This is a genomic window from Massilia sp. MP_M2 (assembly GCF_039123635.1).
Lineage (GTDB): Bacteria > Pseudomonadota > Gammaproteobacteria > Burkholderiales > Burkholderiaceae_D > Telluria.
The window spans coordinates 114,679-198,348 of record NZ_JBCHJF010000011.1 but is presented as its reverse complement, the minus strand read 5'-3'; the positions used below and the strand labels follow the sequence as shown (position 1 = coordinate 198,348).

Annotated in this window: 84 protein-coding genes; 63 read left to right on the top strand and 21 right to left on the bottom strand. The window is 63.4% G+C overall.

From position 1 onward, the window contains the following. The first annotated feature begins 146 nt into the window (after window positions 1–146). The gene (locus tag RCH14_RS21090) at window positions 147–323 is read left to right on the top strand and encodes a hypothetical protein (protein WP_343028055.1); all 177 of its coding nucleotides are present in this window, start codon (window positions 147–149) and stop codon (window positions 321–323) included. Between the two features lie 13 nt (window positions 324–336). On the opposite strand, the gene hemW is transcribed toward RCH14_RS21090, so the two are convergent. The 5 genes from hemW to RCH14_RS21065 form a co-directional block, all read right to left on the bottom strand. Then, window positions 337–1,587, bottom strand: coding sequence for a radical SAM family heme chaperone HemW (gene hemW, locus RCH14_RS21085; protein ID WP_343028054.1), 1,251 nt, complete (start codon window positions 1,585–1,587; stop codon window positions 337–339). 1 nt (window position 1,588) lies between these two features. Then, a complete protein-coding gene (gene rdgB, locus RCH14_RS21080) occupies window positions 1,589–2,179 on the bottom strand; it encodes an RdgB/HAM1 family non-canonical purine NTP pyrophosphatase (RefSeq protein ID WP_343028059.1) in 591 nt (196 codons plus the stop codon). 79 nt (window positions 2,180–2,258) lie between these two features. Further along, a complete protein-coding gene (gene rph / locus RCH14_RS21075) occupies window positions 2,259–2,990 on the bottom strand; it encodes a ribonuclease PH (protein WP_343028053.1) in 732 nt (243 codons plus the stop codon). A gap of 11 nt (window positions 2,991–3,001) precedes the next feature. After that, entirely contained in the window at window positions 3,002–3,931 is a 930-nt protein-coding gene (locus RCH14_RS21070; protein WP_343028052.1) for a PP2C family serine/threonine-protein phosphatase, read from the bottom strand. Between the two features lie 24 nt (window positions 3,932–3,955). Continuing rightward, the gene (locus RCH14_RS21065; RefSeq protein WP_343028051.1) at window positions 3,956–4,987 is read right to left on the bottom strand and encodes a serine/threonine-protein kinase; all 1,032 of its coding nucleotides are present in this window, start codon (window positions 4,985–4,987) and stop codon (window positions 3,956–3,958) included. Between the two features lie 94 nt (window positions 4,988–5,081). Here RCH14_RS21065 and RCH14_RS21060 point away from each other — a divergent pair, with 94 nt between their 5' ends. From RCH14_RS21060 to RCH14_RS21045, 4 genes are all read left to right on the top strand, one after another. Then, window positions 5,082–5,969, top strand: a complete 888-nt coding sequence (locus tag RCH14_RS21060; protein ID WP_343028050.1) for a YicC/YloC family endoribonuclease — start codon at window positions 5,082–5,084, stop codon at window positions 5,967–5,969. A gap of 181 nt (window positions 5,970–6,150) precedes the next feature. Further along, window positions 6,151–6,798, top strand: coding sequence for a guanylate kinase (gene gmk, locus RCH14_RS21055; RefSeq protein ID WP_343028049.1), 648 nt, complete (start codon window positions 6,151–6,153; stop codon window positions 6,796–6,798). Window positions 6,799–6,887: 89 nt separating this feature from the next. Further along, entirely contained in the window at window positions 6,888–7,091 is a 204-nt protein-coding gene (gene rpoZ, locus RCH14_RS21050; RefSeq protein ID WP_019922806.1) for a DNA-directed RNA polymerase subunit omega, read from the top strand. Window positions 7,092–7,169: 78 nt separating this feature from the next. Continuing rightward, window positions 7,170–9,422 (top strand): bifunctional (p)ppGpp synthetase/guanosine-3',5'-bis(diphosphate) 3'-pyrophosphohydrolase, encoded by a 2,253-nt coding sequence (locus RCH14_RS21045; protein WP_343028048.1) that lies wholly within the window; start codon window positions 7,170–7,172, stop codon window positions 9,420–9,422. A 99-nt stretch (window positions 9,423–9,521) separates the two neighbouring features. Here the strand turns inward: RCH14_RS21045 and RCH14_RS21040 are convergent, their stop codons facing one another. Continuing rightward, the gene (locus RCH14_RS21040) at window positions 9,522–10,121 is read right to left on the bottom strand and encodes a biliverdin-producing heme oxygenase (RefSeq protein WP_343028047.1); all 600 of its coding nucleotides are present in this window, start codon (window positions 10,119–10,121) and stop codon (window positions 9,522–9,524) included. Window positions 10,122–10,149: 28 nt separating this feature from the next. Continuing rightward, window positions 10,150–10,716 carry a transcription elongation factor GreB gene (greB, locus tag RCH14_RS21035; RefSeq protein ID WP_343028046.1) on the bottom strand — a complete coding sequence of 189 codons (567 nt, stop codon included), beginning with the start codon at window positions 10,714–10,716 and terminating at the stop codon, window positions 10,150–10,152. A 47-nt stretch (window positions 10,717–10,763) separates the two neighbouring features. On the opposite strand from greB, the gene RCH14_RS21030 reads away from it, so the two are divergent. From RCH14_RS21030 to RCH14_RS20975, 12 genes are all read left to right on the top strand, one after another. Then, complete coding sequence (locus RCH14_RS21030; RefSeq protein ID WP_343028045.1) at window positions 10,764–11,450, top strand: sensor histidine kinase; 687 nt, start codon at window positions 10,764–10,766, stop codon at window positions 11,448–11,450. Then, window positions 11,443–12,090, top strand: a complete 648-nt coding sequence (locus RCH14_RS21025; RefSeq protein ID WP_343028044.1) for a response regulator transcription factor — start codon at window positions 11,443–11,445, stop codon at window positions 12,088–12,090. Before RCH14_RS21030 ends, RCH14_RS21025 begins: the two co-directional genes overlap by 8 nt. A gap of 99 nt (window positions 12,091–12,189) precedes the next feature. Beyond that, window positions 12,190–13,788 (top strand): diguanylate cyclase, encoded by a 1,599-nt coding sequence (locus RCH14_RS21020; RefSeq protein WP_343028043.1) that lies wholly within the window; start codon window positions 12,190–12,192, stop codon window positions 13,786–13,788. A gap of 194 nt (window positions 13,789–13,982) precedes the next feature. Next, complete coding sequence (locus tag RCH14_RS21015; RefSeq protein ID WP_343028042.1) at window positions 13,983–15,446, top strand: flagellin; 1,464 nt, start codon at window positions 13,983–13,985, stop codon at window positions 15,444–15,446. 85 nt (window positions 15,447–15,531) lie between these two features. Continuing rightward, complete coding sequence (locus tag RCH14_RS21010) at window positions 15,532–15,876, top strand: flagellar protein FlaG (RefSeq protein WP_343028041.1); 345 nt, start codon at window positions 15,532–15,534, stop codon at window positions 15,874–15,876. A gap of 181 nt (window positions 15,877–16,057) precedes the next feature. Continuing rightward, window positions 16,058–18,682, top strand: a complete 2,625-nt coding sequence (gene fliD, locus RCH14_RS21005) for a flagellar filament capping protein FliD (protein ID WP_343028040.1) — start codon at window positions 16,058–16,060, stop codon at window positions 18,680–18,682. 25 nt (window positions 18,683–18,707) lie between these two features. Next, window positions 18,708–19,160, top strand: a complete 453-nt coding sequence (fliS, locus tag RCH14_RS21000; protein ID WP_343028039.1) for a flagellar export chaperone FliS — start codon at window positions 18,708–18,710, stop codon at window positions 19,158–19,160. A gap of 14 nt (window positions 19,161–19,174) precedes the next feature. Beyond that, window positions 19,175–19,498 carry a flagellar protein FliT gene (locus RCH14_RS20995; protein ID WP_407070102.1) on the top strand — a complete coding sequence of 108 codons (324 nt, stop codon included), beginning with the start codon at window positions 19,175–19,177 and terminating at the stop codon, window positions 19,496–19,498. A 22-nt stretch (window positions 19,499–19,520) separates the two neighbouring features. Further along, the gene (locus RCH14_RS20990) at window positions 19,521–20,660 is read left to right on the top strand and encodes a flagellar hook-length control protein FliK (protein WP_343028037.1); all 1,140 of its coding nucleotides are present in this window, start codon (window positions 19,521–19,523) and stop codon (window positions 20,658–20,660) included. Next, window positions 20,657–21,001 carry an EscU/YscU/HrcU family type III secretion system export apparatus switch protein gene (locus tag RCH14_RS20985; protein ID WP_343028036.1) on the top strand — a complete coding sequence of 115 codons (345 nt, stop codon included), beginning with the start codon at window positions 20,657–20,659 and terminating at the stop codon, window positions 20,999–21,001. The genes RCH14_RS20990 and RCH14_RS20985 overlap by 4 nt, the downstream gene beginning before the upstream one ends. 9 nt (window positions 21,002–21,010) lie before the next feature. Continuing rightward, a complete protein-coding gene (locus RCH14_RS20980) occupies window positions 21,011–21,763 on the top strand; it encodes a flagellar brake protein (RefSeq protein WP_343028035.1) in 753 nt (250 codons plus the stop codon). Between the two features lie 112 nt (window positions 21,764–21,875). Then, on the top strand, window positions 21,876–23,372 hold the full coding sequence (locus RCH14_RS20975; RefSeq protein WP_343028034.1) for an HD domain-containing phosphohydrolase: 1,497 nt from the start codon (window positions 21,876–21,878) through the stop codon (window positions 23,370–23,372). On the opposite strand, the gene RCH14_RS20970 is transcribed toward RCH14_RS20975, so the two are convergent. Further along, the gene (locus RCH14_RS20970; protein WP_343028033.1) at window positions 23,369–23,953 is read right to left on the bottom strand and encodes a PEP-CTERM sorting domain-containing protein; all 585 of its coding nucleotides are present in this window, start codon (window positions 23,951–23,953) and stop codon (window positions 23,369–23,371) included. The two genes, RCH14_RS20975 and RCH14_RS20970, sit on opposite strands and share 4 nt — an antisense overlap. Before the next feature lie 35 nt (window positions 23,954–23,988). Next, entirely contained in the window at window positions 23,989–26,232 is a 2,244-nt protein-coding gene (locus RCH14_RS20965; RefSeq protein ID WP_343028032.1) for a phosphocholine-specific phospholipase C, read from the bottom strand. A 70-nt stretch (window positions 26,233–26,302) separates the two neighbouring features. Here RCH14_RS20965 and RCH14_RS20960 point away from each other — a divergent pair, with 70 nt between their 5' ends. From RCH14_RS20960 to RCH14_RS20880, 17 genes are all read left to right on the top strand, one after another. Next, window positions 26,303–26,482 carry a hypothetical protein gene (locus RCH14_RS20960; RefSeq protein WP_343028031.1) on the top strand — a complete coding sequence of 60 codons (180 nt, stop codon included), beginning with the start codon at window positions 26,303–26,305 and terminating at the stop codon, window positions 26,480–26,482. Between the two features lie 49 nt (window positions 26,483–26,531). Next, entirely contained in the window at window positions 26,532–28,361 is a 1,830-nt protein-coding gene (locus tag RCH14_RS20955) for an ATP-binding protein (protein ID WP_343028030.1), read from the top strand. Next, the gene (locus RCH14_RS20950; protein ID WP_343028029.1) at window positions 28,358–28,735 is read left to right on the top strand and encodes a response regulator; all 378 of its coding nucleotides are present in this window, start codon (window positions 28,358–28,360) and stop codon (window positions 28,733–28,735) included. The genes RCH14_RS20955 and RCH14_RS20950 overlap by 4 nt, the downstream gene beginning before the upstream one ends. A 27-nt stretch (window positions 28,736–28,762) precedes the next feature. Beyond that, window positions 28,763–30,328, top strand: a complete 1,566-nt coding sequence (locus tag RCH14_RS20945; protein WP_343028028.1) for an HD domain-containing phosphohydrolase — start codon at window positions 28,763–28,765, stop codon at window positions 30,326–30,328. After that, complete coding sequence (locus RCH14_RS20940) at window positions 30,325–32,361, top strand: ATPase, T2SS/T4P/T4SS family (RefSeq protein ID WP_343028027.1); 2,037 nt, start codon at window positions 30,325–30,327, stop codon at window positions 32,359–32,361. The genes RCH14_RS20945 and RCH14_RS20940 overlap by 4 nt, the downstream gene beginning before the upstream one ends. A gap of 5 nt (window positions 32,362–32,366) precedes the next feature. Beyond that, window positions 32,367–33,491, top strand: a complete 1,125-nt coding sequence (locus RCH14_RS20935; protein WP_343028026.1) for a type II secretion system F family protein — start codon at window positions 32,367–32,369, stop codon at window positions 33,489–33,491. Window positions 33,492–33,632: 141 nt separating this feature from the next. Beyond that, complete coding sequence (locus tag RCH14_RS20930; protein WP_343028025.1) at window positions 33,633–34,193, top strand: prepilin-type N-terminal cleavage/methylation domain-containing protein; 561 nt, start codon at window positions 33,633–33,635, stop codon at window positions 34,191–34,193. Between the two features lie 18 nt (window positions 34,194–34,211). After that, entirely contained in the window at window positions 34,212–34,766 is a 555-nt protein-coding gene (locus RCH14_RS20925) for a prepilin-type N-terminal cleavage/methylation domain-containing protein (protein ID WP_343028024.1), read from the top strand. A gap of 14 nt (window positions 34,767–34,780) precedes the next feature. Next, window positions 34,781–35,224: a hypothetical protein gene (locus RCH14_RS20920; RefSeq protein WP_343028023.1), complete on the top strand. Its 444-nt coding sequence runs from the start codon at window positions 34,781–34,783 to the stop codon at window positions 35,222–35,224. Then, window positions 35,221–35,727, top strand: coding sequence for a prepilin-type N-terminal cleavage/methylation domain-containing protein (locus RCH14_RS20915; protein WP_343028022.1), 507 nt, complete (start codon window positions 35,221–35,223; stop codon window positions 35,725–35,727). The genes RCH14_RS20920 and RCH14_RS20915 overlap by 4 nt, the downstream gene beginning before the upstream one ends. Beyond that, window positions 35,724–36,599 carry a DNRLRE domain-containing protein gene (locus tag RCH14_RS20910; protein WP_343028021.1) on the top strand — a complete coding sequence of 292 codons (876 nt, stop codon included), beginning with the start codon at window positions 35,724–35,726 and terminating at the stop codon, window positions 36,597–36,599. The genes RCH14_RS20915 and RCH14_RS20910 overlap by 4 nt, the downstream gene beginning before the upstream one ends. A 70-nt stretch (window positions 36,600–36,669) precedes the next feature. Then, on the top strand, window positions 36,670–37,806 hold the full coding sequence (gene pilM / locus RCH14_RS20905) for a pilus assembly protein PilM (RefSeq protein ID WP_343028020.1): 1,137 nt from the start codon (window positions 36,670–36,672) through the stop codon (window positions 37,804–37,806). Then, window positions 37,799–38,455 carry a PilN domain-containing protein gene (locus RCH14_RS20900; RefSeq protein ID WP_343028019.1) on the top strand — a complete coding sequence of 219 codons (657 nt, stop codon included), beginning with the start codon at window positions 37,799–37,801 and terminating at the stop codon, window positions 38,453–38,455. The genes pilM and RCH14_RS20900 overlap by 8 nt, the downstream gene beginning before the upstream one ends. Then, a complete protein-coding gene (locus tag RCH14_RS20895) occupies window positions 38,452–38,982 on the top strand; it encodes a GspMb/PilO family protein (RefSeq protein ID WP_343028018.1) in 531 nt (176 codons plus the stop codon). Before RCH14_RS20900 ends, RCH14_RS20895 begins: the two co-directional genes overlap by 4 nt. Then, entirely contained in the window at window positions 38,979–39,323 is a 345-nt protein-coding gene (locus RCH14_RS20890; protein WP_343028017.1) for a hypothetical protein, read from the top strand. Before RCH14_RS20895 ends, RCH14_RS20890 begins: the two co-directional genes overlap by 4 nt. Next, on the top strand, window positions 39,320–40,663 hold the full coding sequence (locus RCH14_RS20885; protein WP_343028016.1) for a hypothetical protein: 1,344 nt from the start codon (window positions 39,320–39,322) through the stop codon (window positions 40,661–40,663). The genes RCH14_RS20890 and RCH14_RS20885 overlap by 4 nt, the downstream gene beginning before the upstream one ends. 87 nt (window positions 40,664–40,750) lie before the next feature. Continuing rightward, window positions 40,751–41,719 carry an IS1595 family transposase gene (locus RCH14_RS20880; protein WP_343028015.1) on the top strand — a complete coding sequence of 323 codons (969 nt, stop codon included), beginning with the start codon at window positions 40,751–40,753 and terminating at the stop codon, window positions 41,717–41,719. A 27-nt stretch (window positions 41,720–41,746) separates the two neighbouring features. Here the strand turns inward: RCH14_RS20880 and fliE are convergent, their stop codons facing one another. Next, window positions 41,747–42,121, bottom strand: coding sequence for a flagellar hook-basal body complex protein FliE (fliE, locus tag RCH14_RS20875; RefSeq protein ID WP_343028014.1), 375 nt, complete (start codon window positions 42,119–42,121; stop codon window positions 41,747–41,749). 199 nt (window positions 42,122–42,320) lie between these two features. On the opposite strand from fliE, the gene fliF reads away from it, so the two are divergent. From fliF to RCH14_RS20795, 16 genes are all read left to right on the top strand, one after another. After that, entirely contained in the window at window positions 42,321–44,021 is a 1,701-nt protein-coding gene (gene fliF / locus RCH14_RS20870) for a flagellar basal-body MS-ring/collar protein FliF (protein WP_343028013.1), read from the top strand. Further along, window positions 44,014–45,018, top strand: a complete 1,005-nt coding sequence (fliG, locus tag RCH14_RS20865; protein ID WP_343028012.1) for a flagellar motor switch protein FliG — start codon at window positions 44,014–44,016, stop codon at window positions 45,016–45,018. The genes fliF and fliG overlap by 8 nt, the downstream gene beginning before the upstream one ends. Further along, window positions 45,018–45,761: a flagellar assembly protein FliH gene (gene fliH, locus RCH14_RS20860; protein WP_343028011.1), complete on the top strand. Its 744-nt coding sequence runs from the start codon at window positions 45,018–45,020 to the stop codon at window positions 45,759–45,761. Before fliG ends, fliH begins: the two co-directional genes overlap by 1 nt. Continuing rightward, entirely contained in the window at window positions 45,762–47,186 is a 1,425-nt protein-coding gene (gene fliI, locus RCH14_RS20855; RefSeq protein WP_343028010.1) for a flagellar protein export ATPase FliI, read from the top strand. Window positions 47,187–47,226: 40 nt separating this feature from the next. Next, window positions 47,227–47,670, top strand: coding sequence for a flagellar export protein FliJ (gene fliJ, locus RCH14_RS20850; RefSeq protein ID WP_343028009.1), 444 nt, complete (start codon window positions 47,227–47,229; stop codon window positions 47,668–47,670). A gap of 25 nt (window positions 47,671–47,695) precedes the next feature. Further along, window positions 47,696–49,018 (top strand): flagellar hook-length control protein FliK, encoded by a 1,323-nt coding sequence (locus RCH14_RS20845; RefSeq protein ID WP_343028008.1) that lies wholly within the window; start codon window positions 47,696–47,698, stop codon window positions 49,016–49,018. 199 nt (window positions 49,019–49,217) lie between these two features. After that, a complete protein-coding gene (gene fliL, locus RCH14_RS20840) occupies window positions 49,218–49,739 on the top strand; it encodes a flagellar basal body-associated protein FliL (RefSeq protein WP_343028007.1) in 522 nt (173 codons plus the stop codon). A 12-nt stretch (window positions 49,740–49,751) separates the two neighbouring features. Beyond that, window positions 49,752–50,735 carry a flagellar motor switch protein FliM gene (gene fliM, locus RCH14_RS20835; protein ID WP_343028006.1) on the top strand — a complete coding sequence of 328 codons (984 nt, stop codon included), beginning with the start codon at window positions 49,752–49,754 and terminating at the stop codon, window positions 50,733–50,735. Between the two features lie 55 nt (window positions 50,736–50,790). Then, entirely contained in the window at window positions 50,791–51,234 is a 444-nt protein-coding gene (fliN, locus tag RCH14_RS20830; RefSeq protein WP_343028005.1) for a flagellar motor switch protein FliN, read from the top strand. Further along, the gene (fliO, locus tag RCH14_RS20825; protein ID WP_343028004.1) at window positions 51,231–51,992 is read left to right on the top strand and encodes a flagellar biosynthetic protein FliO; all 762 of its coding nucleotides are present in this window, start codon (window positions 51,231–51,233) and stop codon (window positions 51,990–51,992) included. Before fliN ends, fliO begins: the two co-directional genes overlap by 4 nt. Further along, a complete protein-coding gene (fliP, locus tag RCH14_RS20820) occupies window positions 51,982–52,722 on the top strand; it encodes a flagellar type III secretion system pore protein FliP (protein WP_343028003.1) in 741 nt (246 codons plus the stop codon). The genes fliO and fliP overlap by 11 nt, the downstream gene beginning before the upstream one ends. Before the next feature lie 12 nt (window positions 52,723–52,734). Continuing rightward, on the top strand, window positions 52,735–53,004 hold the full coding sequence (fliQ, locus tag RCH14_RS20815) for a flagellar biosynthesis protein FliQ (RefSeq protein ID WP_343028002.1): 270 nt from the start codon (window positions 52,735–52,737) through the stop codon (window positions 53,002–53,004). Window positions 53,005–53,034: 30 nt separating this feature from the next. Then, complete coding sequence (gene fliR / locus RCH14_RS20810; RefSeq protein WP_343028001.1) at window positions 53,035–53,877, top strand: flagellar biosynthetic protein FliR; 843 nt, start codon at window positions 53,035–53,037, stop codon at window positions 53,875–53,877. Between the two features lie 55 nt (window positions 53,878–53,932). Then, entirely contained in the window at window positions 53,933–54,844 is a 912-nt protein-coding gene (locus RCH14_RS20805) for an alpha/beta hydrolase-fold protein (RefSeq protein ID WP_343028000.1), read from the top strand. A gap of 106 nt (window positions 54,845–54,950) precedes the next feature. Next, window positions 54,951–55,919 (top strand): IS1595 family transposase, encoded by a 969-nt coding sequence (locus tag RCH14_RS20800; RefSeq protein ID WP_343027999.1) that lies wholly within the window; start codon window positions 54,951–54,953, stop codon window positions 55,917–55,919. A gap of 141 nt (window positions 55,920–56,060) precedes the next feature. Continuing rightward, the gene (locus RCH14_RS20795) at window positions 56,061–58,088 is read left to right on the top strand and encodes an AsmA family protein (RefSeq protein WP_343027998.1); all 2,028 of its coding nucleotides are present in this window, start codon (window positions 56,061–56,063) and stop codon (window positions 58,086–58,088) included. On the opposite strand, the gene flgL is transcribed toward RCH14_RS20795, so the two are convergent. The 11 genes from flgL to flgB form a co-directional block, all read right to left on the bottom strand. Further along, on the bottom strand, window positions 58,075–59,298 hold the full coding sequence (gene flgL, locus RCH14_RS20790; protein WP_343027997.1) for a flagellar hook-associated protein FlgL: 1,224 nt from the start codon (window positions 59,296–59,298) through the stop codon (window positions 58,075–58,077). The genes RCH14_RS20795 and flgL overlap by 14 nt on opposite strands. A 17-nt stretch (window positions 59,299–59,315) precedes the next feature. Then, a complete protein-coding gene (gene flgK, locus RCH14_RS20785; RefSeq protein ID WP_343027996.1) occupies window positions 59,316–61,286 on the bottom strand; it encodes a flagellar hook-associated protein FlgK in 1,971 nt (656 codons plus the stop codon). Between the two features lie 223 nt (window positions 61,287–61,509). Continuing rightward, on the bottom strand, window positions 61,510–62,532 hold the full coding sequence (gene flgJ, locus RCH14_RS20780; protein ID WP_343027995.1) for a flagellar assembly peptidoglycan hydrolase FlgJ: 1,023 nt from the start codon (window positions 62,530–62,532) through the stop codon (window positions 61,510–61,512). Window positions 62,533–62,547: 15 nt separating this feature from the next. Next, the gene (locus tag RCH14_RS20775) at window positions 62,548–63,660 is read right to left on the bottom strand and encodes a flagellar basal body P-ring protein FlgI (RefSeq protein WP_343027994.1); all 1,113 of its coding nucleotides are present in this window, start codon (window positions 63,658–63,660) and stop codon (window positions 62,548–62,550) included. 12 nt (window positions 63,661–63,672) lie between these two features. Beyond that, window positions 63,673–64,320 carry a flagellar basal body L-ring protein FlgH gene (locus RCH14_RS20770; RefSeq protein ID WP_343027993.1) on the bottom strand — a complete coding sequence of 216 codons (648 nt, stop codon included), beginning with the start codon at window positions 64,318–64,320 and terminating at the stop codon, window positions 63,673–63,675. 15 nt (window positions 64,321–64,335) lie between these two features. Then, the gene (flgG, locus tag RCH14_RS20765) at window positions 64,336–65,118 is read right to left on the bottom strand and encodes a flagellar basal-body rod protein FlgG (protein WP_343027992.1); all 783 of its coding nucleotides are present in this window, start codon (window positions 65,116–65,118) and stop codon (window positions 64,336–64,338) included. Between the two features lie 64 nt (window positions 65,119–65,182). Further along, window positions 65,183–65,923 carry a flagellar basal-body rod protein FlgF gene (gene flgF, locus RCH14_RS20760; protein WP_343027991.1) on the bottom strand — a complete coding sequence of 247 codons (741 nt, stop codon included), beginning with the start codon at window positions 65,921–65,923 and terminating at the stop codon, window positions 65,183–65,185. 158 nt (window positions 65,924–66,081) lie between these two features. After that, complete coding sequence (locus tag RCH14_RS20755; RefSeq protein WP_343027990.1) at window positions 66,082–67,608, bottom strand: flagellar hook protein FlgE; 1,527 nt, start codon at window positions 67,606–67,608, stop codon at window positions 66,082–66,084. Between the two features lie 41 nt (window positions 67,609–67,649). Then, entirely contained in the window at window positions 67,650–68,366 is a 717-nt protein-coding gene (locus tag RCH14_RS20750) for a flagellar hook assembly protein FlgD (protein WP_343027989.1), read from the bottom strand. Window positions 68,367–68,386: 20 nt separating this feature from the next. Then, window positions 68,387–68,788, bottom strand: a complete 402-nt coding sequence (gene flgC / locus RCH14_RS20745) for a flagellar basal body rod protein FlgC (protein ID WP_343027988.1) — start codon at window positions 68,786–68,788, stop codon at window positions 68,387–68,389. Between the two features lie 11 nt (window positions 68,789–68,799). Then, window positions 68,800–69,216: a flagellar basal body rod protein FlgB gene (flgB, locus tag RCH14_RS20740; RefSeq protein ID WP_343027987.1), complete on the bottom strand. Its 417-nt coding sequence runs from the start codon at window positions 69,214–69,216 to the stop codon at window positions 68,800–68,802. A gap of 167 nt (window positions 69,217–69,383) precedes the next feature. Here flgB and flgA point away from each other — a divergent pair, with 167 nt between their 5' ends. From flgA to RCH14_RS20675, 13 genes are all read left to right on the top strand, one after another. Then, a complete protein-coding gene (gene flgA / locus RCH14_RS20735; RefSeq protein WP_343027986.1) occupies window positions 69,384–70,082 on the top strand; it encodes a flagellar basal body P-ring formation chaperone FlgA in 699 nt (232 codons plus the stop codon). 116 nt (window positions 70,083–70,198) lie between these two features. Then, window positions 70,199–70,513 carry a flagellar biosynthesis anti-sigma factor FlgM gene (gene flgM, locus RCH14_RS20730; RefSeq protein WP_343027985.1) on the top strand — a complete coding sequence of 105 codons (315 nt, stop codon included), beginning with the start codon at window positions 70,199–70,201 and terminating at the stop codon, window positions 70,511–70,513. 3 nt (window positions 70,514–70,516) lie between these two features. Continuing rightward, complete coding sequence (locus RCH14_RS20725; protein ID WP_343027984.1) at window positions 70,517–70,987, top strand: flagellar protein FlgN; 471 nt, start codon at window positions 70,517–70,519, stop codon at window positions 70,985–70,987. A 130-nt stretch (window positions 70,988–71,117) separates the two neighbouring features. Then, entirely contained in the window at window positions 71,118–72,395 is a 1,278-nt protein-coding gene (locus RCH14_RS20720) for a GGDEF domain-containing protein (RefSeq protein ID WP_343027983.1), read from the top strand. Window positions 72,396–72,491: 96 nt separating this feature from the next. Then, window positions 72,492–72,869, top strand: a complete 378-nt coding sequence (locus tag RCH14_RS20715) for a hypothetical protein (RefSeq protein ID WP_343027982.1) — start codon at window positions 72,492–72,494, stop codon at window positions 72,867–72,869. 560 nt (window positions 72,870–73,429) lie between these two features. After that, window positions 73,430–74,470, top strand: coding sequence for a DUF4214 domain-containing protein (locus RCH14_RS20710; protein WP_343027981.1), 1,041 nt, complete (start codon window positions 73,430–73,432; stop codon window positions 74,468–74,470). An 11-nt stretch (window positions 74,471–74,481) separates the two neighbouring features. Then, on the top strand, window positions 74,482–76,509 hold the full coding sequence (locus RCH14_RS20705) for a glycosyltransferase (RefSeq protein ID WP_343027980.1): 2,028 nt from the start codon (window positions 74,482–74,484) through the stop codon (window positions 76,507–76,509). A 15-nt stretch (window positions 76,510–76,524) separates the two neighbouring features. Next, window positions 76,525–78,843 (top strand): glycosyltransferase, encoded by a 2,319-nt coding sequence (locus RCH14_RS20700; RefSeq protein ID WP_343027979.1) that lies wholly within the window; start codon window positions 76,525–76,527, stop codon window positions 78,841–78,843. A 25-nt stretch (window positions 78,844–78,868) separates the two neighbouring features. After that, window positions 78,869–79,423, top strand: a complete 555-nt coding sequence (locus RCH14_RS20695) for a hypothetical protein (RefSeq protein WP_343027978.1) — start codon at window positions 78,869–78,871, stop codon at window positions 79,421–79,423. A gap of 2 nt (window positions 79,424–79,425) precedes the next feature. Then, a complete protein-coding gene (locus tag RCH14_RS20690; protein ID WP_343027977.1) occupies window positions 79,426–81,633 on the top strand; it encodes a glycosyltransferase in 2,208 nt (735 codons plus the stop codon). Next, window positions 81,630–82,004 carry a hypothetical protein gene (locus RCH14_RS20685; protein WP_343027976.1) on the top strand — a complete coding sequence of 125 codons (375 nt, stop codon included), beginning with the start codon at window positions 81,630–81,632 and terminating at the stop codon, window positions 82,002–82,004. Before RCH14_RS20690 ends, RCH14_RS20685 begins: the two co-directional genes overlap by 4 nt. 105 nt (window positions 82,005–82,109) lie before the next feature. Next, window positions 82,110–82,778, top strand: a complete 669-nt coding sequence (locus RCH14_RS20680; RefSeq protein ID WP_343027975.1) for a hypothetical protein — start codon at window positions 82,110–82,112, stop codon at window positions 82,776–82,778. A 173-nt stretch (window positions 82,779–82,951) separates the two neighbouring features. Further along, the gene (locus tag RCH14_RS20675) at window positions 82,952–83,659 is read left to right on the top strand and encodes a Stf0 family sulfotransferase (protein WP_343027974.1); all 708 of its coding nucleotides are present in this window, start codon (window positions 82,952–82,954) and stop codon (window positions 83,657–83,659) included. The last annotated feature ends 11 nt before the right edge of the window (window positions 83,660–83,670 follow it).

The following is an 83,670-nucleotide window of genomic DNA, read 5'->3' as shown; positions in this document are numbered from 1 at the left end:
AGCGGCAGCGGCAGCGGCAGCGGCAGCGGCAGCGGCAGCGGCAGCGGCAGCGGCAGCGGCAGCGGCAGCGGCAGCGGCAGCGGCAGCGGCAGCGGGATCATAGCGACAGCGCCAGCGCCAGCCATCCCGGCCGCAGCATCGAAGCAATGACCCTCTTGATCACCGGCAGCGACTTTCTCGGCTACCCCTATTTCTACACCGCGCCGTTGCGCGCCGATGAGAACGCCGAGATGCAGCAGCCCGGCAAATTCGACGGCCTGGCGCGCGTCGTCGCCGGCCTGACGCGCACGCTTACCGCGATGGCAGGCGTCGTGCAGGCCTGAAAAACCGAGGCACTTACTCCGCCAAAAACATTTCCTGCAAATCGTTCAGAAAACGCTGCCCCAGTTCCGTCGGCTTGATCAGCTTGTGATCGCGGTAGATCAGCCCTTTGGCTTCGGCCTCGTTGAGCGCCTTGTTGATGGTATTGATGCTCATCCCGGTGCGCTCGCCGAACAGGTTCGGATCGAAGCCACCGGTCAGGCGCAGCGTGTTGAGCATGAATTCGAAGCCCATGTCGGTGCGACTGATTTCGTGCTCTTCCTGAACCGGGTTGCCGCGTTTGGCTGCTTCGATGAACGACGCCGGCTGCTTGTAGCGGGCCTGGCGCAGGATGCGGTGCGGGAACGAGATCTTCGAATGCGCGCCGGCGCCGATGCCCAGGTAGTCGCCGAACTGCCAGTAATTCAGGTTGTGGCGCGCGCGCCGGCCGGCCCTGGCGTAGGCCGACACTTCGTAGTGATCGTAGCCTGCGGCGCCCGTCACCTCGGCGATCATGTCCTGCATGTCGGCGCTCAGATCGTCGTCCGGCAGCGCCGGCGGGTACTTGGCGAAGACCGTGTTCGGCTCCATCGTCAGGTGGTACAGCGACAGATGCGGCGGCGCGAAGGCGAGCGCCGTTTCCAGGTCGTGGCGCGCCTCGGCCAGCGTCTGCGATGGCAGCGCATACATCAGGTCGAGATTGAAATTGTCGAACGTGTTCTTCGCGATCTCGACCGCGCGCAGCGCTTCGTCGCCGTCGTGGATGCGCCCCAGCGCCTTCAGATGCGCCGGGTTGAAACTCTGGATGCCGATCGACAGACGGTTGATGCCACTCTCGCGATAACTCTTGAAGCGCTCGGCCTCGAAGGTGCCGGGATTGGCTTCCATCGTGATCTCGGCGTCGAGTTCCAGCGGCAGCAGGGTGCGCAGGTCGGACATCAGGCGCTCCAGGCCCGCGGCCGACATCAGGCTTGGCGTGCCGCCGCCGATGAAGACGGTGTGAATCTTGCGGCCCCAGATCAACGGCAGCGACTGTTCCAGGTCCAGGCGCAGCGCGTCGAGGTAATCCTTTTCGGGCAATTCACCCTTGCCTTCGTGCGAATTGAAATCGCAGTACGGACATTTGCGCACGCACCATGGCCAGTGCACGTACAGCGACAGCGGCGGCAGCGCCGTCAGGTTCAGCGCGCCCGGCTGCAGGTATTGCAGCGCGGCCATGGCGGGCGAACGGGGCTCGCCGGCCAACGGTTGCGGTACGTTCTCGCCGACGAATTTAATGGGGATCATGTCAGGTGTTTTTCAATTTCTCGACCAGCGCGCGCAGCGCCTGGCCACGGTGCGACAGCGCGTTCTTTTCGTCCGGCGCCAGTTCGGCCGTGGTCTTGCCGAGCGACGGAATCAAAAAGTACGGGTCGTAGCCAAAGCCATTCTCGCCGCGTGGCGTAGCGATGATTTCGCCATTCCAGCGACCGTCGGCGATGATCGGCTGCGGGTCTTCCGGGTGGCGCACATAGACCAGCACGCAATAGTAATAGGCCGACTTGTCGGTCAGTGTGGACAGATCGGCGACGAGCTTGCGGCTGTTGTTGGCGTCGGATTTTGGCTCGCCGGCATAGCGGGCCGAATACACACCGGGCGCGCCGCCGAGGGCATTGACGCAGACGCCCGAATCGTCGGCCAGTGCCGGCAAGCCGGTCAGGCGCGACGCGTGGCGCGCCTTGGCCAGCGCGTTTTCAACGAAGGTGCCGAACGGCTCTTCTGCTTCCGGAACGTCGAATTCGCCTTGCGGATGCAGGTCGAGGCCGATCGGGCCGAGCAGCTGGGCGAATTCCTTGAGTTTACCGGCGTTGTTGGAGGCGAGGATCAGGCGCTGGGTCATGGTGGTCACGGTGCTGGTGAGGAAACCGGTCATTTTACCGGCTTCGCGCGCCTGCCGCCCGGGAACTGGGCAAGCGCAGTCAGCCCACGCGCAGCGCCTGCTTCTGTAAATGGATCAGGTCGGCGATCCCGGCCTGCGCCAGGTCGAGCAGGCGGTCCATGGCGGCGCGGTCGAACGCGGCGCCTTCGGCCGTTCCCTGCACTTCGATGAAATGCCCCTGGTCGTTCATCACCACGTTCATGTCGGTGTCGCAGTTCGCGTCCTCGGGATAATCCAGGTCGAGCACCGGCACGCCGCCCACCATGCCGACCGACACGGCAGCCACGAAATGCCGTACCGGCAGCGCCGTGATCGCGCACGACGAGAGCAGCGTGCTGAAGGCGTCGTGCGCAGCCAACATCGCGCCGGTGATGGCGGCGGTGCGGGTGCCGCCGTCGGCCTGGATCACGTCGCAATCCAGATGCAGCGTGCGCTCGCCAAACGCGTGCAGATCGAATGCGGCGCGCAGCGAGCGGCCGATCAGGCGCTGGATTTCCTGCGTGCGTCCGCTTTGCTTGCCGCGCGCGGCTTCGCGCTCCATGCGCTTGTGGGTCGAGCGCGGCAGCATCCCGTATTCGGCGGTCAGCCAGCCCTGGCCCTTGCCTTTCAAAAATGCCGGCACCTTGTCCTCAATGCTGGCCGTGCAGATCACTCTGGTGTCGCCGAACTCGATCAGCACCGAGCCTTCGGCGTGCCGCGTGTAGTTGCGGGTGATGACGATCGGGCGCAGCTGGCCGGTCGCGCGGCCGCTCGGGCGCGGTGGGTAGGTCATGGGGTCGGTCCTTACTTGAGCAGCTGGGAGGATTTTTCGATCGCTTCGCGAATCTCGGCGATGGCTTTTTCGATATCGTCTTCGTCGAACGCGTCACTGCCTTCGGGCAGCGGGTCGCCCGCGACGATGGTAGAGCTCACGGCGTCCTCGGCCAGCATCTGGGTCGAGATCACGTTGAGGGTATCAGGATCGAGCGTGCCGGCCGCGCCCTGCCAGGCAATGCCCAGTGCCGTGGTGTTGTCGGCCTGCGCACCACCAATGGCGGCAGCCATCTGCACCAGTTCCGGCACCGCCTGCACGACGCCGCCCGTGGCCAGTCGGTGCACGATCTCGGTTTCGGGCAGCACGGACCATAAACCATCGGAGCACAGCAGCAGCATGTCGCCATGCTGCAGGCTGTGCTGCTGCGACAGTTCGATCTTCGGCGGGCTCGACGCGCCCAGGCAGTTGTAGAGTTTATTGCGGTCGGGGTGCGTGTTGCGTTCGGACGGGTCGGCGCGGCCGCGCTCGAGCAGGTACTCGAAATGCGAGTGGTCGCGCGTGCAGGCCAGCACCTGCTTGCGCCGCACCCAGTACAGGCGCGAGTCGCCCACGTGCGCCCAGACGGCGCAGTTGTGCTGGATCAGGCACGCGACGACCGTGGTGCGCGGGATCTCGGACAGACCGTGGCTGACGGCGTAGGCCTGGATGTCGTGGTGCGCCTGCAGCAGCGCTTCTTCAAGGAAGCGCTCGGGCTTTTTCACGTAGGGACGCGCCTGCAGGCGGAACATCGCCGACACCGTCTGCAGCGCGATGGTTGCGGCGATCTCGCCGCCCAGGTGCCCGCCCATGCCGTCGGCCAGCAGCAGCAGCAAGGCGTCGCGCGTGTAGCAGTAGCCCATCCGGTCCTGGTTGACCTTGCGCCCGCCGATATGGCTTTGTTGATAGACCGAGAATTGCATGACTTCCTTTAATCGCGCCTTCCTTTAATCGCGCCGGAATGCGCCGAGACGATCGACCAGCCCGCGCCAGCCGCCGCGTGCCTCATGTGCGTCCACCGCTGCGTCGGCAGGGCTGGCATCGGTTGCCAGTGCAGCCGTGGACCGCACCGGCGCCGGCAGCGGCAGCGGCGCGGCCGGCGCCGCCTGCAACACCTTCTGGATCTCGAACACGCTTTGCGGCCGCGTCAAGGGGTCGAGCGCCAGGCACGCGGCCACCAGTTTGACCAGCTCCGGTGAATAATAGCCTGCCAGGCGCGCCAGGTGGCGCGGCACGTGATCGTCCATGCGCCGCGCATCGACCGGCGGCGGCGTCGAGCGGCTCATGCAGGCGAGCATGGCCGCGCCCAGGCTGTAGATATCGGTCCAGGGGCCGAGCGCCGCGCCGCGCGTGTACAGATCGGGCGCGGCAAAACCCGGCGTGTACATCGGCGCGAGCATCGGGGCGTCGGTGTGCAGCGTCTGGCGCGCGGCGCCGAAGTCGAGCAGCAGCGGCGAACCGTCGGTACGCAGATAGATGTTGGCCGGTTTGAGGTCAAGGTGCAGCAGCTTGTTGGCATGCACTTCGCGCAGGCCGTTGCAGACGCCGTGGAACACCTGGCGCACGAAGTTTTCGCTCAGGCCATTGCCTTTGGCGGCCGCGCGCGCGATGTGTTCCTGCAGCGAGTGGCCGGACTCGTAGGCCATGACCATATAAACGGTCTCATGGGCGCGGAAGAAATTGAGTACCCGCACCACGTTCGGATGCACGATGCGCGCCAGGGCGCGGCCTTCTTCGAAAAAACACTTCAGGCCGATGCGAAATACCGCCAGGTGCGGCTTGGCCACGACCGGAATCAATTGCCCCGGCTGGCGCAGCGCCAGCGTGCTAGGCAGGTACTCCTTGATGGCCACTGCATTGCCTTCGCTGTCATAGGCAAGATAAACAATACTGAACCCGCCGGACGCAATTTTCTTTACAATGCGGTATCCGGCAATTTCGAGTCCTGCGGGCAGAGGAGCGTTATTCTGTGCAGCCATCCAATTGGGTTTCCTTGCTAAACAGCACGATTGTGTGGATAAATGTCGGCTTTGTAAAGAATAAAAACCGGGGATTTCATTGAGCATTTCAAGCATGACAGGTTATGCGGTCGCCACCAGCGAAGGCGCTGCCGGAACCCTCACGATCGAAATCAAGAGCGTCAACTCGCGCTTCCTCGATTTGCAGTTCCGCATCAATGACGATTTGCGCGCGCTGGAACCCGATCTGCGAACAGCCATCATGGCAGCGATCCAGCGTGGCAAAGTCGAGGTGCGCGTCTCGTTCGGCCGCAAGGTCAGCGGCGGCGCCGCGGCGCTCAATCAGGCGTTGCTGGCCGACCTGGCCCGACTGCAAGGCGAAGTGACGCGTCACTTCGCGCAGGCCGCGCCCATGACCGTGGCCGAACTGCTGCGCTGGCCCGGGGTCATCGAAGAATCGACCATCGGCCAGGAATCGCTCCAGGCCGACGTCGCCGCGCTCACGGTCACCACCATCGCCGCGTTCGTCGACAGCCGTCGGCGCGAAGGCGCCGCGCTCGAAACGATGCTGCAAGCGCGCATCGAATCGATGGAAGCGATCGTCAAGCGCATCACGCCGCTGATCCCCCAAGTCATTTCGCAATTCCAGAACAAGGCCATCGACCGCATGCAGGATGCATTGGGCCTGGCCGGTCACGGCAATCCGTCGACACTTACGCGCCAGGAAGTACTGGAGCGGATTCGCCAGGAAGTGACCTTGTACGGCATCCGGATCGACGTCTCCGAAGAATTGTCGCGCCTGTCGGCGCACCTGAACGAAACGCGCCACATCCTGAAAAAAGGTGGCCAGGTCGGCAAGCGCCTCGACTTCATGATGCAAGAGCTCAATCGCGAAGCCAACACGCTCGGCGCCAAGGCGTCGGTGAAGGAACTGGCCGATGCGTCGATGGAGCTCAAGCTGCTCATCGAGCAGATGCGCGAACAGGTGCAGAACCTCGAGTAAGCGCCAGAATTGAATCGGTAGCAATACCAGCTCCGGTTGAACGCGTGGACGGCAGAGCCGTTCACCCTACGATGGATACGATACGTAGGGTGGACGGGTTTCCCGTCCACGCGTTCAACGTTAACATGACCACCCGCGACATCATGCTCGCGCATATACCGTACTGACAAAGGACCCCGCCATGCTCCCACAAGCCTTTTCCGGCAGCCTGTTCGTCGTCGCCGCCCCATCCGGCGCCGGCAAATCGACCCTGGTCAACGCCCTGCTGGCGAACGAACCGGGCATCAAGCTGTCGATCTCGACCACCACCCGCGCACCGCGCCCGGGCGAGCAGGATGGCCGCGAATACCACTTCACGAGTGCTGACGATTTTGTCACGCGCGCCGATCGGGGCGAGTTTCTCGAATGGGCCGAAGTACACGGCAATTACTATGGTACGAGCCGCCTGTCGGTCGAGCAGGAAATGAAGAACGGCACGGACATCCTGCTCGAAATCGACTGGCAAGGCGCGCGCCAGGTGCGCAAGCTATTCCCCGATGCGGCCGGCATTTTCATCCTGCCGCCATCGATCGAAGCGCTGGAACAACGCCTGCACAAGCGTGGCACCGACGAGCCGCACATCATCACGCGGCGCCTGCTGGCGGCGGGCGGCGAGATCGCTCACGCGCCCGACTTCGAATATGCTATCATCAACGAAGAGTTTAACGTCGCCCTGGCTGAGCTGCAGGCGATTGTCAAAGCGACACGTTGCCGATTTGCCCAACAGGCTGCCCGCAACGCTGCGCTGTTTGCCCAGCTGGGAATCCACGCGAATCATCCACAATCTTGACAAGCGCGCCGTTGCAGGCGCGCCGCACGCGTTGTTTCACTCTTTGTCGCACTCATTGTCACCCAACATTCAGCAACCCAGGAGCACACATGGCCCGCATTACCATCGAAGACTGCCTCAAGAACATCCCGAACCGTTTCCAGCTGACCCTGGCAGCAACGTATCGTGCGCGCCAGCTGCTGCAAGGCCACACCCCGAAGGTCGAAGCCAAGGACAAGCCAACCGTCGTCGCCCTGCGCGAGATCGCCGCTGGTAAAGTCGGCATCGAAATGCTGAAAAAAGTCCCGATGTAATCACATTCGGGGTTGCCTGAATTTGCGTTATCCCGTCTTCTGTTATTCTGATCTCACCGCAGCCAGACGATTAACGTAATGAACCTGTTACCTCCAGATTCACCCGCTTCACGCAACCCCGCTCCGCGCGAGCGGCGGGCGGACAATCGTCCGCCCGATTTCATCGAGCCCGCCGGCCCCATCGTGCCCGGCGTGGCCTCGGTGACGCAGCTGATCACCAAGCTGTCCGAATACCTTACCCCCGCCGAGCTCAAAAAAGTCAAGGAAGCCTACCGCTTTTCTGACGAGATGCACCTGGGCCAGGTCCGCAAGTCGGGCGAGCCCTATATCTCCCATCCGATTGCCGTCGCCGAGATCTGCGCCGAGTGGAAACTCGATGCGCAAGCCATCATGGCTGCGCTGCTGCACGACGTGATCGAAGACCAGGACGTCAAGAAGGATGAGCTGATCGAGCGCTTCGGTGCTCAGGTCGCCAACCTCGTCGACGGCCTGTCCAAGCTCGAGAAAATCGAATTCCAGAGCCAGCTCGAAGCGCAGGCGGAAAACTTCCGCAAGATGCTGCTGGCGATGGCGTCGGACGTGCGCGTCATCCTGATCAAACTGGCCGACCGCCTGCACAATATGCGCACGCTCGGCTTCATGATTCCGGCCAAGAAGCGCCGCATCGCCGGCGAGACGATGGAAGTGTATGTGCCGATCGCGCACCGCCTCGGCCTGAACAATATCTACCGCGAGCTGCAGGACCTGTCGTTCTCGCACCTGTATCCGGTGCGCTACCAGACGCTGTCCAAGGCGATCAAGTCGGCGCGCGGCAACCGGCGCGAAGTGGTCAAGAAAATCCTCGAAGCAGTCAAGAACCAGCTCGAGGCCGGCGGCCTGAAAGCCGAAGTGCATGGCCGCGAAAAGACGCTGTACGGCATCTATAAAAAGATGCGCAACAAGCACCTGTCGTTCTCGCAGGTGCTCGACGTGTATGGTTTCCGCGTCGTCGTCGACAGCGTGCCCGAGTGTTACGTGGCCCTTGGCACCCTGCATGCGCTGTACAAGCCGATGCCGGGCAAGTTCAAGGATTACATCGCCATTGGCAAGATCAACGGCTACCAGTCGCTGCACACGACGCTGATCGGCCCGTACGGCACGCCGGTCGAATTCCAGATCCGCACCCAGGACATGCACCGCACCGCCGAAAGCGGCGTGGCGGCGCACTGGCTGTACAAGACGGGCGAATCGAATATGTCCGAGCTGCAGCAGCGCACCCATGCGTGGCTGCAGTCGCTGCTCGACATCCAGCAGCAAACGGGCGACTCGGCCGAGTTCCTCGAACACGTCAAGGTCGACCTGTTCCCCGATTCGGTGTATGTGTTTACGCCCAAGTCGAAGATCATCGCGCTGCCCCGCGGCGCAACGGCGCTCGACTTCGCGTACTCGATCCACACCGGCATCGGCGACCATACCGTTGGCGTGAAGATCAACAACGAAGAGCAACCGCTGCGCACCGAGCTGCACAACGGCGACATCGTCGAGATCATCACCCAGCCCAATTCGCGCCCGAGCCCGACCTGGCTGACGTTCGTCCGCACCGGCAAGGCGCGTTCGGCGATCCGCCATCACCTGCGCCTGGTCGACGTCAACGAGTCGGCCGAGCTGGGTCTCGAATTGCTGACCCAGGCGCTGGCCGTACGCAACATCAAGCCGGATCTGCCGGCCAGCGTCGTCGAGCGGTTGCTGGCCGAGTCGTCGGCCAATTCGATGGACGAAGTCTACGCTGACGTCGGCATCGGCAAGCGCATGCCGACGCTGGTGGCGCGCCATATCTTCGGCCTGATGGAAGGCGACCCCGATCTGCTGCCGTCGGACAAGCCGCTGCCAGCGAGCGACATCGCGCCGGTGACGATCTATGGCAGCGAAGGCTTGGCGGTCCAGCTGGCGCCGTGCTGCCTGCCAATCCCGGGCGACCAGATCACGGGCCAACTGCGCCGCGACCAGGCACTGGTGGTGCACACCTGCGATTGCCAGACGGCCAAGCGCCTGCTGGCAAAAGAACCCGACCGCTGGATTGCCGTGCAATGGGGCGACGATCTCAACCGCCGCTTCGACTGCCGTATCCGCCTGCTGATCAACAACGAAAAAGGCATTCTCGCGCGCGTGGCTGCCGAAATCGGCGAGTCCGACGCCAACATCACGTATGTGGGCATGGACGAGGACGATGAAAACATGATGACGCAGCTGCGCTTTACGATCCAGATCGGCGACCGGGTGCATCTGGCGCAACTGATTCGCAATCTGCGCCGCGTGGCCGGGGTGAATCGGGTGGAACGGGAACGGACGTAAGTCACGCTTCGGGACGTTGCCGATGTATGGTGGGCGGGTTTCCCATCTTGATTGGCCGGTAGGGTGGGCGCGGCCGGCGAGGCGGCTACGCCGTCCACCCTACTTTTTGTCCAGGCTCAGTCTGAGAATACTGTCAAACGCCGCGCATGCGCCCGCGCAGGCGTCGGTAATCTCATCCGGCGACGTCACGTGTTCTTTCAGCGCCAGCATGAACGCGCGCCAGCGCGGGCCTGGTCCGGCATCACTGCCCTTCAGATAGCGCAGCGGATGCGGCGCCATTGCACCTGCCAGTTTCCCGTACAGCACCTTGCCGCCCAGCTGCGAGCCTTCGACCACATAGCACACGCCCCAGCGATAGGCCGCACTGGCATCGCGCGGCCACGCGTGCGCGGGCGCCGGTGCACGCAGCGGGGGCATGCCCGGCTCGTTCAGGTCGGCTTCGATCAGCGCCAGGCGTTCGACCGGCAGCAAGACCTGCTGCGGGCCATCCGCGAACGATTCCAGCCACGGCTGCAGGGACGCGAGCCAGTCGCGCACCATCGTCAGGTGCGCCGCATAATCGTTCAAGTCGGGGGCCGGACCGGAGAGCGGCAGGCCATGATCGAGCCGTTCGTGCTGTTCGTTGGTAGCAGCGCGCAATGCCGCCAGGGGATTCGGATTGTCTGCTGGATTGTGCGCCGCTTCATGATGTCGGTTCATGCGCACATAGTAGCACCGGGCTGCACGCTCAGTCGGTGACTGGCTCGGGATAATCGACCGAGATGATCTCAAGCTCGTCCATGCCCAGCGGCGTCTGCAACTGCGCGACATCGCCTTCGCGGCACTTGGTCAACGCGCGCGCCACGGGCGAAACCCAGCTGATTTTGCCGTGCAGCGGGTCGAGCTCGTCGATGCCGACGATGGTGATCGTGTGCTCTTCGCCGGCCCCGTTGACGTAGCGGACCGTGGCGCCAAAGAACACCTGGTCATTGCCATGCTGGATGCTTGGATCGACGACGAATGCCGAATCCATGCGCTTGGTAAGAAAGCGGATGCGGCGGTCGATCTCGCGCAGGCGCCGCTTGCCATAGATATAGTCGCCGTTCTCGGAGCGGTCGCCATTGGAGGCGGCCCAGTGCACGATGCGCACGACTTCGGGCCGGTCGACGTCGATCAGTTGCAGCAGCTCATCCTTGATGCGCTGGTAGCCGGCCGGGGTGATGTAGTTCTTGGCGCCGTCAGGAATCGCCTGCGCCAGCGCCAGGGCTTCATCATCGTCGTCGTTGTCGGACTCTTTTACAAATGCCTTGTTCATGGATGCATTGTAGCGAGACTTGCGCGCCCTTGTCGTATCATTCGACCATGCACCAACCTGCCCCGTTTCAGCACGCCCTTGACGACGCCGCCAGACAGGATGAGCGCACCCGCATCGCGCGCGAACTGCACGATGACCTGGGCGGCAACCTCATCGCCATCAAGATGGCGCTGGCGCGGCTGTCGGCGCGCCTCCCCGCCGACCAGTCCGGCCTGGCCGGTCAGGCGCAGTACATCGACGACCTGGTCGAGCGCACCATCGAGTCCGTCGAGCGCATCTCGCTCGGCCTGCGCGCCGCCCCGCTCGACCTCGGACTGGTGGCCGCGCTCGCATGGCTGGCGCGCGAATTCACGCGCCAGACCGGCGTCGCCGTCACCACGCACTGCCCGGACACGCCGGCGCCGGCGCCGGCCCACGCCGACGCCCTCTTTCACATCGCGCAGGAAGCACTCACCAATGTTGCCAAGCATGCACGTGCGACGCAGGTCACGCTGACACTCGAACGTGAAGGGGGCGAGCTCACGCTGTCCATCTGTGACAACGGCTGCGGCATCGACCCGGCCGCGCGCACCCGGCCGCATGCATTCGGCCTGCGCGGCATGCATGAACGGGCCAGCGCGCTTGGCGGCGTGCTGTCCTTGTCGGCGGCGCCCGGAGGTGGCACGATGTTGACCGTCAAGATCAGGCTGGCGCCGCCCGTGGCCCCGGCACAGAACAAGAAGCAGAATGAGTGAAAAAGTAACCATCCGGGTATGCATCGCCGATGACCACGCCATCGTGCGCGAAGGACTCAAACAGATCCTCGCCGACGAGCGCGACATCGTCGTGGCCGGCGAGGCCGAGGACGGGCACGATGCTGTGCGCCTGGCGGGCAAGACGCGCTGCCACGTGATGTTGCTCGACATCTCGCTGCCCGACCGCAATGGCATCGATGTACTCAAGCAGATCAAGAAGGACAAACCCGAGCTGTCGGTACTGATGCTGTCGATGCACCGCGAAGACCAGTATGCGATTCGCGCGCTCAAGGCCGGTGCCGCTGGCTACATCACCAAGCAGAGCGCGCCGCGCGAACTGGTCACGGCGATCCGGCTGGTGGCGGGCGGGCAGAAATATGTCAGCGCTGCGCTGGCGCAAAGGCTGGCCAGCGCCATCGGCGAAGACCATGAAAGCGCCGCGCACGAGGGGCTGTCGGACCGCGAATACCAGACGCTGACCATGATCGCGTCGGGCATGACGGTAACGCAGATTGCGGGCGAACTGTCGCTGTCGGTCAAGACGATCAGCGAATACCGCGCGCGCCTGTTGGTAAAAATGAAACTCAGGAGCAGTGCCGAGCTGACCACGTATGCGATCCGCAACGGCCTGGTCGATTGACGCCCGTCACATGCTGTAACACTGAATAAATATTGATTCTAGGCAAAAAAACTGCCTATCATGTGCTTATCCCCGCAAACTCGGCACCGCTCTGCAACCATGTCCACCCCATCAACACCCGTACCTGCTGGAGCCGGCCCTGGCACTGCCCCGGCGCCAGCAGTGAATCCGGCCGACATCGCTCGCGAGGCGTTCCGTCGCCTGGCCACGCGCCGTATCGCGCCGACGCCGGACGCTTATCGCGCCATCTATGACGAGATTGCCGGCACGCCGCCGCCACCGCCCTTGCCCGCCGCGGATCCAGGGGCCATCGAGGTGCTGAACGGATTCGCGCGGCGCATGCTCGATACGCCGGGCGAGCTGGCCGAATACGGTCGGCGCATGGCGCGCGCCGTCAAGACGGGGGATTGGAACAGCTACACCCAGGCACTGGGCCAGTTGAGCGAGCGGCATCTGCGGCGCAATACGCCGGTGATGGCGATGGGCGACGAAGAGCCACAGACACGCCTGCTGCGCGACATGCTGGCGCGCACGCTGACGTTCGCCTGCGCCTCGCTGCTGAGCGACAACCCGCAACAGGTACGAGAGGCCGAAGCGCTGGGCGCCCTGGTCAAGACGGCTGTTGGTGAGAGCGAGCTGCAGGAAATCGAGGCGCGCCTGAAGCAGCTGTGCTTCCAGATCGAGCTGCGCAAGGATGACAGCGCGGGCCAGCAGGAACTGCTGCTGCGGCTGTTCCGGCTGCTGCTCGACAATATCGAAGGCTTGCTGGAGGACGACAACTATATGCGCGGCCAAGTCGTGGCAGTGCAGGAACTGATTGCCGGGCCACTGGACACACGCGCACTGGAAGACGCCACGCGCAGCCTGAAAGACGTGATCATCAAGCAAAGTCATCTGAAACATGGCATCGCCGACGTGCGCGCGACGATGAAGAACATGATGATGACGTTTGTCGACCGCCTTGGCTCGGTGGCCGCCTCGACCGGCGACTACCACGCCAAGCTGGGCGACTTTTCCGAGCGCATCGGCAGCGCAACCGACATCAACGAACTCAATACCGTCCTGAACGACGTGCTGCGCGAGACGCGCCATGCGCAGGACGAAGCACTGGCCTCGCGCGACCGCATGGTGGGTGCGCACCGCGAAGTGCAGGAAGCCGAGCAGCGCATCCGCGAACTGGAAGCCGAGCTGCAGCATATGAGCGAGCTGGTGCGCGAGGATCAATTGACCGGCAGCCTGAACCGCCGTGGCCTGGACGACGTGTTCGAGCGCGAAAGCGCGCGCGCCGACCGCCGCAACACGCCGCTGTGCGTGGCGCTGCTGGACCTCGACAATTTCAAGCGCCTGAACGACACCTACGGCCACATGGCGGGCGACGCCGCGCTCAAGCACCTGGTCAAGGTGGTGCGCGAGACGTTACGCTCGATGGACGTGATCGCGCGCTTCGGCGGCGAAGAATTTCTGATCCTGCTGCCCGAGACAACGGTCGATGCGGCGGCGGCCGCCATGGTGCGGGTGCAGCGCGAGCTGACCCGGCACTTCTTTTTGCACGATAACGAGAAGATGCTCATCACCTTCTCGTGCGGGGTGGCGCTGCGGGTGCAGAACGAGGAGCAGGCATCGCTGATGGCGCGGGCGGATAAAGCGATGTACCAGGCCAAGAGCAGCGGCAAGAACCGGGTAGTCGTGGCGGAATGACAAGTTCTGAACGCGTGTTTCTCCAGACAGCGTAAAAAAAACGATTTATTTTGCGATCTGGCCCTAAACTTTTTCCACAGGGCACCGTTACCAGCAACAACAGCGGTTTGAACGTCACTGAGTAGCGAGACGGACCAAAGTGAACAGCAGCACGGTCGCTGCACCCCTAGTAAGACCTAGTCTGGAGAATCACCATGGCATCAGTAATCAACACCAACGTCGCATCCCTGAACTCGCAGCGTAACCTGTCGACCTCGCAATCGCAGCTGAACACCTCGATCCAACGCCTGTCGTCGGGTATGCGTATCAACAGCGCCAAGGATGACGCCGCTGGTCTGGCGATTTCGGACCGCATGAATTCGCAAATCAAGGGTATGACGCAAGCGACCCGCAACGCCAACGATGGCGTGTCGATGGCGCAAACCGCTGAAGGCGCTCTGGCGAGCTCGGGCGACATCCTGCAACGTGTCCGCGAACTGGCTGTCCAGTCGTCGAACTCGTCGAACTCGGCCAGCGACCGCAAAGCACTGCAAACTGAAGTCACCCAGCTGACCTCGGAACTGAACCGCATCGCCAACACCACCGAATTCAACGGCCAGAAACTGATGGACGGTTCGATGGGCACCGCGAACTTCCAGGTGGGCGCCAACGCCGGCCAGCTGATCTCGATGACCGGTTCGAACTTCACCACGTCGACCTACGGTAACAACCGTCTGGATGCCAGCTCGATGCAGGCTGCCACCGGCCAGTCCAACGGCGTCGCTACCGGCACCATGACCGTCAACGGTTCGAGCGGCTCGAAAGACATCACCGTCGCCGCCAATGCGTCGGCCAAGGCGACCGTTGCCGACATCAACAAAGCCAGCGGCGATACCGGTGTCACGGCCACCGCCAAGACCGAAGCCCTGCTCGCAGCTGCGCCAAACAAGTCGTTCACGTTCGAACTGAGCTCGGACAACGCCACTGCCGTCAAGGTGTCGTTCTCGGTAGGCGAAGACACCGCGAACGGCTACGCAGCCGCTGTGAGCGCCTTCAATGCGCAATCGGCCAAGACCGGCGTGACCGCATCGTACGATGCCGAAGGCGGCGGCCTGAAGCTGACCCAGGCTGACGGTGAAGACATCAAGCTGAAGAACACGTCGACCGACGTGGCATCGACCGCCACGCTGGCCACCTACGACGCCGATGGCGCAGTGTTGACCGGTGGCGTGACGGTAGATGCAACCGCCGGCGCAACCGCCGCCGGCCGCATCGTGCTGGACTCGGAAAGCAGCTTCTCGGTGGCCGATGCAAGTGGTTTTGCACTGGATGGTGGCACGAGCACCGGTTCATCCGTACTGAAGTCGGTCGCCGACCTCGACATCAGCACCTTCGAAGGCTCGCAGCTGGCCATCAAGACCGCCGATGCAGCACTGGCGTCGGTCAACAGCCAGCGCGCCGAATACGGCGCACTGCAATCGCGCTTCGAATCGGCGATCTCGAACCTGTCGTCGTCGACCGAGAACCTGTCGGCATCGCGCAGCCGCATCGTCGATACCGACTTTGCGTCGGAAACCGCGAAGCTGACCCGTGGTCAGATCCTGCAGCAGGCTGGTACCTCGATGCTGGCCCAGGCCAACTCGCTGCCGAACGGTGTCCTGTCGCTCCTGCGTGGCTAATCGCTAACGCGTAGTAACAGTACAACTCGGTAAGCGGTTCCCCGGCTGAAGAAATTTGGCTGGGGAATTTTCGTTAGGATACGCCATGCAAATTCCATCCATTGCGTCGTCGCCCCCCGCCAAACTGGACGAACGTCCAGCGGTGGCGAACGGGCCGGCTGCTCCGGCACCACGGGCAGCGCCGGAGAAAGCTGAACCCAAGCCAGACCGGAACGAGGTGTCGTCTGCCGTAAAGAAACTCAACGAAGCGCTGCCGCAATCGGCGCAGAGCCTTGAGTTCGAGATCGACGAAGAGAGCAAGGACCTCGTGGTCAAGATCATCGATCGGGATACGAAGGAAGTCGTACGCCAGATGCCGACCAAGGAGGCCCTGGAAATGGCCAAATCGATCGACAAGATGGTGGGACGCCTGCTGAACCAAAGCGCCTGACCCAATCCGCACCTCACCCGAAGCGCCGCCCCCCCACCAGGTGCGGCGCTTTTTACATGGCGCTTCGACATCGTTCCTGACGGTTCTGACCAAAATAAAAAGAGAGCCGCCTTTACCGCTCTTAAGTAAGGTTTGTTTCTGCCGATAATGACTTACATTATTGCTTTCACCGGAGAAACATGTGGCCAACCTCGACATCGATGGCATTGTAGCGAAGCTGATGCAGGCTGAAGCCAGGCCGCTCGACAACTACGCCAAGAAGACGGCGGCGCTGCAACAGAAGAACAGTGCCCTGAACCAGGTCAGCGCCGCCGTCGGCGCCTTCCAGGGCGCCCTGACGTCGCTGAACCAGTCCAACACGTTTCAGGGCCTGAGCGCGGTCCCATCCAACAAGGATGTGTTCTCGGGCTCCGCCACCACCGGCGCCGTGCCGGGCAAGTACAAGGTCAATGTCACGCAACTGGCCCAGTCGCAAAGCCTCAAGACCAGCGGGATGGCCAGCACCACCAGCACCATCGGCGCCGGCGCCCCGACCAATCTCACGTTCCAGTTCGGCACCGTCAGCGGCGGCACCTTCGGCGCCACCGGCACTGCGCTGGGCCTGGCGCCGGCCGCGGGTGGCATCGCCAACGGCGCGCTGAGCCTGAACGGCGTGGCGATCAGCACCGGCCCGACCACCCGCAGCGCCCGTGCGCTGGCCGAAGCCATCAATGCGCAGAGCGCAAAGACCGGCGTCGTCGCCACCGCCGGCAGCACCGAAACCGCCGCCGACCTGTTCGCCGGTTTCGGCCAGGTGAGCGTCGATGCCGGTTCGAGCTATGCCCTGTCGGTCGGCGGCGTACAGCTGGCCAACCTGAATACCGGCAGCGCGCCGCTGACCGGCGCCGCGCTCGATACCTCGCTGGCCAGCGCCGGCACGCGCAATGCCCTGGCTGCCGCCAACATCACCGTCAGCGGCAGCGCCGCCGACGGCACGCTGCAATTCACGGCGGCCGACGGCAATACCATCGACGTGACCGAGACCGTCACCGGCACCGTGCGTGGCGGCATCAAGCGCGCCGACGATGCCGTCAATGCCGGCGCGACCACGACGGCCACCGCCGGCGTCACGCTGCGCTCGAACGAAGGCAACCAGATCCTGGTCGCCGGCAACAACCCGGCGGCCGCGGGCTTTACCGCCGGCAGCGTCGGCGCGCACATGGGGTCGGATTTCTCGCTCAACGGCGCGCTCAACAGCAAGACCATCACACTGGCGGCAGGCGACCAGACGCTGCAGGGCATTCGTGACGCCATAAACAAGGGCGACATGGGCGTGACCGCCACCATCGTCTCGGACGGCAGCAGCAAGCCGTATCACCTGGTGCTCACGTCGAACAAGACCGGTGAAGCGACCTCGATGAAGGTCGGCGTGACCGGCGAGGACGGCGCAGCGGCCGATCCGGCGCTGGCAGCCCTGCTCGGCTACGATCCGGCCGGCGTGCAAGGCATGACCCAGACTGCCGGCGCCCAGAGCACGCTGCTGAACATGAACGGCATCGAGATCAAGAGCGACAGCACGACCGTCAAGGATGCGATCGAAGGTGTCACGCTCGAGATCAACGGAATCGGCAGCAGTACGATGACGGTCTCGAAAGATACCGCCGCGATCAGCACGGCCGTGAATGATTTCGTCAAGGCCTACAATGCGCTGAACTCGACGATGAGCGGCCTGACCAAGTACAACGCCGAAACGCAGAAAGGCGGCGTGCTGCAGGGCGACGCCAGCGTGCGCGCGATCCAGAGCCAGATGCGGCGTCAGATCAGCGAAGTCATGGAAGGCACGGGCGGCAAGCTGACCTCGCTGAGCCAGATCGGCATCGCGTTCCAGCAGGACGGCAGCCTGAAGCTGGACTCGACCAAATTGAGCAAGGCGATCACCGAGAATGCAGCCGACTTCGGCGGCCTGTTCGCCGCCATGGGCTCGACCACCGACGGCCTGGTCAAATTCGACAAGTCGACGGCTGCGACCAAGGCCGGGACCTATGGCGTGAACATCGCCAGCCTGGCGACGCAAGGCACGCTGGCGAGCAGCGCTGCACTTGGCGCGAGCACCACGATCGCCCCCAATACCGTGTGGCGCGTGACGCTGAACCAGACCGATCCGGTCACCGAAAGCAAGACCCAGGAAGTCAAGCTCCCGGCCGGCACCTACAACAAGGACGATCTCGCCGCGCTGCTGCGTTCGGCGATCAATGGCAATTCAACGTTCGCCGGCGCCGGCGACACGGTCGAATCGAAGGTCGGCGACGATGGCCTGTTGACGCTCTCGTCAAGCAAGTATGGCGCGAGTTCGAACATCTCCCTGACCGGCGTGAGCGGCAGCTCGGTCGACTCGATTTTCGGGGCCGCAACCCCAAGCAAGGGCGCCGACGTGGTCGGCACCATCGGCGGCGTGGCCGCCACCGGCAACGGCCAGTCGCTCACCGCTGCAGCCGGCTCGAACGCCGCAGGCATCCAGGTCTCGATCACGGGTGGCGTGCTGGGCGATCGCGGCGCGGTGACGTTCTCGCAGGGTTTCGCGTTCCAGCTCAACAACCTGGCAACCGGCTTCGTCGGCAAGGACAGCCTGCTCAAGAGCAAGACCGATGGCCTGAACATATCGATCAAATCGGTCGCCGACCAGGCCGCGAAATTCGAAACCCGCCTGGACAGCATCGAAAAGCGTTACCGCGCCCAGTTCGTTGCACTCGATGCGACGCTGTCGTCGATGCAGTCGACGTCGGACTACCTTACCCAGCAGCTGGCGACCCTGTCGACCAATTACTAATTTCAGCATTACCGGAGAATCTCATATGTTTGGAACCCCGAAACGCGGCGTCGGCGCCTATGCAACGGTTGGCCTGGAGACCGGCGTTGCTGCCGCGTCGCCACAGAAGCTGGTGGTGATGCTGTACGACGGCGTGATCGTCGCCCTGCTCAGCGCGATCAACCACATCAAGTCGTCGAACGTGGCCGCCAAGGGCGCCTCGATCTCGAAGGCCATCACGATCATCGACAACGGCCTGCGCGCCTCGCTCGACCAGAAAGCCGGCGGCGAAATCGCACAGAATCTGGATGCGTTGTACGATTACATGAGCCGCCGCCTGCTGCAGGCCAATATCAAGAACGATATCGCGATCATTGAAGAAATCCATGGCCTGATGTCGGACCTGCGCGAAGCCTGGGTCGCGATCGGCGAAAAGAGCGACGCGGCCGAACAGGCCGTGCCGGCCATCCAGCGTGCCCCTACCCTGATGAGCGCATAAGGTTGACGATGACGATGAACGGACAAGAAGTGGTATCGGTCTACGAAACGATGGTCGGCATCACTGAACGCATGCTCGACGCAGCCGCTGCCAACGAATGGGATCGCCTGGCCGAACTCGAACAGGAATGCGCGGCCCACGCGCGCCGCCTCAAGGCCAACGAAGGCATCGGCCCCCTGGCCGGCCAGGAACGTGTGCGCAAGGTCGATGCAATCCGCCGCATGCTGGATGCCGACCGCCGCATCCGCGACCTGACCAGCCCATGGATGGCGCACCTGTCATCCCTGATCAACAGCAAGTCGACCGAACGCCGCGTCGCGCGCGCCTACGGCATCTGATGCGCCCGGCGGGGGTTGATTGATGCTGCCCCGCGATCTCGTTTCCGGCGTCACGCGCATCACGCCGGGCCAGGCCGCCGAGCAGGCGGTCGACCCGCGCCAGCAAGCCTTTGCGCGCGCCGTCGCGCCGCTGCTGGGCAAGGCGATCCACGGCGAGATCCAGGCCAGGCTCACCGACGGCACCTTCATCGTCAAGTTCGCAGAGACCCAGGCGCGCATGCAATTGCCCCCCGGCGCGCTGGTCGGCGCCGACGTGCCGCTCACGCTGATCGGTCTGCATCCCCGCCCCACCTTCCAGGTCGGCGCCCAGACCACCACCACGGGGTTTGCCGAGGCCGGCCCCGCACCGCAAGCCGAAACCGATGCCCCCGGCGCGCCGCTGGGCTACCGCGAGGGCGCCGCAGTTGGCCGCGCTGGCGCCCTGCTGGCCTCCAGCGCGGGGCTGGGCACGCAGGCTTTCGCCGGCGGCACCGAAGCAAAAAACACCACGCTCAGCCCCACTGGCCAGGCCCTGGCCGGCGTGCTGGCGGCCGCCCAGAAAGCCGAAACAGTGCTCACCGCCGTCACCGGCAATGCGCCGGTGGTGGCCACGCCGGACGCCGATCCGGCCGCGCTGGCGGCCGGCCTGAAACAGGCCTTCGGCAAGAGCGGCCTGTTCTACGAATCGCACGTGGCCGAATGGGCGCAGGGGTCGCGCGCGCTGGCCGAACTGGCGAGCGAACCGCAGCAGCAGGCAGCGCAGGCCGGCGCGCGCCCGAACCCGCAGGATCCCGCCACCGCGCAGTTCATCAGCATGCAGCTGGCGGCGCAGGAACAGTCGCAACTGGCGTGGAAAGGCCAGCTCTGGCCAGGCCAGCCGATGGAATGGGACGTCCAGCGCGAAGCCCACGGCGGCTGCGGCGACGATGACGGGGCGATCTGGAACAGCCGCCTGCGCCTGCGGTTTCCCGAACTGGGCGAACTCGATGTGCAGCTGCGGATGGTGGGCGGCGCCTTGCAGATCGGGCTTGCGACCGGCGACGACGCCACCGCCGCCCTGCTGCGCCAGCACGCACCGAACCTGGCCGGCGCGCTCGATTCGGTGGGCACGCCGCTGGCAGGGTTCGACGCGCGCGCGCGGGCCGCGCCGGCACCGAAGGACGCCGATGAAAAAACACCATGAATAAGCTGGCCAATCAGCGCATCAAGAGCGCGGTGGCGATGGCCTACAGCGCCGGCGAGAAAGCGCCGACCGTCGTGGCCAAGGGCTCCGGCATGATCGCCGAACAGATCATCCAGCGCGCCCAGGATGCGGGCGTGTTCGTGCACGAATCGAAGGAACTTGTATCGCTGCTCATGCAGGTCGATCTGGACCGGGAAATTCCACCAACCCTCTATCGAGCAATTGCGGAACTGTTGGCATGGCTATATCATATTGAGTCGGCTAAAAAGAACGGTGAGTCAATGCCCACCGCACCTGATCCGACGCCCCACCTCCCCCCGGAACAAGCGTCAAGGACATAAAGCCTAGCAATGGATGAAGCAGAACTGGAAGACTGGCACGACTACGAAGTCGCATCGCGCCGCGAGATTGTTTCGCTGCTGCGCCAGATCGGTGAACACAACCAGCTGATTCGCCTGCTGATCAGGGGCGAGGCCGACGTCTGCGTCACCTCGATCCTGGCCGTGGACGAAAACAGCAACACGATCGTGCTTGATCGCTCGATTGATCCGGCCCAGAACCAGCGCATGGCGGGCGCCGCGCGCGCGAAGTGCGAAACCACGCTCGACAAGATCCGTATCCTGTTCGGCGCCGCCAACCTGGCCCCGACAGTCTGGCGCGGCGAGCCGGCGCTGCGCGCCGACATTCCTCCCACCCTGATCCGCCTGCAGCGGCGCGAGTACTACCGCATGGCCACGCCGGTGAGCAATCCGGTGCGCGCGCTGATTCCGGTGCCGATGGATGGTGGCACCGGCGGCATGAGCGTGTTCGCGCTGCATGACATCAGCGTAGGCGGCATTGCCCTGCTCGACAGCAAGCTGCTGCTCGATACCACGGTTGGACGCGTGATCGCCAACTGCCGCATCGAATTGCCCGAGATCGGGCCGATCTCCACCTCGCTCGAGATCCGCAACTCGCTCGACCTCACGCTGCTGAACCACAAGATCACGCGCCGTATCGGCTGCCAGTTCGTCGACATTTCGCGCGGCGCTCTGGCCGGGGTGCAGCGCTACATCACCAAGCTCGAACGCGAGCGCAACGCGAAGCTGGCCGGCCTGGCCTGACTGGCCTGGCCTGACTGGCCGTGCCTGACTGGCCGTGCCTGACTGGCCGTGCCTGAATGGCGGCCGGCCAGCCCGTTTGATGCACGGACGGGCTGGCTATACGATCGGCTTGATGGACACGACAACCCAGGCATCCCTGCCCTCACTGGCCCCCGCCAGCGCCACCCTGCACGGCCACGACACGGTGACGCTGGCGCAGGCCATGGGGCTGCTCGCGATCGTGGGCGATCTGGCCATGGGTCAGCCCATCGACGCGTCCGCGCGCGCCGCGCGCCTGGCCGCGCGCATCGCCCTGGCTGCCGGTGGCGATGCTGGGGCTGCGGCGCACGCACAGATGGCGGCCCGTTTGCGCTGGTCCGGCAGCACCGCCACGGCCGCCGGCTTTGCGAGGCTGCTGGGCGACGACATCGGTGGCCGCCAGGCGATGTTGACACGCACCCTCAGCGCGCAGCAGGCCACGCGCCTGGCCAAGGTGAAGCAGCACCTTGCGCCGCTGGCTGCCATCCACTGCGACGTCGCGGGCGACATCGCCGCCATGCTGGGCTTGCCAGCCCCCGTCGAACACGGCCTGCGCCACCTGTTCGAACGCTACGATGGCCGCGGCCAGCCGCAGGGCCTGGACGGCAATGGCGTGCCGGCCGTCGTGTATCACGTGGCGCTGGCCGGCGACATCGACATCCTCGCACGCGCGCATGGCTTGAGCGCGGCGCTGGCGACGGTCACGCGCCTGGGGGGCGTCAGATATCCGGCGGCGCTGGTTGCACAAGTGGCGCCGCACGCACAGGCATGGCTCGAGGCCCTAGAAGCGCCGGAGGAAACGGCGCCGCTGACCGACTTTTTGCCGCTGTCGGTGCCGTTGACGCTGGTGGCCGACACCGTCGAACTGAAGCTGCCCTGGCTGGCCGGCCATTCGCGCCGGGTGGCGCTGCTGGTGCAGATTGCTGCGCAAGGCGTCGGGCTGCCGGACGCCGAACAGCGCAGCCTGGCGCGCGCTGCGCTGCTGCACGGGATCGGGCGCGCGGCCGTGCCGAACAGCGTCTGGGAACGCAGAAGCAAACCGAGCGACGCCGACTGGGAAGCCATCCGCCGCGCGCCCTACTGGAGCGCGCGCATCGGCAACCGGATCGACGGCATCGAGGCCGACGCGCAACTGGCCTCGCAGGCATATGAACGGCTCGATGGCAGCGGCTACCATCGCAGTCTCGACGCCACCACGCTTGGCATGCCGCAGCGCCTGCTGGCGGCAGCGGCGGCCTACGTTGCCCTGCGCTCGCCGCGGCCATGGCGCGCTGCGCATGAACCTGCGTCGACGCGGACGCTGCTCGAAGCGCAGGTGACGGGCGGGCGCCTCGATCGCGCCGCCGTGGACGCCGTGCTGGCAGCGGCCGCCACGGCGTCAGTCGTGCCGCCAACGCGCCAGCTGCTGTCAGCGCGCGAGGTCGACGTCCTGCGCCGCATCAGCCTGGGCGAGACCGGCAAGGACGCCGCGCGCGCGCTGCGGATCAGTCATGGCGCCGTGCGCACGCATGTCGAGAGCATCCTGGGCAAGCTCGGTTGCTCGACCCGCGCCGCGGCGACCTTGCGCGCACTGACGCTGGGGCTGATTTAAGACTGCGCGCGACGCACCCGCAACGCACCGGCCATGCCCAATCCAGCCAGCAGCAGCGCCAGCGAACCCGGTTCCGGCACCTCGGTCACGCCACCAAAACTGAAGTCGTCCATCGCATACGAGCCCTGCGCGCCGCCCAAGACCACGACGGCATCGATGGCGCCATCCCAGCCGGCGTCCAGGAAGGCCGGCGCGCTGGCGAGTTGCAGCGTTCCCGAACTGGCGACCAGCAGGCCCTGGAAATACAGGTCGAAGCGCACGCTGCTGTCCTCGTAGCCCGAGAACCAGGCGCCGTCGAAGACGGTGGGCGCCAGGAAGCGGATCGTGCTGGCGACCGGCCCGCCATCGGTCCAGTCGGTGGTGACACGGCCCGTGCCGGAATGGGCGGCAAACGGGTCTTGCTCGCCCGTGAAAACGTTCAGGCCGGCGCCCGACCAGTCGAGGCCACCGTAGTTGGCGGGGACGGCGGCATAGCCGTCAGGACCAGTGATGTCGTCGAAATCGAGCACGGCCGCCGAGGCGAAAGGTGCGTACAGCACGAAGGCAACGGCCGCAGCCGCGTTACGAAGCATGGGATGCATGGGAATCCTGTTGGTGGTGATGGAGGCGGCCATGGTCAGACCAGGCCCAGTGCCGGATCGCTGACCGTGTGGCGGCCGGTTTCGACGCGCCCGGCAAGGCGGCGCAGGTAGTCGGGCTGGCCCGAGACCGTGGCGCTCAGGTCGTACCAGTAACCATTGGCCGCCAGTGGAATGCGCACGAGCAGTTCGGTGCGCGGCGCCAGCGTGTGCAACTGGCGCAGCTGGGCGTAGGCGTTTGCATTCAGGCTGAACGTGCACGGCGCCGCGCCGGCATTCATCAGGCGCAGTACGAGCTCGCCCGTGGCGGCGTCGCACCGTACGTGGACGTCCGGGCGCGCCTGGCCCGCCGCGACGGCGCGCAGCGCACTGCCCGTGAAGTGACGGTGATAGCCGTTCGGACCCAGCACCCACAGGTCGTAGGCACCGCCCACTGCGGGCGTCCAGCTGTCGGCCAGCGATTTGCCTGCCTCGACGGTGTAGCGGCGCGGTACGGCGGCCAGGTTCTTGCGGTCGTAGACGTGAAAGACCGCGCCCTGGCGCCCGGTATTGATGAAGTTCAGCGTGACCTGCACGGCGGCCATCGTGGCGCCGGGCTGCACCTGGCAGGTGGTGGCCAGTTCATACGGCAGCGCGCGCGACGGCCGCGTGCCCGGCGCCTGCAGCGGCATTTGCGGCGACGCCGGTGGCGCGATCTGCGCCAGGCGTTGCTGCGCGGCGCGCAAGGCGTCGGCCTGGCTCCGGTTGGCGCGACCCTGCAGCACCGGCAAGGCCTCGTCGTTTGGCGTGGCAAAATTGAAGGCGCTGGTCAGGTCACCGCAGACGGCGCGGCGATACGCGCTGATGTTCGGCTCGATGACGCCGAAGCGCGCTTCCAGGAAGCGCAGCACCGACGTATGGTCGAACACCTGCGAATTGACCCAACCGCCGCGGCTCCACGGCGAAATCACATACATCGGCACGCGCGGGCCGGGTCCGTAGACGCGCCCGTCCGCCGCCGGTTGCCGGGTGCTGCCGGCAGGCCGCGGGTGCGTGTAGTATTCCGGCCCCAGCGCGCCAGGGGTTAGCGTGGTCTTGCCGGCGTAGCCGCCCTTGCCGTCCGGCGACGGCGCCGAGGGCGACGGCACGTGGTCGAAGTAACCGTCGTTCTCGTCGAAATTGACGATCAGGACCGTCTTGCTCCAGACCTCGGGATTGGCCGTCAGCGCATCGAGCACCTCTTGCAGGAACCAGGCGCCCTGCACCGGGCTCGATGGGCCCGGGTGTTCGCAGTAGATCGATGGTGCGTTGATCCATGAGACCTGCGGCAGCTTGCCGTCGCGGATGTCGCGCTTGAAGGCGTCCAGGTACTGCTCGGGCCGGGTACCCGGCAAGGTGTTGGCGATGCCCTTGTACAGCGGGTTTTTCGCGTTGTCGGTGGCCGCGTCGTAGGCGTGGTACGGCAGCGCCTGGCCCGTGTTGGTGTACGGCTGGCCGGGCGCGCCGCCGCTGGACACGGGGAAGCCCGAGGCGATATTGGCGCGCCTGAACTGGCGGAATGCGCCGAGCATATTGTCGCCCCATTCGTCGGGCATGTTCTGGTAGCTGATCCAGCTCACGCCGGCCGCCTCGAGACGCTCGGCATACGTGGTCCACGTGTAGCCGGTATTCACGCCGCCCGGCACGCCGTCGATCGCATCCCACTCATTGGAAACGAAGGCCGTACCGGTGGGCACGGCGCCATTGGTGCCGGTCAGGAAGAACGAACGGTTGGCGTCGGTCCCCGTGTGCATTGCGCAGTGGTAGGCGTCGCACACGGTGAACGCATTGGCCAGCGCAAACGCGAACGGGATCTCGCTTTCCTTGAAGTAGCCCATCGAAATGGGATTCTTGTAGCGCGGCCACTGGTCCATGCGGCCGTTGTCCCAGGCCAGCTGGCTGTCGAGCCAATCGTGCGGCGTGCCGTTGACGCGCTGGGCATTGCCACGGCTGGCGTCCAGGTGGAACGGCATCACGACGTTGCCGTTGGCCAGGCGCTGCTGCCAGACGCTGCGCCCTTCGGGCAGCGGGATCGTGAAGCGGTCACCAAAGCCACGCACGCCCTTGAGCGTGCCGAAATAATGGTCGAACGCACGGTTTTCCTGCATCAGGATCACCACGTGCTCGACGTCGCGGATGGTGCCAGTGGCGTTATTGGCGGGGATCGCCAGGGCGCGCTGGATGGCGGGCGGAAAGGCGGCAAGCGTGCCGGCGGCGATACCCGCGCGCGCACTATTGCGCAGGAAACTGCGTCGTGAGGTCATAGGATCCATCCAAAGACGTGAGTGTTTTATCCAGGAAATTAATGTTGTAATTTGTTGTCTTGCCGACATCATGCAAGACGGCGCCAGCGTACGCCCTGACCGTGACGCCGCCGTGACATCGGCAAGCACTGCCGGTAAGGCGGCAGCAACGAAAAAAACAACGTTCCACGTTGTCATGCAATTATTTTTCGAAAGAAATATTGCGCACGATTGGAATTTTATTTGCCTGTTTGCAACCACCAACCTATAGTTTCTATCGTTACAGTTCGCTACATTTCATTTCGCAAAAATTCACCGCCATGAAACTCAACCGCATCGGCATCATCCTCATCGCCTGTGCGCTGGCCGCCATCACGCTGGTCGTCGCATTGCTGGTAGTGCGGCAGCAAGCCAGCCAGGCTGCGCAGGTGCGCAACAAGGGTGTCGGACTGGTCAAGGCGCTCAGCACGGTCCCGATGTCCCTCCTTGCCGACAGCAGCGGCCGCGGCGGTGTGCTCGCCGCCGTGCTTGCCTCGAACGATGGCAGCGACTTCGCCTATGTCACGATCGGGGATGCAAACGGCCGCACGCTGGCCGAAATCGCGGGCAGTGGCAGCATCACGCCCGCTACGCCACTGCCTGCGGATGCGCGCACCGGCTTCGGCGAACGGACGCTGCCGGCAACCGGCGCCAGCGCGCCGCTGCGCGAGTTCTATGGCCCGCTGGCCGACGCCAGCGGCGGCCCGGCATTCGTCCGCGTGGGTTTCCACCAGCCGGGCTTTACCGTGCTGGCGCAGGATGTCTCGTTCCTGGCGCTGCTGGCGCTGATGATGTTTCTGGTCGTGCCGGTCATGTACGTCGTCATCAAGCGCGAAATGGCGCCGCTGGCGGCACTCAGCACCCAGCTGCGCGGCCAGTTGCGCCAGCTCGCCGCGCCCGACAGGCCGGCTCAGCCGGGCGCCGACGACATGCGCGAACTGATCACGAATATGCAGCACTACCTCGACCAGGCCGGCGCCCGCATCGTCCAGCTCGAGCAAGGCTCGCTCAACACCACCGCCGACAACCGCCTGCTGCAATACGGCAGCAAGAAGCTCAATGCCGCGCTGCAGTCGCTGCCGGACGGCCTGTTGATGCTCGATCCGGCCGGCGACGTCACGTTCGCGTCCGGCAAGGTCGAACCCCTGCTGGGCATCCCGATGGACCAGATCCTGGGGCAGCCGCTCGACGCCTGGTGCTGCGATCCGGCGCTGCGCACGCTGTTCGGCCGCTACAGCGGCGACCTGCGCGACAACGCCCGCTCGCACAAGATCGACTTCGCACCGCAGAATGTCGAAGGCCGGCAATTGAGCGCCACCGCGCAACCGCTCAGCGGCGGCCACGGCACGATGTCGTTCGGCACGCTGGTCGTGCTGCGCGACGTCACCCGCGAATACCTGGCGCGCCAGGCGGGCAACGACTTCGTGGCCCACGTCTCGCACGAACTCAAGTCGCCGCTGAACGTCATCGGCATGTACGCCGAAATGCTGGCCGACACCGACGACGAGAGCATGCGGGTCGAATCGCTAAACGTGATCCAGGACGAGATCGAGCGCATGAATGCGCTGGTTGGCAACCTGCTCAATGTGAGCAAGCTGGAAACCGGCAGCATGAGCCCCGAACGCAACCGCGTGCGGCTCGACGACATGCTGCGCGACGCGTATGAGCAGGCGCTGCCACGCGCCGAAGGCAAGCAGTTGCGCGTGCTGCTCGACCTGCCGCGCGAGCTCGAGGCCGTGGCCATCGACAAGGACCTGTTCCGCATTGCGCTGAACAACCTGCTCACCAATGCCATCAAATACAACCGCCCGGGCGGCAGCGTGACGCTGGCCGCCCGCAATGAGGACAATGAAATCGTGATCAGCGTACGCGACACTGGCATCGGCATCGCGCCGCAAGCCCAGGACCGCATCTTCGAGAAGTTCTACCGCGTCAGCGAAGCCGGCGCCGCCACCCAGCGCGGCGGCCACGGCCTGGGCCTGTACCTGGCCGCCCAGATCGTCGAACTGCACCACGGCCGCCTGGTCGTCGAAAGCGAGCCAGGCGTGGGCAGCACCTTCTCGGTGCATCTCAAGATCGTTTCCGCGCCCGCCGGCGCCGCCGTGCTATGAGCGCGCGCCACATCCTGCTCGTCGACGACGAGCCCCATGTCCTGCGCGTGCTGCGCCTGTCGCTCGAACGCGAAGGCTACCTCGTCGTCACCGCCAGCGATGGCAACGCGGCGCTGGCCTGCATGGCGCAGCAGTTGCCCGACGTCTTGATCAGCGATATCCAGATGGACGGCATGGACGGGCGCACGCTGTGCCCGCTGGCCCGCGCCACCTATCCGGACCACCCGTTCCTGATCCTGGTCATGACGTCGATGACGGCGCTCGACGAGCGTGCCTGGGCGCGTGAGCTGGCCAATACCGAATTTCTTGAAAAACCCCTGAGTCCGCGCCAGCTGGTGGCGCGCTTGTCCCGCCACTTCGCGGCCCTGGCGTGACGCCGCGCCAGCCACCAAAGCCTGCCCATGTCCCTTGATCTTCTGCCGACCCTCGACTACACCCGCCACGAGCGCTGGCTGCGCCGCAGCACCGGGAGCGATTATTCACTGGCCGTCTGCGACGCCACTGGCGCACCCTGCTGGAGCGCACCCGGCGACGCCACGCTCGCGCCCTGGATCACGGCGCTCAATGCCGCCGGCTTCGCCTGGACTTCCGAGGGCGAGGGCATGCAGCGCCACGATGCCGGCGATGCGACGCTGCTGTACACGCCGATCATCGCCAAGCGTGGCCTGATCGGTTTCCTGGCGGTCCGCGCGGACACCGCTGCCACGACTGCCACCGACGTGCCGTTCGCGTGGGATGCACTGGCCGAAGCGCTCGAAGACATCGCCAGCGCGATTGCCGACGACTGCCGCACGCAGGGCGAGCTCGACGCGATGGCCGGCGAACTGTCGGACCGCTACGAAGAGCTGCACCTGGTGTATGCGATCGACCGCCAGGTGCAGGACATGACCAGCGGCGAAGACCTGTTCGGCGAGCTGCTCGAGAGCTGGGCTGCCCACATGGACGCCGACGTCGCCGCCTTCATCAAGCCGGGCGAGAACCTGTGCGTCTCGGCCACCAACCTGTCGGCGCCGATCCACAACCTGGATCTGGTGCTGGTCGAGATGCGCGGCGACCTGTACCGCTTCGCCCATTCGTCGCGCCAGCCGATCGTCATGAACGAGGCCGACGATCCGCGCCGCGCCTACATCTTCACCGACATGCCGTTCAAGATCCTGTGCTGCCCGGTCTTCCAGGACAAGTCGGTCGTGGCGATCCTGGTGCTGCTCAACCATGCGAACAAGGAAGACTTCAGCAACAGCGACCGCAAGCTGGGCGAAGTGCTGGCCAATCACCTGTCGAGCCTGTCGCGCATGCACAGCATGCTGGCCGAAACGAGCAAGTTCAACCAGCAGATGGCAGCCGCGCTGATCGAGGCGGTCGAAGCGAAAGACCCGTACACGCGCGGCCACAGCGAGCGCGTGCACCACATCGCGATGGAAATCGGCCGCGCGCTGCACCTGCCGCCGCGCGAACTGGACAACCTGTTCTGGGGTTCGCTCCTGCACGATGTCGGCAAGATCGGCATCCCCGACGCCGTGCTGTGCAAGCCGGGGCGCCTGACGCGTGATGAATTTACCTTCATCATGGTCCATCCCGAGCGCAGCTATGAAATCCTGCGCCACATCGACCGCCTCAAGGGCGCGGTGCCGGGCGCGCGCCATCACCAGGAAAAGTACGACGGCAGCGGCTATCCGCACGGCCTGGCCGGCAACGACATTCCGTACAACGCGCGCATCATCGCGGTGGCCGACACCTACGACTCGATCACCAGCTCGCGCGCCTACCGCGCCGGACGCAGCCACGAAGTAGCGATGGCCGAGATCGCGCGCTGCGCCGGCACCCAGCTCGACCCGGGCGTGGTGGCGATGTTCGACACCGTGTGCCGCGCCGAACCGGGCTGGATCGCCGAGTTCCGCATCGCCCGCGATCCGGTGCCGGCCGCAGCACCTGCACCAGCCCCAACGCAGGCCGTCACCACCGCATGAGCGAGAGCGCCGCCCCCGAGCGGATCACCCGCAGCCGCATCGGCGCCATGACCTACCTGGCGCCGCTGACGGCGCTGGTGGCCGACGAGACCGTCCAGACGCTGCAGGCGGCGCTGAACGAGTGCGTGGCCCAGCACCAGGTGTCGATCGTGGTCGACCTGGGCAAGGTCACGCTGCTGTCCGGGCGCGCGCTGAGCATGATGGCCGACATGGGCGAGCGCCTCGGCGGCCTGGGCGGCTGGCTGAAGCTGGCCTATCCGAATCCGCTGCTCCAGGACATCCTGGCCGCCACGGGCCTGCTGGAACAGCTGCCGTTGTTCGATGCGCGGCCCACCGCACCGCGCCGCGTGCGCGAACCGGGCAGCAAACTGGGCGACATCCTGGTCGAGCGTGGCGCGGCCAGCGCCGAGCAGGTCGCCGAGGCGGCGCGCCTGCAGGACCAGACCGGCAAGCGCATGGGCCTCATCATGGTCGAGCGCAAGTGGATTACCGAAGCGGCGCTGTACCAGGCGCTGGCCGACCAGCTGGGCCTGCCGTATGTGCAGCTGCGCACCGGCCTGTACGACCCGGGCGCGCTGGCGCTGCTCGAACGCGATGTCACGCGGCGCCTGAACGTGCTGCCGCTGTTCCAGGTGCAGGGCACGCTGACGGTGGCCAGCGCCGAACCGCAGGCGATCCACAGCATCGACGAACTGCGCGCCCGCACGGGCGTGCGCATCCGGATCGTGGTCGCGCCGCCGGCCGATATCCGGCGCCTGGCTGACGAAGCGTATGGCGGCGCCCTGCCCGATTTCGTGCAGACCGAAGCGAGCGACCTCGAACTGATCGAGTCGACGATTCCCGACGACTACACGCAGATCGACGAGATGGCCGGCGCCAGCCCGGTCATCAATATGGTCAACGCGGTGATCCAGCGCGCGATCCGCGATGGCGCCAGCGACATCCACATCGAGATCTCGCGCAACCGCGCCCGCATCCGGCTGCGCATCGACGGCGTGCTGTACGAAGTCATGTCGCCGCGCGTCGACCAGCACCCCGCCATCGTCTCGCGCCTGAAGGTCATGGCCAACCTCGACATCGCCGAGCGCCGCCTGCCGCAGGATGGCCGCATCCAGGTGGCGACCCAGGGCCGCACGGTGGACCTGCGCTTCTCGTCGCTGCCCGGCATCTACGGCGAAAAGGTCGTGCTGCGCGTGCTCGACAAGAACCAGTCGATCCTCGACGTCGACAAGCTCGGCATGAATGCGCATGCGGTCGGCGCGTTCAAGCGCCTGCTGGGGCGCAGCCATGGCCTGATTCTGGTCACCGGCCCGACCGGCAGCGGCAAGACCACCAGCCTGTACGCAGCGATCAGCCACCTGAAAAGCATCGAAAAGAACATCGTCACGATCGAGGATCCGGTCGAATACCAGCTCGACATCATCAACCAGAACCAGGTCAATGATGCGATCGGCCTGACCTTCCCCAAGATCCTGAAACACGTGCTGCGCCAGGACCCGGACATCATCATGATCGGCGAAGTGCGCGATCGCCAGACCGCCGAGATTGCGGTGCAGGCGGCGCTGACCGGCCACCTGGTCTTGACCACGCTGCACACCAACGACACGCTGGGCGCGGTCTCGCGCCTGGTCGAGATGGGTGTGGAGCCGTACCTGCTGTCGTCGGCCCTGATCGGCGTGATGGCCCAGCGTCTCGTGCGGCGCGTGTGCCAGGGGTGCCGCACCAGCTACCTGGCCACGCCCGAAGCGACCGCCGCCTACCGCTGGCGCGGCCAGGGCGACCTGCGCCTGATGCGCGGGCGCGGTTGCCCGGCCTGCTATGACTCGGGTTACAAGGGCCGCATGGGCATCTACGAGCTGCTCGAAGTCGGCCCCGACCTGCAGCGCATGATCGTGGCCAATGCCAGCAAGGACCAGCTGGCCGCGCACGTGGCCTCGACCGGCCACCACGACCTGTACGCCGACGGCATGGCGCGCGCCTTCGATGGCCACACGACGCCCGAGGAAATCGCGCGCGTCGTGCATTCCCTGTAACCGCCATGCCGATCGAACTCGACGCCCCCGTTGCAGGACAGGGCCCGGCCGGCAAGACCGCCCCGTCGGCCGCCTCGTGGTGGACGCTGGGCGCGCGCCCGCCGGGGATGCGTGAACGGGCGCTGTTTACCGAGCGCCTCGCGCTGTTGCTCGAGACCGGCGTGCCGCTGCACACGGCGCTGCAGTCGCTGCACGACCAGACCGAACCGGGCCAGCTGCGCACGATGATCGCGACCATCGGCGACGACATCCTGGCTGGCGAACGTTTTTCGGCGGCGCTCGGGCGCCATGCGCTGTTCCCGGGCAGCTACGTCAACCTGATCGCGGCCAGCGAAGCGGGCGGTTTCATGGCCGACGTGCTGGTGCAGCTGGTCGAGATGGATGAAAAGGAAGAGCGCCTGCGCGCGATGCTGGTATCGACCCTGTCGTATCCGGTGATCCTGCTGACGTTTTCGTTCGGGGTGGTGCTGTTCATCCTGACGTTCGTGTTTCCCAAGTTTGCCGTCATGTTCGCGTCGATTCACGACCAGCTGCCGATCACCACGCGCGCGCTGCTGGTGGTGAGCCAGGTGCTGACCGGCCATGGCGCGATCGTTGCCGCACTCGCGGCCGGCGCCGTCGGCGCGCTCTGGATGCTGATGCGCCAGCCCGGGGTACGCGTGGCAATCGACCGCGCCAAGCTGCGCCTGCCGGTCGTGCGCGACGTGTTCGCCAAGATCTATCTGACGCGCCTGCTGCGCGTGATGGGCATTTCGCTCGAACACGGTGTGACGATCCTGGCCACGCTCGAAGCCTGCCGCGCGGTGGTGACCAATGCCGACTTCCAGCGCTTCATCCTCGATCTCGAACGCGATGTCACCGAGGGCAAAGGGATCGCCGCGGGCTTTGAGAACAGCAATTTCGTGCCGCTGTCGGTGCGCCAGATGATCGCCACCGGCGAAGCAACGGGCACGCTGGGCCGCGTCATGACCCGCGTGGCCGATTCGTACGACCGCGAACTGACGCGTTTGCTGGCGCGGCTGTCGAAGATGGCCGAGCCGGTGATGCTGCTGGTGATGGGCGTCCTGGTCGGTACCATTGTCAGTTCGCTCATCTTGCCGATATTTAAACTATCACGCGCGGTGCACTGAAGCGTTACTCAAAAACCACACTCTGTCACACGATTGACGAGTTAGTGCCGAACGGAAACATGCTCATGTTACGCTTCGGCATTACCTTTTTTAACCATGCAACGTCTTGTAAAGACGCTTGTTCAACTATTTAAATTTCCCATGTCGAGCTCATTCAAGCGCACTGCCGCAGCCGGTTTTACCCTGATCGAATTGCTGATCGTTGTGATTATTCTTGCAATTATTTCTGCCATCGCGATTCCGCAGTTTTCGGCGGCAACTGCTGATGCGCAGCTTGCTGCCCTCGATACGAGCCTTGCGAATATCCGCAACGCTGTCGAGCAATATCGCGCTCAGCATACCGGCAATGCCTTCCCAGGCGAAAAAGCCTCCACTGGTGCTGGTACGGACTGTGCTGGAACCAAAGGGACGGGGCTGGTCGGCACCGCTCTTGCGATGGAAGAACAGCTGAAATTCCCTTCGAATGCAGCAGGGCAAACCTGTTCGATTGGCAGTCCCGTTTATCGCTATGGCCCGTATTTGCGTCAGGGGATTCCTGCCGAGCCAATCAACAACGACGCAACGATTGTATTCTCGACCGAAGGTACGATGGCTGCACCAGCCTTGGGCGGCAAGGGATGGTCTTACGACGCAAAGATCGGCAAGTTCTACATGAACAGCGCAACTCTCGATCCTAACGGAAAGAAATACTCCGACCATTAAAGCGGCCAGGTCAGCAATATGCACAGACATAACTGCGCAGCCTACACGCTGACCGAACTGCTGATCGTGGTCGCGGTGCTCGCCATTGCCGCCGTCGTCGCTATCCCGACGGCGCAACCGGTGGCGGAATTTCGCGCCGATGCGGCGGCCGGCGAAGTGGTCAACGCCCTGCGCTTTGCCCGCGACAACGCGCAGTACAGCGGCGCGCAGCGGCTGTTCGACTGCGATACCGCGGCGAATACCATCGCGGTATTCGCGCTCGAGACCGACAAGACCACCACAAGGGCGGCGCGCAACCCGGTCGACCATCCGTTCAACCGCGCCCCCTATCTGCTCAACCTGAACGCTGCCCCCGCCGGAAACACCATGGCCCTCGTGCGCTGCACCTTTACCTTCGTGGACAACTCGACCGCTGCCGCCGTCGCATTCGATGCCGCCGGCAGGGCGCAGCGCGGCATCGGCAGCGGCAATGCACGCACGAGCGCGCTGCGTGCGGGCCAGGTCGTGCTGAGCGCCGGCACTGTCGAGCGCACCATTGCCATCGACACCACCGGCCGCATCACGGTGTCCTGACCATCTTGCCGACCATGCACACTCTTCCATCACGCATCAGGGCCGCCGGCATGACCCTGCTCGAAGCGGTGTTCGCCCTGCTGCTGCTGTCGGTGTGCCTGATCCCGGCCGCCAATGCGCTGCGCGGCGCCATCAACGTGCCCGCCGACAGCGCCCTGGCGGCGCGTGAACTCGACTGCGTCAGTGCACTGATGGAATCGGTGCTGGCCGAGCCCTATGGCGACCTGTTCGCCGCTGCCGGCCAACCCGATGCACCATCGTCGTACTCGACGCCGGATGGCGCCAGCGCGCCGCGCACGGCGCAGGGCTGCCCCCCGATGACAGTCACCATCACCTCGTACGGCACCGACCGGACGCGCAAGCTCGGTGCCCCCGGCACCAGCAGCCACCTGCTGCGCGTGGTGGCGTTTTTGACGGCCGACGGCCGGTTTCCCCTTGCCACGCTGGTCGCGCAATGAAGGCGCTGCGACCGGCACGCGGCTATACGCTGCTCGAACTGCTCGTCGGTCTGGCCATCGCGGCGATCGTGATGCTGCCCCTGACCGACATGCTGCGTGCCGGCGCCGACAACGCGCGCTTCGTGCGCACCGAACTGGACCGCAACGCGGACGCGCGCTTCGCCATCGGCCGCATTGCCGCCCAGGCCACGCGCAACGGACCGATGCCCGGGCCGATCCCCGGTCCGGCAACCGCCGGCAACCCCGCGGCCTGGCTCGCGCCGCTGCAATACACATTGCAGAACGGCGTCCTGCTGGAAACCGATCCGGACGCCAAGCCGGTGCGCCAGTCCGTGCTCGCCACGAGCGTGCAGTCGTTCGCACTCGACATTCCCGACAACGGCGTGGGCCAACCAGTCCTGCGCATCGACCTGGTGCTGGTCCGCCCGAATTGCGACGCCAACGGCGTGCAAGCCTGCAGCACGGTGTACGCGCGCAACGTGCGTCTGGGCTTGCCGCTATGATGCCGGCGCGCCAGGACGGCGCCTTGCTGCTGATGGTCGCGCTGCTGCTGGCAACGCTGGCCGCGCTGGCATTCGGCATGCACCGCGCGGGGAGCGCCGAACTGCGCTCGATCAACGATGACTACGAAGGCCGCGCCGCGGCCTACGTGGCCGAAGCCGGGATTGCAGCCGTGCGCTGGTCCAGCCAGGTCAACGGTTGCAAGGACGCCAGCTACGTGAATCAACCCTTCGGCGCAGGCACCTTTACGGTATCGGCCAAGGAGAATTCCGGACGGATCAAGATTACCGCCAGCGGGCAATTCAACGGGGCCGAGCGCACGCCGGAAGAGCGCGAAGTCCGTATCTATAAACTCTACGACCCAAAAAGTTACGACATCGACGACGACGTGAAGGACACCACGATCGCGCGGCAGAGCGGGCCGCTCAACACGGGCAATCTGATCCTGGTTTCAAACGGGGCGCACATCCTGATGTCCTGGAAGCTGGACGACGTCGACGACGATGTGCGGGTGCTCTCGGCCACGCTCACCCTGGTGCAGGCAAGCACAGGCAGTACCGCGCGCCGGATCGCGGTGCACCGGGTTACGGCGCCCTGGGATGACAGCGCGACCTGGACCAGGCCGCGCGCCGGCGCCACCTGGGATGGCGGCGCCTACAACAGCACGGTGCTCGCCAGCGCCAGCGCGACCAGCACCGGGCCGGCCATCCTGAACGTCACCGGCCTGCTTGACAGCTGGGCCGCCAAACGCTTCCCCGAGCACGGCCTGCTGCTGCGACTGCTCGACCCGGACCAGGCTGCGACCTTCTACAGCCACGAAGCGAGCGAGAGCCGGCGCCCTCTGCTGCGGGTTGTCGCAGCCGACAAATGCTGATGAACGAGACCATGCATCCACACTCGCCTGGCGCCATTCGCGATCACGCACCGATGGGAGACGCCGCGCCATGACCCTGCATCGTCTTGTGGCTTGCCTGCGACGCCGCCTGCATCCCTCAAGCGCGCGGCCGATTGGCGCCGACTTTGCCGCCAACCGGCTCAACCTGGTGCAGGCCGACTGGCGCGATGGCGGCTGGCGCCTGCGCGCCGCCAGCTCCCTGCCTTATCCGATGCCGCGTGATGTGCTGCTGGCCTCCCCGAAAGCGCTGGTGCAATTTGTCGATGCCGCGCTGGCGCAGGCGCCGTTCCAGGGCCGCCGCGTGATTTCCGCGCTGCCCCCGGCCGATGTGCGCATCCTGCCGCTCACGGTGCATGTCGCCGCCGGCCAGACCGAAGCGCAGGCAGTGGGCCGCGCGGTGAGCGAGCAACTGGGCGAGCGCGCCGGGCAGCACGTGATCGATTATTACCAGGTGCGCGGCGCCGACATGGACGGCGGCGAGCGGCACGTGCTGGTTGCCGCCGCGCTCAAGCACCGGGTGCTCGATTACCTGGCGATGCTGGAACACGCGCGCCTCGAACCGGTCGCGCTCGACATCGGTCCGGCTGCCATCGGGCGCCTGCTCGCCACGCTGCACGGCAGCGACGTCGGTCAGTCGGTCGCGCTGCTCAATTTCGGCGCCGCCAAAAGCTACCTGACCGTCATCTGGGGCCGGCGCCTGATGCTCGATCGCGAGATCGCGTTTGGGGAGGACATGCTGGCAGGGGCGGTCGCGGGCGCGCTCGACCTGCAAGCCGATACGGCCGCCAGCCTGCTGCGCCAGCATGGCATCGGCGCGCGCCCCGGCATGGCGGTCGACGACCCACACATCGAGCTGCGGCGCGCGATCCGCGCCATCCTGCACCCGGCCTGCCAGACACTGGCCGACGAACTGGCCCATACACAGGTGTACGTGGCCTCGCGCACGCGCGGCAGCTCGATCAGCCGCCTGTATCTCAATGGCAGCCTCGCGCGCTACCCCGACATCCAGTCCCGGATCGGCGAGCTGATCGACGTGCCGGTGCACCTGCTCGATGCGTTCGGCGCCTTCCCCGAATCGGCCCGGAATACGGCACGCGATGCGACAGGCAACCCGGCAGGCGAACCGGCAACGACGTCGCTCGCGCTGGCCACCGGCCTGGCGCTGCGCGGAGGCGCCGATGGCTGATATCGACATGATCCCGCGCAGCTACCGCGACGGCGTGCGCGTGCGCCGCACGCTGCGCCACACCGGTTTGGCGCTGGCGGCAATCGTCCTGGCCGCGGCCGCAGGCAGCGCCGCGCTGCGCTGGCACAGCGCAGCGCTGGAGCGCCGCACGGCCACGCTGCAGCAGGCCGCCAGCGCGGCCACGGCCAGCCAGGCGCAGGCAGCGACCGAACACGCGGCGCGCGAGCGCGTGTTGCAGCAACAGGACCTGCTGCGCGCGCTGCGGCGCGAAGGCGAACTGGCCGCGCTGGCCACCGCCATTGACAGCGCCCTGCCCGCGACGGCCTGGCTGACCGCCATCAATCTGCAGCGCGACCTGCAACTGGAAGCAGCGGCTGACCCAACGACGACGCCAGCCCCGGCGCCAGATGGCCGGGCGACGACGATCGCCACCGGCAACGCCGACGGCAGCACGCTGGTCATGCTCAGCAGCGTCGAGCTGGCCGGCCAGGCGACGGACTACAACGGCATCACGAATTTCCTGTCGAACCTCGGGCGCCTGCCCGGAATGCAGGGCGTCGAACTGCTCTCGAGCAGCGCCAGTCCGACGACGGCCGCAATCGATTTCCGCGCCGTGGTCACGCTGGTACCGCCGGCGGAGGCGCCATGAGCCCGAAACTGCGCGACCTGCTCGTTGCCCTGCCCGCGCGCCAGCTCAATCTGATGGTCGGCGGCGCGGTCGTCATCGCGCTGCTGCTGGCATGGACATTGGCCTTGCGCGCGCCGCTGGCGGCGTACCGGCAGCACAAGGCAGCGCTGGCCGTACTGGAAGCGGCAGGCACCACCGCCCCGGCCATTGCGGCTCCGTCGGCGCCCGCCGCTGCCACGACGCCAGCGGCCGCGCCCCCGGAGCCGCTGGCGCTCATCGCGGCGGTCAGCCACAGCGCCGCAGAGTCGAACGTGGCCGTGTTGTCGGCAGCGCAAGGCGCCCAGCGCACCGTGGCCGGCGTACGTTTGCTTACGGTCGAGATCGTGGCCAGCGGCGGATACACCGCCGTGCTGGACTGGCTCGCCGCCATCGAGCGGCAGCAGCCGACCGTTGGCATTCAACGACTGACCGTGGAAGCCGCCGACGATACCGACGACCGGGCAATCACCCTGCAGCTTGTCATCTACGACACTGGAACAACACCATGAAACACACCCTGACACTGGCGCTGGCGCTCGTTCTGGCCGGCCTGGCAGCCAACGTGCTGGCCAATCCGCCCCGCAGCCTGCGCGATCCGTTCGTGAGCCGGCTGCCGGCCAGCGCGCCACTGGCAGCCACCGCCGCCGCCACCGTGCCTGCCACGCCGCCACGCCTGCGCGCGGTGGTGCTCAATGGCGCGCAGTCGCTGGCCAATCTCGACGGCAATGTCGTGGCCACCGGCGAGCGCGTCGCCGGCTACACCGTGCTGCGCATCGATGCGCGCGGCGTGCTGCTGGCCCATGCTGGCCGCGAGCACCTGCTGACGATGCAGGACAAGGACGCGCAATGACGCCGCGCCATCTGCTCGTCGCACTGTGTGCAGCTTGGGCGGCGCTCGCACTTCCCGCGGCCGCGAACACTGCCGCGCCGGCCGTGGTGGTAAAGAGCACGGCCACCGCACCGGTCCCGCTGGCCCCGGTGACGATGTCGTACACGTTCCGCGACACGCCGATCGAAGAATTGTTCAACATGATCGCGCGCAGCGCGCGCATCAATATCGTGCTCGGCAAGGGTGTTGGCGGCAACGTCTCGATCAACCTGTACGACATGACGGTGCGTGAGGCGATCGAGGCGATCGCCGAAGCCGGCGGTTACGCGGTGACCGAACGCGCAGGCGGCTTCCTGATCTCGGACCCGAAGACGGCGCTCCCCGAGCGCAGCGCCATTCTCCAGGTCAAGGCGATGAAGGTGCGCTACGCCGACGTGACCAAGGTGGGCGCCATCCTGGCGCGCCAGATCGGCGTGCCCGGCACGGTGACCGTGCTCGACCAGACCAAGACGCTGGTGGTCGAAGCGACAGCGGCCGGCCTGGAGCGTGCAGCGCTGGTGCTGCGCGAAATCGACCGCGCGCCGCAGCAGATCCTGATCGAAGCGAAGATCCTGGAAATCACGCTCGACCAGAACGAGAACTTCGGCGTCGACTGGTCACGCGTGTTCAGCGGCGACGGTCCCGACACGGTCGGTACGAGCGGCTTTGCCACGCGCGCCGGCCCGCGCTTTTTCCTGAACCTGGTCAATGGGAATATCGAGGCCTACCTGAGCGCGCTGAGCAACAAGGGCCGCGTGCACACGCTGGCCACGCCGCGCCTGCTTGCCCTCGAGGACCAGGAAGCGAGCACGAATGTCGGCGACCAGCTGGGTTATCGCCTGACGACGACGATCAACAACGTGACGTCCGAATCGATCGAGTTCCTCGACACCGGCGTGATCCTGCGCGTGACGCCGTCGGTCGACGCCGACGGCCGCATCATGATGAAGATCCGGCCCGAAGTGAGCTCGGGCTCGGTATCGGCCGGCATTCCATCGAAGAAGACCACCGAAGTAAACACACAGCTGGTGGCCAGCGACGGACAACCGGTGCTGATCGGCGGCTTGATCAAGCGCAGCCGCACCTACCGGCGTCTGGGCATCCCGCTGTTGTCGGATATCCCGGTGATTGGCGGCGCCTTCGGCAGCACCGACGACGGTGGGGCGGCCACGGAGACGATTGTCGTCATCACGCCGCGCATCGTGCCTGCGAGCGGCCCGGCCATCGACGGCATCACCGAGCGCACGCTGCAGCAGGCCGAGCAGACCATGCGCACGCGTGGCGACGTGCTCGACCGCAAGCTCGATACGCTCGACCGCTAGGGCGCAGTCAACGTTAAATAGGGCAGAGCTTTGAACTGATGAGTAGTCCCGTGGTCCAACCCCTGTCGCCAACGTCAGGAGTCGATCATGAAAGCGCCCCGTTTCAAGCGTTGGTTCGCCAACTTGCCGTCGCTGAACGGGCCACAGCGCCGGCAAGTGCTTGATGCCCTGCATCCTGCAGCCGGTCTCGACCAAGTTGTCGCGCTGATCGCGCAAACGCGGGCGCCAGGACGCTGCTGCCCCAGCTGCGGCAACGAACGCTGTCACCGGCACGGATTTGCCAACGACCTGCAACGTTTTCGCTGTTGCCTCTGCGGTCGCACCTTCAATGACCTGAGCGGCACGCCGCTGGCGCGACTCCGGCTCAAGGGCAAATGGCTCGCGTATTCGCAAGTGCTGCTCGATTCACTGCCCGTGCGCAAAGCGGCAGACCGGGTCGGCGTGCACCGCAATACTGCTTTTCGCTGGCGCCATCGCTTCCTGCAGTGGGTCAAGCTCGACCGGCCGGCATCCCTCAACGGCATCGTCGAAGCCGACGAAACGTTTTTGCTCGAATCTCAAAAAGGGTCGCGCACGCTCGATCGCCCCGCGCGCCGGCGCGGTGGGCGCGCCACCAGACGCGGCATTTCCCGCAAACTGGACTGCATCCTGGTAGCGCGCGACCGCAACGGGCGCACGCTCGACGCTGTAACGGGCCGCGGTGCGCTGAAGGCGGCACAACTCGAACGCGACTTGCTGCCCAGGCTCGATCCGCAGGCGCTGCTGGTAAGTGACAGCAACGCCGCCTATCGGGCCTTTGCACGCAAGCACAAGATCGCGCATGAAACGATCAATCTGCGCGCCGGTGTGCGGGTCAAGCGCGGGCTCGCCGGCGCCATCCATGTGCAGAACGTGAATGCCTATCACGCGCGCTTCAAGGCCTGGCTGCTGGGTTTTCGCGGCGTGGCATCACGCTATCTGAGCAATTACCTGGGCTGGCGCTGGGCCCTGGATGGCGGTCGAGTCACTTCACCAGAACAATTGATGCGCATTGCAACCAGTGTCATCAATAGATAATGCTGACTGCGCCACCGCTAGGGCCAACTACACCTGCATGTTCATGATGTCCTGATACGCGGACATCATCTTGTTGCGTACCTGCACAGTTGCCTGGAACGCGATGCTGGACTTCTGCATCGCCACCATCGTGTCCGACAGGCTGACCGTGTCGTCGCCCATCGTAAACCGCTTGCTCATGGCTTGCGCCTCGGCCGAACGGTCGCTCACGCCCTGCAGCGTGCTGTGCAGGGCTTCCGCAAAGTCGAGCTTGACCGCGGATTTGCCCCCGATCGCGCTCGCGCCGCCCATCCCATTGGTCACCTCGGGCGCCGCCGACGCCTTGGTCGCTGCCGCCTTGAGCTGCTCCATCATGGCCTGGATCCGGCTTGTGTCAATCCCGCCGATACCGCCAATACTCATCTCGTCCTCCGTTCGTTATTGCCTTGTGAATGATCCAAAGATGCATTCAGAAAACTACTCAGGAAACAAGATTACCAGCGCGTCAGCAAATCTGACCTGTGAATCAGGCCCGTAAACGCCCGCTATTTCGGGGTTTGAATGTTGCCCGGTGGCTCCATAATGCAGGCTATCCCACCCATTTTGACCAGGCCCCTCCACCATGGCAGCAACTGCTGAAAACCTTATCGACACGCCACCAGGCACGCCGGCCCCCGCTACCCCGTCGTTTTTCCAGACGACCATGGGCAAGCGCGTTGTCACAGGCGGCGGCGTCGCGCTCATCCTGGCGTTGATGATGGCGGTCTGGATGTGGAGCCAGGCGCCGGAGTACCGGATCCTGTTCGCCAATTACAGCGACCGTGACGGCGGCGCCATTACCGCGTCGCTCGACCAGATGGGTGTGCAATACAAGTTTTCGGAAGGCGGCAACGCGATCCTCGTGCCGTCCGAGCAGATCCACGACCTGCGCCTGAAGCTCGCAGCCCAGGGCTTGCCGAAAGGCGGCAACGTCGGCTTCGAGCTGATGGAAAACCAGAAGCTGGGCGTGTCGCAGTTCCTGGAACAGGTCAATTACCAGCGCTCGCTCGAAGGCGAGCTGGCGCGTTCGATCCAGTCGCTGGGCTCGGTCGCCGCAGCGCGCGTCCACCTGGCGCTGCCGAAACCGTCGGTGTTCGTGCGCGACCAGCAAAAGCCGACCGCGTCCGTGCTGCTGAACCTGCAACCGGGCCGCGCGCTCGATCCGGGCCAGGTCAGCGCCATCGTCCACCTGGTCGCCTCGAGCGTGCCGGAACTGACCACCGGCAACGTGACCGTCGTCGACCAGAACGGCGCGCTGCTGTCGGATACCAGCAACAAGGGCGCGGGCGGCAAATTGCTCGATCCGACCCAGCTCAAGTATGTCGACCAGGTCCAGCAGAACATCATCAAGCAGGTCGAGTCGATCATCAAGCCGCTCGTCGGCGAAGGCAATGTGCGCGCCGAAGCCACCGCCGAAGTGGACTTCGCCCAGGTCGATACCGCCGCCGAAATGTACAAGCCGAATTCGCCACCCGAGCCGCAGGCGATCCGCAGCACGCAGAGTTCGGAAATGGTCGGCGCGGGCGGCGCCGCCTCCGGCGTGCCAGGCGCGCTGTCGAACCAGCCGCCGGGCGTGAATACGGCGCCGATCCAGGGTGCGCCGCCGGCCGAAGCGGCCGCACCGACCGCACCGACCAGCAAGAACTCGACCACGAATTACGAAGTCGACAAGACCATCCGCTACGAGCAGCGCCCGATGGGCGGCATCAAGCGCCTGACAGTCGGCGTGGTCGTGAATCACCGCCGCAGCGTCGATCCGGCCACCGGCAAGGTCACCGTGCGTCCGCTGGCTGCGGCCGAGGTGGCCCAGATCAATGAGCTGGTCAAGCAGGCCATGGGCTACAACCAGGCACGCGGCGACACGCTGAACGTGACCAACGCGCCATTCGACGGCGTGGACAAACCGGCCGAAGCAGTGGTAGAACCGACCTGGTGGAGCGATCCGGCGAACTTCCCGCTGTTCAAGGATCTGGCCCGCTATGCATTCGTGGCTGCCGTGATCGCGTTCCTGTACTTCCGCTTCCTGCGCCCGCTCTTGCGCCCGGCCATCAAGAAGTTCGACGAAGCCACCGCCGTACCGGAAGAGCCGAAGGAAGAAGAAAAGGACGAGAACGCCGAAGACGAAGTCGCCGATACGCCGGCCGAAGAAGCGATCAAGGAAGAAGAAAAGATACGCCAGGACATGGGTTACCGCGCCAACCTGAAAATGGCGCAAGAGCTGGCAAACAAGGATCCGCGCATCGTCGCCAACGTGATCAAGGGATGGTTGGGTTCAAATGAGTGATAAAGACAAAGACAATACCAACAAGGCCGCTATCCTGATGCTGGCCCTGGGCGAAGCCGAAGCGGCCGAAGTGATGAAGTACCTTGGCCCGCGTGAAGTGCTCAAGCTGGGCGCCGCGATGGCGCAAATGAAAGCCGTGCAGCATGACCAGGTGGTCACGGTGCTCGAAGACTTTGTCACCGAGACCAATCTGCACTCGACCGTGGGGCTGGATTCGGACGAATACATCCGCCAGGTGCTGACCAAGGCGCTGGGCGACGACAAGGCGGCCGTGCTGCTCAACCGTATTCTGGGCGGCAAGGACGCATCGGGCATCGAGAGCCTGAAGTGGATGGACTCGGTGTCGGTGGCCGAACTCATCCGCAACGAGCACCCGCAGATCATCGCCACGATCCTGGTCCACCTCGAGCGCGACCAGGCCTGCGAAATTCTGGCAAACTTTACCGAACGCCTGCGCAACGACGTGGTGCTGCGCATCGCGACGCTCGACGGCGTGCAGCCGGCGGCGCTGCGCGAACTGAACGACGTGCTCACCAAGCTGTTGTCGGGCAATGAGCACATCAAGAAGTCGTCGCTGGGCGGTGTGCGTACTGCGGCCGAGATCTTGAACTTCATGAGCGGCGAGCAGGAATCGGCCGTGATGGACAACATCAAGAACTACGACAACGACATGGCGCAGAAGATCATGGACGAGATGTTCGTGTTCGACAACATTATCGACATCGACGATCGTGGTATCCAGTTGCTGCTGCGTGAAGTACAGTCCGACATGCTGATCATCGCGCTCAAGGGCGCCTCGCAGGATTTGCGCGAAAAGGTGTTCAAGAATATGTCGCAGCGTGCCAGCGAAATGATGCGCGAAGACCTGGAGTCGAAAGGTCCGGTGCGCTTGTCTGAAGTGGAATCCCAGCAGAAGCAGATTCTGCAGATCGTGCGGCGGCTGTCCGATGAAGGCCAGATCGTCCTGGGTGGTAAAGGAGAGGATTCGTTCGTCTGATGGCAATTTCAAAAGAACAGCAGAGCGCCTACCAGCGCTGGGAAATGGCCTCGTTTGGCGACGAGCGCCCCAGCACGCTTGCCCGGCGCGCTGCTGAAGCGTCACCACCGGCGGGCGTGTCCATCAATGGCCTCGACCTGCCGCCGAACATCATGCTGCCCAGCGTCGAAGAACTCGAGGCAATGCGCGAGGCGGCGCGCCAGGAAGGCTTCGAGCAGGGCCTGGAAGAAGGCCGCACGCAGGGCCACGCCGAAGGTCACGCTGCAGGGCATGCCGAAGGCTTCGCCGCCGGCAGCGCCGAAGGCGAAGAAACCGCCAGGCAAGAACTCGAACAACTGCGCACGGTCGCCGCCAGCTTCGGCGACGCCGTATCGCAGGCCGACGAGACGATCGCGAAAGACGTGCTCGACCTGGCGCTGCGCCTGGCACGCGGCATGGTGCGCACCGGCCTGGACGTGCGGCCCGAGCTGATCATGTCGGTGGTACGCGACGCCATCAACCAGTTGCCGATCCTGCAGCAGCCGGCCCTTCTCATGCTCAATCCGCAAGACGCCGAACTGGTACGCCACGGCATGGCCGAAGAACTGGCCACCGGCGGCTGGCGCATCATCGAGAACGCGACGATCGCGCGCGGCGGCTGCCGCGTCGAAACGGCCAGCAACCAGATCGATGCCCAGGTCGAGGCTCGCTGGCAGCGCCTGACCCATGCGCTGGCCGCCAACGTCGACTGGCTGAGCCCATAGATGGACGACCACACCACGCTGCAGCCGCCCCAGGTGTCTTCGCACGACCGCCACACGGCGCGCTGGAAAGCGTATATCCGCGATTGCGACACACTCGTCAGCTTCGCCGAGCCGCTGCAGATTTCGGGGCGCGTCACGCGCGTGGCGGGCCTGGTCATGGAATGCGTTGGCCTGCGCCTGGCCGTGGGCGCAGCCTGCACGATCCCCACCGCCAGCGGCCAGATCGAGGCCGAAGTCGTCGGTTTCGAGGGCGAGCGGCTGTTCTTGATGCCACAAAGCGACACCGAGGGCGTCGTGCCCGGTTCGCGCGTGTTTCCCGTCGAAAGCGTGCTGCCGCCACCGGGCAGCGTACCGCACGGGCGGCGCCGGCCGCAGGACCGCGCACGCCACCTGCCGGTGGGCATCCAGCTGCTGGGCCGGGTCGTCGATGGCGCCGGCCGGCCGCTCGATGGCCTCGGCCCGCTCGGCACGTCCGACATGGCGCCACTGAACGCACGCCCCGTCAACCCGCTCGACCGCGCGCCGATCAAGGACACGCTCGACGTGGGCGTACGCGCCATCAATTCGATGCTGACGGTCGGCCGTGGCCAGCGTCTGGGTCTGTTTGCCGGTACCGGTGTCGGTAAATCGGTCCTGCTCGGCATGATCGCGCGCTACACCGAAGCCGAGATCATCGTCGTCGGCCTGATCGGCGAACGGGGCCGCGAGGTCAAGGAATTCATCGACCAGATTCTGGGCCCGGAGGGCCGCGCGCGCTCGGCCGTGGTCGCCGCGCCCGCCGATTCGCCACCGCTCTTGCGCCTGCAGGGCGCGGCCTACGCCACCGCCATTGCCGAATACTTCCGCGACCAGGGCAAGAACGTCATGCTGATCATGGATTCGCTGACCCGTTACGCGATGGCGCAGCGCGAAATCGCGCTGGCCATCGGCGAGCCGCCGGCGACCAAGGGCTATCCGCCGTCGGTGTTTGCCAAGCTGCCGGTGCTGGTCGAACGGGCCGGCAACGGGATGGAAGGCGGCGGCTCGATCACGGCCTTTTACACCGTGCTGTCCGAGGGCGACGACCAGCAGGATCCGATCGCCGATGCCGCGCGCGGTATTCTCGACGGCCACATCGTGCTCAACCGCCAACTGGCCGAAGCCGGTCACTACCCGGCGATCGACATCGAACAATCGATCTCGCGCGCCATGCATTCGATCACCACGCACGAGCACCAGCTGGCGGCGCGCAAGCTCAAGCAGTTGTATTCGCGCTACCAGCGCTCGCGCGACCTGATCAGCGTGGGCGCCTACGCAGCCGGCAGCGATCCGGTGCTCGACATGGCCATTGCCAAGAACACCGAGATCGAGGAATTCCTGTGCCAGGAAATGCACGACAACGCCTCGCTTCCCGAGAGCTTGGGGCGATTGACCTCGCTATTCTAGTGATTGCGGGCAACGTCATGACGGTAGAATGTGATTCACCATGGCACAAGCTTCCGCTCTCGAAACACTGATCGACCTGGCGCAGCGCGATTCCGACGCGGCTGCCAAGCGGCTCGGCGCGGCCCTGAAACTGGTCGAGGACGCCGAGCAGAAGCTGGACATGCTGGTCGGCTACCGCGACGAATACGCGCGCAAGCTCGATACCGCCCAGATGGACGGCATCACGCCTTTCGCGTACCACAACTTCGTTGCCTTCATCGGCAAGCTGGACCACGCATTGAGCGGCCAGCGCGAGGTGCTCAAGCATGCGCAGAACAAGGCGACCTTCGAGCGCACGACCTGGCAGGACAGCGAGCGCAAGCGCCTGTCGTACCGCACGCTGAACGAACGCGCGGCAAGCGAAGCACTCAAGGTCGAGAACAAACGCGACCAGAAACAGATGGATGACCACGCAGCCCGTGGCGCCCGTTACAAACAACGCTGAACCCACGTCGAAATTCGAGCCCACCATGACGATGCAGACCAACACCCTCCCGTTCCAGGTCACCGGCGCCAACCCAACGGCCCAGCGCCCGGCCACGCCGGATCGCCTGGCCGACACGGCGCGCGGCACTGGCGCTTTCAGTGCCACGCTGAACCGTGAAATGGCGGCGCGCCAGCCGGCTGCAGCGCCACCGCAAGCGGCAGCGTCGCAACCGAAACCGGCGCAGGGGCCAAAGCCGGCACAGGCGCCAAAGCCGGCGGGCACCGACAAGCCAACCAACAGCGAGCCCGTGCGCGACGGCCCGACCCGTTCGAGCATCCGCCCGCCAATGCACGACGGCGACGCCAAGCCCACACAAACGGCCAGCAGCGACAGCACGGACGCGGCAAGCGACGCCGCCGACGCGGCAGCAGCAGCGGAAGCGGCTGCAGCGGCCGCCACGACGCCGGTCACCGACATGCTCGCCTTCATGGCCAGCCTGACCCAGCCGGCCAGCACGGCAGCCACCGTGAGCACGGACGCCGCCGCCGCCGGCGCCGCCACGCAAGGCGACGCCCAACTGACGGCGCTCGAAACGGCGCTCGACAATCTGAAAGCCGCGACCACCGGCGCTGCAGACGCCACCGACGACACGAGCACCGGCGCCGGCGGCAAGGGCCAGTCGCCCGCCGGCGGCGTGCAGCAGGCGCCGGCCGAACTGCGCACCACGCAAGCGCCCGGCGCCGCGCTGCCGCAGGGCGAGCAGGACGTTGGCCAGTTCCAGGCCCAGCTGCGCGAGACCCAGCAACAGCAACAGCCACTGCCAGTGGCCGAAGAAGCCCCGGCCCCGCTGGCCGCGCTGCAGGCCCAGGCAGCCAAGCTCGATGCAACAGGCAATCCGGCGCTGCCGGGCGACCGCATCCCGGCGCGCCTGGGTACCCAGGCCTGGGACAACCAGGTCAGCCAGCGCATCGTGTACATGGTCGGCAAGGAACAAGCGGCCACGCTGACCTTGAATCCGCCCGACCTGGGCCCGGTGCAGATCGTGCTGAACGTGACCAACGACCAGGCCACCGTGGCCTTCTCGTCCGACCAGCTCGACGTGCGCCAGGCGCTTGAAAACGCCCTGCCCCGCCTGCGCGAGATGATGAGCGAAAGCGGCATCGCACTGAGCAACGCGACGGTCGACGCCAACGTGCACGACGGGCGCCAGCAGCAGGACACGAACCGCCGCGCGCAGGGCGGCCAGGGCGGCACGGGTGGTTTGACGGGCGATGGCCAGGATGCCGCGCCGGCCGTGAACGAGGTCGCGCCGCGCACGCGCACGGTGTCGATTGGCGAGCGTGGCATGGTCGATCTGTTTGCCTGACGCCGCACTGGCGTCGACGGGGCGGCCGCGCGGCCGCCCTTTTCTATTCTGTCATCGCGCGTCAGCAACAATCACACGGATTACCACGGCTTCCCCCCTCTTTTCGAGGCTTGCCGGGACGCATCTTTCCGCGACAATGCCATAATGACGAACCCTCACCAACCAGCGACAACGACACATCTTGAAAGCGAATCCGAAAATGAAAGCTGATCCGAAAGCGGACACCGCAGCGGCACCTTCCGGCTCGAAGAAAAAGCTGATCATCATGATCCTCGCTGCCGTGCTGGTGCTGGGCGCAGGCGGGGGTGCGGGCTGGTACTTCACGCAGGGCGCAGCCGCGCATGGCGAAGAAGAAGAAGCGCCGGCCAAGGAGACCAAGAAAAAGAAAAAGAAGAACCCGGAAGCCAAACCCGAATACGTGCCGATCGAATCGTTCACCGTGAACCTGCAGCCGGAAAACGGCGAACAGTATTTGCAGGTACAGTTCACGCTGCAAGTGGCGGGCCCCGAGCAGGCCACGCTGGTCAAGGACAATATGGCCATCGTGCGCAATCGCATGCTGCTGCTGCTGTCGAGCAAAAAGGCATCCGAGATCAGCACTGTCGAGGGCAAGCAACAGCTCGCCACCGAGATCCGGACAGCCACTACCGAACCCTTCGAGAAAGATGGCGACGAGCAGGAAGTGTCCGACGTATTATTCACCTCGTTCATCATCCAGTAAATCCAGACAAACATGGCCGATAATTTCCTCTCCCAGGAAGAAGTCGATGCCCTCTTAAAAGGGGTCAACGGCGATCAGGACGACATCTCGGCGCCTGAAGACACCTCGGGGGTCCGCACCTATAACCTGGCAACGCAGGAGCGCATCGTGCGCGGCCGCATGCCGACGCTCGAGATCATCAACGAGCGTTTCGCCAGGTATTTGCGGATTGGGTTGTTCAACTTCCTGCGCCGCAGCGCCGAAGTATCGGTCGGCTCGGTGCGGGTATCGAAGTACAGCGAGTTCATCCGCAACCTCGTGGTCCCGACCAACCTGAACCTGGTGCACATGAAGCCGCTGCGCGGCACGGCGCTGATGGTGCTCGATCCGGGCCTCGTGTTCCTGCTGGTGGACAATCTGTTCGGTGGCGACGGGCGCTTTCATACCCGCGTCGAAGGCCGCGATTTTACGCAGACCGAGCAGCGCATCATCATGCGCATCCTCGACATCATCTTCGAGGCCTACGCCAAGTCGTGGGAGCCGGTGTTCCCGGTCGAGTTCGAGTTCATCCGTTCCGAGATGAACACGCAGTTCGCCAATATCGCCACGCCGAACGAAGTGGTGGTGTCGTGCACCTTCACGGTGGAGCTCGGCTCAGTGTCGGGCCAGATCCACTTCTGCATGCCCTATTCGATGATCGAGCCGATCCGCGATGCACTGACCTCGAGCCTGCAGGGCGAAGCGCTGGAAGTCGACAAGCGCTGGGTGCGCCTGATGACGCAGCAGATCCAGGTCGCCGAAGTCGAGCTGGTCGCGGTGCTGGGTCACGGCAAGGCCAACTTCGACGAAATCCTCAACATGAAGATCGGCGACGTGATCCCGATCGTGGTGCCCGAGATGGTGCAGGCCACGGTCGACGGCGTGCCCGTGATGGACTGCAGCTATGGCGTCTTCAGCGGGCAATATGCGCTGAAGGTCGAGAGGCTGCTTGCCAATAGCGACACATTCAACAAGTAATCGGTATATTGGCGAAGCGCACCGCGCCGCTCGCCATGCATCACAGGAGAACACCATGTCCGACAACCAGGAAGACCAGGAACACATCGACGACGATTGGGGCGCAGCCATTGCCGAGCAGGCCGCAGCCGAAGCGGCAGCACTCGAACGCCAGGCGTCGCCCTTAGGCGCCACACCAGTGGCCGCGGCAGCCGTGTTCAAGGATTTCTCGAACAAGGGCGCGCGCAACGAAACGCCGAACGATATCGACTTCATCCTCGACATCCCGGTGCAGCTGACGGTCGAACTGGGCCGCACCAAGATCGCCATCAAGAACCTGCTGCAACTGGCGCAGGGTTCAGTGGTCGAGCTCGACGGTCTGGCGGGTGAACCGATGGACGTGCTGGTCAATGGCTGCCTGATCGCCCAGGGCGAGGTGGTGGTCGTCAACGACAAGTTCGGCATCCGGCTTACCGACATCATCACGCCATCAGAGCGCATTCGCAAACTCAATAAATGATCGCACGCCGCGCCGCCGCCAGCTATCTAACGACCATTGCGGCGCTGCTGCTGGCGGCGCCGCTCGCGCTGGCGCAGCCAGCGGCGCCAGCGCCCGATACCACAGCCAGTCGGCCGGCCACACAGGCCAGCGACACCACGACCGGCCGGCCGGCTGCACCGGCTGTGCCGGCGCCGGCAACCGCACCGGCCACCGCACTGGCCACCGCACCGGCCACCATTCCTGCCGCTACCGCGCCGCCGCTGGCCGCGCTGCCGGGCGATGCTGCCGTGCCTGCCGAGCCTGCAGTGCCTGCAGTGCCTGCCGGCACGGTGACGACGACGGCGCCGTCCACCACCACCACCGCCCCTGCGATCATGCCGATGCGCCCGCCGCCGCAAGTCGCGCTGCCGGCCTCGGGCGGCCCCGGCGCAGCCGGCCTGCTGCAAACCATTTTCGCGCTGCTGCTCGTGCTGGGCCTGTTGATCGGCCTGGCCTGGCTGCTCAAGCGCTACGGCCCCAGGCCGGGCGGCGGCCTGGCCAACCTGCGCGTGGTCGGCGCATTGAACCTTGGCGGGCGCGAACGCATCATGGTGGTGGAAGTGGGCGACCAATGGATCGTCGTCGGCGCCGCACCGGGCCGCGTAAATGCCCTGCACACGATGCCGCGCCAGGACGTCGACCTTGGCGCGAACACGGGCGCGGCACATGGCAGCATCCCGGCCACACGCTTTGCCGACTGGCTCAAGAACACGATGGACAAACGCAATGCGTCATAAACACCTGTGGCTGGCTGCTGGCCTGGCCCTGCTGCCGCTGATCGCGGCCGCCCAGCCCGGCATCCCGGCGTTCCAGAGCAGCCCGGCGGCCAACGGCGGCACCGCATATTCGCTGCCGGTCCAGACGCTGCTGCTGCTGACCTCGCTCACCTTTTTACCCGCCGCGCTCTTGATGATGACGAGTTTCACGCGCATCATCATCGTGCTCTCGCTGCTGCGTCAGGCGCTCGGCACCCAGACCGCGCCGCCGAACCAGGTGATGGTCGGGCTGGCGTTGTTCCTGACCTTCTTTGTCATGGGGCCGACGTTCGATCGCATCTACGGCGAAGCCTATCTGCCGCTGCAGAACAACCAGATCCAGATGACCGAGGCGTTGAACCGGGGCGCGGTGCCGCTCAAGGAATTCATGATCAAGCAGACGCGCGAGTCCGACCTGGCGCTGTTCGTCAAGATTTCGCGTTCGCCGGCCCTGCAGGGCCCCGAAGACATTCCGCTGCGCGTTCTGATTCCTGCGTTCGTCACGAGTGAACTCAAGACGGCATTCCAGATCGGCTTCGCGATCTTCATCCCGTTTTTGATCATCGACATGGTGGTCGCGTCGGTCCTGATGGCAATGGGCATGATGATGATGTCGCCGGCCGTCATCGCGCTGCCGTTCAAGCTGATGCTGTTCGTGCTGGTCGACGGCTGGCAACTGCTGCTGGGTTCACTGTCCCAGAGTTTCTACTAGAGACCCCGCGCGATGACCCCCGAGAGCGTGATGACGATGGGCCGCACGGCCATGGAAGTGACCCTGATGGTGTCCGCCCCATTGTTGCTGGTGGCGCTGATCGTCGGCCTGATCATCAGTATTTTCCAGGCCGCGACACAGATCAACGAGGCCACGCTGTCGTTCATCCCGAAACTGGTCGGCGTGTTCGTCACGCTGGTGGTGGCCGGGCCGTGGATGTTGTCGGTGATGCTGGACTATATGCGCCAGGTGTTCACGGGTATTCCCGGCATGATCGGCTAAGGCCAGCGTGCGCACGTCCGGAGGCGCCCGATGCTGACGCTGACCTCGGCGGAAATGAATGCCTGGATCGCCGGCCTGCTGTGGCCGCTGTCGCGCATTCTCGGCCTGATCGCTGCCGCCCCGCTGTTCGGCAATGCCGGCGTACCGGTGCGGGCCAAGGTTTCGCTGGGCATCCTGCTGGCGATCGTCATCGCGCCTCTGGTGCCGGCCGTGCCGGCGGCCGATCCGACCTCGTGGGCGGGCTTGCTCATTCTGACCAAGGAAATGATCATCGGGCTGGCGATGGGCTTTGCCATGCGCATCGTGTTCGCCGCCATCGAGTACGCCGGCGAAGTCTCGAGCCAGACGATGGGCCTGGGTTTCGCGATGTTCTTCGACCCCAGCACGCGCGGTCGCTCGTCGGCCATCAGCCAGTTCATGGCGCTGGTCGCGACGATGGCCTTTCTGGCCGTGAACGGCCACCTGATTTTGCTCGAGGCGCTGGCCGAAAGCTTCATCACGATGCCCATTACCGACACCCCGTTTTCATCGAATACCGCGCTCGAACTGGTGCGCTGGGGCGGGCGCATCTTCTCGGCCGGGCTGCAGATCGCCATGCCGATCATCGCCGCACTGTTGATCACGCAGGTCGCCCTCGGCATTCTGACCCGCGCCGCGCCGCAGCTGAACATCTTCGGCATCGGCTTTCCGATCACGCTGGGCGTGGGCTTTTTGACACTGAGCCTGGTACTGCCCTACCTGGGCACGCCGATCATCAATCTGTTCAACCAGGGCATCGAAGTGAGCAGATCGTTGCCGCGCGCCAGTAATCCGCAGCCAGGGACGGCGGGTGCGCAGCCGGCGGTCACGCCGGTGGTGCCGGCGCCGGGATAACGGGGACCATCGCGCTGCGCTACAATGAGAATCATTCTCATCTTTCATCAAGCGCATGAAGACTTCTGCTGCCGCTTCTACTTCCCTGCCACGCCGCCGCATCCTCGGCATCGCTGCCGCACTGACCGCCCTGGCCGCCCCACTGGCCCGCGCCGCAGCTGAGTGGCAACCTGCCACGCTGCACCAGGCCAGACAACGCGACATCACCTCGCCCATCACCGGCCAGACCTATCGCATCTTCGTCAGCATCCCGACCACCCCGCCGCCGCCCGCCGGCTACCCGGTCGTGTACGCACTCGACGGCAACGCGACCTTCCCGACGCTGGCGCTGATGGCGCGCACGATCCTGCGGCGGGGCGTTGCGCTGCCTGTCGTCGTCGGCATCGGCTATCCGGGCGAGTTCGACTACGGGATGGCGCGCGGTCGCGATTACACGCCACCAGCGGGCGCGGACGGTCCGGCGAAGGAAGGCGGCGCCGACCTGTTTCTCGACTTTATCGAACGCGAACTCAAGCCGCTGATCGCGACGCTGGCACCGCTCGATCCGGCGCGCCAGGCGCTGTATGGCCATTCGTACGGCGGCCTGTGCACATTGCACGCGCTGTTCACCCGCCCGGCGATGTTCCAGACCTGGCTGGCGGCGAGCCCATCGATCTGGTACGGCGAGCGCGTGGTGCTGGGGGGAATGGACGGTTTCACGCGGCGCGTTGCCGCCCTGCCCGCGAAGCCGTCCCTGATGCTGGCCGTGGGCGAACTGGAACAACCGTCCACCGCGAACGGCCCACTGCAGGGCCGTGACGCCATCGCCGCCGCACGCCGCATGGTGGACAACGCGCGCGAACTGGGCGAGCGGCTGCGCAATACCGGTGCGCTGGCGCGCGTGCAATTCCACCTGCTGGCGCACGAGGACCACGGTTCGGCAACCTTCCCGGCCATGGCGCGCGGCCTTGAATTTTTCCTCGCCTGACGTAAAGCGTGAAAAACTAGGCGCAGTCAACGTTAAATAGAGACCAGCTTTGAACTGACGCGCACTCCAGTGGTCCAACCCCTGTCCCCAGCGTCAGGAGTCGATCATGAAAGCGCCACGTTTCAAGGGTTGGTTCGCAAAACTGCCTTCTCTCAACCAGCCGCAGCGTCGGCAAGTGCTTGACGCCCTGCACCCTGCAGCCGGGCTCGATCAGGTGGTCGCGCTCATCACCGAGGTCAGGGAGCCAGGCCGCTGCTGCCCCAGATGCGACAACAAGCGCTGCTACCGGCACGGGTTCGCCAACGACTTGCAGCGCTACCGCTGCTGTGCCTGCGGTCGCACCTTTAACGACCTGACCGGCACGCCGCTGGCGCGGCTCAGGCTCAAGGCCAAATGGCTCGCCTATTCGCAGGTGCTGCTCGATTCACTGCCCGTGCGCAAGGCCGCAGATCGTATCGGGGTACACCGCAACACGGCCTTTCGCTGGCGCCACCGCTTCCTGCATTGGGTCAAGCTCGACCGGCCCGCAGCCCTCAATGGCATCGTCGAGGCTGACGAAACATTTCTGCTCGAATCTCAAAAAGGTTCGCGTACGCTCGATCGGCCACCGCGCCACCGCGGCGGCCATGCTGCCAAACGGGGCATTTCCAGCGAACTGGACTGCATCCTGGTCGCGCGTGACCGCGAGGGGCGCACCATCGATGCCGTAACCGGCCGCGGGGCGCTCACGGCCGCACAACTCGAGCGTGACTTACTGCCCAGGCTGGATCCGCAGGCATTGCTGGTCAGTGATAGCCATGCTGCCTACCGCGCCTTTGCACGCAAGCACAGGATCGCGCACGAGACTGTCAATTTGCGCGCCGGAGTGCGTGTGAGGCGTCTGGGTAGCCTTGCCATCCACGTGCAGAACGTGAACGCTTATCACCAGCGCTTCAAGGCCTGGCTACAGGGCTTCCATGGCGTAGCATCGCGCTACCTGCCCAATTATCTGGGCTGGCGCTGGGCGCTGGATGGCCAGAGGGCTATTTCACCAGAACAGTTGCTTAGTGTTGCCATTAGAGTCATCAACAGATAATGCTGACTGAGCCAAAAACTACCAATTAAATGTGCAGTAGTGCGACTTAGCCAACCAACAATATTGCCCCGATCCTGATAGCCTGACAATCCCGGTGCCTCGCTGCGCCAGCCGCCGACCCACTCATGGGCACGATCGACAATGACCCTTTCCAGACCTCTCAAAATTACCGGCTGGATTCTGCTGGCTATCACCGTGGCAGTCATCCTGTTCCTCATGCTGTTCGACTGGAACATGCTGCGTCCGTACATCAACCGCAAGGTGTCCGAGACGACCGGGCGCGAATTCGCCATTCGCGGTGATCTGGACGTCAAGTTCCAGCGTGATCTCAATGGCGAAACGGGCTGGCGGCGCTTCGTGCCGCAGCCGCATATCACGGCCGACAATGTGTACATGAGCAATCCTGCCTGGAGCACGGTCGGCAAGCAGATGGCCGCTGCCCAGCGCGTCGAGGCCGGCGTGCGCATCCTGCCACTGCTCACCAGGGATGTGGTGATCACCGACCTGCGCCTGGCCAATCCGGACATCGCCGTCCAGCGCCGCGCCGACGGCAGCAATTCCTGGACCTTCAAGGACAATGGCCCGTCCGAATGGAAGGTCGATCTGCAGCAACTTGCCTTCGACAGCGCGAAGGTGCGCTACGTCGACGAGCCGATGAGCCTTGATTTGCGCGCCAGCGCCGATTCGATCAAGGGCGGCGAAACCGCCTCGACGGCGGCAGGCGTGCCACCCTACGGTCTGGCATTCACCCTGAACGGCACCTACAACAAGGCGAAGATCACCGGTGGCGGCAAGGCCGGCGCGGTGCTCTCGCTCACCGGCGACAACACCAGTTTCCCGATCGAAGCCGAAGCCACCGCCGGCGAAAACAAGCTTGGCCTGCGCGGCATCATCCGCGACCCGCGCTCGCTGTCGGGCTTTGCCCTGCAGATGCAACTGGCCGGGGCCAGCATGGCCGACCTGTACGGGCTGACCGGCGTGCTGCTGCCGGAAACGCCGCCGTATGCCACCAAGGGCACGTTGCTGGGCAAGAAGGATGGCGACTTCTGGACCTATACCTATAAAGACTTTACCGGCAAGGTAGGGGCCAGCGATATCGCGGGCACGCTCGCCTACGCGCAGCGCAAGCCGCGGCCGTTGCTGACCGGCGCGCTGACATCGAAGCAACTGCGCCTGGCCGACCTGGGCCCGACCGTGGGCGCCGACACCGGCGAAGGCACCAAGGCTGCGGGCAAGGTCAAGGCGCCGGCGCCGGGCAAGGCTCTGCCGGTCGACCAGTTCAATACGGCAAAATGGGGCGCGCTCGACGCCGAGGTCAAGTTCACCGGCAAGCAGATCCTGCGCACCGCCGAGATTCCGCTGCGCGATATCGAGACCACGATCCGCATGAAGGACAAGGTGCTGACCCTGACCCCGCTGAGCTTTGCGCTGGCGGGCGGGCGCATCACGTCGAACATCCGGCTCGACGGGCGCGAGAAGGTGCTGGATGCATCGGCGCGGCTGGCAGCGCGCGGCGTGAAGATCCGCGAACTGTTCCCCAAGCTGCAATCAATGCAGGCGACCTTTGGTGAAATCAATGGCGATGGCGCGCTGGTCGGCAAGGGCAATACGGTCGCTGCCATGCTGGGCACGTCGCAGGGTGAAATCAATGCCGTAGTCACCGAAGGTACGGTCAGCCAGTTTGTCCTCGAACTGGCCGGCCTGAACGTGGCCAATGCCGTCTACGCCAAGATTTTCGGCGACAAGCAGACGCTGCTCAACTGCGTGGCGGCGACCACCACGGTGCGCAATGGCCGCGCAAACATCGATCGCTTCGTGCTCGACAGCGAAGATGCCGTGGTAAACATGACGGGCTACGTGGACCTGGCCACCGAGCAGCTCGACGTGGACGTGCGGCCGAAAACAAAAGGTGCACGCATCCTGTCGCTGCGCACGCCGCTGTATGCGCGCGGCACGTTCACGGATCCGAAGGTGGGTCCGCATGCCGGACCGCTGGCACTCAAGGCCGGTGCGGCCGTGGCGCTGGCAGCGATCAATCCGCTGGCCGCCCTGCTGCCGTTGATTAACATCGACAAGGCGCCCGATACGAATTGCGGCGCCGAGATCAGCGCCGCGAAACAAGCACCGAAGGTGAACGGGAAAGTCGCGCCGACGATCAAAGGTAGTTAAACAGCGACAGGCCGGACATCGTCTTGAACGACATCTGCGCCGCCTGCAGCGTCAGTTGCTGCTGCGAGAAATCGGAGATCGCCTTGACCTCGTCCAGGCCCACCAGATCATCGAGCGTGGCGGCGTACTGGATGTCCAGGTCGTCGCCGGTGCTGTCGAGGTAGTCGAGTTCTTTCATGTGAGCGCCGACCGACGATTGCACCGTCAGCACGTTGTCGTGCGCATTCTTCAGGTTGTCGATGGCCGTGCTCAGGCCATTGCTCAGCGCGGCCTTGCCGGCCGAGCCTTCGCCCGCCAGGCGCAGCGTGGCGATCAGGTCGGTGACCGTGGTAAACACCGATTGCTTCTGGCTCGGCTCGACGCTGAAGGTGTCGCCATTGGCCGGCGCGCCCTTGATGTCGAAGGCCATGCCGCCAAACGTGATCTGCTTGCCGGGTTCATAGGCATTGCCGCCGCTGACCAGGGCTTGGGGATTGCTGCTCGTGTTGTAGACCGAATACGTGGTCACGGGCGGGGTGGCGGTGCTGACGGCAAATTCGATGCCGTACTTGGTGCTATCGAACGCCTGGCGGTCCACGACCGAACCGGACGAGATCAGGGCCGCGCCCTGGTTGCCGCTACCGGCCTTGGTCTGGAACGTGCCGTTGCCGGTCGGGATCGCCTCGAAAATGGCGCTGCCCGATGCCGACAGCGGGAGTTTGCGCGAATCGCTCACCTGCAACTGGCGCACGCCCTGGTCGCCCTGGTACGCGGCGCCGGTCGGGGTACTGGTGAACGGCTGGGTCGTGGTCATGTAACCCGAGAACAGAAACCCCCCCGATCCGTCGGCGGTATTGGCGATCCCCAGCAGGTCGGCCAGCCGGCCTTCGAGTTCGGTCGCCAGCTTTTCGCGGTCGCTCGGCAGCATTGCGGCATTGCCGCCCGTGACGGCCAGGGTCTGGATGTCCTGCAGCACATCGCCCGTGTTCTGCAACGTCGATTCCACCTGCGCCAGCGACGACTTCGCGCTGTTGCGGTTGGTGGCAAACTGGGAATTGATTTCCTGCGACTGGCTCACTTCGAGCGCGCGCGCCGAGGCGACCGGATCGTCGGCGGCGGTCAACAGGCGGCGGTCGGTCGACAGCTGCATCTGCGTGCGCGCGAGCGCGCCTTGCAGCGTGTTGAGCTGGTTGGTCGAGGTGGCATACAGGTTCGCGGTACTGATACGCATGATGTTCTTTCGCTACGTTAGCGGCTGATCGACAGCAGCGTGTCGAAGATGGTGCCGGCGATCTGCATCACCTTGCTCGACGCCTGATAGGCCTGCTGGTACTTGATGAGATTGGCCGCTTCCTCGTCGAGATTCACGCCCGAGACATCGGCCTGGGCGCCCTCGGCCTGCGCCAGCAAGGCATTGCCGGCCTGCGCATTGACCTGCACTTCGCGCGTCTTGTTGCCCACCTGGCTGACCATCTGCGCATACGACGACGTCAGCGTGGCGGTGCCGTTATTGAAGATGTTCTTGGTCTGCAATTCGCCCAGCGCGCCGATGTTGCGGGTGTCGCCCACGCCGCTGCTGTTGGCCGCGATCGTGAACTTGTCGCCATTGCCCGGCTTGCCGGTCATGGTGACGCTCACGCCGCCGAAGCTGTAGGTCGAACCGTTTTCGAACGGGACGCTGGCGGCATTCACCTGGCTCGACCCACCACTGCTGTTGACCACGGTGACCATGCCGGCCGGGAAGCCGGTCAGGTTGCCGCTGGCTTCATCGAAGGCGAGCGTCACCGGCAACGCCGGCGGCCCGGTCAGGAAGTCCTTGGACACCTTGCCTTCGCTGATCTTGCCGGTGCCGATATTCGTCAGCGGCATGCTGGTCAGAACCGGTGCTGCGGCGGCGATCTGAGAAACATCGTTGGCCAGCACCTTGAAGTTGGCAGCGCCGTCGATCGTCGGGCGCACCAGGAAGGTATCCTTGTTGCGCGCATTGTTCGTGAAGCTGAATTCGACGCCGTCGATTTCGACCGTGGCCGAGCCGTCGGCGGCCGGCGTCACGCTGCCGAATTCGAAGTTGTCGGACTGACGGACGATCTTGTAGTTGGTGCCGTTGAACGTGACTTCGTAGTCGCTGTCCTTGAGCTTGCTCGGATCGGTCACCTTGGCGGTCAGTTCGGCAGCCGGATCGGCGGCGGTGCCCTTGGCGTTGTTGATGCTCGCGCCGACGAAAGCAGGCGCCACGTTGAAGAACGGCTGCCCCTTGTTGCCGTTCTGGTCCAGGCCCAGCTCGTGCTGCGCGTTGAATTCGAACGCCATGCCAATCGCGATCTTGCCGAGTGCGCTCTGGGCCGTATCGAGCGTCTCGGTACGAAACTCGAGCATGCCGCCCAGCTTGCCGCCAGAGAGCGCGCCATCGGGCAGCACAACCACTTTCGAGCCCACCTGGTAGCCCACTTCCGTGCGCGTGAGGTCGGTCGGCGAGACCATCGCCGCCAGCTGAAATGAATCATTGCCCACCACCAGCGGCTGGCCGTTGCCAATCGAGATCGTGAGGCTGCTGTTGTCGCCCGGCGTGACGGTGGCCTTGATGAACTTGTTCAGTTCGAGCACCACCTGGTCGCGCTGGTCGAGCAGGTCGTTCGGCGGGCGCGTCGCCGACGAGGCGAAATTGGAAATCTGCTCGTTGAGCTGGGCGATCTGCGTACCGTAGGTGTTGATTGCGGTAACGCTCGCCTCGATTTCACCATTCACGCCGGTGCGGATCTCGCCAAGACGCGAATCGAGGTCTTGCAGGCGCGTGGCCAGCGTTTCGGCGCTCGACAGCATTGCCTGGCGCGACGGCACCGACGCGCGGTTGGCGGCCATGTCCTGCACGCCCTTGAAGAAGCCCTGCATCGCCGGCGACAGCCCCGACGTGGTGTCGGCCAGCAGGTTGTCGATCTGCTTGATCTGCGAATAGTACGACTCCAGGCCACTGGTGCTGGCCTGGGCGGTGCGTACCTGGGTGTTCAGGAAGTTGTCGCTGTAGCGCTTGATCTGGGCGATCTCGGTCCCGGTCCCCAGAAAACCGACACCGGTATCGAGCGCGGCCGACGTGGCCTGCACCACGGACTGGCGCGAGAAACCCGCCACGTTCGCGTTGGCGATGTTGTGGCCGGTCGTGGCGAGGGCTGCCTGTGCTGCATACAACCCTGTCTTACCGATGGCGAGGAGGCTACCTGACATAATTTTTTTCTCTCTGTGACAGTACAGTCAACGGCAGTTTTTCAGAAAACTTGACGGTTTCTAGATAACATTAGCGTTCAACGATCGTTGGTGCGCCACAAAATCACGTTAATTTGAACGCGTGGACGGCATAGCCGTCCACCCTACTGAAATAACAACACGTAGGGTGGATGCGGCCGGCGAGGCGGGTTCCCCGTCCACGCGTTCAACGGGCGCATCCGCATCACGCCAGCGAATTCTTGATCAGGCGGGTCAGCTTTGCCGCGTAGTTCGGATCGGTTGCATAGCCGGCGCGCTGCAGACCCTGGGCAAAGGTGGCCGCGTCGCTGCTGCCGATGACTTTTTCGTAACGCGGATTCTTCGCAATCAGGTTGGCGTAATCGCGGAACGAATCGGCCGGGGTGTCGTAGGCACGGAATTTCTCGACCCTCGTCTGCGGCTTGCCATTCACGTATTCGGTAGTGACAGCGGTGGCGACCTTGCCTTTCCAGCTGGCCCCGGCCTTGATGCCGAACAGGTTGTTGCTGTTGCTGCCATCGGCGTTGCGGATCATGCGTTTGCCCCAGCCGGTCTCGAGCGCGGCCTGGCCCAGCATGAACTTGGCCGGCACGCCGGTGGTCTGCTCGGCCGCATGGGCGTGCTCGTGCAGTTTTTCCTGGAACGCGCGCACGTGCGGCGCCTGGACCCGGCCCGTCTCGGTCGTTGCCGGCAGCGGCGGGGCCTTGCTAACGGCAGCGTTGGCGGCCGTACCGGATACCGCACCGGATACCGCGCCGGATACCGCCCCGGCGGTCGCTCCCGCGCCCAGCACCGCGCCATTGCCATACATGGCCGCGGCGTTGTTCAGCGACGGCGTCAGGCGGCCAGCACCAGCGGCAGCAGCGGCGGCGGCGCCACCCATGCCATCGGCGCCAATGGCCAGCGCCTGCTGCCCCATCTGGTTCGCGCTCAGCTGGCGCACCAGCACATCGGCCAGGCCCACGCCGCGCTTGGCCAGGTTCTGGCTGGTCTGCTGGTCGAGCATCGTCGTGAAGGTCTTGGTCTGCTGGTTGTCCAGCATGCCTTCCTGCGGTGTCGCGTCGCGCATGCTCTTCATCATCATGTTGATGAACATCGCCTCGAACTGCGTCGCCGCTTCTTTCATGGCAGCCGGCGTGCCGGCTTTCGCACTGTTCTTCAGCCCGTTGAGGCTGTTGGTGTCGAGCGCGAGCTTGCTGGTCTGGTCAAGGTTGGGCGAGGCGATCATGGCGTGTCTCTCGATTTAGATGATTTCGAGCTCGGCGCGCAGCGAACCGGCGGCCTTGAGCGCTTGCAGGATGGCCAGCAAGTCTTGCGGGGTGGTGCCGATCGAGTTCATCGCCTTGACCACTTCGGCGAGCGATGCCCCGCCCTTCACATTGATCATCTGGCCGGGTTCCTTCTTGATCTCGACCGACTGGTTCTGCGTAACGACGGTCTGGCCGCCGGCCAGTGCATTCGGCTGGCTCACCTGCGTATCCGAACCGATCGTGATCGACAGGTTGCCGTGCGAGATCGCGCAGTTATCGAGCATCACGGCCCGGTTCATCACGACCGACCCGGTGCGGGCATTCATGATGACCTTGGCCGAGGCCAGCGGCTGATTGACGTCGATCTGTTCCAGCATGCCCAGGAAGGCCACGCGCTGGTCGCTCGATGACGGCGTGCGCACGCGCACCACGCGCCCGTCCAGGGCCGTGGCGATGCCGGGCCCGAACTGGTCATTGACGGCTTCGACGACGCGCGCGGCGGTGGCGAAATCGGTCTCTTTCAGTTCAAGGCGAATCTGGTTGTTTTCGCCCAGGTTCGATGCAACAGCGCGCTCGACCGTTGCGCCGGCCGAGATGCGACCCACCGCCAGGTGATTGACCTGTACTTGCGCCCCACCGCCCTGCGCCTGCACGCCCACGCCGCCAACCACGAGGTTGCCCTGGGCCATGGCGTAGACCTGGCCATCGGCGCCATGCAGCGGCGCCATCAGGAGCGTGCCGCCGCGCAGGCTCTTGGCGTTACCGATCGACGACACCGTGATGTCGAGCGTCTGGCCCGGCTGGGCGAATGCCGGCAGCGAGGTCGTGACCATCACGGCCGCCACGTTCTTCAGTTGCAGCTGGGTCCCGGCCGGCAGGTTGACGCCCTTCTGTTGCAGCATCGCGCGGATCGACTGCACGGTGAATGGCGTCTGGCTGGTCTGGTCGCCGGTGCCGTCCAGGCCCACGACGATGCCGTAGCCGGACAACTGGTTCTGACGCACGCCGGCGATGGTGGCCAGGTCCTTCAGGCGCTCGGCCTGGGCCAGGGGGGCAATGCCGCCAATAGCGGCAGCCAGCAAGACAACGGAAGCAAATTTACGCATGGGGTAGGCCTTTTAGAACGGCAGCATCGACAGGAAGAAACGCGACAGCATCGACGTCACTTCGGCGCGATCGAGGCGGCTGTTGGTGCGGTATTCGACGCGCGCATCGGCGATCACGTTGGACGAGACCGTATTGCCGGCCTGGATCGTGTCGGGGCTGACCATGCCCGAGAAACGGATGAACTCGGTGCCCTTGTTCATCGCGACCTGCTTTTCGCCAGCCACGATCAGGTTCCCGTTCGGCAGCACTTCGGTGACGGTCACGCCGATCGTGCCGGTGAAGTTGTTCGATGCGCTCTGGTTGTCGCCATCGGCAAACTTGGTGCCCGATTCCAGTGCCACGCCGGCGCCGATCACGCCGGCCAGCACACCCGGGGCGGTAAAGCTCGCGCTGCCGGTCTTGTTGCCCGAGCTCGCGCCGGCCTTGGTCGCGGACGTGCGCTCGCTGATATTGACGGTCAACAGGTCGCCGATATGACGGGCGCGGCGGTCTTCGAACATCGGCCGGTAGCTGTTGACGTTGAAGATCGCGCCATCGGTCGCCGGGGCGCCGTCGACCAGCATCGGACGCGCGCTGGTCGGGCCCTGCACGATGGTGGTGGGAGTGGCGGCGCAACCGGCGAGCAATACCAGCGCAGCGAACGAGATCAGGATTTTCATGATGGCCGAAGAAAATTAAAGCTGCGACAGTTTTTGCAGCATCTGGTCGGACGTCGTGATCGCCTTGCTGTTGATCTCGTAGGCGCGCTGGGTCTGGATCATCGCGACCATTTCCTCGACCACGTTGACGTTCGAAGATTCGACGTAACCCTGCATGATGTTGCCGGCGCCATTGGTGCCCGGCACGTTCAGGTTCGGGTTACCCGACGCGGTGGTTTCGGTGTACAGGTTCTCGCCGCGCGACTCGAGGCCGGCCGGGTTGATGAAGGTGGCCAGTTGCAAGGCGCCGATCTGGGTGGTGGCCGTTTCGCCTGCGACAGTGACCGATACGGTGCCGTCACGGCCCACGGAAATCGACTGGGCATTGATTGGCACGGTGATCGGTGGCTGGATGACGAAGCCGCTCGAGGTGACGAGCTGACCGTTCTGGTCTTTCTGGAACGAGCCGTCGCGGGTGTAGGCCTGGGTGCCGTCCGGCATCAGGACCGGGAAGTAGCCAGGACCGTTGACCATCACGTCCTTGTCGTTGCCGGTCAGCTGGGGATTACCCTGGGTGTGGATGCGCTCGGTGGCGACGGTGCGCACACCGGTACCGATCTGCAGGCCCGACGGCAGATTCGTCTGTTGGGACGATTGCGCACCTGGCTGGCGCACGTTCTGGTACAGCAAGTCCTCGAACACGGCGCGCGACTTCTTGAAGCCGTTGGTGCTGACGTTGGCGAGGTTGTTCGAGATGACGTCGAGATTGGTCTGCTGGGCTTCCAGGCCGGTCTTGGCGATGTAGAGCGAACGGATCATTGCATTCTCCTGTTGGTGGCAGGCGAATGCCTCCACGGACAATAGAATTATGCAGCGGCAACACTTAATTCAAAGCGAGGATCTGGGTGGCTTTCGCCGCGTTGTTCTCGGCGTTCTTCAGCAAGCTCATTTGCGTGTCAAAAGAACGTGCCAGGGCAATCATGTCGACCATGCAATCGACCGGATTGACGTTGCTGCCCTCGATCGCGCCGCCCGCCACCTGCACGGTCGGGTCGGCCTGGACCGGCGCGCCGTTCTTGACGCGAAACAGCCCGTCGTCGCCACGCACCATGTCGCCCTGTGGCGGATTGACCAGCTTCAGGCGCCCGATCACGGCCGGTGCGGCCGGCGTGTCGACATTCGAGATGGTCGAGATGGTGCCGTCGCCGCCGATCGTCACGGTGGCATCGGGCGGGACCGTGATCGGGCCGCCTTCGCCGGCAATCGTCTGGCCGCCCGGCGTTTGCAGCACGCCATTCGGGCCCACCTGGAGCGCACCGTTGCGGGTATAGGCTTCGGTACCGTCCGGCATCTGCAGCGCCAGCCAGCCCTGCCCTTTCACCGCCACATCCAGGTCGCGCCCCGTGGCCTGCAACGGCCCGGCTGCGAAATCGTTGCCGGCGGTCGAGTCGACGACGAACGCCCGGGTCGGCATGCCCGGACCCTGCACCGGCGCCGCGCGAAACATGTCGATCTGGGCACGAAAGCCCGTCGTGCTCACGTTGGCCAGGTTGTTGGCCGTCGTGGCTTGCTTCTCGAGGATGTGCTTGGCGCCGGAGGCGGCGGTGTAGATCAGGCGATCCATGATGTTATTCCTTGTGTGGTGCGGCGGTGCGAATGGTGGTTGGACGCGTGGACGGCAGAGCCGTCCACCCTACCGTCAGGCGGATCACGTAGGGTGGGCGCGGCCGGCGAGGCGGCTGCGCCGTCCACGCGTTCAATCCAACCGTGCATCATCGATCATTAACGCAGGTTCACCAGCGTCTGCAACACCGAATCCTGCGTCTTGATCGTCTGCGCATTGGCCTGGTACACGCGCTGCGCCGTGATCATGTTGACCAGCTCGGCCGTCAGGTCGACGCTCGATGCTTCGGTGGCCGACGCCTGCAGCACGCCCAGGCCGCCGGTACCGGCGGTGCCCATCAGCGGGATGCCGGAATTGGACGATTCGGCCCAGGCATTGTTGCCCAGTGGCTGCAGGCCGTTCGGATTGGTGAAGTTGGCAAGCACGACCTGGCCCAGGACCCTGGTCTGGCCATTGCTGTACTGGCCCATGATGTTGCCGTCGGCGCCGGTCGAGAAGCGCTGCAGCGAGCCCGGCTTGTAGCCGTCCTGCGCCAGGAACTTTTCGCTGGTGGTGGTGCCGTACTGGGTGGTGCCGGCAAAATCGATCTCCACTGGCAGGTTCAGTTCGGCGCCAGTCGACGGCACGATCGGGATGTTGATATTGAACCTGCCGGCGGTGCCCGTGCTGGCCAGATTCAGCGCACCATTGGTGTCGAACTTGAGCGTGCCGATGGATTTCGGCTCCATCTTGAGCGCCTTGGCAATCGCGGCGTCGATCTGCACCGGGGTAGCGCCCGGGACTGCTGCTGCTGCGGCGGCGGCGGTGCGCACTTCGGCCAGGTTGTCGGCGGTGGCCAGATTGCCGGCGCCGGCCACGACCGCATTGGCGGCGTCGGTGGCGTAGGTGCCAATCGCCGTGGCCAGCGTGGCGGCCACGGGCGGCACGACCTTGCTCGCCGTATCCCAGGCACCGCGCGAGGCGACCGCCGCCGGGTCGGTCTGGGCCTTGCCCACCGCGTCCAGCGCACCGATCTCGGTGCCGTCCTTGGTCGCAAACACATTCCAGGTGCCGTCGCCGGTTGGCGACTTGACGTAGAAGGTCGACAGCGTGTGCGAGTTGCCCAGCGTGTCGTACACGCTCATCGGCACCTGTTTGTTGTAGGTGTCCGGATCGGCAGGATCGAAGTCGGTCTTCTTCGGCGTGCTCGCACGCGAATCGAGCTGGAGCTGGATCTGCACTTCCGACGTGACCTTGGGCGGCTGGTCGGCAGTATCGATCCGGAGCGGCACGGCGGTGCCGGCGGCCAGCAGGCCGTTGGCACCCAGGCCATAGCCGGTCAGCTTGGCACCCTGGGCATTGACGATGAAGCCTTCCTTGTCGAGCGAGAACTGGCCATTGCGCGAGTATTGCGTCACGCCGGCCTGCTCGATGCGGAAGAAACCGGCGCCGTTGATGGCGATGTCGAGCGGGTTGCTCGAGGCTTCGACGTTACCCTGCGTGAACTGCTGGGCGATGGCGGCCGTTTTGACGCCGATACCGGCGCTCAGTCCGCCCGCGCCATTGAGCGCATTGGCGTAGACGTCGGCAAATTGGGTGGTCGACCCCTTGAAGCCGACCGTGCTGGCGTTGGCGATGTTGTTACCGATAACGTCCAGCGATTTGGCAGCAGCGTTCAAGCCGCTCAAGCCTTGTTGGAAAGACATGGTAATGCTCCAGTATAAGGTGAGAGAGTAAGCGGCCTGGCTTACAGAACTTGTTTAATATCGGCCAGGGAAACAGCGCCCTTGCCCGGCAGGTTCAGCTTGACGCCGTCCTTGCCATTCGTCGTGACGCTGGCCACGCTGTCGAATGACAGGGTCTTGGCGTCGTTGATCTGTTCGCCGCCACGTGTTGCGATCACGCGGAACGTGTAGTTGCCATCGGGCAGCACGACCGGCTTGCCATTGGCGTCCAGGTTGTTCGGGTCGGGGACGCCGTCCCAGGCAACCGGCACGATCCCGGCTTTCTGTTCGCCCAGCTCGATCGCCGCCACGTCCTTGCCCGAGGCCTTGTCGACGATGACGACCTGCAGCTTGTCGGCCGGGCTGTCCAGCTCGACGCCCAGGATGGCCTGGCCCTTCGAGAGCAGGATGCCATCGCCCTCAACCAGCACGCCGTGGCCGATCAGATTGGTTGCCGACAGCGATTCGCTCGACTGGTAGCTGGCTTTCAGCGACTCCAGCGTGGTGTTGAGCTTGTTCACGCCGGTGACGGTCTGCAGCTGGGCCAGCTGGCTCGTCATCTGCGCGTTGTCCATCGGGTTGAGCGGATCCTGGTTCTTCAACTGGGTCACGAGCAGCGTCATGAACTTGTCGGTGTCGGCCTGGACGCCATCTTCGGCGATCTTCGCCTTGGCATTCATGGTTGCCTGCAGGCTGGAAATATCGGACGTTGGGGTCGAGCTGGTGATTGGGCTGGTCATGGTATCGATCTACGAGGCGCTTACTGGCCGATGGTCAGGGTCTTGAGCAGCATGGTCTTGGCTGCATTCATGGTTTCGACGTTGGTCTGGTACGAGCGCGAGGCCGACAACATATTGACCATCTCGTCGACCACGTTCACGTTCGGCATCGATACATAGCCCTTGTCGTCGGCCATCGGATGCTTGGGGTCGTACATCTGCTTGAGCGGCGACGGGTCTTCGACCACTTCGCGCACGCGCACGCCGGTCGCGCCCGAGGCGGTGGGCACCGACTCGAACACGACCGACTTGGCGCGGTAGGCTTCGCCCGACGGCGACGTGGCGCTGTCGGCATTGGCCAGGTTGCTGGCGACCGTGTTCAGGCGCTGCGCCTGGGCGCTCATCGCCGAACCGGACACGTTAAAGATATTAAATAGCGACATGGCGATATTCCTTATTGGCCCTGGATCGCGCTCAGGAGACCCCGGATCTGGCTGTTGATCATGTTGATCCCAGCCTCGTAGCGCAGCGCGTTGTCGGCGAACTGGTTGCGCTCGACGTCCATGTCGACCGTGTTGCCGTCGACGCTGCCCTGCACCACGCCGCGGTACAGCACCGGCGTGCCGTTGGCCAGCGTGTCGCCGGTGGCAACGCCGCGCGCCATGTGGTTCGCGCTGGTGGTGTTCATTGCACCGCCCGGCTTGCCGCCTGCCATTGCCCCCTGCAACGCTGCCGCGAAATCGATGTCGCGTGCCTTGTAGTTCGGGGTGTCGGCATTGGCGATATTGGACGCCAGCAGTTCCTGGCGCTGCGAGCGCAGGGACAATGCCGTTTCATTAAAACGCATGTAGTCGTCGAGTTTGCCGATCATGCCGCCTCCGGGCTGTTCTTTGTTGGGACAGAAGCGATCATACGGTTCGGTTCGCCACACCAATCGACGGAGAAGAGCGGACATTCCCCCCGCTATTCAAAGTTTCACTACGGAATCATTAGACCTAAGATAGCAGCATTCCCAAATCTCTGGTCGAACACCAAACCATGACACTCCAACTTGTCGCTTTTTCGCTGCTGGCACTTGTATACAGTGGTGCGCAGGCCCAGCAGGGGGCAAACAGCCGCCAGCAACCCGAAGCGGTGCGCGCCGTGGTGCAGCAGTTCCTGGCCACCCAGAGCGCCGGCTTGCCGGGCCAGGTGAGCGTGACGGTCGGCGCGATCGATCCTCGCCTGAGCCTGCCCACCTGCCCGGCGCCGGAAGCATTCCAGCAACCCGGTGCCCGCCCGTGGGGCAAGACGACGGTGGGTGTGCGCTGCACGGCGCCGGTCTGGACACTGTATGTGCAGGCCCAGGTGAGCGTGGTGGCCGAGTATGTCGCTGCCGGCGTGCCGCTGGCCCAGGGGCAGCCGCTGTTGCCGGGTCAGCTGGTGATGGTGAAAGGCGATATCGCCGCCATGCCGAACGGGATCATCACCGAGATGGCGCAGGCGCTGGGCCGTACGCCCACCGTGTCGCTGCCGGCCGGGACAGCGCTGCGCGTGGACGCCTTGCGCAGCCAGGCAGTCATCAGGCAGGGCCAGGCGGTACGACTGGTATCGCGCGGTTCGAACTTTTCGGTGAGCAGCGAAGCCAAGGCGATCAACAATGCCAGCGATGGCCAGATCGTCCAGGTGCGCACGACGGCTGGCCGGGTCATCAGCGGCACGGCGCGCGATGGTGGGACTGTGGAAATAGTTTTATAGAAATTGCGGTGTTCTCTTCGCCGAATCGGTGTTGATTGCTAAAGTTTGTAGGGGCGTGGCCGTTACAATGAGCAGATCCCGGAGCTTGTGCTCCGCGCACCGAGAAGGATGAAGCCGTGAAAATCAACGATACACTCAAGAGCAACCCAGGCCTTCAACCCGCCACCACGCAGACGAACAACGCACGTGGCGCCGACAAGGCCGCAACCACCGCGCCCCTGACCGGAGCGCAAACCGACAGCGTGCGCCTGTCCGCGCAGGGTCAGGCCATGGCCAGCAGCATCGGTGGCGGCGCGGCCGTATTCGACGCCAAGAAAGTAGAACGTATCAAGATGGCCATCGCCGATGGCCAGTTCCAAGTCAACTCCGAGAAAGTGGCTGACGGCTTGCTAGACACCGTACGCGACTTGCTCCATTCGAGACAACGCTAAACCATGACCACCAGCCCGTTCCAGACCATCGCCGCCGAACACCATCACCTCACCGCCCTTCTGGCGTTGATGAAGCAGGAACAGCAATCCCTGGTGTCGCTCGATGCCGACACCCTGGCCCAGCTGACCCCACGCAAGAATGCGATGCTGGCCGACCTGGCTTCGCTGTCGCAACAGCGCCACGCGGCACTGGCCGCGGCGGGCTGCGATGCATCGGAGGCGGGCATGGAACCCTGGCTGGCCGTCAATGACGACGGCGACGTACGGCAGCAATGGGAGCGCATGCTCGACGCTGCGCGCCAGGCAAAAGAACTCAACCGCGTCAATGGCATGCTGATCAACAAGCAGCTGGCGCACAACCAGGGCGTGCTCAACGCACTGCGCACCCCGACCAACGCACCGACCGGCACCATCTACGGCGCCAGCGGCCAGACCATGGGCGTGGGCGTCTCCAAACGCTACGTCGTCGGCTAAGCGCAACGGTAGGCAAGCCCCTCTGTTGCGGCTTGCAACGTTAAAACAAAGTAATTGAACGAGAGCGCCAAATAAGCGCCCGGCCTGGATACAACGACGGCATAATACCGGCTCAGTTCGGTTTGCCCCCTTGTCCATCACTGCGCATCTCAGTGCGCCAGGCCCGTTCGCCATGCTCGCCACCCAGCAGATTTTCCTGATCGCGTCCCTGCTTTGCTTTCTTGTCTATCTTGCACTGGTGTCGGCCGGCTCGCCATTGCTGCGCGGCATGCGCGCCATGCGCTGGGCCGCGCTGCTGGGGCTGCTTGGCAACCTGCTCTATGCCTTTGGCCGCGAACTGCCCACCCTGCTGGGCTACGAGGTAGCGAACATGGTGTATTCCGGCGCCGGCGCTGCCCTTGCCGCCGGTTATCGCCAGCTCTCCGGACGCCAGCCGCATGTCAAGGCGCTGGCGCTGCTGGTCGGGTTGGTCGGCATCATGACCCTGCTGTTTCATGACTGGTTCGACTCGTTTACGCTGCGCAGCGCCGTCGTCTCGCTGTTCCAGGCCGCTATTTGCATCGATATCGCGCACAGCGTGCTGGCCGGGCGCGGCGAGCAGCAGCGTCGCTCGCACGGCCAGGTGCACCTGCAAGGACCGGGACAGCAGAACGTGCAGCGCTTCGTGCTGCTCATGTGCGTGCTGGTCGCGGGCGGGCACGGGATACGCATGCTCTGGCTGCTGGTGGCGGACAATCCACCGACCTCGCTGCTGCAGCCAAGCACCGTCAGCCTGGCAATTCTGACCGTCGCCGCGCTGGCGTTGCCGGCACTGACCCTCGGCGGCCTCTTGACCCTGCATCGCCACATCGTCCACCAGGCCGAGTACATCGCCAACCACGACCACCTGACCGGCGCCTGGTCGCGCAAGGCCTTCTTCGAGATCGCCGAACGCGAGACCGCGCGCGCCAGGCACCTGCGCCAGCCACTGGCCCTGATGCTGATCGACCTCGATCATTTCAAGGCCATCAACGACAGCGCCGGCCACGAAGCGGGCGACATCGCGTTGCAACTGGTGGCCACCAGCGCACGCGACACGCTGCGCGCCGTCGACTGCATCGCGCGCCTGGGCGGCGATGAATTCGCGGTACTGCTGCCGGGCGCCGACCTGGCGCGCGCGAGCGCAGTGGGCGAGACGCTGGCTGAAGCGCTGCGCGAGGTCATCAGCACGATGCCGGCCGCGCAACGCCGGCTCACCCTCAGTATCGGCGCGACCGTCATGCTGGATGGGGAACCGTTCAAGACCACGCTGGCGCGCGCCGACTCGGCGCTGTACGCCGCCAAGTCGGCCGGCCGCGACCAGGTGATTGCACTGGCCCCGCCGCTGCACGTCGTGCGGTCATCGCAGAAGCTGCGTGCCAGCCGCTGAGCGAACAGTGCTACGTCGCGACGCTCTTTGCTCCTATTGGGAAGCCTGGATAACGCACCCAGATGCTCTGTATACAAACGCATCCAGGAGAACACCATGAACAACGACGACACCAACAACCCGAAAGACACCGGCCTGCGCGGCGGCGGCCTACGCGGCGGCGGCCTACGCGGCGGCGGCCTACGCGGCGGCGGTCCGGATTCATATGCCGGCTTCGTGGCTAACGATGCCGACGGCGATTCGAGCATCGGTCATCCTGCCAACGGCACCAGCCAGTCGGGCATCAACAGCAATTTCGCGAAAGCTTCACCCCAGAGCAATGTCGGCCCGGCCGGCGCACCGCAGGCCAGCCATGGACATGCGACGGGTGACGTGCCGGGCGGCTCGCGGCCCAAGGCGCCGGGTGAGCCAGATGGCGCGGCAGCCGATGGTGGCGCGGATACATCAGCGTCGGAACCCGGGCGCGATCGCTGATTCAAGCACCCGGTCGGCGGGCCTTCGTGCTCGCAGTGTCACACTTTAGCAACGATTTAACGCGCGGCGCCCTGCCGCGCGTTGGCGTTTACGCGCAGCCCCACCTTTTCTGCGCCAGCGTCTTCTGCATGACCGTTCAACGTGTTTCAACAAATGACGGCCCAGTCGAGAAACCAACTACCAAGAAGTGTTGTATTTTTTAGTTATTTAACGAAAAAGATGCTGCACTGCACGATGAAGCATTGAATCCTGCGTTCCGCACGCTAAAGTTACCCAAGACGGACCCACCTAACCTGCTGTATTCAAGAGATTTTTTACCTGGCCAGGTTACGTGACAATCAGTTAGATATTGAGACATTTGGTGAGAATATTCGCCAAATTTCTCTGTAAAATTTGAACAGGATCGTGTTGGTTTTTAGAACAGATCTGCCGAACACCTTGTCGTATCCACGTTGAATAAATTCTTGGGTGCGTCGCGTACTGGCCAATCTTGGCCGTGCCTGCTTGTCCCTGGAGCACCCGGCGAAACCGGGAAACCTTAATCCTTTTAGGAGTAGTAAATGTACGAAAGTAACGCCCAAGCAGTCAGCACCGCGCTGACGGCCACCTCGGCCCAAGTCTTCAACGCCGATACGATCAACAGTATCCTGTCGCTGGTAACGACGCCAACCAACTCCACAGTCGTTGTCGACACCACCACCGTGGCCAACAACACCACCATCAGCGGCGCTGCCGGTGTTGAAGTCCTGTTCGTGAACACCGCGCCGAACGCAGTGACGAATGTCACGCTGACCGGCAATGTGCCAGTCGTGTTCTTCCAGGGTAGTGGCGGCGTGAACGCTATCATCGGAACCGCTCCGGTTGCTAACACCGCTGAAGCTGGCGCATCGCTGGCAACCATCGCTGGCGTGGACATCGAGCGCGTCATCGTGGGCACCGCAGGCGCCGACACCATCACCATCGTTGACGGCAAGAACACCCAAGTCATCGCTGGCGATAAAGACACGGTCGTTGCAGGCACGGGCAATCTGGTCGTGAACGCAACCCAGGGCACCAGCAAAGTCGTCGGTAACGACGAAACGGTCATCGTGACCGCTGGCGTTGAAGATGACTTCACCATCATCACCAACAATGGCCAATCGAAAATCACCAACACGAAGACCAACGTGTCGGTTGAATTCACCGATGTCGACTTCGTCCAGCTGAACGGCACCGAAGCGCTGATCTTCGCAGACAACGCTGACCAGGCCGTCGTTGCCCATATCTACCAGGCGCTGCTGGGTCGCACCGCTGACGCTGGTGGCCTCGACTTCTGGTTCGACCGTGCTGATGCAGGCGCTGCCCTGACCTCGATCGCCATGGGCTTCATGGACGCTGCCGAGTACACCGGTGAAACGCAGACCAACGCGCAATTCATCGACGCTCTGTATGACGGCCTGCTGGACCGTGATGGCGATGCAGCCGGCACCGCATTCTGGACGGCTCAGCTGACCGCCGGCATGTCGCGCGCTGCTGTTGCTGTCGAGTTCGTCGAATCGGTGATGTCGGGCGTCGAGACCGAAATCGTCGGTAGTGTCACCATCGTCGATCCAATCGGCTAAGCAGTCGTACTATGCAGCATCCAAAAGGGGGCCCCGCCCCCTTTTTCCTCACCTCGTGCACGTCCCGCCTGCGGGACGATGCATTACTGACGCGAGCGCTTGAACTGTTCGCGGCGGGCTATCACGCCGATGCGCTGCTGGCTGCCGAGTACGTCTGCCGCCGCTTCCCCATGAAACGCATTCCAGCCATCTTGCGCGCCAAGATCCTGCAGACGGGCTATCCATCGTTGACCGCCCGCGCATGGCATGCCGCATGGATGACCGACGCTGAAAACCCGTTATTACAAGACATCATGCTGCAGAGCTGGCTCAAGGACGGCGGCCGTGCCGACGTCGCCAGCCTGGGCCCTGCTTTTTTGCCTGCGCGCTGTCGCGCAGGCCAGCACGCCAGCCTGCTGCCCATATTGCGCACGGCCGGCGTCACGCATACCGGCGCCTGCTGGACCGCAGGCGACGCCATCGAAGCGATGGTCTTTCTTGGCACCAGCAGTGCGACCGCGCCACGCGCGACCCTGCTGCTCTCCGATGAAACCACGCAATACCAGTTCGACCTGCCCGGCGACGGCACGCGCGTGCGCTTGACCCCGCCGCGCCCCGGCGCCGTGTGGTCGCTCACCCTCGTGCAACCCGATGGCCGCCGCCAATTGTTGCCCGGCTCGCCATTGGCGTTCTACCCTGCACCATCGATCTGCGCCAACGCCGCGCCCGGCACCACTGCGGCAAGTGACACGCGCCCGGTGTCGATCGTGGTGCCGGTGTACCGCGACCTGGCCCTGGTGCGCGCCTGCATCGAGAGCGTCCGGACGAGTCTCCCGCTGAACCGCACGCCCGCCCGCATCGTCGTGGTCGATGACGCGAGCCCGGAACCTGCCGTCTCGGCCTGGCTCGACAAGCAGGCCATCAGCGGTGCGATCACGCTGCTGCGCAATCCGTGCAACCTCGGTTTCATCGAAACGGTGAACCGCGGCATGCGCATGTTCGATGACCACGACGTGTTGCTGCTCAATGCCGACACGCAGGTCCACGGCGACTGGATCGACCGCCTGGCCACGGCGCTGTATGCCACGCCGGACGTGGCGTCGGTGACGCCATGGACCAATAATGGCGAGATCAGCAGTTTCCCGGTGATCAGCCAGGCCGCCCCGGCGCCCGACACGCGCGAGCTCGCACTGATCGACCAAACCGCCGCCGCCGTGCGCGCCGCGCCGGGCGGCGCCGACATCGAACTGCCGTCATGCTGCGGCTTCACGATGCTGATCCGCCGCACGGTGCTCGACGCCGTCGGCATGCTCGACGGCACCGCGCTCAATCGCGGCTACGGCGAAGAAGTCGACTGGTGCATGCGCGCGCGCGCCGCCGGCTGGCGCCATCTGCAAGCCACGGGCGTGTTCGTCGCCCACGAAGGCACGGTCTCGTTCCGCGCCGAAAAGACGCTGCGGGTGGCGCAGAACCGCGGCGTGGTCGTGGCGCGCTATCCCGATTACTTCGGCGAGTTCGCCGCGTTCCAGCGCAACGACCCGCTCTTCGGCGCGCGCGACCTGCTGCGCGGCGCGCTCGCCCAATCGCGCGCGGCCGCGTGGCTGCGCAAGGCCGAGACAGCCGAATACACGGCCGCGCTACCCAACACCGTCGCAAAAAAACCAATCCCGGCGAACCTGCCGGCACTGGCGTCGTCGTGCGAACGCATCGCCATCTGGCGCCACGATCCGCTCGCGCCGATGGCGCGCCAGGTACTGGCGCTGGCACGCACCATTGCCAGCCGGCCGCAGCTGCGGCTGCGCCTGCTGATTCTTGGCGGCGCCAGCGACGCCCTGCTGCATACCGGCGTGGTCGACCAGGTTCCGGCGCTGCTCGGCGAAGCCCTGCCGCTGCTGGACGATCTGCGCCTGCTCCAGGTGGCCGGCTGCCGCGCCGTACTGACCGCTTCCCCAGCGGGCCTGCCCTCTAGGGTGCGCCCTGTCCTTCTCGACGACAGCTTCGATGCTGCCGCCTGGCTGAACGACTGGATGTCCCGCAACCCAGGTGCCAAGGCTGCCTGACTTTCCTTTCCCGTAATGAATACCGAAACCGTACTACCTGATGGCGCAACCGCAGTCGCGGTGCGATGGCATGGCGTAGTAGATGGACTTCACGACAAACTGGTGTATGGCTGGGCTATCGATGCAGAACGGCCCAACAGCCGCGTCGTGGTCGAAGTGTGCCTCGATGACGAACCTATCGCCTGCATCATTGCCGACGTCGCCCGATCCGACCTGCTCGAAGGCTTGAGCGCACTGGGCGCCGGCGACGTCTGCCACGGCTTCGTCGCCGATCTTGGCGCGCTGCCGGCACATTCGGCCGGCGTCGTTTCGGCGCGCATCGCCAACACCACTGTGCCACTGGCCGGCCACGTACGCCTGCGTCAGCCGACGTTGCCGCCGGCCGCAGCCGTCAACACCGTGGTCGGCGACGGCGGCCTGCGCCTGCACGGCTGGGCGCTCGACCCGGCCGATCCGAACCGGACCCTTTCGGTGCGCGCCTTCGTCGGCAACGACATGGTGGCGCAAGCGAGCGCGAATATCATCTTCCCATCGATGCGCGGCCATATCGACGGCGCCCATGGCTTCGACCTCGCCCTGCCCGCCTCGCTGGCGGACGGCGCAATGCACAGCGTGCGCGTGGTGGACGACGAAGGCCGCCCACTGAACGGCAGCCCTCTGACGATCTGCTGCGCCCTCGATGGCCTGGCCGGCCTGCTACCGCCCGACGCCGACGACCTGCTGGTGAACGTCGCCGACATCTACCAGCGGCACCTGCCGCGCAGCCTGCCCATGTCGGCCTGGCCGGAATGGTCGGCCCGCTTCGATCGCGAGGGGCCAACGACGCTGCCGACCCTGCGCACCGCCATCATCATCACGGGCGACGCCGATGCGGCGCAGCTGGAACGCACGATCGCCAGCGTACAGGCGCAGCACGGCATGAGCGCGCAGACCTTCTCCGGCCAACCATTCCCGGCGCTGCTGGCGCAGGCACTGGTCTCTAACAGCGACGTCATCGGCTGCGTACGCGCCGGCGACACGCTGGCGCCGCATGCACTGGCATACGCGCTGGAAGGCTTCGCGCTGCCGGATGCCAAGGTCGTGTACACCGACAGTGAATTTGAAGGCCGGCCGTGGTTCAAGCCGGCATGGAATCCCGATTACGCGTTCGCGAGCGACTATCCGCTCGATTTTCTGCTGGTGCGCAGCGACGTCGCGCAGGGTTTGCCAGGCATCGAACATGCCGCCGGCTTCGCCTGGGATGCACTGGCCGCGGTATGGCATGACGGCGCCACCAGCGTCGTGCACGTGCCGCGCGTGCTACTGCGCGTGCTGTCGCCATTGACCACCGAAGAACGCACTGCGCGTTTTGCCGCTGCCACGCGTGCATCGCTGGCAGTGCAGCCGCATGCACTACTCGAAGAATTGCCGAATGCGCCGCAAGGCGTTGCCTGGGCAGCGCGGCGCGCGCGTCATCCGTTGCCGGAAGGCGCGCGGGACATGACCATCAGCCTTATTATCCCGACGCGTGACCGTGTCGACCTGCTGCAGCGGTGCATCAGCACGATCCAGCGCTACACCGACTGGCCGAAGCTCGAGATCATCATCATCGACAACGGTTCAACCGACGACGAGACGCATGCCTACTTTGCGGAGGTTGCACAGCAGGGTGTGCGGGTGTTACCGATGCCGGGGCCGTTTAACTACGCGGACCTGAATAATCGGGCGATTGCGCAGGCCAGTGGCGAGATCATTGGACTGGTGAACAACGACATTGAAGCACTGCACGATGGCTGGCTTGACGAGATTATCTCGCAGCTGTTGCGGCCAGGCGTTGGTGCGGTTGGTGCCAAGTTACTGTGGCCGAATGGGATGGTACAGCATGGCGGGGTGTTGCTTGGCGTGGGGAATGTGGCGGGGCATTTTGGGAACCGCTTAGCCGATGGCGATTGGGGTGATCATGGTCGTAATCAGTTAGTGCAGCAGGTTAGCGGCTGTACCGCTGCCTGCCTGTTCCTCAACCGCCAAGACTTCCTAGACCTCGGTGGAATGGATAAAGATGCCTTTCCAGTGGCATTCAACGACGTTGATCTGTGCTTAAAAATATTTGCATCGGGCAAGACCATCGTTTGGACACCAAATTCTAAATTGTTGCACGCCGAATCGGCAAGTCGTGGGACTGAAGATACACCTCAAAAGCGAGAACGGTCACTTCGCGAAATAGAAAAGCTACGAAATAAATGGGCAAGGATACTTCTAAGTGACCCTGCATACCATCCGAGTTTAAACTTAGATCCGAACAGCAACGCATACGGAGGATACGCCTTGCCTCCACGGAACCGCGCACCGCGCTGATCGATTAACTACCACCTCCAAAATAATGAGCAACGATAAAATTTTCAGCTTTCCACGAATTGAAGGCACGAATTTCTACGGCAGCGTTGACAAGCTGGAAATTAGAAACGGCGTAGCCATCCTTTTCGGTTGGATGTTTAACGCAGACTCGCCAGAACCGGTCACAATAAAAGTAGTCAGCGACGGCCGTACGCTCGCACGTCGAATAGCAGACGAGTCCCGTCCTGATGTACTAAGCGCAGGGGCACCAAGCGAAGCAGTCGGATTTCAAATTCCTTTACAAACTACTGGCGATGAGAAAAATATATCGGTGTACGCAACTCAGGGAGATAATGAGTATCTGTTCAACAGCATTAAACTCGCCACTAAGCTGCCAAAACAAAGTCTGACCATTGAAGACATCTCTTCTGTCTTTCGTCTTCTTTTCCTAAGGGAACCGGAAGACGTTAACGCAATAAATTATCAATTAGTGCATCATGCCGAAAAGTCATCGCTATTTGCCGCTATGTTTGACTCTCCTGAGTTCTATGAGAAACATCCAGCACTCATTAAGCTTCTTCACGACAAGAAATTTGGTTAAAAATGAAAGTTTCGATAATTATTAATACCTATAACCGCGCAAAGCAGTTGCAAGATTGCCTGCGTGGACTATGGAATTTAGACTACCCAGAATTTGAAGTTATTGTTGTAAATGGACCATCTACCGATAACACGAAAGAGGTATGTAGTCGCTTTTCTGAATCCATCACATATGTCGAATGCAGTGAACGAAACTTATCGATATCACGAAATATCGGACTGGCAAACGCAAGAGGCGAAATAGTTGCATTTATTGATGATGACGCAGTTGTCGATACTAACTGGTTAAAAAATATTGTGGCAGGGTACTCCTCCGACGAAATTTACGGCGTTGGCGGATTCACTATCGACCACACAGGAAAAAAGTACCAAGCAACTACAACGATCTGCGACCGTTTAGGGGAAGCATACTCAGTCCCTAGCGGAGTATCAACAGAAGTATATCAATTTTCCGGCACAGGTTTTTTCGTATCTTTATTGGGAACAAACTCTTCGTTCCGCCTGTCAGCAATGAAAAAAATCGGCGGCTTTGATGAAACTTTCGCGTACTTCCTAGATGAAACAGACGTGTGCGCGCGTTTAGTTGATTTGGGCGGGAAGATTATTTATACGCCTGAAGCAATCATATATCACCGATATGCTCCAAGTCACTTGCGTAATCCTAACAAAGTTCCAACAACGCTGTACGTGACCGCTCGAAGTAAAGCTTATTTCATGTGCCGCCACGGTAAACCATTGCTTGGCGAGCGAAGAGTAGAAGACGCAATGAGTCTTTATCAGTCAAATCTGCGCCGTGACAACGCTTGGCTTTCCAAGCATGGCCATATGAGTGAAGGTGCTGCAGCATTACTAAATTTAGACGTAGAACGTGGGATAGAAGATGGTCGAAGTCTTTCCCAGGACCCGGCACCGACGAATCTGGCTTTACGGACCGAAGAGTCGATCAGCCGTGATTTTAAGCCATTCAGTAATCCGTTCAAAGACGCTCTGAGAATCGTTTTAGTGAGTCAAGGATTTCCTCCGAAAGACACTTCGGGGATTGCACGATGGACAAGTCACGTAGCTTACGGACTGGCGAAGCGCGGTCACCAAGTTCATGTCGTAACAAAGAGCCACTCCGTTGAGACGGTTGATTATAATGCAGGCGTCTGGGTGCATAATATTAACTCTACTAAAAGCTCTGAGTTTAATAATCTCACTTCGCAACTAGATATTCCGTCAGATATATTAGATTGGTCCGTTGCCGTGTACGAAGAAATACGCCGTATTGGATTTAAGAATATAGATCTAGTTTCAGCACCAATCTGGGACGTCGAGGGACTAGTTACCCTGATGCTCGCACCTGTTCCTGTTGTGACATCACTACATACCACCTATAAACTTGCTCTTCCTTACAAGCCAAATTGGCATCGTGCGCTCTACAAGCTAAATCACGTCGATAAAATAATAAAAGCCGAGAAGTTTATATTTGAAAACTGCGCTTCGTTTTTGGGAAATACTCACGCTGTGGTGAGAGAGATTGATGAGTCATACCAATCTTCAATTGAGGCACGTACCCGCGTAGTTGCTCACGGAGTTGATGATCCAATAGTTGGCACAATCGAGCAAACAAAACAACCGACGATTCTCTTCGTCGGTAGGCAGGAATCGAGAAAAGGATTTGATACTGCGCTGGAAGCAGCAGCTCTGGTTTGTGCTGTAGAAACAGATGTTCTATTCCGGTTTATAGGTTCCGAGACCGACGATCAGGACTGTTTGGCGGCAGTGAAAAAATATCATGGTGGGTTACCGGTTGAAGTTAAAAATCGAATCAGCCTTGAGGGCTATGTCACTGACGATGACCTCCAACAAGCATATAGAGAATGCACAATTTTCTTAGCTCCATCGCGCTTCGAATCATTCGGGTTGATTGCTATCGAAGCAATGAGATACGCAAAACCCGTAATCGTTGGCAACGTTGGCGGATTAGTCGAAGTAGTGGACCATGAGAAAACAGGCATACTGGTTAATCCTTCAGATGCGAGAGAAATCGCTGCAGTCATTCAAAAACTGCTTAACAACCCAAAGTTTGCAAATAAGATCGGTGCGGCTGCAGAAAAAAGTTTCAGGGAAAAATTCACTGTCGACAAGATGATTGATGGTATTGAATCGACGTATCGACACATCTTAAACGAAAAGAAATTCGATAATAAAATGGAATCTTTGAAATGATGCCTACTTCCGTAGAGAAAATTCAATCTGCTTGGAACACTTTCACCGGTGAGCATATAACTAATACAGAAGCTGCTTTACTCGGTCAAGAGGTTGGAGATTATTCTGAACTTCTGGCTAAAATCTTATTGGAGACAGATTTCCTCGAAAAGTATCCTAGAGTAAAAAAGGTTTTGCAATCAAAAGCACCTCGAGTTTTAAGGTGTCTAACGGACGAGCCTCGAGCAGCATTAAAGAAGACGATTAAAATGCAGCACCAAGAGATCCAAATTCAGTTGTTTGAGAAACAGAAATTATATACTGAGCAAAGCAAAGCCCTGGTATCACTAGAAGAGGAAATAATTGGCCTGAGAAAAATCCTAAGAGGATAGTGTAAAAAATTTGGATAACCAAATTTTCCAAATGAATATTTATATAAATTAATTAAATTAAGAAGAATAATATTCTCATATCAGATCTGGATCGGATATTTAAATATGAATACATTATCAACGGAAAAATATAATGAATTATTGAAATCGGATGAAGTTATATTTCACGATTACGGTTCCGATAATTTAATCATTTGGTTTGGAGGGATTAACGAGCCGCATTTTAATCCGGAGATCGCAAGATTGGCAAACTGTGATATTTTGACCGTCCGTGACATAATGAATTCGTGGTACACGACAGGTCTGACTTCCTCTCACGCTAATATCGACCAAGCGATTCTTGAACTGAAGCAGTTTATAGCAGATCGGAAGTATAAGAAAATATGCCTTTGTGGGCAGAGTAGCGGTGGATATGGTGCACTGTTCTATTCACATTTGTTAAATGCTGACTTATGCATAGCGTTTTCTCCACAAACGCGGAATGTATTTAACGGACAATGTCAAATGACGCCAGACATTCGAATTAAGGATGTGGGTGAATTTTTTGATGCTTCCAGTCCGACAAAGATTTTACTTAATATGTCACGCTCTGAAAGCGATCACGATGAGCAATTTGCTTGGAACGATTGGCTGCAAATCGAGAAACTAAGAAAAAAACCAAATGTCACAGTTATAACACATCCTTATGATAATCATTCGGTTTCTGCAAAACTTAGAGAAGCTGGTCTACTTTATAGATTTACGGCGTCACTAATAAACACATACTTGTATTAATACGAGTTGAAGAAAAACAATCAATATTTAAATTATTATTTAGTAATTTTTACAATTATCCAATGTGAAAATTTTAAATTCGTTAGTAAGTCACTATTATGTAGATAACGCTACGTTGCGAAAAATAATTTTTTTAAATATTTATTCTAAATTTTTTAAGTTTGATTATACAAATGAATTTATTTATTGCATCAGAGGTACGAAGCGGTTCCACATACATTGCGGAATCCTTAGCATATAGTTTCTCAGATTCGTTCAAAGTCGATTTTTGGGACGCGGGGAAAGAGCTATTTAATCAGCTGAGCGATTCGACTGATGCGGATCAGATCGAAAGTATATTATCAAGTTTAGGCCAAAATAGTATTGGAATTAAATGCGCTAAAATTATGTGCGCATCACTTTCAATAATCTGTAGAGAAGTAAAAAGAAATCCCGAATTATACGACCATTTTTTTGGACAGAACGCTTGTTGGATAATTATACGGCGGCGAAATAGAATAAAGCAGGCTGTCAGCCTTGCCACTGCTATCGCCTCCGACACCTGGCATTTCTATGACGATCCCAAGACATCACCTGACAACAAAGTCTCAATAAGTAATGAGTCTATCTATGATGCTTTAAAAATGATTATCTTATCGGATGATTATCTCGAAAACTTCTCTCATTTCGTTGAGAAATCGACAACGATCTATTACGAAGACTTTATTGGGAATGAATTGGAGGTGCTAAAAAATACAATCAATAAATTAGGTTTACCGTTTGATGAGCAACTATTGACCATAAGTCCAGCAAAACTTAAAAAGACTGGTCAACCGCTCAAAAGCGAGGCAGAGCGAGCATTCCGTGAATATCTCTTAGAAAATTATCATCAGGTAGAATAAAAATTATCGGA

What these genes read in the sequence shown, in the direction of transcription:
- flgA (WP_343027986.1), top strand. Translation starts at nt 69,384, where the DNA reads ATGACACTCCAACTTGTCGCTTTTTCGCTGCTGGCACTTGTATACAGT.
- RCH14_RS20900 (WP_343028019.1), top strand. Translation starts at nt 37,799, where the DNA reads ATGGCTGATATCGACATGATCCCGCGCAGCTACCGCGACGGCGTGCGC.
- RCH14_RS20990 (WP_343028037.1), top strand. Translation starts at nt 19,521, where the DNA reads ATGCTGCCCCGCGATCTCGTTTCCGGCGTCACGCGCATCACGCCGGGC.
- RCH14_RS21030 (WP_343028045.1), top strand. Translation starts at nt 10,764, where the DNA reads ATGCACCAACCTGCCCCGTTTCAGCACGCCCTTGACGACGCCGCCAGA.
- RCH14_RS20675 (WP_343027974.1), top strand. Translation starts at nt 82,952, where the DNA reads ATGAATTTATTTATTGCATCAGAGGTACGAAGCGGTTCCACATACATT.
- gmk (WP_343028049.1), top strand. Translation starts at nt 6,151, where the DNA reads ATGCTCCCACAAGCCTTTTCCGGCAGCCTGTTCGTCGTCGCCGCCCCA.
- flgC (WP_343027988.1), bottom strand. Translation starts at nt 68,788, where the DNA reads ATGTCGCTATTTAATATCTTTAACGTGTCCGGTTCGGCGATGAGCGCC.
- flgF (WP_343027991.1), bottom strand. Translation starts at nt 65,923, where the DNA reads ATGGATCGCCTGATCTACACCGCCGCCTCCGGCGCCAAGCACATCCTC.
- RCH14_RS20705 (WP_343027980.1), top strand. Translation starts at nt 74,482, where the DNA reads ATGCAGCATCCAAAAGGGGGCCCCGCCCCCTTTTTCCTCACCTCGTGC.
- RCH14_RS20800 (WP_343027999.1), top strand. Translation starts at nt 54,951, where the DNA reads ATGAAAGCGCCACGTTTCAAGGGTTGGTTCGCAAAACTGCCTTCTCTC.
- RCH14_RS20955 (WP_343028030.1), top strand. Translation starts at nt 26,532, where the DNA reads ATGAAACTCAACCGCATCGGCATCATCCTCATCGCCTGTGCGCTGGCC.
- RCH14_RS20700 (WP_343027979.1), top strand. Translation starts at nt 76,525, where the DNA reads ATGAATACCGAAACCGTACTACCTGATGGCGCAACCGCAGTCGCGGTG.
- fliI (WP_343028010.1), top strand. Translation starts at nt 45,762, where the DNA reads ATGGACGACCACACCACGCTGCAGCCGCCCCAGGTGTCTTCGCACGAC.
- flgJ (WP_343027995.1), bottom strand. Translation starts at nt 62,532, where the DNA reads ATGATCGCCTCGCCCAACCTTGACCAGACCAGCAAGCTCGCGCTCGAC.
- fliJ (WP_343028009.1), top strand. Translation starts at nt 47,227, where the DNA reads ATGGCACAAGCTTCCGCTCTCGAAACACTGATCGACCTGGCGCAGCGC.
- RCH14_RS20995 (WP_407070102.1), top strand. Translation starts at nt 19,175, where the DNA reads ATGAACGGACAAGAAGTGGTATCGGTCTACGAAACGATGGTCGGCATC.
- RCH14_RS20795 (WP_343027998.1), top strand. Translation starts at nt 56,061, where the DNA reads ATGACCCTTTCCAGACCTCTCAAAATTACCGGCTGGATTCTGCTGGCT.
- RCH14_RS20690 (WP_343027977.1), top strand. Translation starts at nt 79,426, where the DNA reads ATGAAAGTTTCGATAATTATTAATACCTATAACCGCGCAAAGCAGTTG.
- rph (WP_343028053.1), bottom strand. Translation starts at nt 2,990, where the DNA reads ATGACCTACCCACCGCGCCCGAGCGGCCGCGCGACCGGCCAGCTGCGC.
- RCH14_RS20885 (WP_343028016.1), top strand. Translation starts at nt 39,320, where the DNA reads ATGACGCCGCGCCATCTGCTCGTCGCACTGTGTGCAGCTTGGGCGGCG.
- RCH14_RS20685 (WP_343027976.1), top strand. Translation starts at nt 81,630, where the DNA reads ATGATGCCTACTTCCGTAGAGAAAATTCAATCTGCTTGGAACACTTTC.
- RCH14_RS20960 (WP_343028031.1), top strand. Translation starts at nt 26,303, where the DNA reads ATGCAAGACGGCGCCAGCGTACGCCCTGACCGTGACGCCGCCGTGACA.
- flgK (WP_343027996.1), bottom strand. Translation starts at nt 61,286, where the DNA reads ATGTCAGGTAGCCTCCTCGCCATCGGTAAGACAGGGTTGTATGCAGCA.
- fliP (WP_343028003.1), top strand. Translation starts at nt 51,982, where the DNA reads ATGCGTCATAAACACCTGTGGCTGGCTGCTGGCCTGGCCCTGCTGCCG.
- greB (WP_343028046.1), bottom strand. Translation starts at nt 10,716, where the DNA reads ATGAACAAGGCATTTGTAAAAGAGTCCGACAACGACGACGATGATGAA.
- fliF (WP_343028013.1), top strand. Translation starts at nt 42,321, where the DNA reads ATGGCAGCAACTGCTGAAAACCTTATCGACACGCCACCAGGCACGCCG.
- RCH14_RS21015 (WP_343028042.1), top strand. Translation starts at nt 13,983, where the DNA reads ATGGCATCAGTAATCAACACCAACGTCGCATCCCTGAACTCGCAGCGT.
- hemW (WP_343028054.1), bottom strand. Translation starts at nt 1,587, where the DNA reads ATGATCCCCATTAAATTCGTCGGCGAGAACGTACCGCAACCGTTGGCC.
- fliR (WP_343028001.1), top strand. Translation starts at nt 53,035, where the DNA reads ATGCTGACGCTGACCTCGGCGGAAATGAATGCCTGGATCGCCGGCCTG.
- fliM (WP_343028006.1), top strand. Translation starts at nt 49,752, where the DNA reads ATGGCCGATAATTTCCTCTCCCAGGAAGAAGTCGATGCCCTCTTAAAA.
- RCH14_RS20750 (WP_343027989.1), bottom strand. Translation starts at nt 68,366, where the DNA reads ATGACCAGCCCAATCACCAGCTCGACCCCAACGTCCGATATTTCCAGC.
- RCH14_RS20845 (WP_343028008.1), top strand. Translation starts at nt 47,696, where the DNA reads ATGACGATGCAGACCAACACCCTCCCGTTCCAGGTCACCGGCGCCAAC.
- RCH14_RS20970 (WP_343028033.1), bottom strand. Translation starts at nt 23,953, where the DNA reads ATGCATCCCATGCTTCGTAACGCGGCTGCGGCCGTTGCCTTCGTGCTG.
- RCH14_RS20980 (WP_343028035.1), top strand. Translation starts at nt 21,011, where the DNA reads ATGGATGAAGCAGAACTGGAAGACTGGCACGACTACGAAGTCGCATCG.
- RCH14_RS21025 (WP_343028044.1), top strand. Translation starts at nt 11,443, where the DNA reads ATGAGTGAAAAAGTAACCATCCGGGTATGCATCGCCGATGACCACGCC.
- RCH14_RS20945 (WP_343028028.1), top strand. Translation starts at nt 28,763, where the DNA reads ATGTCCCTTGATCTTCTGCCGACCCTCGACTACACCCGCCACGAGCGC.
- fliE (WP_343028014.1), bottom strand. Translation starts at nt 42,121, where the DNA reads ATGAGTATTGGCGGTATCGGCGGGATTGACACAAGCCGGATCCAGGCC.
- flgG (WP_343027992.1), bottom strand. Translation starts at nt 65,118, where the DNA reads ATGATCCGTTCGCTCTACATCGCCAAGACCGGCCTGGAAGCCCAGCAG.
- RCH14_RS20770 (WP_343027993.1), bottom strand. Translation starts at nt 64,320, where the DNA reads ATGAAAATCCTGATCTCGTTCGCTGCGCTGGTATTGCTCGCCGGTTGC.
- RCH14_RS20680 (WP_343027975.1), top strand. Translation starts at nt 82,110, where the DNA reads ATGAATACATTATCAACGGAAAAATATAATGAATTATTGAAATCGGAT.
- RCH14_RS20935 (WP_343028026.1), top strand. Translation starts at nt 32,367, where the DNA reads ATGCCGATCGAACTCGACGCCCCCGTTGCAGGACAGGGCCCGGCCGGC.
- fliN (WP_343028005.1), top strand. Translation starts at nt 50,791, where the DNA reads ATGTCCGACAACCAGGAAGACCAGGAACACATCGACGACGATTGGGGC.
- pilM (WP_343028020.1), top strand. Translation starts at nt 36,670, where the DNA reads ATGACCCTGCATCGTCTTGTGGCTTGCCTGCGACGCCGCCTGCATCCC.
- RCH14_RS21090 (WP_343028055.1), top strand. Translation starts at nt 147, where the DNA reads ATGACCCTCTTGATCACCGGCAGCGACTTTCTCGGCTACCCCTATTTC.
- RCH14_RS20920 (WP_343028023.1), top strand. Translation starts at nt 34,781, where the DNA reads ATGCACACTCTTCCATCACGCATCAGGGCCGCCGGCATGACCCTGCTC.
- RCH14_RS21060 (WP_343028050.1), top strand. Translation starts at nt 5,082, where the DNA reads ATGACAGGTTATGCGGTCGCCACCAGCGAAGGCGCTGCCGGAACCCTC.
- fliL (WP_343028007.1), top strand. Translation starts at nt 49,218, where the DNA reads ATGAAAGCTGATCCGAAAGCGGACACCGCAGCGGCACCTTCCGGCTCG.
- fliS (WP_343028039.1), top strand. Translation starts at nt 18,708, where the DNA reads ATGTTTGGAACCCCGAAACGCGGCGTCGGCGCCTATGCAACGGTTGGC.
- fliG (WP_343028012.1), top strand. Translation starts at nt 44,014, where the DNA reads ATGAGTGATAAAGACAAAGACAATACCAACAAGGCCGCTATCCTGATG.
- RCH14_RS21065 (WP_343028051.1), bottom strand. Translation starts at nt 4,987, where the DNA reads ATGGCTGCACAGAATAACGCTCCTCTGCCCGCAGGACTCGAAATTGCC.
- RCH14_RS21020 (WP_343028043.1), top strand. Translation starts at nt 12,190, where the DNA reads ATGTCCACCCCATCAACACCCGTACCTGCTGGAGCCGGCCCTGGCACT.
- RCH14_RS21040 (WP_343028047.1), bottom strand. Translation starts at nt 10,121, where the DNA reads ATGAACCGACATCATGAAGCGGCGCACAATCCAGCAGACAATCCGAAT.
- RCH14_RS20695 (WP_343027978.1), top strand. Translation starts at nt 78,869, where the DNA reads ATGAGCAACGATAAAATTTTCAGCTTTCCACGAATTGAAGGCACGAAT.
- RCH14_RS20950 (WP_343028029.1), top strand. Translation starts at nt 28,358, where the DNA reads ATGAGCGCGCGCCACATCCTGCTCGTCGACGACGAGCCCCATGTCCTG.
- RCH14_RS20895 (WP_343028018.1), top strand. Translation starts at nt 38,452, where the DNA reads ATGAGCCCGAAACTGCGCGACCTGCTCGTTGCCCTGCCCGCGCGCCAG.
- RCH14_RS20710 (WP_343027981.1), top strand. Translation starts at nt 73,430, where the DNA reads ATGTACGAAAGTAACGCCCAAGCAGTCAGCACCGCGCTGACGGCCACC.
- RCH14_RS20725 (WP_343027984.1), top strand. Translation starts at nt 70,517, where the DNA reads ATGACCACCAGCCCGTTCCAGACCATCGCCGCCGAACACCATCACCTC.
- RCH14_RS20965 (WP_343028032.1), bottom strand. Translation starts at nt 26,232, where the DNA reads ATGACCTCACGACGCAGTTTCCTGCGCAATAGTGCGCGCGCGGGTATC.
- RCH14_RS20940 (WP_343028027.1), top strand. Translation starts at nt 30,325, where the DNA reads ATGAGCGAGAGCGCCGCCCCCGAGCGGATCACCCGCAGCCGCATCGGC.
- RCH14_RS20930 (WP_343028025.1), top strand. Translation starts at nt 33,633, where the DNA reads ATGTCGAGCTCATTCAAGCGCACTGCCGCAGCCGGTTTTACCCTGATC.
- RCH14_RS20915 (WP_343028022.1), top strand. Translation starts at nt 35,221, where the DNA reads ATGAAGGCGCTGCGACCGGCACGCGGCTATACGCTGCTCGAACTGCTC.
- RCH14_RS20880 (WP_343028015.1), top strand. Translation starts at nt 40,751, where the DNA reads ATGAAAGCGCCCCGTTTCAAGCGTTGGTTCGCCAACTTGCCGTCGCTG.
- RCH14_RS21045 (WP_343028048.1), top strand. Translation starts at nt 7,170, where the DNA reads ATGAACCTGTTACCTCCAGATTCACCCGCTTCACGCAACCCCGCTCCG.
- RCH14_RS20985 (WP_343028036.1), top strand. Translation starts at nt 20,657, where the DNA reads ATGAATAAGCTGGCCAATCAGCGCATCAAGAGCGCGGTGGCGATGGCC.
- RCH14_RS21010 (WP_343028041.1), top strand. Translation starts at nt 15,532, where the DNA reads ATGCAAATTCCATCCATTGCGTCGTCGCCCCCCGCCAAACTGGACGAA.
- RCH14_RS20775 (WP_343027994.1), bottom strand. Translation starts at nt 63,660, where the DNA reads ATGCGTAAATTTGCTTCCGTTGTCTTGCTGGCTGCCGCTATTGGCGGC.
- RCH14_RS20755 (WP_343027990.1), bottom strand. Translation starts at nt 67,608, where the DNA reads ATGTCTTTCCAACAAGGCTTGAGCGGCTTGAACGCTGCTGCCAAATCG.
- fliH (WP_343028011.1), top strand. Translation starts at nt 45,018, where the DNA reads ATGGCAATTTCAAAAGAACAGCAGAGCGCCTACCAGCGCTGGGAAATG.
- RCH14_RS21070 (WP_343028052.1), bottom strand. Translation starts at nt 3,931, where the DNA reads ATGCAATTCTCGGTCTATCAACAAAGCCATATCGGCGGGCGCAAGGTC.
- RCH14_RS20805 (WP_343028000.1), top strand. Translation starts at nt 53,933, where the DNA reads ATGAAGACTTCTGCTGCCGCTTCTACTTCCCTGCCACGCCGCCGCATC.
- RCH14_RS20925 (WP_343028024.1), top strand. Translation starts at nt 34,212, where the DNA reads ATGCACAGACATAACTGCGCAGCCTACACGCTGACCGAACTGCTGATC.
- RCH14_RS20715 (WP_343027982.1), top strand. Translation starts at nt 72,492, where the DNA reads ATGAACAACGACGACACCAACAACCCGAAAGACACCGGCCTGCGCGGC.
- flgB (WP_343027987.1), bottom strand. Translation starts at nt 69,216, where the DNA reads ATGATCGGCAAACTCGACGACTACATGCGTTTTAATGAAACGGCATTG.
- rpoZ (WP_019922806.1), top strand. Translation starts at nt 6,888, where the DNA reads ATGGCCCGCATTACCATCGAAGACTGCCTCAAGAACATCCCGAACCGT.
- RCH14_RS20975 (WP_343028034.1), top strand. Translation starts at nt 21,876, where the DNA reads ATGGACACGACAACCCAGGCATCCCTGCCCTCACTGGCCCCCGCCAGC.
- RCH14_RS20910 (WP_343028021.1), top strand. Translation starts at nt 35,724, where the DNA reads ATGATGCCGGCGCGCCAGGACGGCGCCTTGCTGCTGATGGTCGCGCTG.
- fliQ (WP_343028002.1), top strand. Translation starts at nt 52,735, where the DNA reads ATGACCCCCGAGAGCGTGATGACGATGGGCCGCACGGCCATGGAAGTG.
- RCH14_RS20890 (WP_343028017.1), top strand. Translation starts at nt 38,979, where the DNA reads ATGAAACACACCCTGACACTGGCGCTGGCGCTCGTTCTGGCCGGCCTG.
- flgL (WP_343027997.1), bottom strand. Translation starts at nt 59,298, where the DNA reads ATGCGTATCAGTACCGCGAACCTGTATGCCACCTCGACCAACCAGCTC.
- fliO (WP_343028004.1), top strand. Translation starts at nt 51,231, where the DNA reads ATGATCGCACGCCGCGCCGCCGCCAGCTATCTAACGACCATTGCGGCG.
- rdgB (WP_343028059.1), bottom strand. Translation starts at nt 2,179, where the DNA reads ATGACCCAGCGCCTGATCCTCGCCTCCAACAACGCCGGTAAACTCAAG.